General features: G+C 65.5%; 78 protein-coding genes, 1 tRNA gene and 1 pseudogene (1 of these 80 running past the window's edge). 28 read left to right on the top strand and 52 right to left on the bottom strand.

From position 1 onward, the window contains the following. Nucleotides 1–604, bottom strand: the 5' portion of a protein-coding gene (locus tag AC4ELS_RS02430; protein WP_131811627.1) for an ESX-1 system-associated protein. It extends 263 nt beyond the left edge of the window; 604 of the gene's 867 nt are visible here — the first part of the coding sequence; it begins with the start codon at nt 602–604; its stop codon lies off the left edge, out of view. A 185-nt stretch (nt 605–789) separates the two neighbouring features. Next, nucleotides 790–1,437 (bottom strand): LysM peptidoglycan-binding domain-containing protein, encoded by a 648-nt coding sequence (locus tag AC4ELS_RS02425; RefSeq protein ID WP_499045650.1) that lies wholly within the window; start codon nt 1,435–1,437, stop codon nt 790–792. 218 nt (nt 1,438–1,655) lie between these two features. Between AC4ELS_RS02425 and AC4ELS_RS02420 the strand changes: the two genes are divergently transcribed. Genes AC4ELS_RS02420 through AC4ELS_RS02410 form a run of 3 tightly spaced genes read left to right on the top strand, consistent with a single transcriptional unit; the run spans nt 1,656 to nt 4,637 of the window. After that, the gene (locus AC4ELS_RS02420; protein ID WP_499045648.1) at nt 1,656–2,678 is read left to right on the top strand and encodes a hypothetical protein; all 1,023 of its coding nucleotides are present in this window, start codon (nt 1,656–1,658) and stop codon (nt 2,676–2,678) included. A gap of 30 nt (nt 2,679–2,708) precedes the next feature. Continuing rightward, nucleotides 2,709–3,557, top strand: a complete 849-nt coding sequence (locus AC4ELS_RS02415; protein ID WP_499045645.1) for an alpha/beta fold hydrolase — start codon at nt 2,709–2,711, stop codon at nt 3,555–3,557. 15 nt (nt 3,558–3,572) lie between these two features. Continuing rightward, entirely contained in the window at nt 3,573–4,637 is a 1,065-nt protein-coding gene (locus tag AC4ELS_RS02410; protein WP_499045642.1) for an isocitrate/isopropylmalate dehydrogenase family protein, read from the top strand. A 3-nt stretch (nt 4,638–4,640) separates the two neighbouring features. Here the strand turns inward: AC4ELS_RS02410 and AC4ELS_RS02405 are convergent, their stop codons facing one another. Continuing rightward, the gene (locus AC4ELS_RS02405) at nt 4,641–6,020 is read right to left on the bottom strand and encodes a purine-cytosine permease family protein (RefSeq protein ID WP_463806839.1); all 1,380 of its coding nucleotides are present in this window, start codon (nt 6,018–6,020) and stop codon (nt 4,641–4,643) included. A 141-nt stretch (nt 6,021–6,161) separates the two neighbouring features. On the opposite strand from AC4ELS_RS02405, the gene AC4ELS_RS02400 reads away from it, so the two are divergent. The 5 genes from AC4ELS_RS02400 to AC4ELS_RS02380 all read left to right on the top strand — a co-directional run bounded on the left by AC4ELS_RS02400 (nt 6,162) and on the right by AC4ELS_RS02380 (nt 12,030). Next, nucleotides 6,162–7,583, top strand: coding sequence for an MFS transporter (locus AC4ELS_RS02400; RefSeq protein WP_499045740.1), 1,422 nt, complete (start codon nt 6,162–6,164; stop codon nt 7,581–7,583). Between the two features lie 282 nt (nt 7,584–7,865). Continuing rightward, entirely contained in the window at nt 7,866–9,044 is a 1,179-nt protein-coding gene (locus AC4ELS_RS02395; protein WP_499045738.1) for an ABC transporter ATP-binding protein, read from the top strand. A 63-nt stretch (nt 9,045–9,107) separates the two neighbouring features. Beyond that, a complete protein-coding gene (locus tag AC4ELS_RS02390; RefSeq protein WP_064881487.1) occupies nt 9,108–10,304 on the top strand; it encodes a polyamine ABC transporter substrate-binding protein in 1,197 nt (398 codons plus the stop codon). 5 nt (nt 10,305–10,309) lie between these two features. Then, nucleotides 10,310–11,185, top strand: a complete 876-nt coding sequence (locus tag AC4ELS_RS02385) for an ABC transporter permease (protein ID WP_448447339.1) — start codon at nt 10,310–10,312, stop codon at nt 11,183–11,185. Then, nucleotides 11,182–12,030, top strand: a complete 849-nt coding sequence (locus tag AC4ELS_RS02380; protein ID WP_064881491.1) for an ABC transporter permease — start codon at nt 11,182–11,184, stop codon at nt 12,028–12,030. The genes AC4ELS_RS02385 and AC4ELS_RS02380 overlap by 4 nt, the downstream gene beginning before the upstream one ends. Here AC4ELS_RS02380 and AC4ELS_RS02375 read toward each other — a convergent pair whose 3' ends face one another. From AC4ELS_RS02375 to AC4ELS_RS02360, 4 genes are read right to left on the bottom strand one after another with little or no spacing between them, the layout of a single operon-like run. Further along, nucleotides 12,031–12,390, bottom strand: coding sequence for a PNPOx family protein (locus AC4ELS_RS02375; RefSeq protein ID WP_499045638.1), 360 nt, complete (start codon nt 12,388–12,390; stop codon nt 12,031–12,033). Between the two features lie 19 nt (nt 12,391–12,409). Continuing rightward, entirely contained in the window at nt 12,410–13,243 is an 834-nt protein-coding gene (locus tag AC4ELS_RS02370) for an EamA family transporter (RefSeq protein WP_463793550.1), read from the bottom strand. A gap of 35 nt (nt 13,244–13,278) precedes the next feature. Beyond that, nucleotides 13,279–13,896 (bottom strand): TetR/AcrR family transcriptional regulator, encoded by a 618-nt coding sequence (locus AC4ELS_RS02365; RefSeq protein ID WP_448447335.1) that lies wholly within the window; start codon nt 13,894–13,896, stop codon nt 13,279–13,281. Nucleotides 13,897–13,915: 19 nt separating this feature from the next. After that, a complete protein-coding gene (locus AC4ELS_RS02360; protein ID WP_064958685.1) occupies nt 13,916–14,407 on the bottom strand; it encodes a hypothetical protein in 492 nt (163 codons plus the stop codon). Nucleotides 14,408–14,562: 155 nt separating this feature from the next. On the opposite strand from AC4ELS_RS02360, the gene AC4ELS_RS02355 reads away from it, so the two are divergent. The 3 genes from AC4ELS_RS02355 to AC4ELS_RS02345 all read left to right on the top strand — a co-directional run bounded on the left by AC4ELS_RS02355 (nt 14,563) and on the right by AC4ELS_RS02345 (nt 16,945). After that, a complete protein-coding gene (locus AC4ELS_RS02355; RefSeq protein WP_498883283.1) occupies nt 14,563–15,915 on the top strand; it encodes an aromatic ring-hydroxylating oxygenase subunit alpha in 1,353 nt (450 codons plus the stop codon). Nucleotides 15,916–15,949: 34 nt separating this feature from the next. Further along, nucleotides 15,950–16,423, top strand: a complete 474-nt coding sequence (locus tag AC4ELS_RS02350) for a hypothetical protein (protein WP_499045734.1) — start codon at nt 15,950–15,952, stop codon at nt 16,421–16,423. Nucleotides 16,424–16,528: 105 nt separating this feature from the next. Further along, nucleotides 16,529–16,945 carry a GtrA family protein gene (locus tag AC4ELS_RS02345; RefSeq protein WP_498883330.1) on the top strand — a complete coding sequence of 139 codons (417 nt, stop codon included), beginning with the start codon at nt 16,529–16,531 and terminating at the stop codon, nt 16,943–16,945. A gap of 2 nt (nt 16,946–16,947) precedes the next feature. On the opposite strand, the gene AC4ELS_RS02340 is transcribed toward AC4ELS_RS02345, so the two are convergent. From AC4ELS_RS02340 to AC4ELS_RS02330, 3 genes are read right to left on the bottom strand one after another with little or no spacing between them, the layout of a single operon-like run. After that, complete coding sequence (locus tag AC4ELS_RS02340) at nt 16,948–18,018, bottom strand: M20/M25/M40 family metallo-hydrolase (RefSeq protein ID WP_499045636.1); 1,071 nt, start codon at nt 18,016–18,018, stop codon at nt 16,948–16,950. A 54-nt stretch (nt 18,019–18,072) separates the two neighbouring features. Beyond that, nucleotides 18,073–18,891: an acyl-CoA thioesterase domain-containing protein gene (locus AC4ELS_RS02335; protein ID WP_498883281.1), complete on the bottom strand. Its 819-nt coding sequence runs from the start codon at nt 18,889–18,891 to the stop codon at nt 18,073–18,075. A gap of 44 nt (nt 18,892–18,935) precedes the next feature. After that, entirely contained in the window at nt 18,936–19,634 is a 699-nt protein-coding gene (locus AC4ELS_RS02330) for an MBL fold metallo-hydrolase (protein ID WP_499045634.1), read from the bottom strand. Between the two features lie 43 nt (nt 19,635–19,677). Between AC4ELS_RS02330 and AC4ELS_RS02325 the strand changes: the two genes are divergently transcribed. Genes AC4ELS_RS02325 through AC4ELS_RS02315 form a run of 3 tightly spaced genes read left to right on the top strand, consistent with a single transcriptional unit; the run spans nt 19,678 to nt 21,882 of the window. Then, on the top strand, nt 19,678–20,499 hold the full coding sequence (locus AC4ELS_RS02325; protein ID WP_463793400.1) for a serine hydrolase: 822 nt from the start codon (nt 19,678–19,680) through the stop codon (nt 20,497–20,499). 47 nt (nt 20,500–20,546) lie between these two features. Then, on the top strand, nt 20,547–21,341 hold the full coding sequence (locus AC4ELS_RS02320; RefSeq protein WP_064881506.1) for a DoxX family membrane protein: 795 nt from the start codon (nt 20,547–20,549) through the stop codon (nt 21,339–21,341). Between the two features lie 10 nt (nt 21,342–21,351). After that, a complete protein-coding gene (locus tag AC4ELS_RS02315; protein WP_055114004.1) occupies nt 21,352–21,882 on the top strand; it encodes an RDD family protein in 531 nt (176 codons plus the stop codon). Between the two features lie 62 nt (nt 21,883–21,944). Here the strand turns inward: AC4ELS_RS02315 and AC4ELS_RS02310 are convergent, their stop codons facing one another. Together AC4ELS_RS02310 and AC4ELS_RS02305 are read right to left on the bottom strand one after the other, a co-directional pair. Then, entirely contained in the window at nt 21,945–23,387 is a 1,443-nt protein-coding gene (locus AC4ELS_RS02310) for a GntP family permease (protein WP_499045630.1), read from the bottom strand. Next, entirely contained in the window at nt 23,384–23,899 is a 516-nt protein-coding gene (locus tag AC4ELS_RS02305) for a gluconokinase (RefSeq protein WP_499045627.1), read from the bottom strand. Before AC4ELS_RS02305 ends, AC4ELS_RS02310 begins: the two co-directional genes overlap by 4 nt. A gap of 120 nt (nt 23,900–24,019) precedes the next feature. Here AC4ELS_RS02305 and AC4ELS_RS02300 point away from each other — a divergent pair, with 120 nt between their 5' ends. Both AC4ELS_RS02300 and AC4ELS_RS02295 read left to right on the top strand, forming a co-directional pair. Next, the gene (locus AC4ELS_RS02300; RefSeq protein WP_064881512.1) at nt 24,020–24,736 is read left to right on the top strand and encodes a FadR/GntR family transcriptional regulator; all 717 of its coding nucleotides are present in this window, start codon (nt 24,020–24,022) and stop codon (nt 24,734–24,736) included. Nucleotides 24,737–24,744: 8 nt separating this feature from the next. Further along, nucleotides 24,745–25,632 carry an SCO6745 family protein gene (locus AC4ELS_RS02295; RefSeq protein ID WP_064881514.1) on the top strand — a complete coding sequence of 296 codons (888 nt, stop codon included), beginning with the start codon at nt 24,745–24,747 and terminating at the stop codon, nt 25,630–25,632. 5 nt (nt 25,633–25,637) lie between these two features. On the opposite strand, the gene AC4ELS_RS02290 is transcribed toward AC4ELS_RS02295, so the two are convergent. The 7 genes from AC4ELS_RS02290 to AC4ELS_RS02260 all read right to left on the bottom strand — a co-directional run bounded on the left by AC4ELS_RS02290 (nt 25,638) and on the right by AC4ELS_RS02260 (nt 32,019). Then, entirely contained in the window at nt 25,638–25,964 is a 327-nt protein-coding gene (locus tag AC4ELS_RS02290; protein ID WP_064934896.1) for a YnfA family protein, read from the bottom strand. A 90-nt stretch (nt 25,965–26,054) separates the two neighbouring features. Beyond that, nucleotides 26,055–26,816, bottom strand: a complete 762-nt coding sequence (locus AC4ELS_RS02285) for an ABC transporter ATP-binding protein (RefSeq protein ID WP_064958675.1) — start codon at nt 26,814–26,816, stop codon at nt 26,055–26,057. Next, on the bottom strand, nt 26,800–27,654 hold the full coding sequence (locus AC4ELS_RS02280; RefSeq protein WP_499045623.1) for an ABC transporter ATP-binding protein: 855 nt from the start codon (nt 27,652–27,654) through the stop codon (nt 26,800–26,802). Before AC4ELS_RS02280 ends, AC4ELS_RS02285 begins: the two co-directional genes overlap by 17 nt. Beyond that, nucleotides 27,651–28,853, bottom strand: a complete 1,203-nt coding sequence (locus AC4ELS_RS02275; protein ID WP_498883276.1) for a branched-chain amino acid ABC transporter permease — start codon at nt 28,851–28,853, stop codon at nt 27,651–27,653. Before AC4ELS_RS02275 ends, AC4ELS_RS02280 begins: the two co-directional genes overlap by 4 nt. Further along, nucleotides 28,850–29,899 carry a branched-chain amino acid ABC transporter permease gene (locus AC4ELS_RS02270; RefSeq protein WP_064881522.1) on the bottom strand — a complete coding sequence of 350 codons (1,050 nt, stop codon included), beginning with the start codon at nt 29,897–29,899 and terminating at the stop codon, nt 28,850–28,852. The genes AC4ELS_RS02275 and AC4ELS_RS02270 overlap by 4 nt, the downstream gene beginning before the upstream one ends. 85 nt (nt 29,900–29,984) lie before the next feature. After that, on the bottom strand, nt 29,985–31,196 hold the full coding sequence (locus AC4ELS_RS02265) for a branched-chain amino acid ABC transporter substrate-binding protein (RefSeq protein ID WP_064881524.1): 1,212 nt from the start codon (nt 31,194–31,196) through the stop codon (nt 29,985–29,987). Between the two features lie 196 nt (nt 31,197–31,392). Next, nucleotides 31,393–32,019 carry a two-component system response regulator PdtaR gene (locus tag AC4ELS_RS02260; RefSeq protein ID WP_064881559.1) on the bottom strand — a complete coding sequence of 209 codons (627 nt, stop codon included), beginning with the start codon at nt 32,017–32,019 and terminating at the stop codon, nt 31,393–31,395. A gap of 83 nt (nt 32,020–32,102) precedes the next feature. Between AC4ELS_RS02260 and AC4ELS_RS02255 the strand changes: the two genes are divergently transcribed. After that, nucleotides 32,103–32,176, top strand: a tRNA-Leu gene (locus AC4ELS_RS02255). Between the two features lie 9 nt (nt 32,177–32,185). On the opposite strand, the gene AC4ELS_RS02250 is transcribed toward AC4ELS_RS02255, so the two are convergent. Continuing rightward, nucleotides 32,186–32,482, bottom strand: a complete 297-nt coding sequence (locus AC4ELS_RS02250) for a hypothetical protein (protein ID WP_499045621.1) — start codon at nt 32,480–32,482, stop codon at nt 32,186–32,188. A gap of 210 nt (nt 32,483–32,692) precedes the next feature. Between AC4ELS_RS02250 and AC4ELS_RS02245 the strand changes: the two genes are divergently transcribed. After that, nucleotides 32,693–33,367 (top strand): methyltransferase family protein, encoded by a 675-nt coding sequence (locus AC4ELS_RS02245; protein ID WP_448447310.1) that lies wholly within the window; start codon nt 32,693–32,695, stop codon nt 33,365–33,367. A 39-nt stretch (nt 33,368–33,406) separates the two neighbouring features. On the opposite strand, the gene AC4ELS_RS02240 is transcribed toward AC4ELS_RS02245, so the two are convergent. Genes AC4ELS_RS02240 through AC4ELS_RS02230 form a run of 3 tightly spaced genes read right to left on the bottom strand, consistent with a single transcriptional unit; the run spans nt 33,407 to nt 66,280 of the window. Beyond that, nucleotides 33,407–41,596 (bottom strand): amino acid adenylation domain-containing protein, encoded by an 8,190-nt coding sequence (locus AC4ELS_RS02240; protein WP_499045620.1) that lies wholly within the window; start codon nt 41,594–41,596, stop codon nt 33,407–33,409. After that, nucleotides 41,593–66,060 (bottom strand): non-ribosomal peptide synthase/polyketide synthase, encoded by a 24,468-nt coding sequence (locus AC4ELS_RS02235; RefSeq protein WP_499045618.1) that lies wholly within the window; start codon nt 66,058–66,060, stop codon nt 41,593–41,595. Before AC4ELS_RS02235 ends, AC4ELS_RS02240 begins: the two co-directional genes overlap by 4 nt. Next, nucleotides 66,050–66,280, bottom strand: a complete 231-nt coding sequence (locus tag AC4ELS_RS02230) for an MbtH family protein (protein WP_055113977.1) — start codon at nt 66,278–66,280, stop codon at nt 66,050–66,052. The genes AC4ELS_RS02235 and AC4ELS_RS02230 overlap by 11 nt, the downstream gene beginning before the upstream one ends. Nucleotides 66,281–66,936: 656 nt before the next feature. Here AC4ELS_RS02230 and AC4ELS_RS02225 point away from each other — a divergent pair. After that, nucleotides 66,937–68,340, top strand: coding sequence for a cytochrome P450 (locus AC4ELS_RS02225; protein ID WP_082941900.1), 1,404 nt, complete (start codon nt 66,937–66,939; stop codon nt 68,338–68,340). A gap of 26 nt (nt 68,341–68,366) precedes the next feature. Here the strand turns inward: AC4ELS_RS02225 and AC4ELS_RS02220 are convergent, their stop codons facing one another. From AC4ELS_RS02220 to AC4ELS_RS02210, 3 genes are all read right to left on the bottom strand, one after another. Further along, on the bottom strand, nt 68,367–69,632 hold the full coding sequence (locus tag AC4ELS_RS02220) for a glycosyltransferase (RefSeq protein ID WP_064887253.1): 1,266 nt from the start codon (nt 69,630–69,632) through the stop codon (nt 68,367–68,369). 141 nt (nt 69,633–69,773) lie between these two features. Further along, nucleotides 69,774–70,613 (bottom strand): TylF/MycF/NovP-related O-methyltransferase, encoded by an 840-nt coding sequence (locus tag AC4ELS_RS02215; protein WP_064887252.1) that lies wholly within the window; start codon nt 70,611–70,613, stop codon nt 69,774–69,776. Between the two features lie 216 nt (nt 70,614–70,829). Further along, nucleotides 70,830–71,738, bottom strand: coding sequence for a class I SAM-dependent methyltransferase (locus AC4ELS_RS02210; protein ID WP_082963460.1), 909 nt, complete (start codon nt 71,736–71,738; stop codon nt 70,830–70,832). Between the two features lie 278 nt (nt 71,739–72,016). On the opposite strand from AC4ELS_RS02210, the gene AC4ELS_RS02205 reads away from it, so the two are divergent. After that, complete coding sequence (locus tag AC4ELS_RS02205; RefSeq protein WP_498883269.1) at nt 72,017–72,805, top strand: GAP family protein; 789 nt, start codon at nt 72,017–72,019, stop codon at nt 72,803–72,805. Between the two features lie 43 nt (nt 72,806–72,848). Here AC4ELS_RS02205 and AC4ELS_RS02200 read toward each other — a convergent pair whose 3' ends face one another. Both AC4ELS_RS02200 and AC4ELS_RS02195 read right to left on the bottom strand, forming a co-directional pair. Next, nucleotides 72,849–73,637, bottom strand: a complete 789-nt coding sequence (locus AC4ELS_RS02200) for a class I SAM-dependent methyltransferase (protein ID WP_064887249.1) — start codon at nt 73,635–73,637, stop codon at nt 72,849–72,851. A gap of 96 nt (nt 73,638–73,733) precedes the next feature. Further along, nucleotides 73,734–75,014 carry a glycosyltransferase gene (locus tag AC4ELS_RS02195; protein ID WP_498883268.1) on the bottom strand — a complete coding sequence of 427 codons (1,281 nt, stop codon included), beginning with the start codon at nt 75,012–75,014 and terminating at the stop codon, nt 73,734–73,736. Nucleotides 75,015–75,327: 313 nt separating this feature from the next. Here AC4ELS_RS02195 and AC4ELS_RS02190 point away from each other — a divergent pair, with 313 nt between their 5' ends. Beyond that, nucleotides 75,328–76,083: a GAP family protein gene (locus tag AC4ELS_RS02190; RefSeq protein WP_498883267.1), complete on the top strand. Its 756-nt coding sequence runs from the start codon at nt 75,328–75,330 to the stop codon at nt 76,081–76,083. Between the two features lie 22 nt (nt 76,084–76,105). Here the strand turns inward: AC4ELS_RS02190 and AC4ELS_RS02185 are convergent, their stop codons facing one another. The 9 genes from AC4ELS_RS02185 to AC4ELS_RS02145 form a co-directional block, all read right to left on the bottom strand. After that, nucleotides 76,106–77,383, bottom strand: coding sequence for a glycosyltransferase (locus AC4ELS_RS02185; protein WP_463806828.1), 1,278 nt, complete (start codon nt 77,381–77,383; stop codon nt 76,106–76,108). Nucleotides 77,384–77,493: 110 nt separating this feature from the next. Next, nucleotides 77,494–78,783, bottom strand: coding sequence for a hypothetical protein (locus tag AC4ELS_RS02180; RefSeq protein ID WP_498883329.1), 1,290 nt, complete (start codon nt 78,781–78,783; stop codon nt 77,494–77,496). Between the two features lie 194 nt (nt 78,784–78,977). After that, entirely contained in the window at nt 78,978–79,946 is a 969-nt protein-coding gene (locus tag AC4ELS_RS02175; protein ID WP_064887269.1) for a sulfotransferase family protein, read from the bottom strand. Nucleotides 79,947–80,206: 260 nt separating this feature from the next. Continuing rightward, the gene (locus AC4ELS_RS02170) at nt 80,207–80,545 is read right to left on the bottom strand and encodes a hemophore-related protein (protein ID WP_064887245.1); all 339 of its coding nucleotides are present in this window, start codon (nt 80,543–80,545) and stop codon (nt 80,207–80,209) included. 99 nt (nt 80,546–80,644) lie between these two features. Then, on the bottom strand, nt 80,645–83,512 hold the full coding sequence (locus AC4ELS_RS02165; protein WP_498883266.1) for an MMPL/RND family transporter: 2,868 nt from the start codon (nt 83,510–83,512) through the stop codon (nt 80,645–80,647). A 40-nt stretch (nt 83,513–83,552) separates the two neighbouring features. Continuing rightward, on the bottom strand, nt 83,553–86,462 hold the full coding sequence (locus tag AC4ELS_RS02160) for an MMPL/RND family transporter (RefSeq protein WP_499045615.1): 2,910 nt from the start codon (nt 86,460–86,462) through the stop codon (nt 83,553–83,555). Further along, entirely contained in the window at nt 86,459–86,869 is a 411-nt protein-coding gene (locus tag AC4ELS_RS02155; protein ID WP_082448958.1) for an MmpS family transport accessory protein, read from the bottom strand. The genes AC4ELS_RS02160 and AC4ELS_RS02155 overlap by 4 nt, the downstream gene beginning before the upstream one ends. Before the next feature lie 493 nt (nt 86,870–87,362). Then, on the bottom strand, nt 87,363–88,148 hold the full coding sequence (locus AC4ELS_RS02150) for a hypothetical protein (RefSeq protein WP_499045613.1): 786 nt from the start codon (nt 88,146–88,148) through the stop codon (nt 87,363–87,365). Between the two features lie 9 nt (nt 88,149–88,157). After that, entirely contained in the window at nt 88,158–89,195 is a 1,038-nt protein-coding gene (locus tag AC4ELS_RS02145; RefSeq protein WP_499045610.1) for a hypothetical protein, read from the bottom strand. Between the two features lie 181 nt (nt 89,196–89,376). Between AC4ELS_RS02145 and AC4ELS_RS02140 the strand changes: the two genes are divergently transcribed. Continuing rightward, nucleotides 89,377–90,705, top strand: a complete 1,329-nt coding sequence (locus AC4ELS_RS02140; protein ID WP_413784950.1) for an adenylate/guanylate cyclase domain-containing protein — start codon at nt 89,377–89,379, stop codon at nt 90,703–90,705. Here AC4ELS_RS02140 and AC4ELS_RS02135 read toward each other — a convergent pair. The 8 genes from AC4ELS_RS02135 to AC4ELS_RS02100 are packed head-to-tail and all read right to left on the bottom strand — an operon-like array spanning nt 90,702 to nt 98,369. Continuing rightward, entirely contained in the window at nt 90,702–91,187 is a 486-nt protein-coding gene (locus AC4ELS_RS02135) for a Dps family protein (RefSeq protein ID WP_064887242.1), read from the bottom strand. The genes AC4ELS_RS02140 and AC4ELS_RS02135 overlap by 4 nt on opposite strands. 59 nt (nt 91,188–91,246) lie before the next feature. Then, complete coding sequence (locus tag AC4ELS_RS02130) at nt 91,247–93,028, bottom strand: DUF2339 domain-containing protein (protein WP_499045607.1); 1,782 nt, start codon at nt 93,026–93,028, stop codon at nt 91,247–91,249. A gap of 43 nt (nt 93,029–93,071) precedes the next feature. After that, complete coding sequence (locus AC4ELS_RS02125) at nt 93,072–93,722, bottom strand: response regulator (RefSeq protein ID WP_499045604.1); 651 nt, start codon at nt 93,720–93,722, stop codon at nt 93,072–93,074. After that, nucleotides 93,722–94,876, bottom strand: a complete 1,155-nt coding sequence (gene macS / locus AC4ELS_RS02120) for a MacS family sensor histidine kinase (protein ID WP_064887239.1) — start codon at nt 94,874–94,876, stop codon at nt 93,722–93,724. The genes AC4ELS_RS02125 and macS overlap by 1 nt, the downstream gene beginning before the upstream one ends. A 60-nt stretch (nt 94,877–94,936) precedes the next feature. Then, nucleotides 94,937–95,788, bottom strand: a complete 852-nt coding sequence (locus tag AC4ELS_RS02115) for a sulfurtransferase (RefSeq protein WP_499045601.1) — start codon at nt 95,786–95,788, stop codon at nt 94,937–94,939. 10 nt (nt 95,789–95,798) lie between these two features. Then, nucleotides 95,799–96,551: an amino acid ABC transporter ATP-binding protein gene (locus AC4ELS_RS02110; protein ID WP_064887265.1), complete on the bottom strand. Its 753-nt coding sequence runs from the start codon at nt 96,549–96,551 to the stop codon at nt 95,799–95,801. A gap of 17 nt (nt 96,552–96,568) precedes the next feature. Further along, nucleotides 96,569–97,474, bottom strand: coding sequence for an amino acid ABC transporter permease (locus AC4ELS_RS02105; RefSeq protein WP_064887237.1), 906 nt, complete (start codon nt 97,472–97,474; stop codon nt 96,569–96,571). Nucleotides 97,475–97,481: 7 nt separating this feature from the next. Then, nucleotides 97,482–98,369, bottom strand: coding sequence for an ABC transporter substrate-binding protein (locus AC4ELS_RS02100; RefSeq protein WP_064958663.1), 888 nt, complete (start codon nt 98,367–98,369; stop codon nt 97,482–97,484). Nucleotides 98,370–98,576: 207 nt separating this feature from the next. Here AC4ELS_RS02100 and AC4ELS_RS02095 point away from each other — a divergent pair, with 207 nt between their 5' ends. The 6 genes from AC4ELS_RS02095 (at nt 98,577) to AC4ELS_RS02070 (ending at nt 105,496) form a co-directional block, all read left to right on the top strand. Next, entirely contained in the window at nt 98,577–99,167 is a 591-nt protein-coding gene (locus AC4ELS_RS02095; RefSeq protein ID WP_064887235.1) for an HdeD family acid-resistance protein, read from the top strand. An 85-nt stretch (nt 99,168–99,252) separates the two neighbouring features. Then, the gene (locus AC4ELS_RS02090; RefSeq protein ID WP_064958662.1) at nt 99,253–100,758 is read left to right on the top strand and encodes a cytochrome ubiquinol oxidase subunit I; all 1,506 of its coding nucleotides are present in this window, start codon (nt 99,253–99,255) and stop codon (nt 100,756–100,758) included. Between the two features lie 15 nt (nt 100,759–100,773). Continuing rightward, nucleotides 100,774–101,814 carry a cytochrome d ubiquinol oxidase subunit II gene (gene cydB / locus AC4ELS_RS02085; protein ID WP_064887233.1) on the top strand — a complete coding sequence of 347 codons (1,041 nt, stop codon included), beginning with the start codon at nt 100,774–100,776 and terminating at the stop codon, nt 101,812–101,814. A 20-nt stretch (nt 101,815–101,834) separates the two neighbouring features. Beyond that, nucleotides 101,835–103,418, top strand: coding sequence for a thiol reductant ABC exporter subunit CydD (gene cydD / locus AC4ELS_RS02080; RefSeq protein WP_448447450.1), 1,584 nt, complete (start codon nt 101,835–101,837; stop codon nt 103,416–103,418). Continuing rightward, nucleotides 103,405–104,937 (top strand): ATP-binding cassette domain-containing protein, encoded by a 1,533-nt coding sequence (locus tag AC4ELS_RS02075; protein WP_499045597.1) that lies wholly within the window; start codon nt 103,405–103,407, stop codon nt 104,935–104,937. The genes cydD and AC4ELS_RS02075 overlap by 14 nt, the downstream gene beginning before the upstream one ends. A gap of 10 nt (nt 104,938–104,947) precedes the next feature. Beyond that, a complete protein-coding gene (locus AC4ELS_RS02070) occupies nt 104,948–105,496 on the top strand; it encodes a DUF4190 domain-containing protein (RefSeq protein ID WP_499045595.1) in 549 nt (182 codons plus the stop codon). A gap of 6 nt (nt 105,497–105,502) precedes the next feature. Here the strand turns inward: AC4ELS_RS02070 and AC4ELS_RS02065 are convergent, their stop codons facing one another. The 7 genes and pseudogenes from AC4ELS_RS02065 to AC4ELS_RS02035 form a co-directional block, all read right to left on the bottom strand. Then, complete coding sequence (locus tag AC4ELS_RS02065; RefSeq protein ID WP_064887231.1) at nt 105,503–106,375, bottom strand: acyl-CoA thioesterase II; 873 nt, start codon at nt 106,373–106,375, stop codon at nt 105,503–105,505. A gap of 46 nt (nt 106,376–106,421) precedes the next feature. After that, entirely contained in the window at nt 106,422–107,840 is a 1,419-nt protein-coding gene (gene pyk / locus AC4ELS_RS02060) for a pyruvate kinase (RefSeq protein WP_064958660.1), read from the bottom strand. Between the two features lie 27 nt (nt 107,841–107,867). After that, nucleotides 107,868–109,370, bottom strand: coding sequence for a glutamate synthase subunit beta (gene gltD / locus AC4ELS_RS02055; RefSeq protein WP_064887229.1), 1,503 nt, complete (start codon nt 109,368–109,370; stop codon nt 107,868–107,870). Further along, nucleotides 109,363–113,931, bottom strand: a complete 4,569-nt coding sequence (gene gltB, locus AC4ELS_RS02050) for a glutamate synthase large subunit (RefSeq protein ID WP_499045592.1) — start codon at nt 113,929–113,931, stop codon at nt 109,363–109,365. The genes gltD and gltB overlap by 8 nt, the downstream gene beginning before the upstream one ends. Before the next feature lie 85 nt (nt 113,932–114,016). Beyond that, nucleotides 114,017–114,430, bottom strand: coding sequence for a DUF2752 domain-containing protein (locus AC4ELS_RS02045; RefSeq protein WP_448447272.1), 414 nt, complete (start codon nt 114,428–114,430; stop codon nt 114,017–114,019). Next, complete coding sequence (locus AC4ELS_RS02040; RefSeq protein ID WP_064887226.1) at nt 114,420–114,818, bottom strand: TM2 domain-containing protein; 399 nt, start codon at nt 114,816–114,818, stop codon at nt 114,420–114,422. Before AC4ELS_RS02040 ends, AC4ELS_RS02045 begins: the two co-directional genes overlap by 11 nt. Before the next feature lie 26 nt (nt 114,819–114,844). Then, a pseudogene (locus tag AC4ELS_RS02035) lies at nt 114,845–115,343 on the bottom strand (hypothetical protein); the annotation flags it as partial.

Here is a 115,343-nt window from a genome sequence, read left to right as displayed (position 1 = left end):
TCCGATGATCGGTCTTGACCCAGGCCTGCTGCTTGCCGTCGTACCCGGCGCTGGCCCGCTGCCACTGCGCACAGACCGGATCCGGCTTGGCCGTGGCAAACGCCTGCGCAGGCTTGCTGCCGGGGCCATCGGTCACGGTCGACGCAACCACTTCAGCGGGAACAGGTTTCGCAGTGGGCGGGGGCGGTCCCGCGGTCTGCCGCTCATCGTCACCGGAGACGGTGACCGCCACGACGCCACCGACGAGCAATGCGGCGGCGGTGGTCGCACCGATCGCTTTCCACATCCGTGCACCGGGCATCCTGGCGCTCAGCTGCCGGCGGCCGGAACCCCCGCCGGCGCCGAGCGCCACGTTGAAGGCTGCGTCCGGCCGTGCCCGTAGCTCGCTGACAGCCACTTCGACAGCTGCGGTCGGCGTTCCCAGATCCGTGAGTGCCTTGACGAACCGCGCGACCGTCACGAGATCGCGTCCGTAGAGATTCGTTTGCGGTTGCCCCGCCGGGAGGAACCGCTCGACCAGGTCTTCACGCAGCTGCGACGCCCGGGCGATTTCTGCCGCGGTCAGCCAGTGCCCCGGAACATCTTCTGTTCCAAACCCGGTCATCGTTTCGCCCTTCCCACCCACACCTGAAGATTGGTACCGGATCCTGTGCACGCGCGGCAACCGGAAAGCGCTCCTACGTCACCACGTTGCTGTCACAAGTTGGCCACCGAAAGATCACGACCCCACCCAACCTGGCCGAAACGGGATCGCCTGGCAAACAACCACTCTCAGTCAGCGTGCGGTGTTCACGACGGGAAGTGCACCACCTGGCTCGAGAACAAGGTGTCCGGACGGGTGATGTAGTTGGCCGCGGCAGCAACTGCTACCCGAGTCTTCACATCGTGGTCCCCGTACTCCTCGACGCACATTGATTCGAGGGTGTCCCCGGCGAGGTGGCGACGACGGTTCAGCCCCGGAACGATCAGGACTTGGCCCGGTGTCGGATCGATGGACGCATCGAGATCGTTGGCGTTGGCGACGACGGCCGCGAGGTGATCATCGCCATACCAGCGGCCGGCCAATCCGGCGAAGGTCTCCCCTGCGGCGACCGTGTGGTGTCCGACGTTGGTCAGATCGGGCAACAGCAACCACGTGCCGCGATGGATCTCCCGCTGCGCCACTCCGTTGACCACTTCCCAGATGAACTGGATGGCAGCGCTCTGTGTGCCATAGAAGGACTGCGTGAGCTGTTGCCGGACAGCAGTGCCGTCATCGGCGGTGAACAGGTACCGATAGGTGACGTACGGGATCAGCAGCTCCTGCCCGATGTCGATCAGGGCCGGATTGCTGAGGTGATTCTGTTCGGCGATCACGGGATAGAGACCGCCATCGCCATATTCGCGCTCGGCGATCCCGAACAGGGTGTCCCCGAGTGTCACGGTGTAGTTCTTCATCTGTCCTTGCCTTTCTGGTTGTTTGAGGCGTCGATCGGCTCAGTGTCGGAGCCAAGGACTGTGGCGGTCGCGCGTAGCCGGCTACCTCAAGTCGCCGAATCGGACTTGAGGTAGTGCGCTACGCGTGCCCACACCCGCCGGATCCGGCCATGCTGTGAATGCTCGACCTGTCAGTTCAGTTGCCGGACGGTGATGACGATGACGAATGAGACGTGGACATGACCGCGTTGACCACACAGCACTCCGCCATGGGCGACCGCCCGACGCTCACACTCGCCGCTGCCGCGTCGGCGACAGCCGACAACCAACTATCCGGTTCCACACTGCGGCGCACGGTGGGCCACCGGCCGTTGTCGGTGTGGCGTGAGGTCGCCCGGGGCCGGCTCGCCGATCTCGAAGTTGACCTCGACGAGCTGGCTGCTGAGCATGGCGACGACCCGCGTTACCTCGACGCCCGGCGGCGACTCATGGAGGCCATCCAGATCGTCAACGCGCCACGGACTGTGCGAGGCCTGCTCAACGGGGCCGCCGTGGAAGCCACCTGGCTCCGGATTCACGCCGTGGACATCGCGGTCATCCGCCTGGCGACACCCGGAGTCGTCCGGGCCAGGCTGCCCGAAATCGTCTCTACCGGAAAGGAATTGATCGGCGACAATGATCAGTCGGTCGTAGCGATCCGGGAGATTCTGGGGCACTCGAAGTGGACCGAACACGATCGGGAAGTCTTGGCGCACAGTGCCAGGGCGGTACATGCCGCCTCCGATAGCGAGAGCATGCGACTACGCAGTTTCCGCAACATCCTGCTGGGTGCGACGGCGGTGCTGGGGCTGTTGGCCATCTGCTTCGGGGTTGTCGGCGCCTTTCGGCCTGACACGTTCGGTCTCGTCACAACCGGCACGTCGACACCCCGTGCCGACGTCGCGATAGCCGAACTCCTGGGCCTGGTGAGCGCCAGCCTGGTCGGTGCGGTGGCAATCCGCCGGATGAAAGGAACATCGACGGCCTATGCGGTGCCGATGGCCTCGTTGCTGCTCAAACTTCCCACCGGCGCACTGACCGCCGTCGCCGGATTGCTGATGGTCAAGGCGGGCATCGCCGGAGACGGGGTCAGCGTCACCACCAGCGCCCACGTAGTCGGCTACTCGTTACTGTTCGGAGCGTCACAACAGGGCATCACCGGAATGGTGGACCGCCAGGCCCAGAGCCTGCTCAACAACATCTCGTCGAAGGACAATGCCTGACCGACTCGTCTACTTGGCATGATGCTGCTCATGGATCAATACCGCCGCGGGGAATTCGTATTCGACGTCGCCGAGAGCGGACCTGCCGACGGCCCGGTGGTCGTGCTGCTGCACGGCTTCCCGCAGCAGAACACCAGCTGGGGGCAGATCGCCCCGCTGCTCACCGCCAAGGGCTTCAGGTGCCTGGCACCCAACCAGCGCGGGTACTCGCCGGGTGCCCGGCCGACCCGCCGCCGCGACTACCGTTCGGCGGAATTGGTCGATGACACCCTGGCGCTGATCGACGCCAGCGGTGCCGACCGAGTGCATCTCGTCGGCCACGATTGGGGCGCCGCGGTCGCATGGGGCGTGGCCGCCAGCGCACCCGAGAGGTTGGCCTCGTTGTCCGCGCTGTCGGTACCCCACCCGATGGCGTTCGTGCGGTCCATGCTGACCAGCCGGCAGGGTCTGGCGTCCTGGTACATGTACGTCAATCAACTGCCCTGGGTGTCCGAACGATTGATGCTCGGGCGCGACGGCCGTGGTAAGGCCATTGCCAAATCCTTGATCCGCAGCGGGCTGGCACCCCAGGCCGCCGACCGTGACGCTCGGGCCATGGCGGAGCCCGGGGCCCTGACCGCGGCGCTGAACTGGTATCGCGCCATGCCGCTGAGCCGGCTCGGGCGGGCCGCAACGGACAAGATCACGGTGCCGACGCTGTATGTCTGGAGTGACCGCGACATCGCGATCACCGCCAAGCCGGCGCGCGACACCGCGAATTACGTGAGCGGTCCCTACCGTTTCGAGACGCTCCGCGGCGCGTCACACTGGCTGCCGGAGGAAAAGCCGGCGGAGATCGCGGATATGTTGTTGCAGTGGTTCGCAACCCATCCCGTGTGAGCGGAAGGTGACAGAGTGCTGACCTTGGGAGTGCTTCTGGGCGACGGTATCGGACCGGAGATCGTGGATGCGGCAACCAGGGTTGCCGAACAGGCGCTGGCCACAGCGTCGGTCGACGTGCACTGGCGCGAACTAGCCTTCGGCATCGAGGCGATCGGCGAGTTCGGAACCCCGCTGCCAGAACCGACACTGGCCGAACTCGACGGGCTGCCCGGATGGATCCTCGGACCGCACGACAACGCCGGATACCCCGACCAGTTCCGCGGCACCTTGTCGCCCGGCGGGGCAATCCGCAAGCGCTACAACCTGTTCGCCAACATCCGGCCCGCGCGAACCTTGAGCACCGCCGTCCATGCGGTATGCCCCGATCTCGACGTCGTCATCGTCAGGGAGAACACCGAAGGGTTCTACGCCGACCGCAACATGTACGACGGTGCAGGCGAATTCATGCCAACGCCTGATGTCGCGCTGGCCGTCGCCGTCTTCACCCGGACCGCGTGTGAGCGGATCGCCCATCAGGCGTTCCAACTGGCCGTCGCCCGGCGCAAGTCAGTCACCATCGCCCACAAGACGAATGTCCTGGCCAAGACCACCGGGTTGTTCCGCGACGTGTGTCTGACCGTCGCCGAGAGCTACCCCGATGTGGAAGTGCGTGGCGAGCACATCGACGCGCTGGCGGCTCGATTGGTGAGCCATCCGCGCGATTTCGACGTGATCGTCGCGGAGAACATGTTCGGTGACATCCTCTCCGACCTGGCCGGCCAATTGAGCGGCTCACTGGGGATGGCGCCCTCCATCAACGCGTCGCACACGCACGCGATGGCGCAGGCCGCACACGGATCGGCGCCCGACATCGCCGGACGGGACATCGCCAACCCCGTGGCGATGATCCTGTCCACCGCGATGTTGCTGCGCTGGCTGGCCGGCCGCGACGGCGGCACACCGGCGCTCGGCGTCGCCGCCGACCGGATCGAGGAGGCCATCCGTCGCGTCCTCGACGCCGGTGTCGGAACGCCCGACATCGGTGGCAGCGCGTCGACCTCGTCCTTCACCGAGCACGTACTCGCCGCACTGCAGTGACTGCTAGGAGCGGCGCGTGACAAGTCGATAGCCACCGTAAATCAACAGCGCTGCAAGGAAATTGACGAAGTAGGCAATGTCGGCGCCATGCCAAGCGGTCGCGACCGCGCCCTGGATCAGGGTGGTGTTCATGAACGGCATGGCCACCACGTAGGCAAGCAGGAACGCGAGCAGAGCGGCCACCGCGTCGCGGCGAACCGTGGGTTCGGCACTCGGGTCGATGCTGGTGCGTCCCCTGGTGCGGAGCATCCAATCCACCACGATCACCGCGACGAACGCCGGAATCCAGTAGCTGACCAAGAGCAGGACATCGGTGAACCTGGTCGCGGTGTCGGCGGCGTGCAGCCACAGGATCAGGCCGAACGCCAGTGCCGTCACGATGATCGCCGAGACCGGTCTGCGCACCCGCACGCCGATGGTCTGCAAGGCCAAGGAACCGCTGTAGTCGTTCATCACCCCCGACCCGATCGCCGCGAGCGCAATCACCAACAAAGCCAGGCCGCCGAGCAGACCGCCACCCATGACCGCGTGCACACCATCGGCCGTCTGCTCTCCGATGACCGATGCGGCCGCGATCCCGATGCCCTGGACGAAGACGTAGGCCGACACGATCCCGGCGAACGAATAGCCGAACACCTTCCACCGCGATGACTCCGTCGGGAGGTACCGACTGAAATCGGCGGCATAACTGGCCCACGAGATGGCCAGACTCAGAGCGATCGTGACCTCGAAAACGAAGGCACCGGCCAGATCCGCGCCGCCCGCCGTCGGCGCCACCACGATGTCGTGGCCGCTGATCAGTTTGACGGTGAACACGGCGAACGTGAGAAACAGGATGACGGTCAGCACTGCCTGCAGCCGGTGGATCAGCTCGTAGCCGAAGAAGCCGACGACGCCCTGGACGGCCAGCACGATCAGTACCGCGCTCCAGAACGGGATGCCCAGTAGCGCCGCGAGCGCCTCGCCGCCGAACAGGCCGACAAGTGCGTCCCACGCTATCGACGACCCCCACTGCAGGATGCCCGGCACCACCACCAGACCGCCGAAGGCCATGCGTGCGTTGGGAAGTTGTCCTGTCCCGGTACGGGGCCCCCACGTCGACAGGTAGGCCACTACGGCCGACCCCAGGACCGTGCCGATCACCATGGCCAGCAGTCCGAGCCAGAACCCCAACCCGAGGGTGATCGCCAATGTCCCGGTGAACACTCCGGTCATGTTCACCTGCGGCGCGAACCAGACCGTGAACAACCGGGCCGGATGTCCGTAGCGCTGGTCGGCGGCGAGCGGCGCGATCCCATGGGTCTCGACCGTCAGATCGCCCGCACCGGTCGGCCGGCGTCCGCTGAACGTTGACGCGTTGAGTGCGCTGACCCCGAAAGCCATTTGTCTATTCGACCACGTACCCGGTGTACGGGCGCGTGCCGCACCATGGCCATAATCGAGAAACACAAAGATTAGCTATGGATCGGAGCGGAAGTGGCGAGGACCGAAGCTGACCGGTCCGACTCCCCCGCGGTGATCGGCATGTCGCGCCGCCCCGGTGTCCTGATTGCCGGCCTCAGTCTGGTCGCCCTCACCGTCGCCGTCCTGCAGACCGCGGTGGTCCCGATCCTGGGCATCATCGCCCATCAGCTGAACACCTCCTCGGTTGCGGTCAGCTGGGCCGTCACCGCCAACCTGCTGGCGGCGGCGGCCTCGACTCCGCTGATCGGGCGGCTCGCCGACCTCTACAGCAAGAAGCGGGTCCTGCTGGGTGTACTGGTGGTCGTGCTGACGGGATCGGTGCTGGCTGCAGTCACCGCGTCGGTACCGCTACTGGTCGCGGCGCGCATCCTGCAGGGCGCCTCCTACGCGCTCTACCCGATCAGCATCGCGATCCTGCGGGAAGAACTCGCCGAGGATCGACTGGTCGGCGCGATGTCGGTGCTGTCCGGAACGCTGGGCTTCGGCGGCGGCGTCGGCCTCGTCGTCACCGGGCTCCTGATGTCCGGTGACGCCGGATATCACCGCGTCTTCTGGCTCACCACCGCATTCACCGCGGTCGTCATCGTGGTGGCGGTCTTGGTCGTGCCGAACCGCCGGCCCGAAGCCGGTGGCGCGATCGACTGGCTGGGCGCCGCCGGTCTGGCGATCGGTCTGTCGTCGGTGCTCTTGGCGATCACCCAGGGCAACGCGTGCGGATGGAGCCATCCGGGCACGATCGGTTTTCTGCTCGGCGGTGCCGGCGTGCTGGCCGGCTGGTGGTGGTGGGAACGACGAGCCGCCGATCCGCTGGTCTCGACCACGATGCTGGCCCGCCGACCCATCCTGCTCACCAACCTGGCCACCATCCTGGTCGGTATGGGTCTGTACTTCGCGTTCCTCGGCCTGACCCAGTTCGTGCAGATGTCGCGTGAGGCCGCAGGCTACGGATTCGGGGCCGGCGTGCTGCAGGCGAGCGTCTACTTCCTTCTCCCCGGCGCGCTCACCGGTTTCCTCGTGGCACTGGTCAGTGGCCGGTACATCGACCGGTACGGAGCGCGTCGGGTGCTGGTGGTGGCCGCTGTCGCGGGTATCGCCGGATTCGTCATGCTCGCCGTCGCACATGACCGGGCCTGGCAGGTCGTCCTGGCCGGTGTGCTGGCCAACGCTTACATCAGCCTCGGATACGGCGCGTTGCCCGCACTGGTGGTCAGCGAGGTGGACAACAGCGAGACCGGCATCGCCACGAGCATGAATGCGATTGCACGAACCATCGGTAGTTCCGTGGCGGCGGCGGTCGTGGCCGTGCTGCTCGGGCACCGGGCGGTGCCCTCGGAAGGCAGTTTCGTGACGATCTTCGTCGCCGGTGCGGTCACCGCGGCGTTGGCGATGGCCCTCATCGCGGTGTCCCGGGCACCGGACCGCCACGGCGACTCCGTGCACACCCTTTCCGAGTCCCGCGCGATGAACCACGAGTGGGGCTGATCCGTCTCAGTCGCCGGTTTTCGCGTCGCGACAAACCACTGAGCTGCGAAACTTGAGGCCGGCCAGTCGCTGCCGCTCCGGATCTTCGGCAGCCCACATCCGCCGCGGCCGTTGAGCCGCCACGCCATGGAATCACGCAGTCAAGGCGCTTCAGACGAAGGATTCCATTGAAAAATTGTTAATTCATTGCGGAAACGGTTGCGAAGGTCGGAACAATCGGCGATTGTTTACCGACAGCTTCCGCGGCTGCACTGGAGGAGGATTCCGCTGACCGGCCCAGAAATCACCGCCGTCGACAAGTCGACGGGACACGATGGCTCGCCACGCACCGGCGCGCCAGTCATAGAGATCGACCACGTCACGAAACGGTTCGGCGACTACCTAGCCGTAGCCGAGGCTGACTTCTCGATCGCCTCGGGTGAGTTCTTCTCGATGCTCGGCCCCTCGGGCTGCGGGAAGACCACCACGCTGCGCATGATCGCCGGATTCGAAAGCCCGACCGAGGGCGCAATCCGGCTGGAGGGCGTCGACGTCTCCCGTGTGCCACCGCACAAGCGCAACGTCAACACGGTCTTCCAGCACTATGCGCTGTTTCCACACATGACAGTGTGGGACAACGTCGCCTACGGGCCGCGCAGCATGAAGAAGGACAAGACCGAGATCAAACGCAGCGTCGACGAGCTGCTGGAAATCGTTCGGCTCACCGACTTCGCCAAGCGCAAGCCCGGCCAGCTCTCAGGCGGTCAGCAACAGCGCGTGGCCCTGGCCCGCGCCCTGGTCAACTACCCGAGCGCGCTCCTGCTCGATGAGCCGCTCGGCGCCCTTGATCTCAAACTGCGACACGCAATGCAGTTCGAACTCAAGCGGATCCAGCGCGAGGTCGGCATCACGTTCATCTACGTCACCCACGATCAGGAAGAGGCGCTCACGATGAGCGACCGGATCGCGGTGATGAACAACGGAAACGTGGAGCAGATCGGCAGCCCAACCGAGATATATGACCGCCCGGCAACCGTTTTCGTCGCCAGCTTCATCGGACAGGCCAACCTGTGGGCGGGCCGGCAGACCGGACGCTCCAACCGCGACTTCGTCGAGGTGGAGGTACTCGGCACCACGCTCAAGGCCAAGCCCGGCGATACCACCATCGAGCCCGGTGGGCAGGCCACCCTGATGATCCGCCCGGAACGGCTCCGCGTCTCGATGGATGTGCCCACCGGGGAGGTGGCCACCGTTCCCGCCACCGTCAAAGACCTGACCTTCCAGGGTCCGGTGCTCAGGCTTTCCCTTGCGGCGGCTGATGATTCGACGATCATCGCCCACGTCGGCCCCGAGCAGGAACTGCCCCTGCTGCGTCCCGGCGATCAGGTCCACGTGGGTTGGTCGCCTGACGCGTCGCGGGTGCTTCCGGCCGCGGATATCCCGACCACCGAAGATCTCGAAGAGATGCTCGACGATACGTAGGCACTCTCCACCCGCCGCCCCTGCCCGTGACCAAAAGCGTCCGAATTCACCGAAAGGCCGCCCATGCCTGAAAATATCGACCCCCGCCTGCTCGCCCGACTGACCGCGAACCGCACCTCGCGGCGTCGCTTCCTCGGTGGTGGCGCTGCGGCCGCCGCCGCATTCGCGCTGGGCCCCGCCGTGCTGGCCGCATGCGGGACAGGTGGCGAGGGTGGCTCCGCCGGGACATCGTCGGCCGCCCCCGACGATGGCTCGCCGGCCACCGGCAACGTGCGCATCTCGAACTGGCCGCTGTACATGGCCGACGGATTCGTCGCAGCGTTCCAGACCAAGACCGGCCTGACCGTGGATTACAAAGAGGATTTCAACGACAACGAGCAGTGGTTCGCCAAGGTCAAGGAACCGTTGTCCCGCAAGCAGGACATCGGGGCCGACCTCGTGGTGCCCACCGAGTTCATGGCAGTCCGGCTGGCAGGACTCAAGTGGCTCAACGAGATTCGGGACTCCCGCGTCCCCAACAAGAAGAATCTCCGCGAAGACCTGCTCAACTCGAAGGCCGATCCGGGCCGCAAGTACACCGCACCGTACATGACCGGCATGGTGGGCCTGGCCTACAACAAGGCCGCTACCGGACGCGACATCACCAAGATCGACGACCTGTGGGATCCGGCCTTCAAGGGCCGGGTCAGTTTGTTGTCCGACACCCAGGATGGGCTCGGCATGATCATGCAGTGGCAAGGCAACTCCGTCGAGGATCCGACCACCGAATCCATCACCAAGGCGGTCGATTTCATCCGCGAGCAGAAGGACAAGGGGCAGATCCGGCGGTTCACCGGCAACGACTACGCCGACGATCTGGCAGCCGGAAATATCGCTGTAGCCCAGGCATATTCGGGTGACGTCGTGCAGTTGCAGGCCGACAACCCGGACCTGCAGTTCATCGTGCCGGAGTCTGGCGGCGACTGGTTCATCGACACCATGGTGATTCCCTACACCTCGCAGAACGAGAAGGCGGCCGAGGCCTGGATCGACTACGTCTACGACCGGGCGAACTACGCCAAACTCATTGCGTTCACCCAGTTCGTGCCGGTGCTGTCCGACATGACCGACGAGCTCGCCAAGATCGACCCCAAGCTGGCGAGCAACCCGCTGATCAACCCGCCCGCCGACGTCCAGGCCAAGCTCAAGTCCTGGCCGGCGCTCACCGACGAACAGACTCAGGAGTTCAACAGTCTGTACGCCGCAGTGACCGGAGGCTGACGCCGATGGCAGGCGTGGCCACCAGTAGCCGGCAGCGGAGCAAGATCGCCCCGTATCTGATGATCCTGCCGGCGTTGGTGTACCTCGGAATCTTCTTCGTGGTGCCGTTCATCTCGCTGGCACGCACCTCGTTGTCGACATCCGGCGGTTCGGTGTACCTTCCGACACTGGAATTCGACTGGAACTTCGGCAATTACGCACATGCGTTCAGCGAGTATCAGGACCAGATTCTTCGGACGTTCGGCTATGCCTTGGTGGCGACTCTGCTGTGTGCGCTGCTGGCCTTTCCACTGGCCTACGTCATCGCCTTCAAAGCCGGCCGATACAAGAACCTGATCCTCGGCCTGGTGATTCTGCCCTTCTTCGTCACCTTCCTGATCCGCACGATCGCCTGGAAGACGATTCTCGCCGACGACGGTGTGGTGGTGAGCGCGCTCGGGTCCATCGGACTGCTGCCCAGCGAGGGACGGCTGTTGTCGACCAGTTGGGCCGTGATCGGCGGCCTGACCTACAACTGGATCATCTTCATGATCCTGCCGCTGTACGTGAGCCTGGAGAAGATCGATCCCCGCCTGATCGAGGCCTCCAAGGACCTGTACTCCTCGAACGCCCGCAGCTTCACGAAAGTGATTCTGCCGCTGTCGATGCCAGGGGTACTCGCCGGAAGCATGCTGGTGTTCATCCCCGCTGCGGGCGATTTCATCAATGCGGACTACCTCGGCAGCACGCAAACCACCATGATCGGCAACGTGATCCAGAAGCAGTTCCTGGTGGTCAAGGACTATCCCGCGGCAGCCGCACTCAGCATGGTGCTCATGGCGATCATCCTGGTCGGCGTACTGCTGTACACGCGGGCGCTCGGTACGGAGGATCTCGTATGACGTTGACCGCGATGGCCGACGCCACCAGTCCGGCTGAACCGAAAGTAGTCAAAGGCTCACCACGATGGGGTGACTGGGCACTGCGGATTGTCGCCGGCCTGGTGTTGCTGTACCTGTTCCTGCCGATCTTCGTGATCGTAATGTTCTCGTTCAACAGGCCGGCAGGCAAGTTCAACTACACCTGGCAGGGGTTCACGCTCGACAACTGGGCGCACCCGTTCAAGTACCCGGCGCTGACCGACGCCCTCAAGCTGAGCTTGAACGTCGCAGCGGTATCCACCGCCATCGCACTGGTGCTCGGCACCCTGGTCGCCATCGCCCTTGTGCGCCAACGCTTCCGCGGCCACAAAGCGGTCGATACGTTCCTGGTGCTCCCGCTGACCGCGCCCGAGGTCGTGATGGGCGCCTCCCTGCTGACCCTGTTCCTCGACCTCGGCTGGGCTGCGGGCTACACCACGATCCTCGTCGCCCACGTCGCATTCGAGGTCAGCTTCATCGCCATGACGGTGCGGGCCAGAGTCCGCGGGTTCGACTGGACACTTGAGGACGCGTCAATGGACCTCGGTGCCAGCCCGACCAGAACGTTCTTCAGAGTGACTCTGCCGCTGATAGTTCCGGGTATCGTCGCCGCGGCCATGCTGTCGTTCGCACTCTCGCTCGACGACTTCATCATCACCTACTTCGTCAGCGGCTCCACCGTCACGTATCCGCTGTACGTCAATGCGGCGGTCAAGGCTGCGGTGCCGCCGCAGATCAACGTGCTGGCCACAGCCATCCTGGTGATCAGCTTGCTGCTGCTCGTGGCCGGAACGCTGTACCGGCGCAAACGGATCGACGTCTCCTGATCAGGAGGCGTCGAGCTGCACCGTGACGGCCACCTTGCCCCGGCCGTCACGGTGGGCGACCGCGTGCCCCGTGCGATCCTTGCCGTCCAGATTCCGCAAGGTGAGCGGTCCCCCCTCGCCGAGGAAGTTGCGCCACCAGTTCTTGCTGTCCGGCGCCATCACGTGGATGGTCACCTGATCGCCGTCCCGCTTTACCGAAACCGGGGTTTCGAACCACTGACCCGACCGCCGCCCGGTGTAACCGATCACCACCACACCGTGACCGATCCATCGGCCGAACACCGGTACCCGGGTCAGGCCTACCGCTGCCGCATTGAACCACCGCGAGACCGGGGAATTGAAGACTCCACCGCGTGCCATTGGCGCCAGCGTAGCCGGATCAACCGATCTCGGCAGGGACCGGTGTGGAGCGCGCACCCGTGCGAGCTGCCCCGATTCCCGCCGCCACCACCAGGCAGATACCGATCACCGCCGCCGCGGCCGGAGCCTGATGGAGCAGAACGAAACCGACCAGCATCGCGAAGGCGGGCTCCAACGCCATCAGCGTCCCGAACGCCGCCGTGCTCAGATACCGCAACGCGGACATCTCTAGGGCGAAAGGAACCACCGGCAGCAGGATCGCCAGCCCCACACCGATCAGCAGTAGCTGCGGGGTCAGCTGGGGAAATACCGACGGCCCCACCACCGCGCTGCCGACCAGACCGGCCACCGGCATCGACACCCCCAGTCCCTTGATACCGGCCACCTCATCGCCGACCCGCTGCGTCAGCAGGATGTAGCACGCCCAGCACAGTGCGGCGCTCAGTGCGTAGAGCACACCGATGAGGTCGACGTCGCCCGTCCACGGCTCGGTGAGCAGGACCACCCCGGCGGCCGCCAGCCCGGGCCACAGAATCCGATTGCGGCCTTTCCCGTGCGCGACGGCCACCCCGAGCGGCCCGAGGAATTCCAGCGCGCTTGCCGTGCCGAGCGGGATCCGGGACAGGGCCGCCATGAAGAGCATCGTCACCCCGGCGGTGACCACGCCGAGTGCGACGCAGGTCCAGAATGCCGATCTCGTGAACGCCGAGGGGCGTGGTCGCACGATGACGAGCATCAGGACGCCCGCCCACGCCAGGCGCAGCCATGCGGCACCCTCGGCGCCGATGTCATCGATCAGGCCGACGGCAACCGCCAGCCCGATCTGTACGCAGAGCATGGAGGCCATGGCCATCAGCGCGCCGGTGCGCGCAGGATGTCCGGTCTTGCTCACAAGTCGTTCCCCTTGGGGACAACAATATTGGCCAGAACCATGCGAAGGAACGGGCGGTAGACCGCTTGGTCGTCGACAAGGCTGTTGAGCGTGACGCCGTCGTTGGCGGCCAGAATGACCCGGGCCAGGTCCAGCGCCGGGATGCTCAGATGGCCGCCCAGGCGGGCGGCACCCTTGGAGATGTAGTCGGCCAGCGCGCGGACCGTCTCCTCACGCTGCGCAGCCACGCGCTCGCGCGCCTCGGGGTTACGCAGCAGGAACAGCGTGTACTCGGATCCGAGGACGGCACGGTCAGACCCCTCGGCGGCCACCAGATCTCGCCAGCGGTCGCCGAGTTCGTCGGCGTCGAGATCCTCGAGCGCGTGGAACGTTTCGATGATGTCGGCGAATCCGTCGAGGAATTGTTGGCGCTGCCGTTCGATCACCGCGAGGAACAGTTCGGCCTTGCTGCCGAAGTGGGAGTAGATGGCACCCCGGGTGTATCCCCCGACTTCGGCGATGTCTTCGAGTGCGGCGCCGTCAAACCCTTTGCGCGCGAATACCTCTTCGGCAGCATCCAGCAGGACGTTGCGCGTGTGTTCCAAGCGGCGTTGCTTCGTCCAGCGTTCGGCCATGACCCCATCCTGTCAAACGTTAGCCAGCGGGTGTGGCGGTGTCTGCCTGCCGCGGCGACCACCGCTGCTCGGCCGGCCGGAAGTGCTCGGTGAATCCGGCCGAGGCCAGACTTCCGCAGGCTCTCAGTGCCTGCTCTTTGAAGGCACGGGCGGCCATGCTGAGGCGATGCTGAAGCGCATCGTCGCTGCTGACCTGCCGGCCGGAGCCGTCGTGCGGCGAGCTGTGGGAAACGGGCGGAACACAGCGATAGGTCTGGTGCCGTGGGCGCTCCGCCGCCGAGCTCAGAGAATGGCCGACCCGGACCAGCGTTGTCCCGGTGTCGGCGAACTCGGCGTCCAGGACCCCGATACGGGTCTCGGCGCCGAGAATCTTCAATGCCGGCGTCCCGACCGTTTCCGGTAGCCAGACGACGACCGCCCAACCCCCGAGTGCTCGGTCGCAGATGAGTCCGCCGGCCCAGATCACCGCTTGCTCTGCGCTTTTGGCCAGAACGTCCAACTGAGCCCGCACCAGAACACCTCCACGATCGCTGCGGCTTGTCCCATAGATATTCATACTTGTATTGCAGATACGTCAATGTATAGTAGTGATCGCAGTCACATGTGAGGACGTTCTGTTCTCCAACCACGCCTCGCAACCCCGATATCGAATGAGGAGGTCAGCCCGTGCAGACAGCACGCCCCGGCAATTGGGTCGACACCGCCACCAAGCTGGACGACATCGCGCCCGATGCCTATCGGATGCAGATTCCCACCAGTCGCTATGTCGCGCCGGAATTCGTTGCCCAGGAGCGTGATTCGATCTGGAAGAAGGTGTGGCAGGTGGTCGGCCGGGTCGACGAGTTGACCAAGGCCGGCGATTGGAAGCAGTACCAGATCTTTGATCAGTCCTACCTCGTGGTGCGGGGTAAGGACGAGAGGCTTCGCGCATTTGTCAATGCCTGCCGACACCGCGGCAACGTGCTGTGTCGCGAGGCCCGCGGGAACGCCAAACGTGGCTTTCTCTGCCAGTACCACCTGTGGTCCTACGACCTCGACGGCCGACTCAAGGGCATGCTGCGGGAGGCGCTGGCCGGGCCGATCGACAAAGAAACCCACGGCCTCATCGAGGTCTCGGTGGGAACCTTCGCCGGGTTCATCTTCCTCAACCCTGATCCGAATGCCGGACCTCTGGCGGACTTCATCGGCGAGGAGGTCGCGACGATGCTGGCGCCGTATCACCTCGACGAGATGGTGACGGTGATGGACGTGACCGAGGCCATCGACTGCAACTGGAAAGTCGTCCTCGATGCCTTCCAGGAGGGCTACCACATCGACGGCATCCACCCGCAGTTGCTGCGGGTGATCAACATCGACCCCGCCACGAGCCGGTACCGGTTCTTCGAGCAGCACAGCGTGTCGATGGCACCGTTCGATGTCGTCGGAGCCACCCCGGAGCAGCAGGTCGACGGCATCATGGATCTGCCCGAGACCTTCCCGTCGACGGTGGCGGTGCTCCCCCGGTTCCAGGAACTTGTCGCCGAGTACCGCGCCGACGATGGCTCGTTGAACTTCCCCGACGGCATCACCGCCCGCCTGCTGCTGCAGCGGGCAACGCGAGACACCCTGACCGGCATGGGACTTGACGTCAGCGAGCTGACCGACGCCCAGATGAGCGACAACCACGGCTGGGTGTGGTTCCCCAATCTCTTCATGACCATCCGGGCCGGCGAAGCCACGATCATCATGTCGCTGCCGCACCCGGACGGTGATCCCAACCGCTGCATCTGGCATGTGGCCAGCTATATGTGGCTGCCGGACGAGATGAAAGCCGCCTTCACCGCGGAACCGATCGTCGTCGACGAGGCGGGCAGCTACAAGTATTTCGAAGCGCTGCAACAGGATTACGAGCAGATGCCACGTCAGCAGATCGGGTTGCGCAACACCGCCCTGCAGCACATGGCGTTGGTCAAGGAAGAAGTCGTCATCGCCCACTTCCATTCGGTCGTCGACAAATATCTGGCAGCAGCCGGCTCCTGACGCGTCCCATCGCCCATCCGACCACAGAACAGGAATTCCACCGTTGAAAGATGTCAGCGAAGTTGTCGACGACTACACCGGTCGATGCCGCACCGTGGTGCAGTATGCGGTCACCACCAAGCAACTGGTGGGCGCCGCCAAACAACCCGGCTTCGGGACCGAAGGGTGGGCCCCGCTGGCCGACTTGGTCGCCGTCGACGAGTTTGAACGCATCGGCAATTTCAAGGAGGTCATGAACTGGGAGCAGTACATCGACTTCATGACGAACTGGGCCGCCGCTTCGGAGTGGGACGGCTTGTTCAAGCGCGTCAGCGAAGTCGACGGCGTCGTGTTCCTCGAACTCGAGGAACGCACCAAGATTGGCGACTTCGAGTCAGTGGTCAACTCGATCTCGGTGTACGAGTTCACCGCCGACGACAAGATCCGCCACATCGACCTTTACCTGCAGATGGCGTTGCCGAATACCGAGATGCTGACCAGCTATGAGGGCGTGGCGATCTCGGAGTGACGGTGAAGTTCGCCCGTTGATCACGGTCCTGACACCTTCCGATGCCACCGTGTCCATGTGCGGAGCGAACCGCGCCGGGTTACGCCGGCCGAGCGATTCCACCAGATGTGCGTCGCGGTGGTGCGGGCCCTGCCCGCACCACTGAATTCTCTTGTGGCTCCGACATTCCTCGGTTTCGCGTTGATCAACACCTTCACCTTCGGGGTCGACCTGATGATCCTGACATTCCTGCACGGTGGGTTCCGGGCGTCGCTCCCGGTCGCGGTGACGGTCGGATACGCCGCGGCTTTCGGCCTGGCCTACTACCTGAACCGGACTCTGAACTTCCGCTCGCACGCGGCGGTCGGTCCCCAGCTGACGGTGTACGTGGTCGTAGTCGTGGTCAACTACCTGGCATTCATCCTGGGCGTCTCCAGCGGGCTGGCAGCCGTGGGGGTCGAGTACCACCTGGCCCGGGTCGTCGCCGGAGGATGTGAGGCGGTGTTCATGTACACCGCCATGCGATGGGTGGTGTTTCGGTGAGTTCACCCATCGACGACGACCTCGACCAATACATCTGTCACCGCCGTGATGGCGGTACGGGAAATCACCTCGTAGCCATGCGTACTCAAGGTCGGCAGACACAGCAGTCCCGCCTGGGGCGACAGCCCTGAGGCTTTTGTGTGTGACGCATCGGACTCGAAGGCGCCGAGCACCGCCGCCTGCGGCGAATATCCGAGATCCCGTGCGATCGCACACAGGCGATCGGCGACACCCTTGTCGTATACGCACTGCGCGTCGCTGTACGCCACGATCGGCCCGCCGGTGACCGTGGTGCCGTACTCCGCTTCGGTCGGGCCGACGTCCACCGCGAGCGTGAGATCCCCGGGCACGGTCCGGCAGGCGTGGGCCGCGCCTACCCCGCCGACCTCTTCGTTCGTCGTGAACACCAGGTACAGGTCGCCGGCCGGACGCCGACCGGTGTCATTCAGCCGTCGGGCCAGCAGGATCAGGGCGAGTACCGCGGCACGGTCGTCCATGAAATAGCAGCCGAAGTAGTCACCCACCTCGATGAGCTCACGCTTGCTGCGGTCGATACACACCCGGGTGCCCGGTCCGATACCCGTCTTGGCCAGCTGGTCGGGCTCCATGCCGGTGAATACGTAGACATCCGGCCAATCCAGTGCCTTGTCGCCCTGGTCGGGCTTGGTCTGCCAGACGTGCTGGGTTTCCTGTGTCGTGTGCTCCGAGCCCAATGCGAGGACCCCGCACAGGGTTTCGTCGTCGCCCAGAATCGCGACGGGGCCCAGACCGAAATTGGCCGGGTACATCGTGCCCAGCGGGGTCAGCCGCAGTGTGCCGTCCGGCTCGATCCGCTTGACGAGCATGGACAGTTCATCGAGATGGGCCAGTATCCGGGTGGTTGCGGCGCCCGGCTTCGCCCCCTTGATCAAGGCGACGAGGTTGCCTGCGGCATCGGTCGAAAGTTCGTCGACGAGGTGTTCCAGCTCCCGGCGGCAGACCTCGCGCACCTGGTCCTCCTGACCGCACGGGCCATAGGCCAGCAAGAGCTCCTGCAACAGCGCACGTTCGAACCCGTCATCCAGCCCGGCCATGTCTGCTCTATTGCCGCTGCGGCCGGGCTGGAAACCTCGGTGCCGGTCAGGCGGTCACCTCGGTGCGGTGCGATCCGGGAACGGGTCGTTGTTGAAATCGATCTGAGCCGCCGGGTTGCTGATCGCGGTGACGAGGCCGGTGCCGAACGACCCGGCACTGTCGTACAACGTCGAGGCGCCGACCGCGATGCCGTCGGCGGCCCGATGCGAGTCCGCCTCCACGCCGATCCACTCGTCTCGCGGGAGCCGCGACAGCGCGACCGTGAGGTCACCGTTGATGTAGCCGACGCCGGCGGTTCCCAGGTTGGTGACCAGGCTGGTGCCCTCGGCCGCCATCGCCGCCCGCACAAAGGGCGAATTCGGGTGGCCCTGCACCACGGTGATGGTGCGGTTCATGAATCGCTTACGCGACGCGTTCTGATGGTCGGCGATGGCGCGACTCCAACCGCCGGCATCGCTGCCCATGTATGTCGTCCGATCTCCGTCGAGCACGGCGGGCGGTTCGAAGCCGGCCGGCGAGATCCATTCCTCACCACGCGGCGGTTCACTCAACCGGTATTGAACCAACGTCGCCCGCGCGACGGTGACGCCGTCCTGGACCAGTTCGCACTCGGAGTTGCGGACACGCCTGCCGTCGCGGAGCAGCGCCACCTTCGTCGTCGTCGGCAGCCCACGGGCGGCCTTGAACAGGTCGACCGTCAACCGAGCCGGCAGAAATTCGGGCAGGCCGAAGGCTGACTCCAATGCCCGGGCGGCCAGGCCGACGAGCGCCGGGCCGTTGAGATGATCCTGACCCCAGTGGCTCTGGGCAAAGCGGGTCGGCTGGAACCGGTCCTGCTCGGACTGCACGAAATGGGCGTCAACCTCGGTCATCGGCGAATCGTCGCATATGGGCTAACTAATTTGGACGGCGGGGATCACGAAGGCCGCCGGGCACCCAGCCAACGCTGCTGGAGCCGGATGAAATGCGCGTCGACGACGGCGCCGTGGCCGGGAACGTAAATTCCGTCCTCCCCGCCCGCGGCCAGCACCGCCTCCAGGGTGACCGGCCAGGATTCGAGGTCGGAGTCGGCGTCGATGACCGGGTCGCCGGACTGTTCGACGAGGTCACCACAGAACACGACCGTATGCCTGTCCGGCACCGTGACGATCAGATCGTGGTTGGTGTGGCCGGCACCGGGGCGGCAGATGCTCACGGTCCGGCCACCGAGATCGATCTCTCCACCGGTCACCTCATGCACGGACTCCGGCATTGCCGCGATGGCCCGGTCGACGTCGTCGGGGTCGGCGCCGTAGCGGACCGCGTCCTCGCGCAAAAGCGACCGGCCATTTGTCATGGCAGCGGCAACTTCTGGTGCACCACAGATGTCGGCATCCTTGAACCAGGAGCAACCGAGGACGTGGTCAAAATGGTTGTGCGTCAGGACGATATGCCTGACCCGATGACCTGTGAGCACCGCGACATCGGCCTCGATGCCGCGTGCCTCGGCCAAAGTCGTACCGGCATCGATCAACAAAGCATCGGTGCTGCCACTGACCAGACCGACGGTCACGTCCAGGAAGGGCAGGCGCGTGCGCCACACACCCGCCCCCAACTGTTCCCACTCGTAGTTCACAGCCCCGTGCCGGCCAGCGGATCCACCCTGCGAAGCTACTCCTATGCGCCGCCTCCTGTCCTTTGCCTGCGTATTGGCCGCGTTGGGCGCCGGCACCACTGTCCCGTCGGCGAGTGCCGCCTGTCTGACCGGATCGGACTGCGACTTTTCGGAGCGCCTGGCCGCTGCCGACGCCTACTTGGCGACCCGCCCGGGCACGGTCGGGTACGTCCTGCGTGACCGCACCACCGGCGCGGTCTACCGAAATGCACACGCCGGCGAACAGGTGTGGACGGCGTCCACGATCAAGCTGGCCATGGTGGTCGACCTGCTGACCAGGCAACGGGCCGGCACCGTCACGCTGACCGATTCGGACCGGGCGCTGATGGCGGCCATGCTGCACTCCTCTGACGACGATGCGGCCGACACCCTGTGGTCGCGGTACAGCGGCGCCGATCACCAGGCGTTCAACGCCGACTTCCCCGCGTACGGGCTGACCGGGCTGCAACCGCAGCGCGGGTTCAGCAGGACGTTCCCGTACTGGGGCTTCCAGAAGGCCACACCCGAGGATCTGGATCGGTTGATGACCTACACGCTGACCAGCCTGACCCCGGCCGAGACGGCAGACATCGTCGATGCGCTCCAGCACGTCGACGCGAACCAGCAGTGGGGCGTCTGGGGCGCCGGCGCGGCGATGAAACCCGGCAACAAAGACGGCTGGTCACTCGAACAGGGCGGCTGGGTGGTCAACAGCGTAGGTTTCGCCGGACCGCAGCAGCGCTACACGCTGGCGATCATGAATGCCCTCGGCGACCAGGGCGATTACGACGACGGGGTTCAGACCACCACGCATCTCAGCGAGGTACTGCTGGCCGGGCGACGCTGACCTGACCGGACAGGTTTGCCCTGGCGGGCTCTGGGAACTCCTAGCTCATGTTGATCAGACGAATCGCCCGCCCCATGCTGTCTGCGACCTTCATCGCCCGAGGCGTCGAGACCCTGCGCGACCCGAGCACCTCCACCGAAGCGACACGCAGAACCCTGGGTGCGCTGAGTGCACTGCCCGGCCCCGTGGGTGCCGGGGTTCCGAACAACGCCGACACGGTCGCACGGGTCAACGCGGCGGTTCAGGTGGGCGGTGGGCTACTCCTGGCGCTCGGCCGGGCCCCTCGCCTCACCGCAGCGGCGCTGGCCATCACGATGATTCCGAGAAGCATTGGCTCACAGGCATTCCTGAAAGACACCGACCCGCAACACGCCGCGGCTCAGCGTCGTGAGTTTCTCACCGACGTGAGTCTGTTGGGCGGACTGATCATCGCCGCAGCCGACACGGCCGGCAAGCCGTCGTTGGCCTGGCGCGGACGCCGTGCGGCACGGAACGTCTCGGCCAGCGTCGCCGCCGTCGTTCCCGGTGTATCCGCAAGCAGTGACGCCCTCACCGACAGTGCGTTCGCCGAGAAGGTCGGTCAGGGCCTGGCCGTCGGTGCCGAACGCGGCCGCGAACTCGCCGATGCGGCAGTGGAACGGACGACTGAATGGGCGACCGAATTGGCGCAACTCGCGCGGGAACACGGTCCCGAGGTGGCCGACGCGGCCCGCGAACGCGCCACCGAGTTCGCCCACATCGCCCGTGAGCGGGCACCCGAACTCGCCGAGGCCGCGCGTGAACGCTCCGCTGCGCTGGCCGATGTCGCGCGAGCCCAACTCGAGCAGCGACGGAGTCGGTAGCGTTGACGGCATGAGTACGGGCGACTCTCCACCGGAATTCGGTCAGTACGGACAACCGGGCGGCTACCCACCGCCCTACGGCGGGCAAGTACCGGGTGGGTATCCCCCGCCCTACGGCACCCAGACCCCTGGCGGCTTGGGCCGGCGATGGCTGGCGCGCGTGATCGACGGGATCGTCGTCATGATCGGGGCGTTCTTCCTGTCGTTCGTCACCGACTCACTGTCGAGCTACTGGGTGACCGGTCTGTTCACCGGACTCCTCATGTTCATCTATTACGTGGCGTTCGAAGTGGGGATGGGGTCGACACCGGGCAAGAAGGTACTGGGGCTCGCAGTACACGGACCCGGCGGCACACCGAAGCCGACGGCCGCGCAGTCGGCGATTCGCAATGCCTTCACCCTGCTGACGATCATCCCGTGGGTGGGCGGCCTTCTGGCGGTCGTCGCGATGATCGTCATCGCAGTCACCATCAGCGGCAGCCCCACCAAACAGGGCAAGCACGACGAACTCGCCGGCGGAACACAGGTGGTCCGGGGCTGAGAACCCTTGCGTGAGGTGCCCGTTCACCGGGCACCTCACGTTTCGGGGTTCGGTTTACCGTCTCACACGACCAGCCCCAGCAAGAGGACGAAAACCAGACCGGATACCGACAGCACGGTTTCCATCAGCGACCAGGACTTGATGGTCTGGCCCACGGACATCCCGAAATATTCCTTCACGAGCCAGAATCCGGCGTCGTTGACGTGCGAGAAGAACAACGATCCGGCACCCACCGCGAGCACCACCAGGGATACCTGGCCGGTGCTCATCCCATCTACCAGGCCGAGCATGAGCGACGACGCGGTGATGGTGGCCACGGTGGCCGACCCGGTCGCCAACCGGATCAGTACGGCCAGCACCCACGCCAGCAGCACCACGGACAGATTGGCGCCCTTGGCCCATTCGGCGAGCAGGGTGCCGATTCCGGTGTCGACCAGAACCTGTTTGAATCCGCCGCCGGCCGCCACGATCAGGATGATGCCTGCCACCGGCGGCAGAGATGACTCGATGATCTTCACGATCTCGTCTCGGCTCATCTTGGCTCCGCCACCGAGAGTGAACATGCCGACGACCACCGCGATGAGCAACGCCATCAAGGGCTGGCCGAGGATGTCGAACGTCTGACGCAGCAGATGCGACTTGTCGTCGACCAGGATGTCGACGAGCGCCTTGCCCATCATCAGCGCGACGGGCAACAGCACGCTGAACATGGTGAGGCCGAACGTCGGCCGCGTCTTCGTCGCGGTCACCGTTCCCGCCGCGCCGGCGGTGCCATCGCCGTTCGATTGCCCGTCCGTAGGGTCCGCGGCGTCGAACCGGTCCGGGACCTCGAGAACGACCCAGCGTCCGGCCAACTTGCCGAACAACGGGCCTGCCACAACGATCGTCGGGATTGCCACCAGCACACCCAGCGCCAGCGTGACCCCGAGGTCGGCGTTGAGCAAGGAGATCGCAGCGACCGGTCCCGGATGGGGTGGAACAAATCCGTGCATGGCCGACAGGCCCGCCAGCGCAGGAATGCCGACCGTGATCAGGGAAAGTTGCGAACGGCGGGCCACCAGGTAGATCACCGGCATCAGCAGCACCAGGCCGATCTCGAAGAACATCGGCAGGCCGATGATCGCGCCCACCAACGCCATTGCCCACGGCAGCATCCGCGGTGACGCGTGTCCGACGATGGTGTCGACGATCTCGTCCGCTCCCCCGGAATCGGCCAACAGCTTGGCGAACATCGCACCGAGAGCGATCAAGATCCCGACGCTGGCGGCGGTGGACCCGAATCCGCTGGAGAACGAGGCGAGCACGTCGCTGATGTTCTCGCCCGCGGCCATGCCCACGGTCAGCGCGCCGAAGATCAGGGCCAGGAACGGATGCAGCTTGACGATCGTGATCAGCACGACGATCAGCGCGATGCCGGCCAGTGCGGCCAGGACCAACTGCGCGCCACCCGCCACCGGCTCAACCAGCTCCGTCCCGGCCGCGAGATGAGTGAGCGTCGAGGTCATCGGTTCTCCTGTTCGGTTGTCGCAGCGTCGCATTGGGCCACATATTCGTCGACGATGGCATCGATGCTCTGATCTACGTCGATGGCCACACCGGCCTCATCCCGTCCGAGCGGCTCCAGCGTCGCGAATTGGGAGTCCAGCAGCGTGGCCGGCATGAAATGTCCCGGCCGACTGGCCTGACGTCGGCGGATCACTTCGCGTGTGCCGCTCAGGTACAGAAACACGACGCCGGGACAGTGCCGCCGCAATTGGTCGCGGTATTTGTGTTTGAGTGCCGAGCAACTCATCACACCACCTTCGTGGTGCTCGGCGAGCCAGTCGCCGATCGCCTCCAGCCAGGGATAGCGATCGGCGTCGTCGAGAGCGTGGCCCGCCGACATCTTGGCGATGTTGGCGGCGGGGTGAAAGTCATCGCCATCGGCGAACGGAACGCGCATTCGCTGTGCCAGCGCGGCGCCTACTGTCGATTTCCCTGACCCCGATACGCCCATGACCACGACTGGTGAACCCATACATCCCTCACAATGTGTGTTTGCCGTCACACAGCATGAAGCAAAAAGCATACGTTTGCAAGAAAATCACGATTACATCTGTTTTTTAATGCTCAACGCGCAATATGACAGGATGTAATCGTGTCCTCGCCCTCAAACGTCGGCGCGCTGCATGCCAGCCTGCTGACCTCGCTCGGCACCGGAATCGTCTCCGGCGAGCTGGCGGCCGAGCAGGTGCTGACCCTGGACCGGCTCAGCGCCGAGCATGAGGTGTCCCGCAGCGTCGCGCGCGAGGTGATCCGGGTGCTCGAGTCGATGGGCATGGTCGAATCGCGACGCCGGGTCGGGATCACCGTCCAGCCGGCGCGCAAGTGGAACGTGTTCGACCCCAGGCTGATTCGGTGGCGCCTACAGGCCGGCGACCGGGCAGCGCTGCTGGCATCACTGTCGGAGCTGCGGCGCGGTTTCGAACCCGCTGCCGCGGCACTCGCCGCCCGACGGGCGAATCCGGACCAATGCCGGGTGCTGGCCGCCGCGGTGTCCGACATGGTGGTGCACGGGCGGTCCGGCAACCTCGACGCATACCTACTGGCGGACAAGGTATTCCATCGAACCCTGCTCGAGGCCAGCGGCAACGAGATGTTCCGCGCGCTCAACGACGTCGTAGCCGAGGTCCTGGCCGGACGCACCGAGCACGGCCTGATGCCGCACTCCCCCAATCCGGCCGCCATCGAGCTGCACGACGAGGTCGCCCGGGCCATCCGGCTGCGCGACGAAGACGCCGCGGAGCGGGCGATGCGGGCCATCATCGACGAGGCCGCCACCGCGGTGATCGATCCGGTCGGCCCCGATGCTTAACTAGCGGAATGACTCGCACTCCCGCGTTGGCACGTCGATTCTTCGAGCGGCTGGAGCCGGTACACGGAGTCACCTACTTCGCCCCCGAGCCCCGGGCGGCCTTCGATGCCGCGGGCTACCGCGGCTTCTGGATGGGGTACTTCGCCAGCCGCTCGGCTCCACTCGGCATCGTGGCGCCAGAAGTCGTGACGGCCGCGTTCTACAACTTCACCGCCGAGCGGGTTGCCAAGGCACTGCCGGCGGTCTGGGACATAGCAAGTCCGGCAACGCATTTGCAGATGCGATCGGACACGGCGGTCGCGGCGCTGCGTCGCTCCGGGGTGGCCGACTCCGAATCCACTCGTCTGGCCGCCGAGCTGACCGCGAAGGCAGCTCGCACCGCACCGCTGGAGGGGCGGCCGCTCTACGCCGCCAATCGGGCCTTGCCGTGGCCCGAGGAACCGATCGCGAAGCTCTGGCACGCGGTCACCCTGCTGCGCGAGCAACGCGGCGACTCCCACATCGCCGTGCTGGTCGCCGAGGGGATCAGCGGCCGAGAAAGCAATGTCCTGCATGCCGCGGCCGGCCGGGTGCCGCGCGAGATGATCATGCGCAGCCGCGACTACGACGACGAGCAGTGGGAGCATTACGTCGAGCGGCTGCGCTCCCGGGGCTGGCTGGACAGCCGGGGCGACCTGACCGACGCCGGGCGCGCCGTCAAGCAGGCAGTCGAGGACCGTACCGACGAGTTGTCGGTGGCGGCGCTGGACGCGTTGACCGACGACGAGATCACCACCCTGTTCGCGACGCTGACGCCGATCACCCGCCAGGTGGTGGCCGCCGGTGACGTGCCGGCCGCCACGCCCATGGGCCTGCGCCGCGACGATCTCGACGACGACAGCGCCCATCTGGGCTGACAGCCTCAGCGCGGGGCGTACATGATCAGGCCGACCCCGACGAGCGCCACAAGTGCGCCGGTGACATCCCAGCGGTCGGGCCGGAAGCCGTCGGCGGCCATGCCCCACAACAACGATCCTGCGATGAACACCCCGCCGTAGGCGGCCAGCACCCGACCGAAGTGGGCGTCGGGCTGGAACGCTGCGACGAAACCGTAGGCGCCGAGCGCGATCACGCCGGCCCCCATCCACATCCAGCCGCGGTGCTCCCGTACGCCCTGCCACACCAACCAGGCCCCGCCGATCTCCAACACCGCGGCCAGCACGAACAGCGCGATCGATTTGCCTACCATCACCACCTCAGCGTGCCGTGAAGGTGCACAAATGCCGAATCCTGCGCGGCGTGTCGCCGGCAGACCCGCACGCTCGCTACGCCTGGGGGTTCAGGCCACGCCGAGATAGGCGGCGCGAATACTGTCGTCCGCCAACAATTCCCGCGCAGCACCGGTGCGGGTGACACTGCCGGTCTCGAGGATGTAGGCCCGGTCCGAGCGGCTCAGTGCCTGTTGGGCGTTCTGCTCCACCAGCAGCACCGTGGTGCCCTGGGTGTTGATCTCGGAGATGATCTTGAAGATCTGTGAGATCACCATCGGTGCCAGTCCCATCGACGGTTCGTCGAGCAGCAGCACCCTGGGCCGGGCCATCAACGCGCGGCCGATGGCCAACATCTGCTGCTCCCCGCCCGAGAGGGTGCCGCCCACCTGGGAACGCCGCTCGGCCAGCCTCGGGAACGTCGTGAACACCCAGTCCAAACGCTCGTCGTGCTCGCCGCGGGACGCGAATTTGCGCCCATAGCAACCCATCTCCAGGTTTTCCACCACGGTCATACCGGGAAAGACCCCGCGTCCCTCCGGGGCCTGGATCAGCCCGTCGATGACGCGCTGGTGGGCTTTCACGCGCGAGATGTCGCGGCCCTCGAACCACACCGAGCCCGAGGTCAGCGACCGCAGGCCCGAGATCGCGCGCATCATGGTGGTCTTGCCGGCCCCGTTGGAGCCCAGCAGCGTGACCAGCTCTCCCTCGTGCACCACCAGTGAAACCCCGTGCAATGCCTTGATGCGGCCGTAGTGCACCACCGCGTCGCGCACCTCGAGCAGTACCGGGCGGCTGGTATCCGTCTGTGACAATTCAGGAGATGTCGTCATCGGGTACCCCCAGATAGGCGGCGATCACTCGCGGATCTTCACGGATCTCCGACGGTAGGCCGTCGGCGATCTTGCGGCCGAACTCCAGCACCACGATGCGGTCGGTCACGCCCATCACCAGTCGCATGTCGTGCTCGATCAGCAGCACCGTGTAGCCGTCGTCGCGGATCTTGCGGATCAACTCGATCAGCGAGGCCTTCTCGGCCGGGTTGAACCCGGCAGCCGGTTCGTCCAGGCACAGCAGCTTGGGCTCGGTGGCCAGCGCGCGGGCGATCTCGAGGCGCCGCTGATCCCCGTAGGGGAGGTTCTTTGCCTTCTCCTCGCCACGATGCACGATCCCGACAAAGTGCAGCAACGCCACGGCACGTTCGATCGCCGAGCGCTCCTCGCGACCGTGCCGCGGGGACCGCACCAAGGCACCCGGCACCGAGGTCTTGTGCCGCGCGTCGGTTCCCACCATCACGTTCTCCAGTGCGGTCATCTCGCCGAAGAGGCGGATGTTCTGGAAGGTGCGGGCGATACCCCGGCGGGTGATCTGGTGCCGTTTGATGCGGCCCAACGGGGCGCCGTCGAACACGACCGAACCCGAGCTGGGCCGGTACACACCGGTGATCGCGTTGAAGCACGTGGTCTTGCCCGCACCGTTGGGTCCGATCAGACCTAGGATCTCGCCGCGGCGGATGTTGAAACTGACCGAGTCCAGGGCCACCAGGCCACCGAACTTCACGGTGAGCTCCCGGGTCTCGAGCAGGATCTCACCTTCGGCGGCCTGGATGTCACGGTGAACCCCGGCCAGCTCCTCGACACTCTCGGTCACACCGGGCATGGACTCGCTCATCCCACCGGCTCCTTGTCTGCGGCACCGCGCAACAACCGTCGCGCCGATCTGCCATAGGTCAACAGCTGCTGGCGCACCGGGAACAGACCCTGCGGCCGGAAGATCATCAGCACCACCAGCGCCAAACCGAAGAACAGGTACTTGAGATCACCGAGGTTGATCCCGAGGAACTCGACCCCAAGGAGGCGGTTCGGCAGATACACCACGATGAAGGCGCCGAAGATCACGCCGAGCTTGTTACCCTGCCCGCCGAGCACGACCGCGCACAGGAACAACATCGAGTTGATGATGTTGAACGTCGGCGGTGCCACGTACTGGACCTGCCCGGCGTAGAGCGCACCTGCGAGCCCACCGATCGCGGCGCCGATCACGAAGGCCCACAGCTTGAACCGGAAGGTGTTGACGCCCATCACTTCTGCGGCGTCCTCGTCCTCACGGATGGCCACCCAGGCGCGCCCGACCCGGCTGCGTTCCAGGTTGCCGACCAACAGCAGGATCCCGATCATCAGGATCAGGCCCAGCCAGAACCACCACGTGCCGTAGTTGGCCTCACCGACCGAGTTGCCGCTGGAGAACACACCGTTGGGCAGCTTCTCGCTCTCCCCCACCCGCGGGTAGGCGACCTGATTGAGCCCACGTGAACCGTTGGTGATGTCGGACAGGTTGTCTGCGAGCAGCCGGATGATCTCACCGAAGCCGAGGGTGACGATGGCCAGGTAGTCGCCGCGCAACCGAAGTGTCGGCGTTCCCAGGATCAACCCGGCCAGCGCGGTGACGGCCATGGCCAACGGCACACAGGACAGCCACGCCCAGTCCTTGCTGAAGAAGCCGTCGGGGCCCACCCTGTTCCAGGGGCTGTCGGGGCTGGTCAACAAGGCGACGGTGTACGCGCCGACGGCATAGAAGCCCACATAACCCAGATCGAGGAGGCCGGCCTGACCGACGACGACATTGAGGCCGATCGCGATGACGGCGATCATCGCGAACTGCGCCATGGTGCCGCCAAAACTGATGCCAGGGGTGTTGAGGAAACTCGGGGTGAACAACGGCAGCAGCGCCAGTAGCCCGAAACCCACGACGCCGACAACCCATTTGGCCATCCGCGGAACGGTGGACCAGTATTCGCGGATGGCGTCGCCGGGGGCCAGTAGCGTCCTGGTCACCGAACCGGCCGATTCTGAACCGTGAGGCTCGCTCATACCCGTGCCTTCCCGAGGCTCTCACCGAGTATTCCGGTCGGCCGGAACAACAGCACCAGCACCAGCAGCACGAACGCCACGACGTCACGCCACTGCGTTCCAAACACCACCTGCCCGTAGTTCTCCATGATGCCCAACAGCAGACCGCCCAGCAGTGCGCCGCGGAGATTCCCGATGCCGCCCAGCACCGCCGCTGAGAACGCCTTGATGCCGAGCAGGAATCCGCCCGAGTAGATGATGCCCTGCGGCACCTTCAGAGTGAACAGCAGCGCGGCGACCCCGGCCAGCAGACCACCGAGCAGGAACGTGGACATGATGATCCGTTCCCGGGAAACCCCCATCAGCGTCGCTGTGGTCGGATCCTGTGCGACCGCACGGATTCCGCGTCCGAATTTGGTGCGGTTGATGGCGATGTCGGTCAGGAGCGCGACGACCAGGGCGGCACCGATGATGACCAGCGTGACGTTGGTGATCACGGCCTCGAACTTCGTGCCTTCGAACAACGTGAACTGAATCGTCGGCCGGACCAGCTTGATGGGCTGCTGCGCGTTGCTGCCGCCGTAGCCTTTCAAGATTTTCGGCAACACGAAATGCACGAATTCCTGCAGAACGAACGACATTCCGATCGCGGTGATGAGAAATGTCAATGCGCGGGCGTTACGTTTTCGCAGCGGCCGGTAGGCGATGAATTCGAGACCCGCGGCCGCCGTTCCGGACACCAGCATCGCGAAGACCATGGCAACACCGAGGTAGAACACCGTCAGCATCACGCCCTTGTCGTACGGCGTGCCGGGAGTGAACCCCAAGATGACGTCGAGGCAGAAGTACGTCCCGAACATGCCCAGCATGAAGATCTCGGAGTGGGCGAAGTTGATCAGCCGCAGGACGCCGAAGACCAGCGTGTAACCGACTGCCACCAGAGCGTAGATCGCACCCCACGACAGCCCGTCGACCGTCAGTTGGAGAAATCGGTCCTGCAATCCGTCCAGGTTGAAACTGATGTTGGCTGCCAGACAGGCGGACTGCTCGACGCACTGGTGGATCATCCGGCGGCGGCTCCTGACTCAAGGGGTGTGAAGCGAAACGCGTCCGAGTCCTGGGGACGGTCTCGGACGCGTTTCGCTCAAAGGGCTACTTGACTTCGTACATCCAGATCAAGTTCGTGGTCAGCTCGCCCTTGTCGGTCCACTGGTACTTGCGCGCCACACCTTGGCCTTCGTACTTGCGGACGTAATCCAGCATCGCCGGCCGCGTGATGGCACCCGAGTCGATGCCCTTGAGCAGGATGGTGCCCAGGTCATAGCCCTCGGTGCTGTAGGTGCCGGGCGCCTGGCCGAACTTCTTGGTGTACTCGTCGGCGAACGCCCCGGTCGCCGGGCCACACGGGCAGGACAGCAACGCGCCCTTCGACGCTTCGCCCGCCTGGTTGACGAACTGCTGATCCTTGGTGCCGTCGGCGCTGACGAACGTCGCCGTCACCCCGCCGTCCTTGAGCTGCTGCACGAACGGTGCGGCCTCGGAGTAGTAGCCACTGTAGAAGACCGAATCCGGGGCCGCGCTCTTGATCTGGGTGACCGCGGCCGAGAACTCCTTGTCCCCCTTCTTCACCGAGATGTTGCACGACGAATCAGCAACCGGGCCAAGGGTTTCACGCACGGCCTCGGCCAACCCCAGCCCGTAATCGGTGCTGTCGTCGACCACGCACACCTTCTTGTGGCCCAGCGTGTTCTTGAGATAGTTGGCCACCGAGGGACCCTGCACGCCGTCATTGGCCAGGCCTCGGAAGAACGTCCGCCACCCGTTCTCGCTCAACGTGACGTTGGTCGCCGAAGCGGTGGCGGCCACCAGGCCGGCCTGGTTGAACACATCGCCGGTGGCCTTGGTCTCCCCGGAGAACGCCGGCCCTACCAAGCCGATGATCATCGCGTCGTCGACGATCTGCGGCGCCACGCCGGTCGCCTTCTGCGGATCACCTTCAGTGTCAAAGCTCTTGAGCTGCACCTGGCAGCCGGCGTTCGCGGCGTTGTGCTTGTCGACAGCCAGTTGCACGCCGTTCTTGATGTTGATACCCAGCGCGGCGTCCGGACCGTTGAGCGCGCCCATCATGCCGAGCATCACGGGCGGGCAGACGGCCTTGCCGTCACCGGCGGGCTCGGCGGGCGCGACGTCCTGGGCGGCCTTGACCTCGGCACCGTTTTCGTCGATCTGGACCTTCTCGACGATCTTCAGATTGGTCTGCGATGCCCCGCCTTCCGGTGCGGACTGGTTACAGCCGGCAATCGCCAGGGCAACCACACCCGCACTTCCGAGAGCAAATGCTTTCCGTGCCACGCGACCGCGCACGCTTCACCTCCGGGTCAGAGTTGTCAGCGGTACCGACGCCCTGACCTTGCCAGGCCGGGGCGCCGGAGCTTCGGGTAGAACATAGCCAACCACCGGCCCGAGCGCGGGATGTTGAGTGAGGCTTCTTGCGCGTGTGCTGCCTGAACGCGGAATTTCGGCCCGGCAGAAACCCACAATTAACAACCGGGCCGGTCGGTCAGTTCTCCGGAGCCGGCGCTTCCTCGGATTCTTCCAACGTTTCCAGCACCACCTCGGCCACCCGCCGCATCGTGGTACGGCGGTCCATCGCGGCCCGCTGAATCCACTTGAAGGCCTCGGGCTCGGTCATCTGGTGTTTGCTCTGCAGCAAACCCTTGGCCCGCTCGACCAGCTTGCGGGTCTCCAGCCGGTCGCCCAACGTCGCAACCTCGTTCTCCAGCGCGGCGATCTCGCTGAACCGGCTGACCGCCACCTCGATGGCAGGGACCAGGTCGGTGATGCTGAACGGCTTGACCAGATACGCCATGGCCCCGGCGTCGCGGGCACGTTCGACCAGTTCACGCTGGCTGAACGCGGTCAGGATGACGATCGGGGCGATGCGCTTGCTGGCGATCTCCGAGGCCGCGTCGATCCCGTCGCGCCTGGGCATCTTGACGTCCATGATCACCAGGTCCGGGTGCAGGGCCTCGGCGAGCTCGACGGCCTCCTGGCCGTCGCCGGCCTCACCGACGACCTCGTAGCCCTCTTCACGGAGCATCTCGGCGAGATCGAGGCGGATGAGCGCCTCGTCCTCGGCGATGAGCACACGGCGGGGGCTGTCAGCGTCTTTCGGTGACCCGGTCATGGAGAACATTGTGTCGTGGAGGCCGCCGTTCGGCGAGCGCGGGGCCATCCTCTAAGGTGTAAACCCGCAGTACCGATCGGGACGCCCTCGTATCCCAACTGGCAGAGGAAACGGATTCAAAACCCGTACAGTGTGAGTTCGAATCTCACCGAGGGCACAAAGTGAGTCACTGGAAGGCAGTGAGGCAGACGAACAGCGCGGCGGGGACATATCCGACCAGCGCAGCGCCGAACAGAGTGCTCAGGACTTTCCCCAACCTGGTCTTCCTGATCACTGCTGCCCAGATCAACCCGCCGTAGCCGAGTACCGCCAGCACCCCACTGAGCACCGCTCCCCCTCGTGCCCGCATCGCCTCCGCGGTCGACGGGTAGCGGCCGTCCATCAGGTTCGACGTCAGGGCATCGCTGCTCAACACGACGTAGATCACCGCGAAGGAAGCCAGCAGGATCACAGACGCGGCCATGGCGACCATCGTGGAAATCTTCTGCCTGCTGTCGGGACGTTCCACCACAGGCACGGACGCTACGGCACGAGGCCTGCGGAAAGCGGTTGCACCGCTGGGTCGTAGCTTGGGACCAAACGCACCCGCCTGGTGGGTGCCCGACGGTAGGTTGAGCCGTGCGCTGCGTTGCGCCCGCCGGCGGTCGATGCCGCGGCGGACGACAGGAGGATCGTGAAAGCCGTTGCGAGAGTAGTCGGATTCGGGCTTGTTGAGCTCACCGTGTTCGGCCTGGTGCTGTTCTTGCTCGCGGGGACTTTCGACTACTGGCAAGCCTGGGCTTTTCTGGTGGTGTTCGCCCTCTCGACGTGGATCCCGAGCATCTTCCTGCAACGCGCGGACCCCGCCGCGCATCAACGCCGCAAACGCGCCGGGCCTGCCGCCGAAAGCCGCACGCTGCAAAAGATCCTCATCGCCGGGTGGTACGCCTCGTTGGCAGCCATGGTGGTGGTCAGCGCGCTCGACCATCGCTTCAGTTGGTCCTCGGTGCCCGCGGCCATCTGCGTCGCCGGTGACGTTCTGGTGGCCGTCGGACTGGGCGTCACGAGCCTGGTGGTCATCCAGAACAGCTTCGCGGCCTCCACCGTTCAGGTGGAGACAGGCCAGCAGCTCGTGTCCACCGGCCTGTACGGGCTCGTACGCCACCCCATGTACACCGGCAACGTGCTGACCATCGTCGGCTTCCCGCTCGCGCTCGGGTCCTACTGGGGGCTCCTGCCCGTCGTCCCCGGACTCATGATGCTCGTCATCCGTATCCGCGATGAAGAGAAGCTGCTGGTCGAGCAACTGGACGGATACCGCGAATACGCGCAGAAGGCGCGATACCGCCTCGTGCCCTACATGTGGTGATCGCCGCGCTCATCCCATCGGGGTGGGCGCGGCGATCGCTCACTGAGCGGGGGCGTTTTCCAGGTGCTGAGCCAAGCTCCGCACCGACGGGGCGCCGAGCAACGTGAGCACCGTCAATTCGACATCGAGAGCTGCGTTGATCGCCGCGACGGCACGCATCGCGGAAATCGAATCGCCGCCGGAAGCGAAGAACGACTCCTCCACTCCGATGCGGTCCACCCCCAGCACCTCGGCGTAGATGCTCGCGACAATCTGCTCGACCAACGTGGCCGGAGGGCAATAGGCACCATTGGTCTCGTCGGCCCCGGATGCCCGCAGCGGCATGGCCTCTGGCTGAGGGGAGACCGCCTTGCCACTCCAGCCGTGCAGCCACCGTTGCCCGGAACCTTTGACGAGGTCCAACGCCGACAAGCGGCGCCCCGGATGGGCGGTCATCTCCACCAACACCTTCTTGAACCGCTCCATCAACGCGTCGATGGAGTCCGCGTCGAACACATCGGTGTCGTATTGGACGCGCAGTTCCAGCTCGCGGCCCGGCCCGGCCTGCACCGAGATCGGGTAGTGGTAGTAGTCGCGGCTGCTGAAACCGGTGATGGCCAACCCGTCGCCACCGGGTTGTGTCCCGGCGTCGGTCGGATAGTTCTCATAGACGAAGACCGTGTCGAACAGCCTGTCCTGGCCGGTGATGCGGTGGATGTCGCTGAGCGCCACATGCTGATGCTCAAGGGTGTCGTTGTGCGCACTCTGCAACTGATCCAGCAGATCGCCGGTAGTCGTGTCCGGTGTGAAGGTGGCCCGCACCGGCACCGTGTTGATCAGCAGACCCACCATCGAATCCGCACCGTCGACTTCGGCGGGCCGACCCGAGACGACGGTGCCGAATGCCACATCGGACTGGCCGGTCAGTGAGCTCAGCAGCATTGCCCAGGCACCCTGCAACACCACGTTGACCGTGGTGTGATGCGAACGTGCCAGCTTCGTGAGCGCCCGCGTGGTCTTCGCCGGTACCCGATACGAATCGACCCGACGTTCCCCGAACCGCAACTTCTGCGGCGGCCCAACGAGAATCGGGGTGTCGAACCCGGCCAGCACCTCACGCCACGCGGCGTGCGCGGCAGGACGATCGCGTTCGGCCAGCCACGTCATGAACCTGCGGTACGGCGAGGCCGCGGGCAACCGCAGCCCGTGGTAGCCGGCGAAGATCTCCTGCATCAGAATCGGCATCGACCAGCCGTCCAACACGATGTGGTGATTGGTCAGGATGAAGCGGTGGCGGTTGCCCGAGAAGCGGATGAGTGCGGCCCGGAAGGCGGGTTGGTTCCCGAGGTCGCACACCGCCGCACGCTCGGCCGCAAGGATCTCCTCGATCTCTGCATCGATGCCAATGCCGTTGGCGTCCAACTCGATATACCGCCAGGGCGTCACGGGGTCAGCGGGAATTGCCTGCACGGGCTGCTCGAATTGTGGACAGAAGCGGGCCGCCAGATGCGGATGCCGGCCGACCACGGTCTGCACGGCATCGTGGAGCTGGCTCACGTCGAGCGGGCCGCTCAGTGCGAGATCCAGCTGCACCGCATAGACGTCGTCTCCGGAGCTGCTGGCGACACCGGCGTGATACAGGAGTCCTTCCTGCAATGGCGTCAGTGGCAGCACATCGGAAATGGGAGATTCACCGTGCAGCGCGTCGATCTGCTGCTGGCTCAGCCGAACCGGGGCGATGTCGGACGGGGTCAGCCCGCCTCCACCTCGCCTGACATGGGCGCAGATACCCGCCAGGGCGTCGAACCACAGGCGGCTGATCCGTGTGACAGCGGTGTGGTCGAGTGCCGACGGCGCAAACGTCCAGGTGGCGTTCAGATGTGGGCCGGTGTCGGTGTCGATCGTGACTGCGTTGAGCTCGACGGAGTGCGCCAGCGCAATGGGTATCGCCCCGGCGGCGCCGGTCATCGACAAGCCGTCCTGGCTGAACCGCCACACATCACCCGACGCGAATGCAGCCGGAGAACCGAGCCGCCCGAGGTAGTTGAACCCGATCACGGGATCCGATCCCGCCAGGTCCAGGTCGGGGTTGAGATAGCGCAGCAGACCATAGGTCAGCCCGTCGGGCAGCTCTCGAAGCTGCTCTTTGGCTTCTTTGATCACCGCACCGAGCGCGGCGTCACCGGCCACCACCTGCGTCCAACGCAGCCCGCCTCCACGGGCTCCAAAGCTCAATGACACCGGGTACTTGGTGGTGAACCATCCGACCGTGCGCGACAGGTCGACATCTCGATCATCGGCGCCACCCAACCCGGCCAATTCCTCTTGGCGCCCATGACCTTCCACGTCGATGGCGACCGGCGCGCCGCCGGTCCCCAGGTACTGAGTCCAGGCGAGGGCAAAGGCGATCAACAGGATCTCCTGCACGCCGGCGTGAAATGCCGCGGGCACCTCGCCGAGCAGCATGCGCGTGGTCTCGACGTCCAGAAACTCCGTGAGATACCCGGCGGTGGCGAACGTATCCTCCGCCGGCCGGGGTGCCGGCAACGGGGCCGGGACGGACGTCACCTGCCGCCACGCGTCCGCGTGGCCGACGACGTCCGGGTGCTGCGCATGCTCGGCAAGCAGGTCGGCCCAACCGGTGAACGACGTTCCGGCAGGCGGCAACAGCACCGGCTGCCCGCCGCGATGCTGGGTCCAGGCGATGTTGAGATCCTCCAGCACGATTCGCCATGACACCCCGTCGATGGCCAGATGGTGAACGACCAACGCCAGTTGGCCCGTGGTCGAACTCCACAACGCGCTCAACATCGCTCCGGCAGCAGGATTCAACCGCGACCGGGCCGCCGCCAGCGCGTCTTCCGTCAGCACGTCCACGGTGTGCAGGTAGTCGCGGGCATCCACCCCGTCCGCCTGCGGCACCGTGAGAGACCAACCGCCCGATCCGTCGTCCCCCGCCCGCAATCGGAGCATGCCGTGCCGATCGAGCAAGGCCTGCAACAGGACTACGACGTCGTCCTCGGCGGCACCCGTCGGGGCCTGCAGCACCACAGTCTGATTGAACTCATCGACCGGGCCGTCAGGAGTTTCCAGGTCCTTCAACCACCGCATGATCGGGGTCGGCACGACCCGTCCGAGTCCCTCGTCGATCTCGCCGCCCGTGCCGCCGGCCATCCTGACCACCCGCGCCAACCGGGCGACGGTCTGCTGGACGAAGATGTCGCGCGGACGACCGGTCAGGCCGGCACCGTGCGCCCGCCAGATCACCTGCATGGCCGAAATACTGTCGCCACCAAGATCGAAGAACGAGTCGTCGACTCCGACCTGCTCCAGTCCGAGGACTTGCGCGAAGATGCCGGCCAAGATCTCCTCGAGTTCAGTGGCCGGGGCGCGGTAGTGGTCGACGTCTTGATATTCGGGTGCCGGCAGGGCGCGAGTGTCGAGCTTGCCGTTGACCGTCAAGGGCAACGCCTCGACAACGACGATCGCGGTGGGCACCATGTAGGGCGGCAACTTCTCGCCCAACGTGGCGCGCAGATCAGCGGGATCGCAGTCTCCGGTGATGTAACCGACCAGGCGCTTGTCGCCGGGACGGTCCTCCCGGGCGATCACCACCGCCTGCTCGACACCGTCCAAAGCCATCAGCGCCGACTGGATCTCACCCAACTCGATCCGGTAGCCACGAATCTTGACCTGCTCATCGGCGCGGCCCAGGTACTGCAGCTCTCCGTCCGATCGCCAACACACCAGATCGCCGGTGCGATACATCCGCTGTCCCGGCGCTCCGAACGGGCATGCCACGAACCTCGACGAGCTCAACCCGGCCCGGCCCACATATCCGGCGCCCAAACCGGCGCCGGCCACATACAATTCCCCCACCACGCCGACCGGGACCGGCTGCAATGCGCGATCGAGCACGAAGAACGCAAGATGGTCCAGCGGCACACCGATCGGGCTGACACTGCCCTCGACATCGGCGGCGGTGATCTCACGGAACGAGGCGTGCACCGTTGTCTCGGTGATCCCGTACATGTTGATCAACCGCGGTAACACCGGATGGTCCTGCAACCACTCACCCAGCCGCGCAGGCTCGAGCGCCTCACCACCGAACACCACCAACTCGAGATGAAGTTCAGACTCCAACGTGGCGGAAAGCTCATCCGCGGTCTGCAAGGCATAGAACGCCGACGGCGTCTGGCTCAACACATTGACGCGTTCATCGACCAGCAACGCATGGAACTCTTCAGACGACCGCGCCACCGAATCGGACACCACCACCAATCGCCCACCGTGCAGCAGGGCGCCGAAGATCTCCCAGACCGAGAAGTCGAAAGCCAGCGAATGACTTTGTGACCAGACCAGATCGGCCGACAGCTTCAGATCGGTATCCAGCGCCTCAAGCAGACGGATCACGTTGCGATGCGGGATCGCAACACCCTTCGGCACGCCGGTGGTGCCCGAGGTGTAGATCAGATAGGCGACGTCGTCAGGTGTGGGTCCACCAGGTGGTGCGCCACTGGGCCGGGAGGCGGTCGGAGCCTCGTCGACGGCGATCACCGCCAACCCGTGCGCGCTCAGTCGGCCGGCCAGATCGGTGGTGGTGACCACGGCAACCGGCGCGGAATCGGCGAGTACGAACTCCAACCGCGAGTCGGGCACCGCAGGATCGACAGGCACATAGGCCGCGCCGGTCTTGAGTACCGCGAAAATCGCGACGATCGACTCGATCGACCGGGTGAACAGTAACGCCACCCGATGCCCGGGACCCACCCCGTGCTCGACAAGCAGGTGCGCCAACCGATTTGCCGCCTGATCGAGCTCCCCGTAGGTGATCCGGCTCCCCTCGAAACTGACGGCCACCGCGCCAGGGTCGCGGGCCACCTGCGCCTCGAACAGTGCCGGAATGGACATCGGTGCAGGTACCGGGCGGGTCAGCGTCGCCCGGTTGCCCACCTCGTCAAGTCGCTTCTGCTCGTCGGCATCGAGCACATCGATCGCGGACAAACGGCGGGTCTCGTCGTCGGCCATCGCCTCGAGCACCCGTTGTAACCGATCGACCAACGCTTCGATGCTGTCGCCGTCGAACAGGTCGGTGCGGAACTCCACGGTCCCGGAAATTCCTGCCGCCTCGCCGGTTTCGGTCCAACGCTCGGCCAGCGAGAAAGACAGATCCATCCTGGCGGTGTGGGTGTCCAGCGGTAGCTGAGTGACCTGCAGGTCCCCCAGCGCCACCCTCCCGCCGGAATCACCGGTCGCTCCGGGAACGTTCTGCCAGGCCAGCATCACCTGCACCAACGGGTGATAGGCCAGAGACCGGGACGGATTGAGCCGCTCGACGAGCACCTCGAAGGGCACATCCTGGTGCTCGAATGCACCGAGACTGCGCGCCCGTACCTGCGCCAGAAGGTCGGCAACGCTGGGATCTCCTGCGAGATCCACGCGCAGCACCAACGTGTTGACGAAGAACCCGATCAGCTCATCGAGGGCAGGGTCGCGACGTCCGGCGATCGGGAATCCCACCGCCACATCGGAACTCGAGCTGAGCTTCGAAAGCAGTACCGCCAGGGCAGCCTGCATGACCATGAACTTGGTCGCGTTGTGATCGCGGGCCAGGTGGGCCACCTGCTGCTGCAGAGCGGCAGGCCACTCCACATCGACTCGGTCGCCGTTCTGATCGGCGACCAAGGGATAGGGCCGGTCGGTCGGCAATGCCAAGCGCTCGGGCATCCCGGCCAGGTTGTCCCCCCAGAATCCCAATTGCTCAGAGATACGGCTGGCGCTGTCCTCCAGATCGCCGAGCTGCGCGCGCTGCCACAAGGTGTAATCCGCGTACTGGACCGGCAAGGGCTGCCAGCCGGGAGCCTGCCCCGCACACCGTCCGGCGTAGGCGACGCCCAGATCAGCCACCAGCGGAGTGATCGACCAACCGTCGGCGGCGATGTGGTGCACCACCGCCACCAGCACGTGCTCGTCGTCTGCCGTCCGAAACACCCTTGCCTGCAGGGGGATCTCGTTGGCGAGGTCGAAGCTGTGCCGCGCCGCCTGCTCGATCCCCTCCTGCAACCGGTCGGCCGTCCAACCGACGGCATCGATGACTTCCCAGCCGAATTCCGTTTGGTCGGCGGGAACGATCAGCTGTTGAGGCGTGCCGTCTACCGTCGGGAACAACGTGCGCAGGCTCTCGTGGCGCTCTAATACGTCGGCGAACGCCGCACCGAGGGCATCGACATCGAGCGGACCGTTGAGGCGCAGCCCGGCCGCCAGGTTGTAAACCGGTGACGGCCCGTTCAATTGGTCGATGAACCACAGTCGGCTTTGCGCGAAGGACAGCGGCATCACCGCCGGCCGCTCGCCGGCCACCAAGGGCTGTTGTCGACCTTCGTCAGCACCGATACGAGGCGTCAATCGAGCGACCGTAGGAGCCTCGAATATGACCCGCTCATCCAGTCCGGCGTCCAGGGTCCGATTGAGCGCAGCGACCAATCGCATGGCCTGCAGCGAATCTCCCCCGAGATCGAAGAATGAGTCGTCCATGCCGACTCGGTCCAACCCGAGGACCTGGGCGTAGATGCCCGCCACGATCTCCTCGGTGGGCGTGGTCGGAGCGCGGTAATCGTCGATGTGCTGGAATTCGGGTGCAGGCAAAGCCTTTTTGTCGAGCTTGCCGTTGACGGTCAACGGGAACGCATCCAAGGCAACCACGGCCGTGGGCACCATGTAGGGCGGCAGCGTCTCCCCCAGCGCCACCCGCGCCACGGACGGGTCGGCGGAGCCGATCAGATAACCGACCAGCCGCTTGTCCCCGGGACGGTCCTCCCGGGCGATCACCACCGCCTGCTCGACACCCTCCAAAGCCATCAGCGCCGACTGGATCTCACCCAACTCGATCCGATAGCCACGAATCTTGACCTGCTCATCGGCACGTCCCAGATACTGCAGCTGTCCATCTGTGCCCCAGCGCACCAGATCGCCGGTGCGATACATCCGCCTAGCCTGTGCGCCCTCGCTGCCGAACGGGCAGGCCACAAATCGCGTCGAACTCAACGGAGCCCGGCCCACATAGCCATAACCCAAACCCGCACCGGCCACGTACAACTCGCCCACCACACCGGCAGCCACCGGGCGCAACCGGCCGTCCAGCACGAAAAACGCCAGATCCGCCAACGGTCCACCGATCGGCGAGATCGCATCTTCCAGATCGGCCGCGGTGATCTCACGGAACGAGGCGTGCACCGTCGTCTCGGTGATCCCGTACATGTTGATCAACCGGGGCGATTCCGGATGTACGGCCAACCACGCCCCGAGGCGGGACGGATCCAGCGCCTCTCCGCCGAACACCACCACTTCGAGGGCCGGCCGGTTCTCCGGCCGGTCCGTGTCCACGGCAGCCAACGCATAGAACGCCGACGGAGTCTGACTCAACACACTGACCCGCTCAGCGACCAACAAGGTATGGAACTCCTCGGCCGAACGGGTCACCGATTCGGGCACCACGACGAGCCGCGCACCGTGCAGCAGCGCACCGAAGATCTCCCACACCGAGAAGTCGAACGCCAACGAATGACACTGTGCCCATACCTGACCCGACGACAACGCCACATCGCGATCGATTGCATCCAACAACCGCGTCACATTCCGATGCGGAATCGCCACGCCCTTGGGCACACCCGTGGTACCCGAGGTGTAGATCAGATACGCGACATCTTCGGGGGCAGGTTCGATCAGTGGGTCGGTGTCCGGCCGGCAGCTCATCGCGGGATCGTCGACGTCGATCACCGTCAACCCACGCCCACTCAGCCGATCCAACAGATCGGCGGTGCTGACCACTGCTACCGGCGCTGAATCAGCGAGGACGAATTCTATGCGTGCATCCGGCACCGACGGATCGATCGGCACGTACGCCGCACCGGTTTTGAGCACACCCAGGATCGCCACGATGGCCTCAACCGAGCGTGGAAACAGCAGCGCAACCCGCTGCCCCGGACCGACACCGCGCTCGACAAGCAAGTGCGCCAACCGATTCGCAGCCCGATCGAGGTCCCTGTACGTGATGTGGCGCCCGGCGCAGCTGACGGCAACCGCAGCCGGATCACGAGCCACCTGTGCGGCGAACAACACCGGAATTGCCGCTGACGACATCGGCGTCGCCCCATTCAAGGCCGCGCGATTACCCCACTCGTCCAATTCCTCGAGATCATCGTCGTCGTCCAGATCCATCGACAACAATCGCCGGTTGGCGTCCGCACTCACGATTGTTGTTCCTCCCCGGTCATGGCCTCCAGCACCCGCTGGAAACGCCCGACGATCTTGTTGACGCGCTTGGCGGTGAACACGCCCGTGTCGAATTCGACACGGAGAACCAGTTCCGTCCCCGGCATCGCTTGCAGGGTCAGCGGATAATGGTTGTACTCGCGGCCGTTGACCTCCGTGATGGCCAATCCGTCGGCCATCGATGCCGCCACGCTCTCCACCGGATAGTTCTGGTACACGAACAGCGTGTCGAACAGTTGATCGTGGCCGATGGCGCGGTGGATCTCGCTGAGTGCCAGATGCTGATGGTCAAGGGTGTCGCCGTGACGTCGTTGCAGTTCTTCGAGCAGACCGGCGATGGTGGTGTCCGGCGTGATGGTGGCCCGCACCGGCACTGTGTTGATGAGCAAGCCGACCATCGAATCCGCGCCGGCCACTTCTGCCGATCGACCCGAGACCGCAACGCCGAACGCCACATCCTGCTGACCGGTGAGCCACATGAGCACCTGCGCCCAGGCGGCTTGCAGCACGGTGTTGGCGGTGGTGTGTTGCGACCGGGCGAGCTCGTTGACAGCCCGGGTGGTTTCGGCGGGCAGACGGAACGTCTCGGTGGCCCGCCGCCCCGGCCGGGTCCGGTTCGGCGCGACCAGTGTCGGTGTGGCGAAACCGGCCAGCACCTCACGCCACGCGGTATGGGCGGCGTCGACATCTCGCTCGGCCATCCACGTCACAAATCGGCGATACGATCCGGGAGTCGACAGGCGTTGTCCGTAGTAGCCCGCGAATATCTCCTGCAGCAGGATCGGCAGTGACCACCCGTCGAGCACGATGTGGTGATACGTCATGACGAACCGGTGCTCGCCGCCGGCGGTCCGGATCAGCGCCGCACGGAAGGCCGAGTGGTGGACCAGATCGCAGACCGCGGCCCGCTCGCCGGCACACAACTGCTGCACATCTGTCTCCGTGGCCATTTCGAGGTACTGCCAGGGCACATCGGGATCCGCCGGAATGATCTGCACGGGTTCGTCGAATCGCTTGTCGAACCGGGCCGCGAGGTTCGGGTGGCGCCCGACCACCGCACGTACCGCCTCGCGCAGCCGGTCGGGGTCCAGCGGGCCGGTGACCGTGACATCGAGTTGCATGGCGTAGACATCGTCGTCGTCACTGCCGCGGGTTGCGTTGGCCTGGAACAGGAGTCCCTGCTGCAGCGGCGTCAAGGGCAGCACGTCGGCAAGGTCGTGGTCCTGGCTCAGCTCATCGATCTGCGACTGGGTGAGGTCCGCCGGAACGATGTCGGACGGGGTCAGACCGCCGCCACCCCCACGGACGTGTGCACAGATTCCGGTGAGGGCGTCGAACCAGAGTTGGCTGAGCCTGCCGACCTGCGACTCGTCCAGAGCCGACGGAGCCCAGGTCCACGAAGCGTAAAGGCTTGGGCCGTCGTCCGTTTCGGCCGTGCTTGCGTTGAGCTCGACCGTATGCCCGAGTGGCATCGGAATCGCCGCGGCAGTCGTGGCGACCGCCGCTCCGTCGACGCTGACCTGCCACAGCCCGGTCATGTCGGTCTGCGGCGCGGCGCCCGATGCGCCCAACCTACCGAGGTAGTTGAATCCCACGGCAGGGTCGGAACCGGACAGATCCACATCTGGGTTGAGGTAGCGAAGCAGTCCGTATGTCAGTCCCTCGGGCAGCGCACGCAGTTGTTCCTTGGCGTCTTTGACCACGCGGCCGAGTGCCGGATCGCCGGCCTTCACGTCAGACCAGCTCAGGCCCGACTGGCGCGGTCCGACGTCCGTCGCGACGTTGAGCACCACCGGGTACTTGGTGGTGAACCAGCCCACGGTGCGGGACAGATCGACGGCCCGATCCGAAAGCCCATCCAGCTCCGCCAATTCCTCGTGACGGCCGTGGCCCTCGACATCGATGGCCACCGGCAGGGTAACTCCCAGGAACTGTGTCAAGGCAAGCCCGTAGGCGATCAACAGGATGTCTTGCACCCCGGCATGGAACGCTGCGGGGACTTCGCCGAGCAGAGCCCGCGTCGTCTCGACATCCAGTGACGCGGTGAGGTGGCCGGCGGTGGCATACGTGTCCCGCTCGGGCCGCACGGCAGGCAGCACGGACGGAGTCGCCAACGCTCGTCGCCAATTGTCGGCTTCAGCCTCCACCGAGACGGAGCGGGCGTGCTCGTCGAGCAGCGCGGCCCACTGCGCGAAGGACGTCCCAGTCACCGGCAATGCCACCGGCTGGCCCTGGCAGTGCTGCGCCCAGGCGATGTTGAGGTCTTCCAACAGGATCCGCCACGAGACCGCGTCGACAGCCAGGTGGTGAATGGTCAACACCAACTGCTGGGTGGATGCCACCCACAGCGCGCTCACCATCGTGCCTGCGGCCGGGTCGAGCCGCGACCGGGCTGCCACCAACGCCTCATCCGAGAGTACGTCGACCGACTCCAGATGTGCTTGCGCCGAACCCTTCTCGGGGACCAGCAATGACCAGTTGCCAGCTTGGTCGTGTTCGGCGCGCAACCGCAGCATGGCATGCCGGTCCAGCAGGGCACTCAAGACCAACTCGGCATCGGACTCGGTGGCTCCCGGCGGGGCCTGGACCATCACTGTCTGGTTGAACTCGCCGGTGGAACCCCCGGCACGCTCCACCTGCTCCAGCCAGCGCATGATCGGGGTCACCGCCACCGGCCCGACCCCCTCGTCGACCGGACCGTCGTCATCGCTCGTCACGCCGACCACTTGTGCCAGTCGGGCCACGGTCTGCTCGACGAAAATGTCACGCGGACGGCACATCACGCCGCACGCCCGGGCCTGGGCGACCACTTGCATGGAAAGAATGCTGTCTCCGCCCAGGTCGAAGAATGATTCGTCGACCCCGACCCGCTCGAGGCCGAGAACCTGGGCGTAGATGCCGGTGAGGATCTCCTCGATGTGGGTCGCGGGTGCACGGTACCGACCGGTGTCCTGGTACTCCGGTGCCGGCAAGGCGCGGGTGTCGAGTTTGCCGTTTACCGTCAACGGCAACGCCTCCAGCACCACGATCGCTGTCGGGACCATGTAGGGGGGCAGTCGGTCGGCCAACGCCTCTCGCAGCGCGCTCGGATCCACCGTCCCGGTCGTCTCTTCGGTGACATAGCCGACGAGGCGCTTGATACCCGGATGGTCCTCACGGGCGATCACCACCGCCTGCCCCACGCCGTCCAACCCGCCCAAAGCGGTCTGCACTTCGCCGAGCTCGATGCGGTAACCACGGATCTTGACCTGGTCATCGGCGCGACCCAGGTACTGCAGCTGTCCGTCGGCGCGCCAGCTCACGAGATCCCCGGTGCGGTACATCCGCGTCGCGGGCTCCCCCGGCTCGCCGAACGGGCAGGCCACGAACCGGGCTGCGGTCAAGGCCGACCGGCCGAGGTAACCGCACGCCACTCCGTCGCCGGCCACGTACAGCTCGCCGACCACTCCGGGCGGCACCGGGCGCAACCACTCGTCCAACACGAACAGCGCCGACGTGGCGACAGGCGCCCCGATCGGGGCGACATTCGGACCGGCAGCTCCGGTTTTCAATGGCACGCTCATCGACGCGTAGACCGTGATCTCGGTGGGTCCGTAGGCGTTGATCACCACCCGTCCGGGAGCCCAGCGATCAACCACCTCACCGGGACAGGCCTCACCACCGAGCAGCAAGGCGACCGATTCCAGGCCCTGCGGTGACAGCGCCCCGGCGGCCGACGGCGTCTGTGTGAGCACGTTGACCTGCTCGCGGACCAGCAGGGCATGGAAATCGTCCGGTGAGCTCACCACCGACTCGGGCACGACCACGAGGCGCGCACCCCCCAGCAAGGCGGCCCAGATCTCCCACACCGAGAAGTCGAAGGCGTACGAATGGCACTGCGTCCACACCTGATTCGCCGGGAGGTCCGCAGGCGTGGACCGGGCCAGGTGCGCCAGATTGTCGTGGGTGACGGCCACGCCCTTGGGCAGACCGGTGGTCCCCGACGTGTAGATCAGGTAGGCGAGATCATCGGCGGCGAACTCGGGCGCCAGGTCAGGAAGCGGTGTAGCCGGTTGGTCGGCCAAAGCCGGATCGTGAACATCGATGGTCTGCAGGCGATGTCCGGCCAACCGATCAGCCACTGCGGCGGTGGTGACCGCGACGACAGGTGCGGCATCGGCCAGCATGAAATCGATCCGGGCCGCGGGCAGCGCCGGGTCGATCGCCAGATACGCGGCTCCGGTCTTCAGCGCCGCCAGCATCGCGACGATCGCCTCGGCGGAGCGGTCCAGTAGCAGGGCCACGCAGGTTCCAGGACCGGCGCCGCATCCGATCATCCGGCGGGCCAACCGGTTTGCAGCCTCATCGAGTCCGCGGTAGGTCAGCGAATGCCCGTCCGAGGTCACTGCGACGGCCTCCGGAGCGCGGGCGACCTGCGCGGCGAACAGCGCGAGAACCGACACCGGTGTGCGGGTGGACTGGGCGAGCGCGGTCCGGTTTCCGATCACGTCGAGGTGGGCGTGTTCAACGGCGTCGAGTAGGTCGAGCTTGGACAGCCGCCGGTCGGTGTCGGTGGTCATCGCGACCAACACCTGCTCGAATCGTCTGATCAGTGTTTGAATGCTCGCCGCGTCGAACACGTCGGTGCGGAACTCCACCGTGCCGCCGATACCGGCGGGAGCCCCGTCCGCGGTGCGGCGTTCGGCCAGCGAGAAGCTCAGATCCATTCGTGCCGTGTGGGTGTCCATCGGCATCTGGCTGACCTCAAGGTCGCCGAGCGCGAGCCCGGAGCCGGATGCGTTCGTGGCCTGTCCGGGGACGTTCTGCCACGCCAGTGCCACCTGAATCAATGGGTGATGGGTCAGGGAGCGTGTCGGATTGAGCCGATCGACGAGCACCTCGAACGGCACATCCTGGTGCTCGTAGGCGGCGAGGCTGCGGGCCCGTACCTGGGCGAGCAATTCCGCCACGGTGGGGTCGCCGGCCAGGTCTGCCCGCAGAACCAGGGTGTTGACGAAGAAGCCGATCAGCTCATCCAGCGCAGGGTCCCGGCGTCCGGCGATGGGGAAACCCACTGCCACATCGGAACTTCCGCTGAGTTTGGAGAGCACGGTCAGTAGCGCCGCCTGCAGCACCATGAAGCTGGTCGCGTTGTGCTCCCGAGCCACCCGGGCCACCTGCTGCTGCAGGTCGGCGGACCAGCTCAGGGCGATCGTGGCGCCACGCTGATCGGCGGCCGGCGGGTAGGGGCGGTCGGTGGGCAGATCCACCCGTTCAGGCATCCCGGCCAGGGCATCCTGCCAGTACGCCAGCTGCGAGGCGATCCGGCTCTGACTGTCGCCCAGGTCGCCGAACTGCGCGCGTTGCCACAACGTGTAATCGACGTACTGGACTGCCAGATCAGCCCAGCCGGGCGTCTGTCCGGAGCTTCGGCCTGCGTAGGCCACTCCCAGGTCAGCCACCAGCGGAGTGACCGACCAACCGTCGGCAGCGATGTGGTGCACCACCGCCGCCAGTACGTGTTCGTCGTCGGCAAGGCGGAAGAGCCGCGCCCGCAACGGTATTTCGGTGGACAGGTCAAACGTGTGACTCGCGGCCTCGCCGACGGCCTGCTGCAGCCGCTCCGTGGTCCAACCGGTGGCATCGACGACATCCCAGCCGAACTGGGCGTCCTCGACCGCCACCACCGACTGCCGCGGAATGCCGTCGACGGCCGGGAACACGGTGCGCAGGCTCTCGTGACGGGCCACCACATCGGCCAGCGCCACACCCAACGCCTCGACATCGAGTGCCCCGCTGATACGGAGTGCGGTCGGCATGTTGTAAACCGGTGACGGGCCCTGTAATTGGTCCAGGAACCACAGCCGGGACTGCGCGAACGACAGCGGAACCACCGCGGGCCGCGGACCGGCCACCAGCGGATCAAGGCGTGCCGATTCCCCGCCGATGCGGGGTGCCAGTTGCGCCACCGTCGGCGCCTCGAACAGCACCCGCACCGCAAGGCCGGTGTCCAGGGCCGTGTTCACCGCGGCGACCAGACGCATCGCAGACAGGGAATCTCCGCCGAGGTCGAAGAACGAGTCGTCAACTCCGACGCGCTCCACGCCGAGCACGCGGGCGTAGATCTCGGTCAGGATCTCCTCGGTGGGGTTCGCGGGGGCACGGTAGTGGTCGATGTCCTGGTACTCGGGTGCCGGCAGGGCGCGGGTGTTCAGTTTTCCGTTGGGGGTCAACGGCAAAGCCGCCAGGACGACCACGGCGGCCGGAACCATATAAGCCGGGAGCTGCTCGGCGAGCTGGGCACGCAGCTTGCCCGGCTCCGCTGTCCCGGTCACGTAGCCCACCAGCCGCAGGGTGTCTGGCCGGTCCGCACGAGCGACCACCGCCGCCTGCTCGACGCCGTCCAAACCGGCCAGCACCGCCTGGATCTCGCCGAGCTCGATGCGGTATCCGCGGACCTTGATCTGCTCATCAGCACGGCCCACGTAGCGCAATTGACCATCGGTGCCCCAGGACACCAGGTCGCCGGTGCGGTACATGCGGCTGCCCGGTAGGCCGAACGGGCAGGCCACAAAGCGGGAGCCGGTCAGGTCAGCCCGGCCCAGGTAGCCGAGACCCACGCTGCGACCGGCCACGTACAACTCCCCGACGACGCCGGGCGGCACCTGCCGCATCGATCCGTCCAGCACGAACAGCGCCGCGCCCGGTACCGGCGCGCCGATCGACGGCGCCCCGGCCCCGGCGCTCAAAGGCACAGTCCTGGAGGCACATATCGTCGTTTCCGTCGGGCCGTAGGCGTTGACCATCACCCGCCCCGGCGCCCAACGGTCCACCGTGTCGGCCGAGCAGGCCTCACCGGCCACCAACAACGTCACGCCGGCCAACCGCTCAGGTGACAACATCGCCACCGCCGACGGGGTCTGGCTCAACACGTCGACCTGTTCGGCAACGAGCAGGGTCTGCAGGTCTTCTGGTGAGCGAGCCACAGATTCGGGTACGACCACCAGTCGGCCACCGTGTAGCAGCGCGCCCCAGATCTCCTCGACCGAGGCATCGAAGGCGTAGGAATGCCACTGTGTCCAGGTTTTTCCGGCCAAGAAGGTGTCCGGGGTCCCCAGCAGTTCGGTCACGTTGCGGTGGGTGATCGCCACGCCTTTGGGGACGCCGGTGGTGCCCGAGGTGTAGATCAGATACGCGATGTCGTCGGCTTCCGGCGCCGCGAGTCGGATGTCGGTGGCCCCGTAGGGATCCGGGTGTGCGACGTCGGCGGTGTCACCGACGTCGATGACCAGGACGTCGCATCCGGCCAGTCGGTCGGCGAGACCCGCGGTGACGATCGCGGCGGCCGGTGCGGCGTCGGCGAGCATGAATTCGATCCGCGCATCGGGTAGCACCGGGTCGATCGGCAGATACGCCGCACCGGTCGTGAGCACGGCCAGCATGGCCACCACCGCATCCGCGGAGCGCTCCGCCAGCAGTGCCACGCATGCCCCCGGGCCGACACCGTGGGCACCCAGCTTGTGGGCCAACCGGTGTGCGGCACTATCGAGTTCCAGATAAGTCATGCTGCGACCGTCGGCGGAGATGGCCACCGCCTCGGGGTCACGGACGACCTGTATGGCGAACAGTTCTGGAATCGACACGGCGGAGCGGTCGGGCTCGGGAGTCGTCAACACTGCCCGGTTGCCCCAGCCGTCGAGGCGGACATGCTCGGCCGTGTCGAGCAGATCCAGAGTCGACAGCCGCTGGGTGGGATCGGATGTCATCGCTGCCAATACGCGCTGCCACCGCGCGATCAGCACCACGATGCTGTCTGCGTCGAACACGTCGGTGCGGAATTCCACCGCGCCGCCGATCCCGGCGGGCTCACCGTCGGAGGTCCACCGTTCGCCGAGGGACAAGGTCAGATCCATACGGGCGGTCTGGGTGTCCACCGGCAGGGGTGTCACCTGGAGATCGCCCAGGGTCAACCCGTCCGCCGGACCGGTGTCCTGCCAGGGAAGGTTCTGCCAAGCCAACGCGACCTGCACCAGCGGATGATGGGTCAGGCTCCGGGTCGGATTGAGGCGCTCCACCAGAACTTCGAACGGCACGTCCTGGTTCTCGAAGGCGGCCAGGGTGCGAGTCCGCACCTGCGCCAGCAACTCCGCCACCGTGGGATCCCCATCCAGATCCACTCGCAACACCAAGTTGTTGACGAAGAAACCCACCAGCTCATCGAGAGCTGCGTTACCGCGCCCGGCGATCGGGAAGCCAACGGCCACATCTGAACTCGCGCCCAGGTTGGACAGCAGAACGGCGAGGGAAGCCTGCATCACCATGAAGTTGGTCGCGCTGTGCTCGGCGGCCACCTCATTCACCCGTTGCTGCAACTCGACCGGCCAATCCACCGCCACGGTGGACCCGCGCTGATCGGCAACCGGCGGGTAAGGACGGTCGGTTGGCAGAGCCAGGTGTTCGGGCAGGCCCGCCAGCACCTCTTCCCAGTAGGCCAGCTGCGCGGCGATCGGACTGTCGGTGTCGTCGAGATCACCGAGCTGGGCACGCTGCCACAGCGTGTAGTCGACGTATTGCACCGGCAGAGGCTCCCACTCGGGAGCCTCTGCCCTGCTCCGGCTGGCGTAGGCCACGCTCAGGTCACGCACCAGCGGGGTAAGGGACCACCCGTCGGCGGCGATATGGTGCACGACGGCCACCAGTACGTGCTCATCTTCCGCGACGCGGAAAAGTTTTGCCCGCAAGGGTATCTCGGCGGCCAGGTCGAAGCTGTACCGCACTGTCTCGGCGATGCCCTCCTCGAGCGCACCGGCCGGCCAAGCGGTGGCATCCACGACGCTCCAACCGAACTCGATCGCGTCGACCGATGCCACCACCTGCCGAGGTGTTCCCTCCGGCGCATCGAACAACGTCCGCAGGCTCTCATGGCGAGCCACCACATCCGCGAGCGCTGCACCCAACGCGTCCGCGTCGAGGTGCCCATGCAGTTGCAGACCGACCGGCATGTTGTAGACCGGGGACGGCCCCTGGAACTGGTCGACGAACCACAACCGGTTCTGGGCGAACGACAGTGGGATCACATCCGGGCGTTCTCCGGCCACCAGTGGCTCCAGGCGCCCTGCGCGTTCACTGACATGCAATGCCAATTGGGCGACCGTGGGCGCTTCGAACACCGTGCGTACCGACAGTTCGGTGTCCAGAGCGGCGTTGATCGCGGAGACCAGGCGCATGGTCGAGACCGAATCCCCGCCCAGATCGAAGAACGAGTCGTCGGCGCCCACCCGCTCCACGCCGAGGACGCGGGCGAAGATCCCGGCCAGGATCTCCTCATCGGGGCCGGCGGGCGCACGATAGTGACCGGCGTCCTGGAAGTCCGGCGCCGGCAGCGCCCGGGCGTCGAGTTTGCCGTTCACCGTCACCGGCAGCGCGGCCAGCGCCACCACCGAGGCGGGAACCATATAGCCCGGCAAGCGTTCGGCCAGCGCGGCGCGTGCCTGGACCGGATCGGCGGTCCCGGTGATGTAGCCAACCAGTCGCTTGTCACCCGGATTGTCCTCGCGGGCGATCACCGCTGCCTGGTCGACTCCCTCGAGCGCGGTGAGCGCGGACTGGATCTCGCCGAGCTCGATACGATACCCGCGGATCTTGACCTGCTCATCGGCGCGGCCGAAGTAGTCCAGCTGTCCGTCGGCGCGCCAACGCACCAGATCGCCGGTGCGGTACATGCGCGAGCCAGGTTCCCCGAACGGACACGCCATGAAACGCGATGCGGTCAATCCCGTACGACGCCAATACCCCACGCCCACACCGGCACCCGACAGGTACAACTCGCCGACCACGCCTGCGGGCACCGGGCGCAGCCACTCGTCCAGTACGAAGAACGCCGCCCACGCCGTGGGCGAGCCGATCGGCGGCGCACCGGAACCGGCCTCCAGAGGCGTGCTGGCGCACAACCACATCGTGGTCTCCGTCGGGCCGTAGACGTTGACCATCACCCGCCCCGGAGACCAGCGATCCACCAGGTCCGGCGGGCAGGGCTCGGCGCCGATCACCAGCGCCGTGTCGTCCAGGCCTTGCACCGCCAGCACGCCCACGGCCGACGGGGTCTGCGTCAACACCGTGACCTGTTCACGCACCAACAGGTCGTGGAAGTCCTCCGGTGAGCGCGTCACCGACTCCGGCACCACCACGAGGCGCCCGCCGTGCAGCAGCGCACCCCAGATCTCCCACACCGAGAAGTCGAAGGCATATGAGTGGAACTGCGTCCACACCTGTCCCGGCGCAAGCGGTATCCCGATCTGCAACGAGTCGAACAGCTGCGCCACGTTGTGCTGGGTGACCGCAACGCCCTTGGGCTGCCCGGTGGTGCCCGAGGTGTAGATGATGTGGGCCATGTCGTCGGGGGCCGGCGGCGTCGGTGCCGTACTGGGCTGGGTGGCCACGATGGGGTCGGCAACATCGCCGCCGTCGAAAATCCTCAGCTGGTGACCGTCGAACCGATCGAACAGCGCCCTGGTGGTGACCGCGGCGATGGGGGCGGCGTCGGTCAGCATGAAATCGACCCGGGTCTCCGGCAGGGCCGGGTCGATCGGCAGGTAGGCCGCACCGGCCTTGAGCACCGCCAAGATCGCCACGACTGCCTCTGCCGAACGGGGGAACATCAACGCGACCCGCTCGCCGGGACCTACTCCCTCACCGACGAGCAAGTGTGCCAATCGATTCGCGGCCTCGTCGAGTTCGCGGTAGGTGAAGGTCCGGTCCTCGCAGACCAGCGCCACCGCCTCCGGCGTACGTGCAACCTGGGCGGTGAACAGTTCCGGCACCGACGTCGGCTGCGGCAGGTGAGCCAGGACGTCCCGGTTGCCCCAGCGCTGAAGGCGCGCCCGTTCGGACTCGTCGAGCAGATCCAGCGCCGACAGCTGCCGATCCGGGGCGGCGGTCATCGCCGCCAGGATCGCCTCGATCCGTTTGGTGAGGGCTTCGATGTCGGTCGGGTCGAACACATCGGTGTCGTATTCGAGACGCAGCCGCAGTTCGTCACCGGGTATCGCCTGCATCGTGAGCGGGTAGTCGGTGGACTCGTGGCTGGTGAACTCGGTGATCTCCAGTCCGTCGTCCACTCCGGACAATGCGTTGGTGTCCACCGGGTAGTTCTCGAACACGAACAAGGTGTCGAACAGACGGTCCTGGTCGGTGATGCGATGAATCTCGCTGAGCGCCAGATATTGGTGCTCAAGGGTTTTGGTCTGTGCGCTCTGCAGGTGGTCGAGTAGGTCGGCGGTGCTGGTCGCCGCGGTGATGTCAGCGCGCACGGGCACCGTGTTGATCAGCAGACCCACCATCGATTCCGCGCCGGGCACCTCGGCCGGCCGACCCGAGACCACCGTGCCGAAGGCGATGTCATACTGGCCGGTAAGGGAGTTCAGCAGCAGTGCCCACGCACCCTGCAGCACGATGTTGACGGTGGTGTGGTGTGAGCGCGCCAGATCATTGAGCGCCCGAGTGGTCTGCTCGGACAGTCGATGCGCCCACACGCCACGGCGCCCCGACCCTGACTTCTGCGACGGACCGACCAAGGTGGGTGTGTCGAAGCCGGCCAGTACCTCGCGCCAGGCTGCGTGTGCGGCCGCGACGTCGCGATCGGCCAGCCAGGTGATGAAACTGCGATACGGCGTGGCCGCGGGCAGCCGAAGCCCTTGATAGCAGGCGAAGATCTCTTGCAACAGGATGGGCAGCGACCAGCCGTCGAGCACGATGTGGTGATTGGTCAGCACCACTCGATGTCGGTTGTTCGCAGTGCGGACGACCGCCACCCGGAAAGCCGGTGGATGGGCCAGGTCGCACACCGCGCTGCGTTCCTCGGCGCAGATCTGTCGGATCTGTTCCTCGGTTGCCGCGGCGCCCAATTCGACATATCGCCAACCCGCGGTGGGATCGGCCGGAATGATCTGCACCGGCTCGTCGAACTGCTCGCAGAATCGGGCCGCCAGGTGTGGATGGCGATTGGCAACGGCCTGTACAGCATCGCGCAGCCGGTGCTCGTTGAGCATTCCGGCGACCGTGATGTCCAGTTGGACGACATACAGATCGTCGTCGGGCCCCTGCGCGGTGCTGCTGTGGAAGACCAGGCCTTGCTGTAGCGCGGTCAGCGGCAAAATGTCCGCGATCCGGTACTGCTGTGACAATTCGTCGATCTCGTGCTGGGCAAGCCGGGCCGGCGCGATGTCCGACGGGGTCAATCCCCCTCCGCCACTTCGCACGTGCACGCAGAGACCGCTCAGGGCGTCCAGCCACAATTGGCTCAGCCGCATGATCTCGGCCTCGTCGATCGACGATTGCGCCCAGGTCCAGTTGGCCTGCAGATGCGGGCCTGCACCGGTGTCGACGGTGCCGGCATTGAGGGCCACGGTGTGGGACAACGGCATCGATATCGCCGCGGTCACAGCGGTGGTCGATGCGGCTTCTGCCGGCATCTGCCACAACTCGCCGGTCATTTGCGTGGACCCGCCCCCGAGGCGGCCGAGGTAGTTGAATCCGACTGTGGGGTCGGCCATGTCGAGGTCGACATCGGGGTTGAGGTAGCGCAGCAGCCCGTAGGACAAGGGGTCCGGTTGGCCCCGCAGCTGTTCCTTGGCCTCTTTGACCGCCGCGCCCAACGCCGGGTCACCGGCGATCACCTGATCCCAGGACAGCGCGCCCAGAGACAGTGCAACCGGGTATTTCGTGGTGAACCACCCGACCGTGCGGGACAGGTCGACGTCAGCGGCAATCTCCTCATGCCGCCCGTGGCCCTCGACATCGAGCGCAATCGGATCGCCGCCGCTGCCCGTGAATTCAGCCAGCGCGAGGCCGAATGCGATCAGGAGGATGTCGTGTACCCCGGCGTGGAACGCTGTCGGCACCTCGCCGAGCAACATTCGCGTGGTCTCGGTGTCCAGCGATATCGGCAACTGGCCGGCGGTCGCGTAGGTATCCGTTTCGGGGTGCACTGGCGGAAACACCGCGGGCGTCGCTGCGATCCGTCGCCACTCCTGCGCCCGGCTCGCAACGTCCGGATCGCTCGCGTAGGCCTCCAGCAGTCCGGCCCAGCGGGTGAACGACGTCCCCGCGGGAGGCAGCACGACCGGGTGGCCGCCGCGATGCTGCGCCCAGGCGATGTTGAGGTCTTCCAGGATGATTCGCCACGACACCCCGTCGACCGCCAGGTGGTGAACGACCAACACCAGCTGAGCCGTGGAGGTGACCCACAACGCCCGCAACATCGCGCCAGAGGCCGGGTCCAACCCCGACCGTGCGACTACCAGTGCCTCGTCCGTCAGTGCCGCCACCGACTGCAGACATTCGCTTGCGTCGACAGAACCCGGCTCGGGGGCGGTCAACGACCACCCGCCCGCCTGGTCGGCCTCGGCACGCAGCCGCAGCATGGCATGCCGATCCAGCAACGCCTGCAACATGATGACGACGTCGGCTTCGGTCGCCCCACCGGGAGCCTGCACCAGCAGCGTCTGGTTGAACTGGTCGATGGGGCCGCCGGAGCGTTCCACGGCATGCAGCCACCTGATGATCGGGGTGGCCGGCACCGGTCCCACGCCCTCGTCGACCGGGCCATGTGATCCGGCGGTCACACCGGCGACCCGGGCCAACCGGGCCACCGTCTGCTCGACGAACACATCGCGTGGGCGACACACCAGGCCGGCCGCGCGAGCCCGGGCAACGACCTGCATCGACAGGATGCTGTCGCCGCCGAGGTCGAAGAACGAGTCGTCGACTCCGACCCGCTCGAGCCCGAGAACCTGGGCGTAGATACCGGTCAGGACTTCTTCGACGGCGTCTGCCGGGGCACGGTAGCGCTCCCCGTCTGTGTAGTCGGGCGCGGGAAGTGCCCGCGTGTCGAGTTTTCCGTTCACCGTCAACGGAAGTGCGGCCAGCGCCACCACCGCGACGGGGACCATGAAGGCGGGTAGCCGCTCGGCCAGCTCGGCCCGGACCCCGGCCGGATCCGCGGTGCCCGTGAGATATCCGACCAGCCGCTTGTCACCGGGACGGTCTTCCCTGGCGATCACGACTGCCTGCTCGACGCCTTCGAGTTCGGCCAGGGCGGCCTGGACCTCACCGAGTTCGATGCGGTAGCCGCGGATCTTGACCTGCTCGTCTGCGCGGCCGAGGTACTCCAGCTGTCCATCGGGCCGCCAGCACACCAGGTCTCCGGTCCGATACATGCGCGTTCCGACGCCGCCGAACGGACATGCGACAAACCGTGAGGCGGTCAACCCGGCCCGGCCCACGTAGCCGTATCCCAGGCCTGCACCCGCCACGTACAGCTCGCCGATGACTCCGGCCGGAACCGGGCGCAACCACTCGTCGAGCACGAACAGCGCCGCTCCGGGAACCGGTGAGCCGATGGGGACCACGTGTGGTCCGGCGGCTTCCACCTTCAGGGGCGCACTGATCGCCACACACATCGTGGTTTCGGTCGGACCGTAGGCGTTGATCATCACCCGGCCAGGGGCCCACTGCTCCACCACCTCCGGTGGGCAGGCCTCACCGACCACGACCAGTGCCGCCGACTCCAACCCCTCACGCGGCAACACCCGCACGGCTGACGGTGTTTGGGTGAGAACGTCGACGTTCTCGCGAACGAGCAAGGCGTGGAAATCTTCCGGGGAAACGGTGATCTCCTCGGACACCACCACCACCCGCCCACCACGGAGCAGAGCGCCGAAGATCTCCCAGACCGAGACATCGAAGGCCAGCGAATGGCACTGCGGCCACACGCCGGGGTGCGGCAGTCCGGCATCGAGTGTCTCGAGGAGCTGGGTCACGTTGTGGTGGGTGACCGCGACACCCTTGGGAACGCCTGTGGTGCCCGACGTGTAGATCAGGTACGCGATGTCGTCCGCATCGGGCGTCGGCAGGGCTTTACTCGACTGGTTGCCCGGCTCGACGCTCGCGTCGACGATCGCCAAGCCGCGGCCCTGCAGCCGCTCGACCAGATCGGTGGTGGTGACCGCGGCCACCGGTACCGCATCGGCCAGCACGAAATCCAGTCGCGTATCGGGCACCGACGGATCGATCGGAAGATATGCGGCACCGGTTTTGAGAATCGCCAGGATCGCCACGATCGCCTCGGCTGACCGGTTGAACAGCAGCGCCACACACCGGCCGGGACCGGCTCCATAACCGATCAGCAAGTGCGCCAACCGGTTCGCGGCTTCATCGAGTTGGCGGTAGGTCCATGAACGGTCGCCGCAGGTGACCGCCACTGCATCCGGAGTACGCGTCACGTGTTCGGCGAACAATGCCGGCACCGACACGGCCCTCGGCGCGGGGCGGGTCAGCGTCGCCTGGTTGCCGACCGCCGCGAGACGGGCGTGGTCATCGGCATCGAGCAGATCAACCGACGACAACCGCGCGGCCGGATCGGCAGTCATCGCGGTCAGGACTCGCTGCAGCCGGGCGACCAGTGTTGCGATGGTGTCGGCGTCGAACACGTCGGTGCGGAATTCCACCGTCCCGCCGATGCCTGCCGGCTCACCGGCGTCGGTCCGGCGATCCGTCAGCGAGAAATTCAAATCCATTCGCGCGGTGTGGGTATCCACCGGCACCGGGGAGACCTGCAGATCGCCCAACGCCATTCCGGCGGCCGGATCGTTGACGTCGTGCCGGCCGAGGTTCTGCCATGCCAACGCCACCTGGATCAACGGGTGATGTGCCAGCGACCGAGTCGGGTTCAGCCGCTCGACCAGGACCTCGAACGGTACATCCTGGTGGTCGAACGCGGCCAGACTCCGCGCGCGAACCTGAGCCAGGACCTCGGCGACCGTCGGATCGCCTGAGAGGTCGACCCGCAGAACCAAGGTGTTGACGAAGAAGCCGACCAGGTCATCCAGTGCCGGATCGCGACGTCCTGCGATCGGAAAACCAACCGCCACATCCGCACTCGCACTGAGCTTGGACAGCAGCGTCAGCAGCGCTGCCTGGACCACCATGAAACTGGTCGCATTGTGCTCCCGAGCGAACCGGGCCACCTGCTGCTGCAACTCGGCAGGCCAGTCCACCGCCAACGTCGCGCCCCGCTGATCGGACATCAGCGGGTAGGGCCGATCGGTGGGTAGCGCGGTGCGCTCTGGAATCCCGGCCAGCGCGTCCTGCCAGTAGGCCACCTGCCCCGCAATTCGGCTGTGGCTGTCCTGGAGATCGCCGAACTGGGCGCGCTGCCACAACGTGTAGTCGGCGTACTGCACCGCCAGGTCCGCCCAGCCGGGTGCCTGTCCGGCGCATCGACTGGTGTAGGCCACCCCCAGATCGGCCACCAGCGGAGTGATCGACCAGCCGTCGGCGGCGATATGGTGCACCACCGCAGTGAGCACATGCTCGTCCTCTGCCAGGCGGAACAGCCGGGCCCGCAAAGGGATCTCGGTGGACAGGTCGAAGGTGTGTCGCGACGCGGCCTCGACGGCCTCCTGTAGGCGCACCGCCGTCCAATCGGTGGCGTCGACGACCTCCCAACCGAATTCCACAGGTCCACGTGCCATCACCACCTGGCGGGGAATCCCGTCGGGTGCGGCGAACAACGTCCGCAGGCTCTCGTGCCGGTCCACCACATCGGTAAGCGCCGCACGCAACGCATCGACATCCAGCGCGCCGCTGAGGCGGAAGGCGGCCGTCATGTTGTAAACCGATGAGGGGCCCTGCAATTGATCCAGGAACCACAAGCGCGACTGGGCGAACGACAACGGAACCACGTCCGGGCGCTCACCGGCGGCCAGCGGCTGCAACTGAGCCGCTTCCCCACCGATATGGCACGCCAACTGCGCGACCGTGGGCGCGTCGAACAACGAGCGCACCCCGATTCCTGCCTTCAGGGATGTGTTGACCGCCGCGACCAGACGCATCGCGGAGAGCGAATCCCCGCCCAGATCGAAGAACGAGTCGTCGATACCTACCCGATTCAGGCCCAGGACCCGGGCATAGGCGTCGGCCAGGATCTCCTCGACCGGGTTGGACGGTGCCCGATAGTGATCGGTGCCGGCGAAGTCAGGTGCGGGCAGCGCGCGTCGGTCCAGCTTGCCGTTGACCGTCAGCGGCACCGCGTCGATCGCCACCACCGCGGCCGGGACCATGTAGTTCGGCAGCCGCTCGGCCACCTCGGCGCGGACCTGGCCCGGATCGGCGGTGCCGGTGATGTAGCCGACGAGGCGCACGGGACCGGCGTCGTCGCCGCGGGCGATCACCACCGCCTGTGTCACCCCGTCGACAGCCGCGAGCGCGGCTTGTACTTCACCGAGTTCGATGCGGTAGCCCCGGATCTTGACCTGCTCGTCGGCGCGCCCGAGGTACTGCACCTGACCGTCGTCGCCCCACCGCACCAGATCGCCGGTGCGATACATCCGTTGTCCCGCGCTGCCGAACGGGCAGGCCACGAACCGCGACGCGGTCAAACCTGCCCGGCGCCAATAACCCACGCCCACACCCCGACCGGCGATGTAAAGCTCGCCGACCACTCCGGGCGGCACCGGACGCAGCCAGGCGTCCAGGATGAACAACGCTCCCCCGGCCACCGGCTTGCCGATGGGCACGACCGGCCCCGGGGCGAGCGGTGCGCTCATCGACGCGTACACCGTGGCCTCGGTGGGACCGTAGGCGTTGATCATCACGCGTCCGGGCGCCCAGCGGTCGACCAATTCAGACGGGCAGGCCTCGCCGGCCACCACCAAGGCAGCCGAGTCCAGGCCTTGCGGCGAGATCATCCCCGCTGCCGAGGGCGTCTGACTCAGCACGGTGACGCGTTCGGCGACCAGCAGCTGATGGAAAGCGTCGGGCGATTCGGCGACGTGTTCAGGTACCACCAGCAGACGTGCGCCGTGCAGCAACGCACCGAAGATCTCCCACACCGAGACGTCGAAGCTGTACGAATGCCACTGCGTCCAAACCTGACCCGGCCCTGACGACACGTGGGTGTCGAGTGAGCCGAACAGCCCGGGTACGTTCCGATGCGGGATGGCAACACCTTTCGGGACACCGGTGGTGCCCGAGGTATAGATGATGTAAGCGATGTCGTCGGGTCCCGGTCCCGAGGGCGCGCTGGCGGGGTGGTGGTCCACAGCCGCGTCGTCGACGTCGACGACGTGGAGGTCGCACCCGTCCAGACGCGACCGCCGGTCGGCGGTGGTGACCGCGACGATGGGGGCGGCGTCGGCCACCATGAACTCGATACGCGCCAACGGAAGTGCCGGGTCCACCGGGACATAGGCCGCGCCGGTCTTCAGCACCGCCAGAATCGCCACGATCGCCTCGGCAGACCGGGAGAACAGCAGCGCCACAACCTCACCCGGGCCGGCGCCGTGACCTGCCAACAGGTGCGCAAGCCGGTTGGCTGCGACATCGAGTTCCCGGTAGGTCATCGACCGGCCGTCGAAGGTCACCGCCACGGCGTCGGGCGTGCGCGCGACCTGTTCGGCGAACAACGTCGGAATTGACTGCGCTGTGGCCGGTTTGGCCAATACGGCCAGGTTGCTCCACTCGTCGAGGCGGGAGTGCGTGCGCTCGTCCAGCAGATCGACCGACGACAATGGCCGGTCCGGATCCACGGCCATCGACGCCAGGATCGTCTTCAACCGATCGATCAGGACCTCGATGGCGCCGAGGTCGAAGACATCGGTGTCGTACTCGACGCGTAGCTGCATTTCGCGGTCGACGCGTGGCCCGGTCTCGCGGCCGGGCAGCGCCTGCACCGCCAGCGGGTAGTGGTTGGACTCGCGGAAATCGAACTCGGTGACGGTCAAGCCGTCGACACCCAGCGGCGCGGTGGTCTCGATCGGATAGTTCTCGAAAACCAGGAGGGTGTCGAACAGTTGGTCCTGGCCGGTGATGCGGTGGATGTCCCGGAGCGCCAGGTGCTGATGCTCGAGCGTGTCGTTGTGGGCACTCTGCAGCTGATCGAGCAGGTCCGCGGTGCTGGTTGCCGGCGTGAAGGTGGCCCGAACCGGCACCGTGTTGATGAGCAGGCCCACCATCGAATCCGCGCCGGCGACCTCGTCCGGACGCCCCGAGACCGTCGTGCCGAATGCGACGTCAGACTGACCGGTCAGCGAGCTGAGCATCAGCGCCCACGCGCCCTGCAACACCACGTTGGCGGTGGTGTGATGCGAGCGAGCCAGGTCGCCGAGGGCCCGGGTGATCTCGAGGGGCAGCCGGAATGACTCGACGCCTCGTTGCCCCAGCCCTTTTCGGTCTCCCGGGCCGACCAGGGTGGGAGTGTCGAAGCCAGTCAACCTTTCCTGCCACGCCTCGTGGGCGCCGGCGTGATCCCGTTCGCCCAGCCAGGTGACGAATCGGCGGTACGGTGCGGCGGCAGGCAGCCGATGCCCACCGAAGCTTGCGAAGATCTCCTGCAGCAGGATCGGCATCGACCAGCCGTCGAGGACGATGTGGTGGGTGGTCAGTACGAAACGGTGCCGCTCATCCGCGACGCGGATGAGGGCAGCCCGAAACGGCGCCTGGTTGTGGAGGTCGCACACCGCGGCACGTTCGGCGGCACAGACCGCCTGGATCTGGTCATCGACGACGTCGGCGTCGGGATTCAGTTCGACAAACCGCCACGGCACCGCGGGGTCGACAAAGATGACCTGCACCGGCTGCTCGAACTGTTCGCAGAACCGGGCCGCGAGGTGGGGATGCCGTGCCGCGACCGTCTGCACCGCATCGCGGAGCCGATTCTCGTCGAGCGGTCCGCTCAATGTGATGTCGAGCTGCATCGCGTAGACGTCGTCAGAGTCCAGTGCGGCGCCGGCGTGGTAGAGCAGTCCCTGTTGCAGCGGTGTCAGCGGCAACACGTCGGCGACGCGGTACTGCCGACTCAGCTCGTCGATCTGCTGCTGGCTCAACTCGGCCGGGGCGATGTCCGACGGAGTCAAGCCGCCGCCACCGCGACGCACATGCTCGCAGATGCCGGTCAGGGCCTCGAACCACAACTGGCCCAATCGGTTCACCAGCTCGTCGTCGAGCGCAGAGAGCGCCCACGTCCAGTCGGCATTCAATTGGACGCCGACGGCGGTGTCGACAGTGGCCGCGTTGAGTTCCACGGTGTGCCCCAGTGCGGTGGGCACCGCCGCTGCGATGCTCGCCGACGAGAAGCCATCGGGGCAGATCCGCCAGACATCAGCGGACGTCTCGTCCGGCGTCGCCCCCAGGCGCCCCAGGTAGTTGAATGCGATCACCGGGTCAGGCCCGGCCAGGTCCACGTCCGGGTTCAGGTACCGCAGTAGGCCGTAAGTCAGGCCGTCGGGCTGGGCCCGCAGCTGCTCCTTGGCATCTTTGAGCGTGGCGCCGAGAGCCGCATCACCGGCGACCACCTGGGCCCACGACAGGCCACCACCGCGATCGAAGCTCAACGCCACCGGGTATTTGGTGGTGAACCATCCGACCGTGCGCGACAGGTCGACATCTCGAGCGGGAATCCCACCCAGGTCTGCCATCTCCTCGTGGCGACCGTGACCCTCGACGTCAATGGCGATCGGTGCGCCGCCGGCGCGTGAGAATTCGGCCACCGCCAACCCGAAGGCGATCAACAAGATGTCATGCACCCCGGCGTGAAACGCGGCAGGCACTGCGCCGAGCAGCATCTGGGTGGTCTCGGCGTCCAGCACCATCGACAGCTGTCCGGCGGTCGCGTAGGTGTCGACCTCGGGTTGCGGCTCGGGCAACTTCGCCGGTGTCGCGGCGATCTGCCGCCACTGCTGTGCCAGCTCCCCTACGTGCGGGTGCCGCGCAGCGTGAGCCAGCAGATCCGCCCAGCGACCGAAGGACGTGCCGGTATCCGGCAATGCCGGAGGCTGCCCGCTGCGAAGCTGGGCCCAGGCGATGTTGAGATCCTCCAACACGATTCGCCACGACACCCCGTCAACCGACAGATGGTGAACGATCAATACCAGCTGGCGTGCAGAAGACACCCACAGCGCGCTGAGCATCGTCCCGGCGGCCGGGTTCAACCGCGACCGTGCCGTCAGCAGGGCCTCATCGGACAGCACATCTACCGCGTGCAGGCAGTCGGCGGCGTCAACCGAGCCCACATCGGGAACAGTCAACGACCATCTGGCCGCGCCGTCGTCCTGGGCACGCAACCGGAGTGTGCCGTGCCGATCGATCAAGGCCTGCAACAGGATTACGAGATCGCACTCGCTGATTTCGGAGGGTGCCTGCAGCACCACCGTCTGATTGAACTGGTCGATCGGGCTGTCGGCCGTTTCCAGGTCCTTCAGCCACCACATGATCGGGGTCGCAGTCACCGAACCCAGTCCGTCGTCGGCGGGCCGGTGCGCAACCGTGGTCGTCCCGACCACCTGAGCGAGGCGGGCGACAGTCTGCTGGACGAAGATGTCCCGGGGGCGGCACACCAGCCCCGCCGCGCGGGCTCGGGAGGCCACCTGCATCGACAGGATGCTGTCCCCGCCCAACTCGAAGAACGATGCATCGACGCCGACCCGGTCCAGTCCCAGGATCTGGGCGTAGATGCCGGCGAGGATCTCCTCGGTGGGAGTGGACGGGGCCCGGTAGTCATCGACGTCGTGATATTCGGGTGCGGGCAACGCTTTCCGGTCGAGCTTGCCGTTGACGGTCAACGGGAACGCATCCAAGGCGATCACGGCCGTGGGCACCATGTAGGACGGCAGACGCTCGGCCAGCGCCGCACGTGCCACGGACGGATCGGCGGACCCGATCAGGTAACCCACCAGCCGCTTGTCCCCGGGGCGATCCTCCCGGGCGATCACCACCGCCTGCTCGACGCCAACCAAAGCCGTCAATGCGGCTTCGATCTCACCGAGCTCGATCCGGTAGCCACGAATCTTGACCTGCTCGTCGGCACGACCCAGATAATGGAGCTCCCCGTCGGCACTCCAACAGACGAGATCCCCGGTGCGATACATCCGCGCACCCGGTGTGCCGAAGGGGCAGGCCACAAATCGCGTCGAGCTCAACGGAGCCCGGCCCACATAGCCATAACCCAAACCGGCACCGGCCACGTACAACTCGCCCACCGCACCGGTAGCCACCGGACGCAACCAGTCGTCGAGCACGAAAAACGCCAGATCCGCCAGTGGCACACCGATCGGACTCACATCGCCTTCGGCGTCCGCGGAGGTGATCTCACGGAACGAGGCGTGCACCGTCGTCTCGGTGATCCCGTACATGTTGATCAACCGGGGCAGCCGAGGGTGTTCGGCCAGCCATGCTTTCAGGCGGGGCGGGTCGAGTGCTTCTCCACCGAACACCACCACCTCGAGGGCCAGCCGGTTCTCCGGCTGTGCCGTGTCCACGGCAGCCAACGCATAGAACGCCGACGGAGTCTGACTCAGCACCGTGACGTGCTCGTCGACGAGTAGTGCGTGGAACTCTTCAGGCGAGCGCGTCACCGATTCGGATACGACGACGAGCCGCGCACCATGCAGCAGCGCACCGAAGATCTCCCACACCGAGAAGTCGAACGCCAACGAATGACACTGCGTCCACACCTGACCCGACGACAACGCCACATCACGATCGATTGCATCCAACAACCGCGTCACATTCCGATGCGGAATCGCCACGCCCTTGGGCACACCCGTCGTACCCGAGGTGTAGATCAGATACGCGGTATCGTCCGGTGTCGGCAGCGCCGGCAGCGGCGTACTCGGCCGGCCGTACACCGAACGGTCGTGAACATCGATCACCGCCAGCCCGCGCCCACTGAGCCGATCGAACAGATCGGCGGTGGTCACGGCGACAACTGGGGATGCATCGGTCAGCACGAACTCCAGCCGGGTATCGGGTACCGACGGATCGATCGGCACATACGCCGCACCGGTTTTGAGCACACCCAGGATCGCCACGATGGCCTCGACCGAGCGTGGAAACAGCAGCGCAACCCGCTGCCCCGGACCGACACCGCGCTCGACAAGCAAGTGCGCCAACCGATTCGCAGCCGCATCCAGCCCGCGATAGGACATCGAACTGTCACCGAAACTGACCGCCACCGCAGCCGGATCGCGGGCCACCTGCGCGGCGAACAGCTCCGGAATTGCCGCTGATGACACAGACACCGCAGCCGGCACCTCGAGCGCCGCCCGATTACCCCACCCGTCCAACCCGGTGAGCTCATCACGGACGTCGACAGTGGAAATCGACCGTCCCGGGTCGGCCGTCATCGATGTCAGCACCCGTTGGAAACGGTCCGCCAAATCGCCTGCGTCGCAGCCGGCGAACATCTCCCCCACGCCCGTCATGCTGAGAAGGAGATCTTCACCTTCCTGGAGGAACACGAGACCGAACTGGTCTACCAGCCCGGTGTGGGTCACCGTCCCCGACCCGAAAGTGCTACCGAAATAGGCGACCGGGATGGTCGGGATGAAATTGATCGCGGCCCGAGTCGACGGCTGCCCGGCCCCCTGGAAACGCGTCTTGTTCTCGATAGCGCGGAGCGGGAAACGCTGATGGCGCATCGCTTCCTGGATGCGTGTGTCGACATGCCTGCAGAATTCGGTCACCGTGGACTGCGGTGACGTCGTCAGAACCAATGGCACGACTCCGGAAACCATCCCGGGCATCAGCAGTACTTCAGGACTCACCCGTCGACTCACCGGAAAATCGAGGACAACCTCGGATCCCCCGGTCTCGCCATGTACGAGCAGCGCGTACGCCGCGGCGACCACCGACGCTCGGCGGACCCCGAGAGCTTTCGAGAGCTCTCGCGCCCTGTCGACCGCGCAACGATCCAATCGGATTGGCGCAGAAGGCTCGTACTCATCGATCGGGTTTGCGACTCCGACGGCGGGTCCAGGACGAGACTCAGCTTCAGGCGGTACATTCTTGGACCAATAGGCCTGATCAACGAGGTAATCGTCGGTAGCCTCGTATTCGGACTCGCAATCGATGATGCTCTTCAGCGGGCCGAAGATCGTGGGCGGTATCGCCTCGCCGGCATCGATTGCTGTATAGGCAGCGGCAATCTGGTGAATGACGAGACCCATGCCGATGCCGTCGATCGCGATGTGGTGACAGCACACAAAAAAGTAGAACTCGTCAGACCGAGTCTGCATCAACGCGAACTTGAACAGCGGACCGTCCAGCGGCATCGGCGTTCGACGGATCGCTGCAACCACCCGATAGGCGTCCTGCACCGGGTCGGCCGAGCCCGTCAAGTCGTAGCGGCCGAGTTCGATGTCCGGATAGTCGACAACTGTCTGGAAAACTTGGCCGTCTACCTCCGCAAATACAGCCCTGAGGGGTTCGGCCTCAGCGACCACGTGACGAATGGCCCGTTCGAGGACGTCATGTTCGATGACGCCGTCGAGACGGGCAAGCATTCCCAGCTGCCACTTGACACCGGCGCGCCCAGACTCCTCGGCAAGCCAAATGTCCAGCTGGCCCCGCGTGAGCGGAAGTGCCCCGTGATCACTTCGGGTATTTCCAGCCGACGGCTTACTGATCAACAGTCCGACCCTGTGCCAACCTCTCGCGGAGACTCTTCGGCCGGATGTCAGGCCAATGTTGCTCGATGTACTCCAGGCAGGAGGCGCGATCCGCCTCGCCGTAGACCACCCGCCAGCCGGCCGGAACATCTGCGAAGGCCGGCCACAGGCTGTGTTGCTCCTCGTCGTTGATCAAAACGAAAAAACTGCCGTTGTCGTCGTCGAATGGATTGATGCTCACCAGTTCTCCAGACCATCTGGGCGAGTTAAATGGAACACGTTCTAAACCTAACCCAGACAGCCCGGTCGCCAGGCGGTTTTAGAAAAATCGTCAATATTTGCTACTCGCCGCCCGGTGGGCGATGCACTGTGGCGTTCCCGCCACCGCGACCCCCGTTAACATAGCGAATTAGCCACTAACGCTTGGACCGCGACGTGTTTCGCCGATACGTACGCAGCCACCACCGCTGATTACGCCCACCACCTTCGTGGAGGCAATATTTGCTGAGGAGTGAACCTTTCCCGCCCGGCCGCCCACTTCGCAGCACCAGGCCGACCTCTACGAGCCTTCAGCGAGACAAATGCAACTCATAGAAATCTGCTGAGCAGCAGCACAGCATTTCGCCCGGCGAACGGGAACTAATGGTCGTCACCGGAACCGAGTTGAAGGCAAACGTGCCATCACCCGCCCCGGGTCACCCGCAGTGGGTGATGTCTCCGACCGAAAGCACCCCGTACCCATGCCAAGACTCGTACGGTTGGGAAATACCGTAGAGCCCGGATCTGCGACCGTGGATCGTGCGAGCGCACGCCACGACCGGCCACCCGTGTCGGTCGCGATCCGAGGCCGTCGGTCTTTCCGCACCCGTACCGTCTAGTAGCTAGGGATCACGCAAAGTGACTGCCGCGAAAACCGAACTGCCGCCCGGCCCTCCACTTCCCATGGTGGTGCAGTCCACGTTGATGGCAAGCTTCGGTCTACGCTTCCTGCGCGCGTGCCAGCGCCGCTACGGGAACATGTTCCGGCTGCGTATTCCGTTGTCGGGCACGGTCGTCTACCTTGCCGACCCTGCCGACATCAAGACGGTGTACGCCGGTGACCCTCGGGTCTTTCATTCCGGCGAAGCACATTGGTTTTTCCGCGGTCTCCTCGGCGAGAGCTCGCTGTTTGTGCTCGACGAGGACGCGCACCACTCCCTGCGCCGCCTGACGATGCCGGCATTTCATCGCGACGCCGTCGCGCAGCAGGCTGCTCAGATGGTCGAGATCGCCGCAGAGAACGTCGCCGGGTGGCCGGTCGGAAAGAGCTTCCCGGTGGCACCCATGACGACGGAGATCACGCTCGAGGTGATCCTGCGAACAGTCATCGGCGCCAGCGACCCCGCGCGACTGGCCGCGCTGCGCCGGGTGGTGCCGCGGTTGCTCTACATGAAACCCTGGGAGACACCGGCGATTACGAAACCGAGCCTGCGGCGCCATCGCCCGTGGCGAGGCGTCGGCCGGCGATTCGAGGAAGCTGACGCCCTGCTCTACGCCGAGATCGCCGACCGGCGTGCCGACCCCGACCTCGAGCACCGTACCGACGTGCTGGCCATGCTGGTCCGCGCCACCGACGACGACGGTCGCACCATGTCCGACAGCGAACTGCGCGACCAGCTCCTGACCGCGATCGCGGCCGGACACGAGACCACCGCGACGGCACTGTCCTGGGCGTTGGAGCGACTGACCCGCCACCCGGAGGCACTGGCCAAGGCGGTGCGGGCCGCCGATGCCAGCGCGGCAGGCGACGCGTCCGGCGACGAGTACCTCGACGCCGTGGTCAAGGAGACGTTGCGGATCCGTCCGGTGCTGTTCAGCTCCGGACGGGTTCTCAAGGAGCCGACCGAGATCGGTGGCTATCGGTTGCCGGCCGGCATCATGGTGGACCCGGCCATCGGGCTGGTGCACGCGAGCGCCGAGGTGTACCCCGATCCGGATCGATTCGACCCGGATCGAATGCTCGACGCCTCCCTCAGCCCCACCACCTGGCTCCCTTTCGGTGGCGGAAACCGCCGCTGCCTCGGTGCCACCTTCGCCATGGTGGAGATACGGCTCGTCCTCCGTGAGATCCTGCGCCGGGTCGAATTGAGCACGACTGCTGCGGCTGACGAAAAGCAGCGGGCGAAGCACGTCACGTTCGTTCCGCATCGTGGCGGGATGATCCATGTCCGCGCGATCCGAGATGCCGAGCCGCCATCGCAGGCCGCAACACCACAACACTGCCCCGCCAGCGCTCATGGTTCACGTGACTCGCCGGAGTAACGCGGAAAGCTCCGATCAGAGCTGTGTCACAGCCGGCCGACGCCGGCAAGTTTCTCCACGAGATCTGCCGCGGTCGCGATACTTTCGGCAGGCTGGGTCATCTGGGCGGCGACCTCGCGCGCTCGGGCGGCATATTGCGGCTCGAGGATCGTGCGCAGGTCGGCAACCAGGCTCTTCTCCGTCGTGCCCGAAAAGCGCCGGGCCGTACCCACTTTCAGCACCTTGACCCGGCGCCCCCACAGCGTCTGATCGAGATCGGTCGACAGGATCAACGTGGGAACCCCCGCGCGCAGGCCCGCGGCGGTGGTGCCCAATCCGCCATGGTGCACCACCGCGCGACAACCGGGAAACGCCGTCGCGAAATTCATCGTGCCGACGATCTTGACGTGCTCGGACCGGGGAAGGTGGCTCAGGTCGGTTCCGGCCGCACACACCAGCGCCCGCTCTCCGAGCTGTGCGCAGGCCGAGTTGATCATCGCGAGTGTTTTCGCGCCCGATTCCATCGGCAAGCTGCCGAAGCCGAAGAATATCGGTGGTGGCCCCGCCGCGATCCACCTGGCGACCTCTTCGTCTGAATCACCTGGCAGATTCATCGTCAGGGCACCGACGAAGGGCCGCTGACCGGACCATTGCGCCCATTCGTCGGCCAACCCGGGAAAGCAGGCTTCGTCGTACCCCTGGATCTCCAGGCAACCGCGTTCGGTGAGCCGCCACGGCGAGGGCGAGGTGGCCTTCGGCAACGCCAGTTCGCCTCGCTGTATGCCCTCGACTTTCCTTGCGTTGCGCCAGGCAATCCATTCGGACACTCGCATCGCCGTTCGGCCCAGCCGCCCCGGCAGGAACGGCACGAACTGGCCATTGGCGCGAAGCGGGAACAGATGCAATGTGGCCAACGGAATGTCGTAGTACTCAGCGACGTTGCCGGCGGCATCCTCGAAATTCACCCCGGTGAACAGCAGGTCGGCATCTTCGGCGAGCGACGTCAAAGTGGCAATGATGTCCTTCCAGCACTGGTGGAACGGCGCCACCACTTCCCGTCGCAACCTGATCATCTCGCGGACCTTCCAGAAGTTCCGGAAGAAGTGGGTCCAGAAGTCGCGGTGCGCATCCAGCACCGCCTGCAGATCCGGCCCGTACGGGATCGCTGTCGGCCCGGCCGCCTCGGCAAAGCCGACGAGGTCGGGCGGGACAGCCATGTGCACGTCGTGTCCGCGTCGTAGCAGCTCACGGCCCACGGCGACACACGGCTCGATGTCACCGCGGGTTCCGTAGCTTGCCAGGACAATCTTCATTGCAGATTCTGGCCTCTCACGTCCCTTGCGCGCCCGCGAAAATGACAGCCGGAGCTCTTGCGGACGACGCTCAACTGCTCGGCAGCATAACGCGGCCGGCACGCCGTCGACGTGAGATCCAGAACGATCCAACGCCTTTCGCTATTTACGCCAGAGCACAGCAGTCCCGTCGATATCTACGATCTCGGCGGTGATCCCGTGCTCCGCACGGTAGTCGGTGACGGCTTGCCGACATGGCTCGAGATCGTGATAGTCGTCGATGATGCAGAAGCCCTGTGGGGACAGCCGCGGGTAGAGCGCGTCGAGTGCCTGGATCGTGGATTCGTACAGATCGCCGTCGATCCGCAGCACCGCAATGCGATCGATCGGCGCGTCTTTAAGGGTGTCCTTGAACCAACCGGGCAGGAAGCGGACCTGGTCGTCCATCAGTCCGTAGCGCTCGAAGTTCGCCCTGACCTCAGTTTCTGGCACGCCCAGTATGCCGGCCAGGCTCTGCGTCCTGAGCCCCTTGTCGGCGATGTAGTTGTCGGGGTCGGCAGGTGGCAGGCCCTGGAACGAGTCCGCCACCCAGACGCTTCGTGTCTGATCCCCATAGGCGGCCAGTACGGCACGCATCAGGATGCAGGCCCCGCCCCGCCACACACCACATTCGATCAGGTCGCCGGGGATGTCCTCCGCGAGTACAGTCTCGACACACTGCTGAAGACTGGTCAGTCGTTGCATTCCGATCATCGTCTCGGCCTCCGCCGGCCAATCGATGCCCAAGTCCCGCTTGTGCCGGACGAGGGTGCTGCGATTCTCGTTCGGAGTCGCGCGGGCAAGTCGATGCGCCCCACCGCGAACCATCATGCGATTGAGGGTCTTGAAGTAGAGCCGTCGCCTCAGCGTCCACTCGGCGGGCATTCGTTCCGGCATCCCGTACCTCGTGAGGTTGCCTCGGATCAGATCGAGGTACAGCGATCGAACATCGTGGTCGGTCACGTGAAATTGGGCCCCCAGCTCGTATTCCAGTAAGTTCGAGTGACTCTAGCCTCGAACCGGCGCTAGCCGGATCGGTTTGCTGATTGAGTATGGGGAAATTGACCCGCACGATGGCACGACGACGAAAGCGCAGCGGGCCAACCGGTGCCCGAATCGCAAGATCGACTGTGAGAGAGAAGATTTCCGGTGGCCGGCCGCTCCCACTGGTCCGATACCTCAGATTGCCTGTAGGACGAATCCCGTCTGGTCGCCCCGTCCCTGTCGGTTGAGCAATTGTGCGCGTTTTTCCCACGCCCAGAGCTGCTTGGGTCCGAACATCCGCAGTATCTTCGGATCGGTCACCGGGACATCACGCCGATAGGCTTCACTGCCGAGAAACTGGCCCAAATTCGAGTCATCGAACGTCCGAACCACTCGCATTCCAGCCCGTTCGGCCGCCACCGCCATTCCCTGCCGCGAGGGTATGACCATGTGCCGCGGTGCATCGGCCTGCACCCAATCGGCCCGGTAGGTGCTCCACGCTTCCGACGAAGTCGTGGGCACACGAGCCAGGCACATGCCTCCGGCGGCGAGCTTGCCGTACGCCACCTTGAGGGTCTCGACCGGGTCGGGAACGTGTTCGAGCGAATGATTGAACATGATGAGGTCGAATTTGCCGTCGACATCGCGCAGATCTGCCTTCATCAGCGGCACACCTTCAGCAGATCGGCCATCGGCCTCGATGAACGGGTCCGCGCCGACCAAGTTGTTGAATCCAATTCTGGTCAGACGGTCCAGCAGTCCCCCGGTGCCACAACCGACGTCCAGAATGCGCGAGTCGTGGTCCACGGCCAATTGAGCGAGCATCCTGACGACGTCGCCGCCGAGGAGCACACGGAAGAGCCCTTCGGTCAGACGCGCCTTCATGAATGCACCGACGATCGGATTGCCGCCGCGCAGCTTGTACTCGTCATGCTGTGTGACCAGCCATCGAAACGCGCCCGGTTGCGCTGACGCGCTGTGCGAGTAGTAGTTCGAGGGGTAGTGACGCATGAGGTCTTCGCCCTCAAGCTCCTTGTCGATCTGCAAGGTATCGCACGCAGCGCAGCAGAAATATTCAAATTGTTCCCGAGTACCGAACATCATCTCGCGAACGTCAATCGCCGGATGGGGGCCAGTGGATCCGCATAACCGGCAATCTCTGGTTATCGCGGACACTCGGCCATCCTCAGAGAACTCCACGCCACCGCGAGAGCATAACGTCCATAGTCTGCCGCCGGGCCGAAACCGACATGCCGGCAGGCCTGTGCATGAGCCAAGTTAGCGCTGGCAAACCGACTTTGGCGTGCCGGGAATGCATCATCAAGGACACCGTCGGTGCGAAACGAGCGGGCCGGCAGGAGCAACCGGGTAGTGTTTGGACCGTGTGGGGATCGGTGCTGGCGCTAGGAATTTTGGTTGGCCTCGATCCCATGCGCATCGGGATCACCCTTCTCGTGATCTCCCGGCCGCGACCCGTGCAGAACCTGCTGATGTTCGGTGCCGGCTGCATGGCTGCATGCATTCCTACGCTGATCGTTCCGCTGACGCTGCTGCACGCGACGCCGATGTTCAAGTCGACCGCGGAATCCTGGGCCAAGAGTTCGACCGGCGGTTACATCCAGATCGGCATGGGTGCGGTCGCGCTGACGACTGCCACAGTGCTGACGGTGCACTTCTGGGTGCGTCAGCGGGCGAAGCTACCGGCTACGGATGGTGGCGCGTCGACGATGGTCCTCGACGCCGACACCTCGACGCCGGTCTCACGACTCCTCGCCCGCGCGAAAGAAGAACCGGAAGGCGGCACATCCCTTTTCCGGCGCCTGCTGCGGCGCGGCCACGATGCCTGGGAAAGCGGAGCCCTGTGGGTCTCGTTCGTGATCGGCTTCTCATTTGCCGGGGCCCCACCCGACGTGGCTCTGTTCCTACTCGCGATCGTCGTCGTCTCCGGAGCGGCGGTCGGCACGCAGATCACCGCCGCGATCGCATTCATCGTCGGCATGCTGGCCGTTGTCGAGATCGTCCTCGTCAGCTATCTGGCCGCTCCCACGAAAACCGAAGCCGTCCTGCAACGGCTGCATGACTGGGCGTGGGCTCACCATCGAAAAATCTTGGTGGCCATGTGCATATTGGCCGGCGTCATGCTGATTGCCAAGGGTTTGAACACCATCTGAGCTGGGCACGACCCGACGGACTACGAGAGTTCGATCGACTCCGCTAGCCACCGTGCCGGGACCGGCTGGCCACCGCCACCGTCGGACCCAGGCCTCGTCGAGTCCGGAATTCGACGGTGATCGACGGGTCAGCGTGCCGGCCCAGCGCACGCAACGCCGCCGGACTGTAGGCGCGCAGGGAGCTGATGAATCCGTCGTGTTGCAGCGGCGAAACCTTTACCAGCGGCAGCACCACCGCCAACAGAAGAACGTGCAAAGGCGCCGGCGGCCTGGGGAGATCGACTATCAGCAGCTTCTTCGCCGCCCTGGTGCCCGCCGCAAACACCTGGACGGCGAGTTCGGGAGTCAGATGATGCAACGACAACGCAAACACCGCCAGGTCGTAATAGCCGTCCGGCGCGTCGATTTCGGTGGCATCCATCTCCCGGACAACGGCGCGAGGGTGACTGCCGAGATCTCCGGCGGCCATGCCCGCCACAAACGTCGGCTCGAGGTCGGTGACCGTCAGCTGCGCGGTGGGATGCATCTCCAACAGCTTGCGCGACAGCCCGCCGAGTCCCGCACCGAGTTCCAAGATCTTCGGCGCAGGCACGTCGGCCACCTCGCGAAGCACCATCCGGGCGCACTTCTCGTGGATACCGATCCGCCGCCGCCCCCCGGCACGGTCCAGAGAATCCATGACCTTGCGTTTCAGATCATCGACGTCGTCGCGATCCAGGTACTCCAGCCGGTCGGTCTGCAATCGCCGATCCAGCCAGGACGCGTCCGGCCCGCCCCGGGGCATGTTCGCGATGTCGGAGGTTCTGCTTTCCACCCAGACATCATGGGTCATCGCGGTCGTGATCCGACCAGAAGTCGTAAAGTCACCGCGATTGCGGCGTGCCAAAAGGGCTTTCACCGTGCGATGTCGTTGTGCCCGTCGGGACGATCAGCCGGCACGCTTGAGGCGACCGAGCTTTTCCAACAGGTCGGCGGTGGTCGCCACGCTTTCTGCGGGTTTGGTCATGCGAGTGGCGACCTCGCGGGCGCGAGCCGAACACTCCGGCTCGAGGACGGTACGCAGGTCCGCCACCAACGTCTTCTGGGTAGTGGCCGAAAGACGCCGAGCGGTACCCACTTTCAGTCGCTTGATCCGCGCCCCCCACAGCGTCTGATCCAGGTCCGTCGAAAGGATCAAGGTGGGAGCCCCGGCCCGCAGCCCAGCGGCAGTGGTGCCCGCGCCGCCGTGGTGCACGACGGCACGGCAAGCAGGAAAGGCAGCGGCATAGTTCATGGTGCTGACCACCTTGACGTGATCGGAATGGGGGACGTCGCTGAAGTCACTCGCGCCGGCGCACACCAACGCCCGCTCGCCCAACTCGACACATGCGGCACTGATCATGGCCAGCGTCTCGGCGCCGGAGTCCACCGGCATGCTGCCGAAACCGAAGCAGATCGGCGGGGTTCCCGCGGCGATCCAGTCGGCGACCTCGTCGTCGGTGTCGGTCGGCAACTCCATCGTCAACGCACCGACGAAGGGGCGCTGCCCATTCCATTCCGCCCATTCCTCCGCCAGCCCGGGGAAGAAGATCTCGTCGTAGGCCTGGAGCTCCAATGAGCCGCGTGCGGCAACTCTCCACGCAGAGGGACCAGTTGCCTTGGCCAAGCCAAGTTCGCGCCGCTGCGGGTCCTCCAGCCTTTTCATCATGGGCCAGCTCAGCCACTCCGACGCCTTCATCATTGTGCGAGCCAACGGAGCCGGTAGCGCCGGGACCAGCTGCCCGTTGGGCCGCATCGGGAACACATGCAACATCGCCAGCGGAATTCCGCAACCTTCCGCGACGTTGCCGGCAGCCTCCTCGCCGATCACGCCGGTAAAGAGCACATCCGCCCCGTCCACCAAAGACGTCAGCGTCTTGCTGACGTCCTGCCAGTACTGGTCGAAGAGATGCCATTCCTCGCGCAGCAAACCGGCCAGATCCCGGACCCGCCAGAAGTTCCTCCAGAACTTGCGCAAGAAGCGTGCCCAGAAATCCCGGTTCAGGTCTTGCCACACCCGCACGTCCGGTCCGCATGCAATGGCCTCCGGTCCGGCCGCCATCACGAACTCGACCAGATCGGGCGAGACGGCCATGCGCACTTCGTGACCGCGCCGCACCAGTTCACGACCGACCGCAACTCCAGGCTCTACATCACCACGCGTCCCATAGAAAGCCAGCACAAATTTCATCGCGGAGCCTCTAGCCTTTCAGTTGTCGAGCCTGTGAGCTGCCCGAAGACATCGGTCATTATCCCCATCCCCTGTCAGTTCTGTTCCAAAACGGAGCAGCTGAATCCGGAAGAGACTACGGAAGATTCGACCGATGCCCGCACGCAACCGCAGCGCGTCGGCGCCGCCGGTCCGTGCCAGAGCACGGCTTCCGTCGGAACCGCCCACGTACGGGCCGAGGTCACGTGGACCAAGATCGACCAGGTTGCCAAAGGCCCAAAAAATAATTAACTAGCAGGTAATGTTCCCCGCCGTGTGGGGCTCATTACTCGGGATGGCGATTCTGATGGCGTTCAATCCCGCGCTTCTCGCCCTCATCCTTCTCGTGATCTCGCGTCCACGGCCGGTGCATAACCTGCTCGTGTGCTGGATCGGCTGCCTCACAACGAATATTCCCGCCCTGTTGGTGCCAGTGGTGTTGCTGCACCGCGCGCCGATGTTCAGCCCTCAGACACCGGCCGCCAGCGCCGCAGCCCGGCACATCCAACTCGGGATGGGCGTCCTGGTGTTATCGGTCGCGCTGCTGATCGCAGTTCGTTACTGGGTGCGTCAGCGAGCGCAGGTGCCGACACCGGCCGGCAATGCACCAAGCGAGGTTCCGGAATCCGAGGGGACGGGCCAGATCTCGTCGCCGTTCGCCGGTGTGGGGGAAGCGACAGAAGGCGACTCCGCCATTCGCCGCCTGTTCCGCCGACTTCAACGAGCCTGGGACAGCGGCGCCCTGTGGGTCGCGTTGGTGTGCGGTCTGGGGTTCATACCAGGGTTTCCGCTGGTCCTCTTTGTGGCGACCACCGTCGTGTCCTCCGGGGCGTCGACGGGCACACAGATCATCGCCGTCATCCTGTTCGTCGTCGCGATGTTCGCCGTTTTCGAGGTCGCCGTCATCAGCCACCTGATCGCCCCGGCACGAACCCAGGCTGTCCTGCAACCGGTCCACGACTGGGCGCTGGCCAACCGACGCCAGGTGATGATAGGCATCTTCGTGATGATTGGATTGCTGCAGGTAGTGCGGGGATTGGACATCATCTGAGCGGGAAGCTCAGATGCTCAGCTCATCCAGAACGCCCTGACCGCGCGAACCGCTCCAGGTGATCGGCGGTGTCGGCGACGCTGTCGTCCGGTGTGGTCATCTGGGTAGCGATCTCGCGGGCACGGGCAACGTACTGCGGATCGAGAATCGTGCGCAGGTCTGAAGCGAGCCGCTCGCTGCTGGCCGCCGAGATGCGCCGTCCGAAACCAACTTTCAGCTGTTCGACGCGAGATGCCCACAATGCTTGGTCGAGCGCCGTCCAGTAGACGAGCATAGGTACCCCGGCGCGCAGGCCTGCGGACATCGTGCCCATACCGCCGTGGTGCACCAACGCGCGGCACGCAGGGAACACGGACGCGAAGTTCATCGTGTCCACGACCTTGACCTGGTCGGAATCGGGTACCTGGCTGAAGTCACTCGAACCGGCGCACACCAAGGCCCGCTCCCCCAGCTCCGCGCAGGCCTTCTCGATCATCATCAACGTGTCAGCGGGAGACTTGACCGGTGTGCTGCCAAAGCTGAAGAAAATCGGCGGTGTTCCCGCCGCAACCCAGGCAGCGATCTCGTCATCGCCGTCTGTGGTCAGCTCCATCGTCAGGGCACCGACAAAGGGCCTTTGGTCGGTCCATTGCGCCCACTCGGCAGCCAGCCCGGGAAAACACACCTCGTCGTAGGCCTGTATCTCCAAGGATCCGCGTTCGGTGATCCGTCGCGGCGATGACCCCGTGGCCTTCGGCAGACCCAGCTGGCGCCGCTGCGCGTCGTCGAATTTCTTGACCCCACGCCAATTCGCCCACTGGTACACCTTCAGAGCGGAACGCCCCAACGCGGGGGGCAGGAACGACAACATCCGGCCATTGGGCCGTACCGGCGAGACGTGCACCGTGGCCATCGGGATGCCGTAGTACTCAGCGACGTTGACCGCCGGCGGTTCGAAATTCAGAAATGTGATGAGTAGATCCGCCCCGTCGGCCAACGACGTCAACGTCGTCGTGATGTCCTCCCAGAACCGGACAACGGACTCCCCGATCTCGCGCATCTCGCGCATCAGTTTCATCAGTTCCGGGATCTTCCAGAAGTTGCCGAAGAACCGGACCCAGAAGTCGCGGTGCGCGTCCGCCCATACCGCCGTGTCCGGACCGTAAGGGACCGTCTCAAGCCCGGCCGCCTCGGAGAAGGCAACCAGGTCGGGCGGGACAGCCAAACGCACGTCATGTCCGCGGCGCTGCAGCTCGCAACCGACCGCGACGCAGGGCTCCACATCACCGCGGGTGCCATAGCTTGCCAGCACGAGCTTCATCGCGCGTCTCTCGACATGAACTCTCCAGTTGGGACCTGTTGGCGAACAACGGTGTGGCAGATGATCTTCGGGATTGAACGGTCTAGGCTACCTACCGCACAGCTGGTACGTCAGTGGATCTCGCCGACAAGATCAAAATCAGCCAGCGTGCGTGCTGCCAGTTCCCGCAGGGCGAATGTGGAGTTCTCCGCGCCAGGTTGGTAGGCCCCGACGCTGATGAAGATCTTGCCGCTCAGGCGTCCAGAGAGGATGACCAATCGGCCGCCGGTCCGCTCGAGGAGCTGTCGCGATTCTTGTTGCCCCGTCGTTCGCGCATTCGCGAACTCGGCCACGGTGCCGTCGGCCTCGCTGATGAACGAGCTGAGATCGCCCAGGTAAGAACAGAACACCGCTTGGTCCGGATCCGCAGGCACTCTGGAGACCATCTGTTTGAGCATCCGCTTCGGCATGAACGAGGGCAGCCACAGGAGCTGCTTGGACTCCTCTGAGGTCTCTTTCAACGTCGCCAGCGTCTGTTTGACGGCCGCACGGACTTCGCGCAGATCCGTCGCGACAGGGGCGGGGTCGATCGTGACGCGCGCGTACGACAGTGCCATCGCTCGGGTGTCGTCCTCTGTGCGGTCGCTGATCGGGATCTGGAGGGTGACGGCACCGTCCTTGTCGCGCGTGCGGCCGATGTGCTCACCGAACTTCGCGGCAAACGCCGCGGCCAGCGTGTGACTCGCTCCGCCGAGCGCTTCGGCGCGCGCGTCCCACTCACCGAGGTCGACGTAGATCGTCAGAGCCGGTACGAGCACGACCTCATCGGTGCCGACTGCATTGACCGCCGGGACAGACTGCGGTGCCGATGAAGGATTGTCCTCGGACTTGGCCCGAGCCTGCTCTCTGGCAGATTTCACCGCCGTGACGAGCGCCCGGGCGGCCTTGGGTACGTCGCGCGCGGTTTCTCGGGCATCCTGGGCCAACGCGCGCAGTCGAGTACGCGACCGTGGCGGCGGATACCCGAGATCGCGGGTTTTACCCAGTGTCCCTTCGACTATCACGAGCGCAAGGCCGAGCCCATCGATCAGATTGTGCGAGAGCACCAGACTGACCGCGGTCGAGCCGTCGTCGAGGCGTACGACACCGATGTGCCAGCCGGGGCCCGTCTCCGCATCGACCGGAAGCTGCGACCGTTCGTCGACCCAGGAACTGAAATCGGCACGCGGACGGGTCGACTCAGCGATGTCGACATCTGACGGACCCCGGTCCACAACCCATCGGTGCCGGGCGACCGGCAGCGCCGGGCGCTCGATGCGACGCCCCAACAAACCCTGGCCGAGATTATGGTGAAAACGTCGCAGCCCATCGAGATCGACGGCACGGTCGTACAGCCAGGTGACCTGGATGACCACCTTCATGCCGGCAGCGCGATGCTCCGCCAACGATGCCTCGTCGGCCAACGCGAGCCGATTATCTAGTTGCACACGTTCTTTGGGTACTTGGCGCGGTCTCAGAGATTCCCGTACACGACTTGTTCGTCCCGACACTAACTAGCCTCTTTCATCATCGGCATGCGGCTGCGTGACCGCAACGACGCCCGGTTACAGACGGGTCAGGCCCAGGTCCCACGGCGCCGGTTGGCCAGTGCAACGGCCTCGTAGCGAAACTTCAGGAGCGACGGCCGGACGAATCGATTGAGCTTGTTCAACCGGACGGAATTCTCGAACACCGACCGGAAACCCTGTTCGCTCGCCCGGTACGCCGCATACACGCGATCCAACTCGACCTGGTCCACGGGCTCGTCGCGTGCGGCCGCGCTCAGCGCGTCGTAAACCGAGGAAATCCAGTCTGTGCCGAAAGTTTCCGTCACAGGGCCGGTCTGCCGCTGGCGGTGGAGATCCGGGGTGAGGAACTCCTCGATCGCGTCCTCATCCCGGTTGTCCAGATCGATGCCGAGAGCCAACGAGATCCGTTTGACTTCACGACGCCAATCCTCGAGCAGGTTGGCGTACTCGACGAACACGCGCGGTAGCTCGCGGGTATCTCTCTCGGCCAGCAGGTTGAACTTCAGCCACAGTGCACTGCCGAGCTCCGGCGATGTCAGGAAGTCCGCGGCACCTGATGCGATGACTTCCTGCGGAGGACGCACCATGTTCACAACAGCGATGTCGAAGCCGGCCTGCCGTGCCGCTTCGAACCACAAGCTGGACAGCAGCGTTATCTGCAGATCCTTGATGAGTACGACAGGCGCGGCCGGCAAGGTGGCGAGAAACTGTCCGATCTTGTTGATACAGAAAGCCTTCTGGTCTGCATCGAGCCCCCCGTCCTCTTGCAGGCGTAGTGACGGGTCGAATACGGCGCTGCCGTAGCGACGCAAGATCGTGTTGTTGAGATGGAGCGACGCCCGCGGCTCCCAGTAGCCACGCGGGTTGCGCGGATCTGCACCCGACAGCCCCGCCGGGAGCGTGGCACCGCACAGCGAGAGGACCCGGGTGACCGCAGAGGTTCCGGAACGAGGCACACCCAAAACGAACAATGCGACCGGCCGGGCCGTCGAACCGCTGTCACTGGCGGGGGTCACGAGCACGACTCCTCGAACGACGTTGCGGGCAGCTCACGCGCGGAGCAGATGGAGGGAGATCCTGCGGCGCGTTGCGCAGCGGTGTATCGGCTCTGACTCATGACGGCAGAGTATTAGGAAATGCGTTGCTATCGGGGCGAATTGCCATAGGCCACACAATCTGTTGGCAATCGGTCACCGATCTCGCCGAAGGGTTCGACCGTGGGCCCGACGGACCCGCCGTAGACGAACGAAACGACCACGGCGGCACCGACTTCAGATCAGAAGTTGTTGCAGGTGTTGAAGGCTTGTTCGATGGTGCCGAGGTACGGCTGGAACATCGGAGCGTTCGCCACATCCTGCGCTGTCTTGGCCCGCTTGGCCGGCGCGTCGGCGATGAACTCACGCAAGCCACGCTGCAGTATCGGCGATTGATCGAATGCCATCCGGACTTGCGGATCCTGCGCATCGAGCGCCGACACCAACTGCGGGTACGTGCACGTCGTGTTGATGGCCGAATCCAGGTTCGGCCCCGCGGACGCGATCCCGGCCCCGGCGGTCAACGACAGAGCCAGGCCGCCGAGCCCGACGGCCAGTCTGGTCAACGACAGACGGAACATATTCAAACTTCCTCCCTACCATTGCTCCCGACCATTCCGACTGTAATCGGCCTGGGCGGATCTCACCCATGCTTTGCCCAGCTCGACCACAGCGTGAAATCAGGCCTCCTGCTTGACCAGTCGGTCAGCAGGCGCCGTGACCGGGCCCAGAACCGCACTGGAGGGCCGCTGACGGACCCGCAGTGGCCACCAGAACCAGCGCCCGAGCAGGGCTGCGATTGCCGGTGTCATGAATGCACGTACCACCAGGGTGTCGAACAACAAACCCAGACCGATGGTCGAACCCACCTGCCCGATGATGCGCAGATCACTGACCACCATCGACAACATCGTGAACGCGAACACCAGGCCCGCGGTCGTCACCACCTTGCCGGTGCCGCCCATGGCTCGGATGATGCCCGTGTTGATCCCGGCGCCGACCTCCTCTTTCATGCGCGACACCAACAGCAGGTTGTAGTCGGAACCCACCGCCAACAGGACGATCACCGACATCGCCAAGACGAGCCAGTGCAGTTCGATGCCGAGAATGTGCTGCCAGACCAGTACCGAAAGCCCGAACGCCGCACCGAGCGAAAGCGCCACCGTACCGACGATGACCAGTGCGGCGACGAAACTCCGCGTCACCACCAGCATGATGCCGAAGATCAGGCAGAGCGCCGCGACACCCGCGATCAAGAGGTCGAATTTCGACCCGTCTCGCAGATCTTTGTATGTCGCAGCGGTTCCGGCGAGGTGGATGGAAGCGTTCTGCAGCGGCGTCACCTTGATCGCCTCTTCCGCTGCCGTCCGCACAGCATCAACCCGCGAGATGCCCTCAGGAGTTCCGGGATCACCCCGGTGCGTGAGGATCAGCCGGACGGCCTTCCCGTCGGGCGAGAAGAACAGGCTCATCGCCCGTTGGAAGTCCTTGTTCTCGAACACTTCCGGGGGCAGATAAAACGAGTCGTCGTTCTGGGCGCCGTCGTAGATCTTGCCCATCGCGCTGGCATTCGACGTCGTCTCATCCATGATCGCGATCATTCCGGACATGGTGCTGTGCATTGTCAGCATCATGGCTCGCATTGACTTCATGATCTCGATCATCGGCGGCAATTGAGTGACAAGCTGCGCCTGTAATCCGTCGACTTTCACCAAGTTGTCGAGAAGTTTGTGCATCTGAAGGCTGAGCTGGTCGGTGCTGTCAAGCGCGTCGAACACCGATCGAATGGCGAAGCAAATGGGAATGTCGTAGCAGTGGCCTTCCCAATACAGGTAATTGCGAAGCGGCCGGAAGAAGTCGTCGAAATTTGAAACGGTGGCCATCAGATCGTCAGTAAGTTCGGCAGTCTCCCCGGTCACCTCGACCGTGTTGTGGGTGATCGAGCCGATCAACTTCATCAGATTGTGAGTGCCCTCCATCTGAGTGATCATTCTCTGCATGTCGTCCGCCTGCTTCAACATGCCATTCATGCGATCTTTCGCGAACGGCACGATCTGTCGGAGGCCGGCGCTCTGCAGGCTGATCTGAAACGGTATCGACGTGCGCTCGATCGGGCTGCCCTCTGGCCGGGTGATGCTCTGCACCGTGGCAATCCCGGGGACCGCGAAGATCTTCTTGGCCAGCTTGTGCAGAACCAAGAAATCTGTCGGGTTGCGCATATCGTGGTCGGCTTCGAGCATCAGGATGTCTGGCGTCATCCGCGATTCGGGGAAATGACGCTCGGCGGCCGCATATCCGACATTGGCCGGGATGTCCTGGGGCACATACAGCCGGTCGTCGTAGCTGGTCTGATAGCCAGGCAGGGCGAGAAGACCGACAAACGCCACCGCGCAAGCCCCGGCAAGAATCGGCACCGGCCATCGGACCACCGCCGTGCCGACTCCCCGCCACCGGCGGACCATGAGCTTCCGCTTCGGTTCGAACAGCCCGAACCGGCCGCCGACGGCGATGACGGCCGGAACCAGCGTGACGGCCACCGCGACGGCAACCGCCATTCCTATGGCGGACGGAATGCCCATCGTCTCGAAGTACGGCAGCCGGGTGAAGCTCAGACAGTAAATGGCTCCGGCAATCGTCAGACCTGAGGCCACAACCACTTTCGCAACGCTGCGATAGGTGGTGTAGAACGCGGTTTCGCGGTCTTCGCCGGCTTGACGTGCCTCGTGATATCGCCCGATGAAGAAGATTCCGTAATCGGTGCCGACCGCGATTCCGAGCGATACCAGGAGATTCACCGCGAATGTCGACAGCCCCAGAACCTGGTGGTCGCCGAGGAATGCGACGACTCCCCGCGCCGCCTGCACCTGGATCCCGACCATGGCCAGAAGGAGAACAACGGTGATGACCGAGCGGTACACGAAAAGCAGCATCGTGCAGATCACCACCAGCGTCACCAGCGTGATCTTCATGATCGACGTATCACCGGCGTGGTTCATGTCGGTGATCAACGGGGAAGGACCCGTGACGTAGGCCTTCACGCCCGGCGGCGGGGCCGTCCCCGCCACGATGTCCCGGACCGCTTCCACAGATTCGTTGGCCAGGGCCTGGCCCTGGTTACCCGCGAGATTCAGCTGGACGTAGACACTCAGATCATCGGCACTCTCGACACCTGATGCGGTGAGTGAGTCCCCCCAGTAATCCTGAACGTGCTGCACATGTTTCGTATCGGCTCGCAGCTGGCGAACCAAGTCGTCGTAGTACCGGTGCGCATCCTCACCGAGGGGTTTGTCTCCCTCCAGGACGATCATCGCGACGCTGTCGGAATCGGATTCGCCGAACACCTGCCCCATGCGCTGCATCGCCTGAAACGACGGCGCATCTTTGGGGACCAGCGATACAGAGCTTTCCCGCCCGACTTGTTCCAATGACGGAACAGCGAAGGTGACGACGGCGATGATCGCCAGCCAGCCGAGAATGATCGGCACCGACAGCCGATAGATCACTCGTGCGATCAACGGCGGCCGGTCGCTTGTGTGCCTACTGCTCATGCGGCTTTCACCGCACAGAAGGAAGACGCATTCATGGCTGTCAGCGCTCTTCTCTCTGCAGGATCGACCGCACAAGCTGGCCCCGGCCCGACGGGCGTCCTGTTGCACTGAGCGGCCGTGGATGCACCCGTTGCGGCCACCAGAACCACCGCCCCAGCAGCGCGGCGATCGCCGGCGTCATGAACGCGCGTACCACCAAGGTGTCGAACAACAGCCCGACGCCGATGGTGGCACCCAACTGCCCGATCGTGACCAGGTCACTGACGACCATCACCAACATCGTGAACGCGAACACCAGGCCGGCAGCCGTCACCACCTTGCCGCTGCCGCCCATTGCCCGGATGATGCCGGTGTTGATCCCGGCGCCGATCTCCTCTTTCATCCGGGACACCAGCAGCAGGTTGTAATCGGAACCCACCGCCAACAGAACGATCACGGACATCGCCAGCACCACCCAGTTCAAAGGCATACCGAGGATGTGCTGCCAGATGAGCACGGAAAGCCCGAAGGCCGCGCCCAGTGAAAGCGCCACCGTGCCGACGATGACAAGTGCGGCGACGAAACTCCGCGTCACCACGAGCATGATGCCGAAAATGAGGCAGAGTGCGGCAACAGCCGCGATCAGCAGATCGTATTTGGACGCTTCGACCAGATCTTTCACTGACGCTGCGGTGCCTGTGAGATAGATCGAGGCATTTTGCAGCGGCGTGCCCTTGAGCGCTTCTTCGGCCGCGGTTTCGATCGGGTCGACCAGCGACATGCCCTCAGTCGTTGCCGGGTCGCCTCGCTGGGTGATGAGCATGCGGGCCGCTTTCCCGTCCGGTGACAGGAAGATGTCCATGACGCGCTGGAAGTCCTTGTTCTCGAAGACTTCCGGAGGCAGATAGAAAGAGTCGTCGTTCTGGGCAGCGTCGAATGCCTTGCCCATCGCGGTGGCGTTGTCGTTCGACGTCGCCATTTGATCCATGATCCCGGACATGGTGCTGTGCATCGTCAGCATCATGGTTCGGGTGGATTCCATGGTCGAGATCATCACCGGAAACTGAGCGGCCAACTGCGGCAGAATCGCGTCGAGTTGATCAAGGTTGTTCACCAGGCTGACCATCTTGACGGTGATTTGGTCAATCCCGTCGAGCGTGTCGAAAACACCTCTGATCGACGAACATATGGGAATCGTGTAGCAGTGCGGTTCCCAGTAGAAGTAGTTCCGGATCGGTCGGAAGAAATCGTCGAAGTTCGCAACGTGATCGCGCAGTTGATTGGTCACAGTTTGCAGCTCGTGGGTATCCGCGACCATCTGATGCGTGGTGCTGACCATCTCCTCCGTCAGAGCTTGCATGCGCTTGACGATGGCGATCGTTTTCGTCATGTCGTCGGCCTGCACCAAAAGGTCTTCCATTCGATCCTTCTGGAACGGCATCAAATGGGTTTGAGACGCATTGCTCATGCTGAGCATGAACGGAATCGTCGAGTGTTTGAGTGGCTCGCCGGCGGGACGGGTCGGCGCCTGGACCATGGCGACTCCGGGCACGGATTGCACACCCTTGGCCAGTTTGTTCAAGACCAGAAAGTCGATCGGATTCCGCATGTCGTGGTCGGCCTCGACCAACAGAATGTCGGGCGCCATCATCAATGACTGGGGAAAATGTCGCGTCGCCGCCGCATAACCCACGTTGGCGGGGATGTCCTGCGGGATGTAATTCTGGTCGTTGTAGCTCGGTTTGTACGCGGGAAGCGCCAGCAGACCGATGAGCGAGACCGCGCACGTCGCGATGAGAATGGGCCCGGGCCACCGGACGACCGCAGTGCCCACCTTGCGCCACCGACGGGTGGTGAGCTTCCGCTTCGGTTCGAACAGCCCGAAGCGGCTACCCACGGCGATGACTGCGGGGACGAGTGTGACGGCCACCAACACGGCGGCAGCCATGCCCACAGCCGTGGGAACGCCGAGAGTCTGATAGACCGGCAGACGGGTGAAATGCAGGCAGAGAATCGCCCCGGCGATCGTCATGCCGGAACCGACGACCACCTTCGCGACGCTGCTGAACGTCGTATAGAACGCCACCTCTTTGTCCTCGCCGGCCTGGCGCGCCTCCTGGTAGCGCCCCGTGAAGAAGATGCCGTAGTCGGTTCCCGCCGCGATCGCGAGCGCCACGAGCAGATTGACGACAAATGTCGTGATACCGATGACGCCGAGACTGCCGAGAAACGCCACAACCCCTCGGGCCACCGTCAATTCGATGCCGACAACGATCAGCATGAGAATGACGGAGATGATCGACCGATAGACGAGCAGCAACATCACGAAGATGACCGTGAGGCTCAACGAGGTGACCAGCCCCACCGTCCGGTTGCCGGCCGGACCCAGATCGGCGGCGAATGCCGCCGGCCCCGTGACATAGGTCTTGACTCCCTGCGGCGCCGGTATCCGGTCCACGATCGCGCGCATCGCCTCGACGGACTTGACCGCCGAGATGTCCTGGTTGCTGGTGAGAGTCACCTGCACGTACGTGGCCTTGCCGTCGACACTCTGCGCAGCGCCCTGGGTCATCGGGTCGCCCCAGAAGTCCTGGACGTGCACCACATGCGTGGTGTCGGCCTTCAACTGACGAACCAATTCGTCGTAATAGCTGTGCGCAGCGTCGCCGAGGGGTTGATCGCCCTCCAGGACGATCATCGCGACAGCGCCCGAACCGGCTTCGCCGAACAGCTGCCCCATGCGCTGCATAGCCTCGAACGACGGTGCAGCGATGGGATCCATCGCTACCGCGTGCTCTTTCTCCACCTGCTCGAGCGAAGGCACGGCGACGCTCAGGATGACGGTGATCGCCAACCATCCCAGGATGATCGGCACTGACAGCACGCGGACCATCCGTGCGACGAACGGCGGGCGCTTACTTATCGGCAACGGCTCGGTGATGGGTTCGCTGGGGTCGTTGGCTGTACTCATGCGGCCTTCAGCTGACAGAAGGTGAAGGCACTCACGCCAGTCCGGACCTTCTCGTCCTTCACCTCGTCGCCGACGAGGATGCGGCATCCGATCGAGTCAGTATTGCCTTGAGCGGAGATGTTTCCCATCGCCGTCGCGTCGGAGATCGGGAAGTCCATCGACCATGGCAGCGGCGCATCCCTGATGAGTTTCGGCTCGGCATCGGCGTCGAAATAGCTGATGGTCGCCAACGTCCCAGGAGGGCCGAATACCTCGTAAACCAGGTGCTTGGGGTCGTGGGGCCGCTTCTCCTCGCGCTCGGCGCTGGTGTACGCGGGACGGCTCTGGCTGCCGAAGACGCCATGCAATCGCGACACGGTAAATCCGCCTGCGACCCCCACCACCACCAGCACCAGCGGAATCCACAGCCGCTTCAGGATCCTGAAAATCGCGAGTTCCTCCGACTGTCTTCCGTGCCGGCACCCTGCGGGTGCTCAAACATGCATTTGCAGATCGGATGCGAACGATCGAGCCTCGGATGCGGTGGCATCCCAGGCCTGACCCTGCACGAAGCTCCCGCAAACGTGCGGCGCCCCTCGATGAGCGCAACCGATCCCGAAGAGTAAACCATGCCGGTGCGTCAATATGGCGCAAACGGGTCAGATAGCCGGAATCGGTTCAACGCCTTGACAATCACCCGTGAAGCCACGCCGGTGGCACACCAACCGGCACCGCCGATCAATACCACTTCCGGGCACTGCCGACCCGCTCCCCCAACTAGGAACTAGCTATGAATCCGGCCAGAATGGACCACGAAATATGCCATTGCTGCAGGACAGTCGACGCAAACTGTCTGGCGGCGATGAATCCATAGAAGCACACGTCTGGAACCCACTCACGACCGACAGCCGCCGACGACCCTCAGCTCACCTGAACGGCCGGCGCAACGTCGCGGATGGCCTGACGGATGGTGCGGGGCCGGGGCACCGCACCTGCGGGGTACACCACGCTGATGTGCAATCGCGGGTTGCTGGTGCGGATTGTCCACACGTGGCTGTACACCACGCCGCGGGCATCGCGGGACGAATAGCTGACGGCCGTGACGCTGTCCCATGGCCGGAAACCCGGGTCGTCATCGGAAGTTGTGGCATAGCCGATCCCTTCGCGCGACAGCCAGAGGTGGGTGCGCCCATAGGACCCGATGATTCGCGCGGGTATCGCGACGGCCATCGAAACCATCCCCACCAACGCCGTCGCTGCGACCACAGTCACCCCGACGGCCGCCAACCCCGTCGTGTCGGACCGGTCGAGACCGCCGTGCTGTATCGCTCTCCGAACGAAACCAGCCACGCCCGAGGCCGTCAGCGCAAGGACAACGGCGGCCAAAGCGGCGAAGAGCCAGAACACCAGACCGAGCGGATGACGAACCTCCAGCATGGTGTCGGACGGCTCATCCGGCGGTTCACGCCGCGGTTCACCGCGTGACGCGCAGCGGAAGGCGACGGCCCCGAATCCCGCCGCCATCAACAGGACACCCACCAGCGCGGCCCAAGGTGAGCCCGACAGTTCTCCGCGGGCCCAACCAACCACTACGAGTAGTCCCCCGACGACGGAGGCGACGGCTGCGGCAGTGAACAGCCAGACCAGTGGACCGATCCGGTACACCACCGCAGCAGAATGTCTGCGGTCATGCGCGCCGCGTGTCACGCGATGCCGCTACGGCAGGAAACGAGCGATCTGGGGTGACGGAAGTGTCTGCGCCGCGCGTGCCTGCCGGACTCCCACCGCTCCCCCGGCGGCCGTCATCAACAGCATGCCGGCGAGTCCGGGCAGCACCGCGAACAGCAGATCACTGGTGCTGGCCGTACGCAGATAATCGGCGTATCCGAGCCGGAAGGATTCGGGCACCGCAGGCACCGAAAGCGGCTGTGCCACTGGTGGTTCGGACCGCGGAACCGGAATGGCCGGCGCACTCGGGCCTGCCGCCGGCACCCCTGCCGGCGGGGCCGCGGGCGCCGGGACCGCGATGACGGGAGCGGGAGGGGCCACCACCGGAGCCGGAGCGACCGGGGCGGCGGGTGCAGCGATCGCCGGAGCCGGCGCGGCGGGAAGCTTGGGCGGGGTCGATCGGATGACGATCGTGCGACTGCTCGGAGCCGTCGGCACCGGCGCGAGGCCCGGGGCCCGGCCGAGGTTGCCATTGGTCGGCGCCCCCGCGGCTCCGCCTCCTCCGCCACCGCCCGACACGACAGCTGAAGGGGCCTGACTCGTGCCGCCGGTGACGGCCGCGGTGGGTGCCTGGGCGGTCCCACCCGACAGGACCGCCGACGGCGCCTGTCCGGTCGTGTCGACGCGGGCCGACTGCGGCGATTCGGCGAATGTTCCCGAGCGGGCCGCCGTCGCCGGAGCCTCACCGGCGCCCACTGTCGTGGCCCCGGTCTTGGTGGTCGCGGAGCTGGTGGCCCCGGTCTTGGTGGTCCCGGTCTTGGTGGTCCCGACCTTTGACTCGGGCTTGGAGCCGCTGGAAGCCCGCGGCCCGCCGAGACTGCCACCGGAATTCTTGACTCCGCCGCCACGCTGCGGACCCAACTTGGCCGCCGCGGGACCGGACTTCTTGTTCTTCTTCTTGTGGTCGAAGAGGTCGTGGATGTCGATCCCGAACAGATGCGCCGAAGCCACACCGGTGCCGGTCATGCCAGGTCCGACCACCATGGCGCCACACGCGATCGCACAGCCGGCAGCGGTGTTACGCACCCATGACCGATCCACCTCGAGATCCCCCCCAAAAGAGATCGGCGGCACGACGGCCGCGCGCACTGGAACAAGTTCCCATTGTGACATACCGGCATTTCGTCGGATTTGCTGGACAACGATTCGAAATAGCGGCCGCGTCAATGTCGGCCAATCCGGTGGTCTGCGGCGATACCCTTTGTCCGTGGTGGTCAGCGAGTTCCGCCGATCGGTGTGCATACCTGAGATGGCGTTGAGCAACCGCGTTCCGGCCCGCACTCGGCACTACGCGGAGAGCGTGTCGAGCCGACTGCGGGTGTTGACGATTGCGACGTGGATCGCGGCCGCGGTATCCGGTGGATTCGGCGTATTTCAACTGATCCTCGGCGGGCCGATGTGGCGGTTCGGGTTCGTCAACCTCGGATCCGCCGCGTTGTTCCTGCTAGTGCCGCTGTTGTACCGGTTCGGTGAACTGATCGCACCGCTCGCGTTCTTCCTGTTCGCCTACGTGTCGGTGTCGACTATGTGCTTTGCCGTCGGGACCGGTTCAGGACTGCAGTTCTACTTCGTGGTGGCCGCCTCACTGGCGGTCCTGGTGCTGGGAATCGAGCGCATCGTCCTGGCGGGGGTGCTGACGGCACTGGCGGTCGCCGCCGCGATCGTGCTCGAGGTCCTGGCCCCCAAAGACCGCGGGCTGGGGCCCCCGTGGGCAATGACGGCGGGCTTCGTCCTTTCAGCGGTCTCAGCCGGAGTAATGGTGTTTGCCACAGTCTGGATGTCGTTACGCGAGATCGCCCGGGCCGAACAGGCGATGGAAGACGAATATCAACGATCCGAGCAACTGCTGGCCAATATCCTGCCGGCCACCATCGCCCAGCGACTCAAGGAGCCTTCACGCACGATCATCGCCGACAAGTACGACGACGCCTCGATCCTGTTCGCCGACATCGCCGGCTACACCGAGCGGGCCAGTGACCTCACCCCCACCGATCTGGTGCGCTTCCTGGACGTCCTGTACACCGACCTCGATGCACTGGTGGACCGCCATGGTCTGGAGAAGGTGAAGACCAGCGGTGATTCGTACATGGTGGTGGCAGGCGTGCCCAAGCCGCGCACCGATCACATCGAAGCACTCGCCTGTTTGGCGCTCGATCTGGCCGACGCCGTAGCCGACCTCAAGGACCCCCAGGGACGCGCGGTGCCGTTGCGGATCGGCCTGGCCGCCGGACCCGTGGTGGCCGGGGTGGTCGGGGCACGCAAGTTCTTCTACGACGTCTGGGGCGACGCGGTCAACGTCGCATCACGAATGGAAACCACCGACGTGGCCGGCCGAATTCAGGTGCCGCAGAACGTTTATGACCGGATCAGCCACGCGTTCGTGCTCGAGGAGCGCGGTGACGTCGAGATCAAGGGCAAGGGCCTCATGCACACCTGGTATCTGGTCGGACGCCGCGACGACGAAGCGGCACGCGCCCGGCTGGAGGTCGCCGGTCCGATGCGTGCCGCCTCGGTCGAGCCGCCGGGCGATGGCTAAACCTTGCGGTTCTCCGACTTGATCAGCCATGCCAGCTTTTCCAGACCATCGATCAACTGGTGCAGGATGTCGGCGGTGGTCGGGTCGTGCGCGTCGACCTCGTCGTGCACCCCGCGCATCGTCTCCACGGTTGCATAGATCCGCGTGGTCACGAGGTCGACCACCTCAGCAGTGCTGCGCTCATAGGCGGGGAACTCCGGCAACGTGGTGCCGGCCACGACAGTGTCCGACCGACCGTCGGGCACGGCGTCCAGTGCGCGCATCCGTTCTGCGACCGTATCGCTGCCTTCCCTGGCGAAATCGACGAGCTCGTCGAGCTGCAGATGTAGGTCCCGGAAGTTCGTGCCGACGACGTTCCAATGCGCCTGCTTGCCCTGGATGCCGAGCTCGATCAAGTCGACCAGCACCTGCTGCAGGTAGCCGCTGAGCTCGGGCGCGGCCTGGTATCCCTGGATATCGGATTCGATTCGACGTGTACTCATGCCAGTTACAACGGTCCATAATCTGGAATCACTCCAGATTAGTCGAGATGTGAGCACGTTCACACAGACTGCTGGTCGGCCGCCTGGTCCTGCTGATTGAGCAGGCGTGCATACCCCGCCCCCATTCCCAGCAGCGCCAACCCGACCACGATGAATACCGCCACCCGGAAGATTCCGGCCAGGGTCCCTAGGTCGAACAGGAACAGCTTGGTCATGGCCGCCGCGACGAGCGCCATGCCTCCGCCGATCGGCAGGGACCGCTGCGCCTTGGGGCGCCGCGCCGCGTAGCCGAGCAGGCCGGCCGCGACCGCGATCCAGCAGATCGTCGCCACCATGTGACCGCCGAAGAAGCCCGCCTCGATGCCGCCGACTGCGACACCGGCCGTCACGGCGAACACCGTCAGCGCATATCCGGCCACGAGACCCGCCACTGCCCACACCAGCCGGAGCAACTCCTGATCCGCGGCACCCTCGGACGACCACGCCCACGAGACCGCGGCCGCCGCCGCGATCGCCAGGACGCTGCCGATCAACACCGAAACCGTAAGCCCTGCAGACATTTTGGTGGCACTAACCAAGATGTCGGGCCCGGCGGAATCGAGATAGATCATGCCCCCGACCGCGGCCAACCCGAGGGCAATCGACCGCGCGACACCGGCGTGGCGCCCCGCGAGGGCGACCACCGTGGCCATCGCCAACAGCACCGGGCCTGCCACCGGTCCTTCGAAGGCCACCAGCACCGCAATCAGAGCAGCCGCAGCCGCGAGTACCGCCCAGATCTGGCGGACCACCACGACCACCCCCGGAATGCGGTCGCCGAAGGCCACGATCGCCACGAGGGCGGTTGCCAACGCCGCCGCCATGAGGGCCGCGATAACGCGGTCGACGCCGCCCGCCACGCACAGCACGGGAAGAACGCCGCACGCCGTCAGAACGGCCGTCGCCGACGGCTTGGTGGTCCACCGCAGCACCAGCAGCCCGCCCGCCAACGCCAGCACTGCAGCGAGCCCGCAGGCCGGCGCGAGCAGGACATCGGTCCGTCCATCGATTGCGGCGGCCGCGAGTGCCATCAACAACGGCAACGTGGCCGCGGCGACACGCGCGGCGTACAACCCGGTCCAGTCCCGGCCGAACTGCACCGGGAGTGCGGCAGCCGACAGAGCCAGCATGAATCCGATCAGCAGGTGGGTCACCCCGTCGGTGACGAAGGGCGCCAGGGCGATCAGCGGCACCAGCACCAACAAGCCCAGCTGTTCGGAGTTCCACCGCCGTGCCAGCATCAGGCCGCCACCACCGACTGCGGCGGCAACCAGAAGACCGATCGGCGCCGCAACCCACTCATAGACCGTTGTCACCGCGATCACGTCGATGTACGCGGCGGCAACACCGGTCGCGGCCAACGCGATGGCCCCCACCCGGCCACCCGGCCGACGATGAAGCCACCATCCGGCGCCGACCAGTCCAGCGGCCAGAACGGCTCCTGCGGCCACCCGGAACTCCGGTCGCAGAAGACCGGCCTGCGCGGCCAGCACCAGCAGCAGCACCACACCGGTGAGCGTCACGGCCACTCCCGCTACCGCGAGCGCCTTGCCGATCCAGCCTTCGGAGCGCTCCGGGCCGAACGTGGGCTCAGACCTCGGCGGCGGCACCGGCACCGGAGCGGATGCGACGGGCCAAGCGATCGGCGCCGCGGCAGGGACCGGGGGCGGCACGGCCACCGGGACCTGATCCAGCCTTCGACTCAGCTCCCCCAGATCCGTCGACACCCGGTTCATGTACGCCGAGATCGCGGCCAGGTCAGACGACATCCGGGCGATCACGACCCGATGAGATTCGCTCATGCGGTCATGGTGGCAACAAATGCGGCCGCCCGGATGAGTAGGACTACGTGTCGAGGCCGTGTTCGATGGCGTAGCGGGCCAATTCGACGCGGTTGGCGACCTGCAACTTACGGAACGTCGCCTGGACGTGATTCTCCACCGTGCGGTGACTCAGGGACAGGCGCGTCGCAATCTGCTTGGCCGTCAATCCCTTTGCCACAAATCGCAGCACCTCGGTCTCCCGCTCGGTCAGGCTGGGCGTCGGGCCGTCCTCCGGGCGTTGGGCGATACGCCGGTACTCACCGAGCACCAGTCCGGCCAACCCTGGGGTGAACACTGCGCGCCCCTCCGCGGTAGCCCGTACCGCGGCGGTCAGTTCGGCTTTCGACGCGCTCTTCACCAGATAACCGGTGGCCCCCGCTTTCACCGCCTCAAGAACGTCATCGCGCTCGTCCGAGGCGGAAAGTACCAGCACCCGCGACGACGGCGACACGGTGAGCACCTCCGCGGTGGCCGTGGCGCCACTGCCGTCGGAAAGGCTCATGTCCATCACCACCACGTCAGGCAGTACCACACCGGCCCGTCTCCGCGCCGAAGCCACCCCGTCGGCGGTGGCCACGACATCGAATCCCTCGTCGGCGAGGTCGCGTGCCACCGCGTCGCGCCAGATCGGGTGGTCATCGACGACCATCACCTTCAATGCGGTCTCGGTCATCACTGTCCCTTCTCGACGGAGTCACGGCCCGAAGAGCGGGGCAGCGTAAGCTCCCATTCCGTGCCACATCCGGGTGCGGTGTTCAGCTGCGCCTGACCGCCCAGCCAATCCATGCGTCCCACAATCGATTTCGAGATACCGACATGACCTTCGCGGACTGCTTCGGCCAGTCGTCCGTCGCCGATACCGATCCCGTCGTCGCGAATACTCACCGTCACCGATTCGCCGAGATCCTCAAGCAGCACGAAAACCCGGGCGTCAGGTCCGGCGTGTGCGGCGGCGTTGTCCAAGGCATTGCCTGCGGCAGCGAACAATTCGTGCGCGGCATCGTGGTCCAGCAGCACGGGTTCGGCCGGCAGACTGACCGAAATTCGATCAGAGGCCCTGGACCGTAGAAGCGCGCCGATGTCGGTGACCCCGCCGGTGTGAACCTCCGGATCGGGTGCGCTGACCAACCTGCGCAACGCACGCTCCTGTTCCCCGGCCAGTTCGGCCAATTGAGCTGTCTCTCCACCGATTTCGCGACCCCGCCGCGAAACCAGCGCCAACACCTGAATGGCGCCGTCGTGCACCCGCCGGGACAACCGTTCCCGTTCCTCCAGCGAAGCCGCCAACCGCACCGCACGCTCCAACTCGGCATGAGCCCGGCGTGCGGTCTGCGCAGCCATCCCTACCGCAAGACCCACGGCGAGTTCGATGACGATGGTGGCGTTGCGCCCGAGATTGATACTGACGTAGCCCTTCAACGCAGCGGCGGCGGCCATCACCGCCAGCCCAGCTCCCATCCCTCCGACCGGGCCGAATTGCAGGGCCGCCGAAATGGTGGCGTTCGTCGCCCACAACGTGGTGGGCCAGGACTGGTTGTCCGCGATCCAGTGCTCGGACGCCACCAGTTCGGTCGAGAGCATGAGGGCAAGAACGACCACGACCTCCGCAATCACCCACGACGGACGACGGCCGAACCCCTGCAGGTAGGCAATCGCACACACAACGCTCCACACGATCAGCACCGCACACAGCCCGCCGGCCACCACCGGACTGGTCAGGTCATCGTTGATCGCGATCTGAAAACCCAGCGCGTACAGGCAACTCAGCAACCGGAAGATCTGGGCGGCACGCCACAACGGGGTGACCGGGTCCGGGCTGCGCTGCATTGGCTCAGCATAAAGTCGCCGACCGGCGCCGCGGAGCACCGATGTCGCGCGTCGGCGCTGCTACTCACCCCGGGCCACGGGGTGCGCCGGATCCGACGCCCACTCCGACCATGACCCGGGATACAGCGCCGCATCCACCCCGGCGGCAGCCATCCCGGCCACCGCGAGCGCCGCGGTGACCCCGGAGCCACAGTAGGCACCGACGTCCGCGCCCGCGGCTGAGTGATCTGCGAGTAACGCCTGCAGTTGGGCGTCCGCAGCCAATGTGCCGTCTGAGGAAAGGAACTGGGTACTCGGCAGATTGACCGCCCCGGGGATGTGCCCGGCCACTGGGTCGATGGGCTCGACGTCCCCGCGGAACCGCTCGGGTGCCCGAGCGTCAATCAGCACACCGATCCCGGACCCCGCCTCTTCTGCGGTGAGAGTGCGCCGGGCACCGCGATACAGATCGCCATGGACGACGTCGATGTCACCGGGCGCCGGCGTGACCGGGCCGCTCTGTAGCGCCCCGCCAGCCGCTGTCCAGGCAGCCAGGCCACCGTCGAGAATGCGGACGTCGTCGATGCCGGCCGCGGTCAGCACCCACCAGGCCCGGGCAGACCCGGCGCGGTTCCAGTCGTCGTAGACCACGGTGGGCGCCCCCTTGCGCACGCCCCAACGACGCGCTGCCGCCTGCAGGTCAGATCCGGACGGCAGCGGATGGCGACCCCGACCGGCGACGCGGTGGTCCGTCAGCTCCCCATCCAGCGAGACATAGACCGCGGCGGGCAGATGGCCGCTCAGATAGGCCTGTTCACCGTCGGGCTCGGCCAGCGACCATCGCACGTCCAGCACGGTGACGGGACCCCCGGAGGCGATGCGCTCGCGAAGGTCACCGGCCGTGACGAAGACGTCTTCACGTGTGGAAGCCACACAGTCGACGCTACATCACCTTCGACAGAAACTCCTTTGTGCGTTCATGTTTGGGGTTGGCCATCACCTCGCGGGGATTTCCGCTCTCCACGATGACGCCGCCGTCCATGAACACCAACTTGTCGGCGACCTCACGGGCGAAACCCATCTCGTGCGTGACCACGACCATGGTCATGCCCTCGCCGGCAAGTTTCTTGATCACCGCCAGGACCTCCCCGACGAGCTCGGGATCCAGCGCCGAGGTTGGCTCGTCGAACAGCATCAGCTTCGGATTCATCGCCAGCGCCCGGGCAATGGCCACCCGCTGCTGCTGCCCACCAGACAGCTGTGCGGGATAAGCGTCGGCCTTGGCGGCCAAACCCACCTGGTCGAGCAGATCCTTGGCGCGGGCCAGCGCGGCGTCCTTCTTCACCCGCTTGACGCGCATGGGCGCCTCGATGATGTTCTCCAAGGCAGTGCGGTGCGGGAACAGGTTGAAGTGCTGGAACACCATGCCGATGTCCCGGCGCTGCCGGGCGGCGTCCCGCGGAGCCATCTCGTGCAGCTTGCCGCCCCGTTCGCGATACCCGATCAGCTCCCCGTCGACGTAGAGGCGGCCCGCGTTGACCTGCTCGAGATGGTTGATACACCGCAGGAACGTCGACTTGCCCGAGCCCGACGGCCCGACCATGCACAACACCTCACCCCTGCTGACGTCCAACGTGACGCCCTTCAGGACGTGCAGGGCACCGAAGTTCTTGCAGACACTCTCGGCCCGCACCATCGGTTCGGCTGCGGCGGTCATGGATGTGGCTCTCCCATCTGGGCGTTGGCCAGGGCCTGCAGCTGCTTGGAGGTCAACTTGCGCGACGCACCACGTGCGTAGTGCCGCTCGAGGTAGTACTGCCCGACCATCAGAATGCTGGTGATCGCCAGATACCAGGTGGACGCCACCAGCAGCAGCGGGACCGGCTGAAACAGATCCACGCCGATATCTTTTGAGCGGCCGTACAACTCGAAGCTGTACGGGATCGCGGTGACCAGCGAGGTCGTCTTCAGCATGCTGATGAACTCGTTGCCGGTCGGCGGGATGATGACCCGCATGGCCTGGGGAAGCACCGTACGTCGCATCGTCATGGTCCATGACATGCCAAGCGCCACCGAGGCTTCCGTCTGCCCTTCGGGCACTGAGTTGATGCCCGCCCGGATGATCTCCGCCATATACGCGGCCTCGTTGAGACCCAGGCCGAGAACCGCCAGCCAGAACACATTCGGGTCAGACAGAGTGAACTCGAAAAGCTTCGGGCCGAACGGGACGCCGATCTGAATGTTCCTGTAGATCACCGGGACCAGGCCCCACAGCACCAACTGAACATAGATCGGGGTGCCGCGGAAGATCCACAGGTAGGTCCAGGACACCGCTTTGAGTACCGGATTCGGTGACAACCGCATCACCGCGAGGAGCACACCCAGCACGAGCGCCAGGATCATCGAATAGATGGTCAGTTGCAGCGTGTTCCAGGCAGCTTGCGAGATGCGTTGATCGAAGAGGTACTTGCCGTACGTCTCCCACCCGTACGCCTCGTTGGTCGCAGCGCCCCAAAGGAACAGCCCGATCAGGACGAGGATGAGGATCGCCGCCACCCAACGCCATGGATGTCTCAGCGGGACGGCGTCGATGGCGGCCGGCGAGGATTCATCACTCATCGGCGGCTCAGCTGGTCGCACCGTTGATGACCGGCTTCTCGATCATCCCCTTCTCCGCGCCCCAGTTCGTGGCCACCTGCTTGTACGCACCGTTGTCGATCAGGTGCTGAAGCGCCTGTTGCAGCGACGCTGCCAGCGGCGAACCCTTCTGGACCGCCCAGCCGTACGGAGCCGAGTCGAAGATGTCCCCTGCGGCTTCGAGTTTCCCGTTGCTCTGCTTGATCGCATACGCCGTCACCGGCGAATCCGCCGACATGGCGTCGGCTTGGCCGAGCATCACCGCGCTGGTGGCGGCGGTCTGATCGTCGAACTTGATGACGTTGATGGCGGGCTTGCCCGCGTCGACACACTTCTTGCTACGGGCCGGCATTTCCTCGGTGTCCTGCACCGTTGCCGTCTGCACTGCGATCTTCAAACCGCAGGCATCGTCGGGGTTGATCCCGGCACCGACCTTCTGCGCCCACGATGAACCCGCATTGAAGTAGGTCACGAAGTCAACCTGCTCTTCACGCTTCTTCGAGTCGGTGAACGACGACATGCCGACGTTGTAGTTCCCGCCCTGCACCGACGGGATGATCTTGTCGAACAGGGACGCCCGGTACTCCGGGGTGAGGCCCAGAGTGGCGGCGATCGCATTCATCAAATCGACATCGAAGCCGATGATCTTGCCCGCGGGATCTTTGAATTCGTTGGGCGGGTACGTCGGATCCGTCCCGATGACCAGCTTGCCGCTCGACTTGATCGGCTCGGGCACCGAATTGGCGATCGAGTCGACTTTTTCAACCTTTGCCGCCGTCGTCGATTTGGTTTCCGACCCACCGGATTCGGTGTTGTTCGCGCAGCCCGACATCGCGAGTGCGCCGCTGGCGGCGACCACCACCGCGAAACGCCACATCTTGCTTCGTCGGGGACGACATCCAACTGTCACGGTTGCCTCATTTCTCTGTCTGCGGCTGCGGTCGGGCTGTTCCAAAACGAAGAGGTTAACGGCCGCGGGCCGGGGATGCAGCGCCGGTAACGGAACCTTAACTACCAGGCTGCGACACCACAGCCGTAACGCAAAAACCGCGATCTACATCTACGTTTGTGTCAAACTGCCTGCATGGAAACCACTGCTGCCCCAAGCTTGTTGCCACATCTGTGGAAATCGACGCTGGTTTCGGGAATTCTCGCCGTCATCCTCGGCGTCCTGGCGTTGGTCTGGCCCGGGATCACCATTCTGGTTGCCGCGATCTTCTTCGCCGCCTACCTGTTGATCACCGGTATCTCGCAGCTCGTCCTGGCGTTCAGCATCCGGTCCTCGGTCGGTGGGCGGGTATTGCTGTTCATCGGTGGCGCCGCGGCACTCGTGCTGGCCGTGCTCTGTTTCGTCAGCCTGCAGAATTCGTTCGAACTGCTGGCGATCTGGATCGGTGTCGGGTTCATCTTCCGCGGTGTCGCAACGACGATGTCGGCCATCGGCGATCCCTCGCTGCCCGGGCGGGTCTGGGAGATCATCATCGGCATCATCAGCGTGATCGCCGGCATCATCATGTTCGTCGCCCCCATGGAGGGGCTGGTCGCCCTCGCTCAGGTCACCGGCATCATCCTCATCGTCGTCGGCGTATTCGAAGTGATCTCCGCCTTCGCAATCCGTAGCGAGGCCAAGAAACTCCACGCGGCAATCTCACACCAGGCGCCTCCGGTGACGTAAGACACCGGTCACGGTCGGCGCCTGGCCCGCGACCTTCTACTACACTCCGTCGTAGATTGGTCTGAGACCTCGGAAGTAGGGCCAGATGGACGCTTTGGACGTATCGCGGTGGCAGTTCGGAATCACCACCGTCTACCACTTCATATTCGTACCGCTGACCATTGGGTTGGCGCCGTTGATCGCCGTCATGCAAACCGCATGGGTGTTCACCGGTAACGACAGCTGGTATCGCCTCACGCGATTCTTCGGCAAGCTGTTTCTGATCAACTTCGCGATCGGTGTGGCCACCGGCATCGTGCAGGAATTCCAGTTCGGCATGAACTGGAGCGAATACTCGCGTTTCGTCGGCGACATCTTCGGCGCACCGCTGGCCTTCGAGGGCCTGGTCGCGTTCTTCGTCGAGTCCACGTTCATCGGCCTGTGGATCTTCGGCTGGACGCGACTGCCGCGTGCCGTTCATTTGTTCTGCATCTGGATGGTCGCCTTTGCGGTCAACGCGTCGGCGTTCTTCATCATCGCCGCCAACTCGTTCATGCAGCACCCGGTCGGGGCGAAGTACAACCCGGAGAGCGGGCGGGCTGAGCTCATCGACTTCGGCGCCCTGCTCAGCAACAACACCGCTATCTGGGCGTTCCTGCATGTCGTCGCCGGGTCGCTGCTCACCGCGGGCACCTTCGTCGCGGCCGTGAGTGCGTGGCTGATGGTGCGTGACCGGCGCAGGACAAACGCCGACAAGGCGGCTGCCGAGTCCACGGAGGTATCCGACGCCGCAGCCGCCAACGACTCCGCTGGAATGTACCGACCCGCAACGATTCTCGGCAGCCTCGTGGCACTGGCCGCAGTCGCCGTGATCTTCTTCACCGGTGACATTCAAGGCAAGTTGATGTTCGTGCAACAGCCGATGAAGATGGCCTCGGCCGAATCCCTGTGCGACACGCAGACAGACCCGTACTTCTCGGTCCTGACCGTGGGTACGCACAACAACTGCGCCAGCGTGACCCACGTGATCGAGGTGCCCTACGTGCTGCCCTTCCTGGCCGAGGGCAAATTCAGCGGCGTCACCCTGGAGGGCGTCAACGACCTCCAAAAACAGTACGAATCACGGTTCGGGCCCGGCGATTACCGGCCGAATCTCTTCGTCACCTACTGGTCGTTCCGGGCGATGATCGGCCTCATGGTGGTGCCACTGGCGTTCGCCCTGCTGACGCTGTGGCTGACCCGCCGCCGACGGCTTCCCGACCAACGGTGGTACGGCATCTTCGCGCTGATCACCCTGCCCACACCGTTCCTGGCCAATTCGGCCGGCTGGGTCTTCACCGAGATGGGCCGGCAGCCCTGGGTGGTGGTGCCCAATCCGACCGGTGACCAGATGGTTCGGCTGACGGTGCAACAGGGCGTGTCTGACCATGCGGCCGGCACGGTGTTCTTCTCACTCGCGGTCTTCACCCTCCTCTACGGCGTGCTCGCGGTCGTCTGGTTCTGGCTGCTGCGCCGCTATGTGACCGAAGGGCCACAGGAACACGATTCCGAGCCGGCACCGCCGACGCCTCCAGACGAGGACGAATCCGCCCCGCTGTCTTTCGCGTACTGAGAGGACTGATCTCAGATGGGACTCCAAGAACTCTGGTTCATACTCATCGCCGTCCTGTTCCTCGGATTCGTGGTTCTGGAAGGCTTCGACTTCGGTGTCGGGATGCTGATGGCCCCGCTCGGCAGCGCGGGCGAAGGCGATCCGGAAAGCCGCAGACGAGCCGTGCTGAACACCATCGGACCGGTGTGGGACGCCAACGAGGTGTGGCTGATCACCGCGGGCGCAGCCATGTTCGCGGCATTCCCCAACTGGTATGCGACGCTGTTCTCCGCGCTGTACCTGCCGCTGCTGGCGATTCTGTTCGGGATGATCCTGCGCATCGTGGGCATCGAGTGGCGCGGCAAGATCGACGACACCAAGTGGCGCAAATACGCCGACCTCGGCATCGCCGTGGGATCGTGGCTGCCCGCCATACTGTGGGGTGTCGCTTTCGCAATCCTGGTGCGCGGCTTGCCGATTGACGCCAACCATCGGGTGCACGCCGGGGTCGGCGACGTGCTCAACGCCTACACGGTGCTCGGCGGGCTCGCGACCGCATCGCTGTTCGCGTTCTACGGTTCGGTGTTCATCGCATTGAAAACCGCCGGCCCCATACGCGACGACGCGTTCCGGTTCGCCCGGATACTGACCCTGCCCGTGATCCTGCTGGCCGGCGGCTTCGGTCTGTGGACACAGCTGGCCCACGGCAAGCCATGGACCTGGGCGGCCCTGGCGGTCGCGGTGGTCGCACTGCTGATCTCGGTGGCATTGATGTGGTCTCGGTCGCGGGAAGGCTGGGCCTTCGTCGCCACCGTGGTGGTCGTGGCCGCCGTCGTCGTCCTGCTGTTCGGTGCGATGTACCCGTACCTCCTGCCGTCCACGCTGAGCTCGGAGTGGGGCGTGACCATCTACAACGGCTCCTCCACCCCGTACACCCTGAAGATCATGACGTGGGCGTCGTTGACGCTGCTGCCTCTGGTGTTGGTGTACCAGGGCTGGACCTACTGGGTGTTCCGCAAGCGGATTTCGGCAGACCGTATCCCCGCCCCCATCGGACTGTCTCGGCGGTCGGTCTGAATCTCTGGCGCGCGCTCGGTATCCGCGGGGCCGCCGGCGCTACGACGGGGTTACGGCGCTACCTGCTGGCGGCGGTGATCTGCGGCGTGACCATAAGCGCCAGCACCATCGCCGCAGCGGTGGTGCTGGCACACATCGTGGCCGCCATCATCGTCGACCCCGGTTCAGCGGCCGGCCACGGCAGTGCGCTGGTGGCACTGTGTGCGCTGTGGATCCTGCGCGCGGCCGCACACTGGCTTCAGGGCCGGCTGTCGCAGCGCGGTGCCACCGCGGTGATCGGGGAATTGTCCAGCCAGGTGCTGCGCTCGGTAACCTCTGCCCCGCCAAGACAATTGGCGGCCGAGCGCGATGCCGCAGCCGCAGTGGTGACCCGCGGCCTGGATGGTCTACGACCGTACTTGAGCGGCTACCTGCCCGCGGTGATCCAGGCCGCCGTCCTGACACCGGTGGCCGTGATCGTGATGGCCTGTTACGACCTTCAGTCCGCGGCGATCGTGGTGATCGCGCTGCCTCTCATCCCGGTGTTCATGATTCTCATCGGCCTCGTCACGGCCGACCGGTCGGCCGCCGCACTGGCGGCGATGACGACCCTGCAGGCCCGACTGCTCGACCTCGTGGCAGGGATCCCCACCCTGCGCGCCGTCGGCCGGGCCGCCGGCTCGGCCCAGCGCATCACTGAACTGGCTGCCGCGCACCGACGCTCGGCCATGGCAACCCTACGGATTGCGTTCCTGTCCTCATTGGTGCTCGAACTGCTGGCCACCCTGGGCGTGGCGCTGGTGGCAGTCAGCGTCGGCCTACGGCTGGTCTACGGCGAGATGGACCTGTCCGCGGGCCTGACCGCCCTGTTGCTGGCTCCCGAGGTGTTCTGGCCACTGCGCCGTGTCGGCGCGGCCTTTCACGCGGCCCAGGACGGTAAGACCGCCGCGGAACAAGCGTTCAAGCTCTGCGAGACGCACCAACCCGCCGAAGGTGGGGTGCGCGTGGCGGACGCCGCTCCGGCGATCGAGTTGGAGGGTCTGGGGCCAACCATCGAGCCGGGCCGGGTCACCGTGCTCACCGGCCCCAACGGAGCGGGAAAATCGACTGCACTACAAGCCATTCTCGGTTTGGCCACGCTTCCGTCCGGGCCCGTGCGGATCGATGGAGTGGATGTCGGTGACCTGGACATGACGGCGTGGTGGCACAGCATCGCCTGGCTGCCACACCGGCCCGTGCTGATCCCGGGAACGGTCCGAGAAAACCTTGAGCTGCTCGGACCACTGACCGACCTGGCCCGCGCCTGCCGCGATTCCGGCTTCGACGACGTGCTGAACGACCTTCCCGACGGACTGGAGACGAGGATCGGCCGCACCGGAGTCGGATTGTCACTGGGACAACGACAGCGGTTGGGCCTTGCCCGGGCACTCGGGGCCTCGGCACGGGTGCTGCTTCTCGATGAGCCCACCGCCCACCTCGATTCCGCGCTGGAACATCGGGTGTTGCAGGCGATCGTCGCCCGGGCCCGCGCAGGTGCCACAGTCGTCGTGGTCGGCCACCGGGATCCGGTGGTGGCGATCGGCGACGAGGTGATCACGATTGGTGCGGCGCATGTTTCGACGTGATCCGCTGCTGCGACTGACACTGGACCTGCTGCGGCCCCGGCTGAGCCAGCTGATCCTGGCCGGCGGCCTCGGAGTGCTCTCGCTGGGCAGCGCGCTGGCCCTGGCGGGCATCTCGGCGTGGTTGATCACGAGGGCCTGGCAGATGCCCCCGATCCTGGACCTCTCGGTCGCCGTCGTCGCAGTGCGTGCGCTGGGTATCTCCCGCGGTGTGCTCGGCTACTGCCAGCGCCTGGCCGCCCACGACACGGCACTGAGGTCCGCGGCCAACGCCCGCACCGGCTTGTACCGCAGGCTCGCAACCGGCCCCGACGACGACGCGATGCGGCTTCCGAGCGGGGAGTTGGTGTCCCGGGTCGGCAGTTCCGTCGATGAACTGGCCGACGTCGTAGTGCGGTCTGTGCTGCCGATCGTGGTGGCCACAGTGCTCAGCGCGGTGGCGGTCGGTGTCATCGCGCTCATCTCCCCCGGCGCCGCGGTGGTGCTGACGCTGTGCCTGCTGATCGCCGGCGTGGTGGCCCCGGCACTCACCGCCCGCTCCGTGGCCGCCGCGGAATCCGTTGCTGTCCAACACCGTGGTGACCGCGACTCCGCAACGATGTTGGCCCTGGAGTACGCGCCGGAGTTGCGGGTGAGCGGGCGCCTCGACGATGTCATCGCCACCGCGGAGCGCCACCACCGCGACTGGGGCCACGCCGCTGACCGCGCGGCCGCCCCGGCAGCGCTGGCCGCCGCGATGCCCAGCATCGCCATTGGTGCCAGCGTCCTGGGTGCGGTCATCGCAGGCATCGCACTGGCCCCCACGACCGCGCCGACCACCTTGGCCATCCTGATGTTGTTGCCCTTGTCGGCTTTCGAGGCCACTACCGCCCTGCCCGACGCTGCCGTCGGGCTCACGAAGTCCCGCATCGCCGCACGCCGTCTGCTCGAGCTCACCGAGGGCGATCCCCTGGCCCGCCGACGTCCCACGGCACCTTCGGTCGACCTGCCCGACGGGGGCCGACTGGCCGTCGTCGGGCCGAGCGGCTCGGGAAAGACGACGCTGTTGATGGCGCTGGCCGAACGACTCGATGAAACACCCGGACGTGCAGCGTTTTTCGCCGAAGATGCACACATTTTCGAGACCACGGTGCGGGACAACGTTCTCGTGGTCCGCGGGGATGTCACCGACACCGAATTGCTGTCAGCGATCGACCGTGTCGGTCTCACCGAATGGTTGGACGGCCTGCCCGATGGCTTGTCGACCGTGCTCGAGGGCGGTCACACCGCGTTGTCGGCCGGTCAGCGACGCCGGTTGCTGCTGGCGCGAGTGCTGGTGTCCGATTTCTCTGTCGTCCTGCTCGATGAGCCCACCGAGAACCTCGACGCCGCCGACAGCCAACGGATCCTGACCGAAATCCTCACTCCGGGTGACTGGTTCGCCCCAGACCGGACCGTCGTCGTCGCCACCCACCATCTGCCGGACACGCTCGCCTGCCCCGTCGTCCACTGTCCGCAACCGGGCACCATCACCGACGGGTAGCCTCGCAGACATGACCGACGAGCGATCCAACCCATCCGGGTCGGAGGAGCCGCAGCCGACCGGGCCTCCCCCTCCGTCGGGATATCCCTACGGGCCGCCCCCCGGTGCGTATCCCGGGCCGTACCCGCCGCCGTACGGCGGATACCCGATGCAGCCCAGCCCGCGTGGGCCCGCCAACGGACTCGGCATCGCCGCGCTCATCCTGGCCATCTTCGCGTTGCTGCTGACATGGACGGTGATCGGTGGACTGATATTCGGCATCGTCGCACTGATCCTCGGATTTCTCGGTCGTGGGCGCAGCCAACGCGGCGAAGCCACCAATGGTGGCGTCGCCACCGCCGGAGTCGCGCTCGGCGCCATCGCCTGTGTGGTGTCTCTGGTGTTCGTCGGAATCTGGGTGTACTTCGGCCAACGATGGTTCGACGATGTCGGTGGCCGGGACTACGTGCACTGCATGCAGCAGGCCGGCGACGACACCGTCGCACAGCAGCGGTGCGAGAAGGAGTTCGAACGGCGGATCGAGGATTCCTTCGGCAACACGCCGACCTCTACCCGCTGAACCGACTCACGTCGTGGCGGCACCGGGGAAGTACTTGACGATTCCCTCCTGGACCACCGTCGCGACCAGATGGCCCGCTGCGTCGAAAAAGTGACCGGTGCCCAGGCCTCGGGATTCGGCCGCCACCGGCGACGTGGTCGAGTACAGCACCCACTCGTCGAACTTGACCGGCCGGTGAAACCACACGGAGTGGTTCATCGTCACCGCGAAGATCCGGTCAAAACCCCAGGACAACCCATGCGTGGTGATGATCGAATCGAGCACGGTGGTATCGGAGGAGTACACCAGGGCCGCACCGTGCAGTACGGGATCGGAGGGCATGGTGCCCTCCGTCTTCAGCCACACCCGGTTGTGCTCGAGCTTGCCGCCCTTTTTCCGCATCACCCAGGACGGATCGTTGGTGTACCGCCATTCGATCGGGCGTAACGCCTCGACGAACAACGGCACCGTTTTCTCATAGCCGCGCAGCAATTCATCGATCTTGGGCAGCGTGTCCGGATGCGGAACCTCCGGAGCCGGCACGCTGTGCTCGAGCCCCCGGCCGGCGTTCATGTAAGACAGCATCACCGAGGTCAGCAGGTTCCCGTCCTGCATGACATCCACCCGGCGGTTGGCGAACCGGCGCTCGTCGCGCAGCCGCACTACATGGAACTCCAGATCCTTTTCCGGATCGCCACCGGCGATGAAGTGCGCATTCAGCGCACTCGGCGCGAGCTTGTGTTCCAGCGTGCGCCCGCCGGCGACAAACGCCTGCGCGATCATCTGGCCGCCGAAGGTGCGCACCGGGTTCTTGCTCGGATGCGAGCCGATGAACAGGTTGTCATCGACGCGATTCAGATCGAGAACAGCCAGCAGCTCCTCGAAATCCGGGTGTGTCAAGGAATGCCTTTCGAGATCTTTGGCGGCGCTGGTCGGCAGGCGACCGCTAGACGTCGTCCTCCCCGATGCGGTGCACGTGGATCAGATTCGTGGAGCCTACTGTGCCCGGCGGAGCACCCGCGACGATGACCACCAGCTCACCGCGCTTGTAGCGACCCAGATCCAGCAGCGACTTGTCGACCTGGCGGATCATGTCGTCCGTGCTCTTCATCTGCGCCACGATGAACGTCTCGGTGCCCCAGGTCAGGGCCAACTGGCTGCGGACCTCGGGCAACGCCGTGAACGCCAGCACCGGAAGCGGGGTGTGCAGCCGGGCCAGGCGACGCACGGTGTCACCGGACTGGGTGAACGCGACCAACGCCTTTGCGTCGAGTCGCTCCCCGATATCGCGGGCCGCATAGGAGATGACCCCGCGCTTGGTGCGAGGGGTGTGCGTCAGCGGCGGCACGCTCACCGAATTGTCCTCGACCGCCTTGATGATGCGGGCCATCGTCTTGACGGCCTCCAGCGGGTACTTGCCGACAGAAGTCTCGCCGGACAGCATCACCGCGTCCGCGCCGTCGAGCACGGCGTTGGCGACGTCCGAGGCCTCCGCGCGGGTGGGCCGGGAGCTTTCGATCATCGACTCCAGCATCTGGGTCGCGACGATGACGGGTTTGGCGTTCTCCCTTGCCATCTGGATGGCGCGCTTCTGGACCAGAGGCACTTCTTCCAGCGGCAGTTCGACACCGAGATCGCCGCGGGCGACCATGATCGCGTCGAACGCCAGCACGATGGCCTCGAGGTTTTCGACGGCCTCCGGCTTCTCCAGCTTCGCGATCACCGGAACGCGCCGGCCAACCCGGTCCATCACCTCGTGGACGAGTTCGATGTCGGCGGGCGACCGGACGAACGACAGGGCAATGAGATCAACGCCGAGGCGCAGCGCGAATTCGAGATCCTCGATGTCCTTCTCGGACAGCGCCGGTGCCGTCACGTTCATGCCGGGCAACGACATGCCCTTGTTGTTGCTGACCGGGCCGCCCTCGGTGACCGTGCAGATCACGTCGCTGCCGTCGATCTGGTCGACCACCAGGCCGACGTTGCCGTCGTCGACGAGGACCCGATCCCCCGGCCGGGCGTCCTCGGCCAACCGCTTGTAGGTGGTCGACACCCGGTCGTGCGTGCCCTCGCAGTCGTCGACGGTGATCCGCACCGATTCACCGTTCGCCCAGTAGGTCGGGCCGTCTGTGAATCGCCCCAACCTGATCTTGGGGCCCTGAAGGTCAGCCAGCACACCCACAGCGTGGCCGGTGGCATCCGATGCCGCCCGGATCCGCTTGTAGGCGGCCTCGTGGTCGGTGTAGTCACCGTGGCTGAAGTTCAGCCGCGCGACATCCATCCCGGCCTCGACCAGCGCGCGCACCGTCTCATCAGTGCTGGTAGCCGGGCCAAGCGTACAAACGATCTTTCCGCGTCTGCTCACGTCATGTCAGCTTAGTCGTTGATCGATTCAGATGACGGCCAGAGGCAGGGTGCCGGGCCTCACCGGCGACGGCAGATCCGACTCACCCATCAGGTAGGCGTCCACCGCGTGCGCCGCGCTGCGGCCCTCGGCGATGGCCCACACCACCAGCGAGGCGCCCCGGTGGGCATCGCCGCAAACGAACACCCCGGGCGCGTCGGTCTGCCAATCCGAACCGCACGACACAGTGCCGCGCCGGGTCAGTTTCAGGTGCAGCCCGTCGAGCAGCGCCATGTGCTCCACGCCTTCGAACCCGATCGCCAACAGCGCCAGGTCGCAGGGAATCTGCAACGACTCGCCGACCGGGGTGATCTCGCGCCGTCCTTCCGCGTCGCGGGTCACCTGAACCTCGGCAATCTCGACGGCCCGCACGTGACCGTTTTCGTCGCCTAGAAAACGCTGCACGGCCACCTCGAACCGGCGCGCGCCACCTTCTGCGTGTGCCGGGGAGGTCCGCAGCACCAACGGCCACGTCGGCCAGGGAGAGAGTTCGTCGTCGCGGGTCTCGGGTGGCTCGGCGTTGTAGTCGAGCTGCGTCACTGACGCCGCACCCTGACGGTGCGCGGTACCCAGGCAGTCGGCGCCGGTGTCACCGCCACCGATGATCACCACGTGCTTGCCCGCCGCCGAGATCGGCGACGACGAGTCGCCTTCACACTCGCGGTTGGCCGGCACCAGATGCTCCATCGCCAGGTGCACGCCATCGAGCTCTCGTCCGGGCACGTCGTTGTCTCGGCCCCGGAGCGCGCCGACCGCCAGCACCACCGCCTGGTGACGCTGACGCAGCTGCTCGACGGTCAGATCGACGCCCACTTCGCACTCGGTGACGAATCGGGTGCCCTCGGCCCGCATCTGGGCCAGACGCTGATTCAGCACCGACTTCTCGAGCTTGTACTCGGGGATCCCGTAGCGCAGCAGCCCACCCACCCGGTTGTCACGCTCGTACACCGTCACCTCGTGGCCGGCCCGCGTGAGCTGTTGTGCCGCAGCCAAACCTGCCGGTCCCGAACCGACGACTGCCACGCTTTTGCCGGTGGAGATCGCGGCGGGCTGGGGTTCGACGGTGCCGTTCATCCAGGCGTGGTCGGCGATCGTCTGCTCGATGCGCTTGATCGTCACGCTGCCGCCGGTCTGCTCCTCGGAGATCGAGAGCACGCAGGCTGCCTCGCATGGCGCCGGGCACAGCCGTCCGGTGAACTCCGGAAAGTTGTTGGTGGCGTGCAGGCGGTCACTGGCCGCATCCCAACGTCCCCGCCGTACCAGGTCGTTCCATTCCGGGATCAGGTTGCCCAGCGGACAGCCCGCCTTGCCGGAATGGCAGAACGGGATCCCGCAATCCATACAGCGCCGGGCCTGCTGCGACACCTCGCCGGCGCGCGCGTTGGGATCCTCGCGCTCGTACACCTCGCGCCAGTCCCCCACCCGCTCCTCGACGGGGCGCTTGGCCGCCTCGATTTTGGGGACACGAAGAAATCCGGTCGGATCAGCCACGGCTGGCCTCCATGATCGCGCTGTCCACATCGCGTCCCTCGGCCTTGGCCATCCGGGTCGCCTGCAGCACACGCTGGTAGTCGGTGGGCATTACTTTGGTGAATTGCGCACTGCGCCGGGGCCAGTCAGCCAGAATCGAGGACGCCAGCGTGCTGCCGGTATGGCGAGCGTGGCCGGCCACCACATCGTGCAGCCAGGCCAGATCTTCGGCCTCCAACTGCTGCAGCTGCACCATTTCGGTGTTGACCCGGGCCGGGTCCAGACCGAGCACGAAGGCGATGCCACCGGACATGCCGGCAGCCAGGTTGCGCCCGGTCTTACCCAGGATGACCACCCGTCCGCCGGTCATGTACTCACACGCATGGTCTCCGACGCCTTCGACGACGGCCAAAGCGCCGGAATTGCGCGCGCAGAACCGCTCACCGACCCGGCCCCGCAAGAACACCTCACCCGAGGTGGCTCCGTACAGCAGAGTGTTCCCGGCGACAACGTTGTCCTCGGGCAGAAACAGCACATCGTCGGGTGGCCGCACGATCACCCGGCCGCCGGAAAGCCCCTTGCCCACATAATCATTGGCATCACCGATCAGATCGAGTGTGACTCCCGGCGGCAGGAACGCCCCGATCGACTGGCCGGCCGACCCGGTCAGGGTGACGTGAATGGTGTTGTCGGGCAATCCGGCCGCACCGTAGCGTCGGGTGACCTCTGATCCGAGCAAAGTACCCACTGTGCGGTTGACGTTGCGAACCGGGAGTTCCAAGCGAACCGGCAGCGCATCTTCGAGTGCGCCCTCGGCGAGTTGGATGAGGGTCTGATCGAGAGCCTGCTCGAGTCCGTGATCCTGGTCGCGCACCCGGAGCCGCTGAGTGAGCGCGCCGCCCTCGGCATCCGTCGGCAGCGCGAAGATCGGGCTGAGGTCCAGCCCACGGCTCTTCCAGTGCGCCACACCGGGATCGGTGTCGAGTACCTCGGCATGGCCGACGGCCTGGTCGATACTGCGGAATCCCAACTCGGCCAGGTAACGGCGGATGTCCTCGGCAATGAAGGTGAAGAAGTTCTCGACGAACTCGGGCTTGCCGTTGAACCGTGCCCGCAGTTCCGGGTTCTGCGTGGCCACGCCGACCGGGCAGGTGTCGAGGTGACAGACCCGCATCATGATGCAGCCCGACACCACCAGCGGCGCGGTGGCAAAACCGAACTCCTCGGCGCCCAACAGTGCAGCCACGATCACATCGCGGGCGCTGCGCATGCCACCGTCGCACTGCACGGTGATCCGGTCACGCAAACCGTTGAGCACCAACGTCTGCTGGGTGTCGGCGAGACCGATCTCCCACGGCGCCCCGGCATGCTTGAGTGAGGTCAACGGTGCCGCGCCCGTTCCACCGTCATATCCGGATATCAACACGACGTCGGCGTGCGCCTTCGACACCCCGGCCGCGACCGTGCCGACGCCGACGCTGCTGACCAGCTTCACGTGGATCCGGGCCTGGTCATTGGCGTTCTTCAGATCGTGGATGAGCTGGGCCAGGTCCTCGATCGAGTAGATGTCGTGGTGTGGCGGCGGCGAGATCAGTCCCACGCCGGGAGTGGAGTGCCGGGTCTTGGCGATGTTGGGATACACCTTGTAACCCGGAAGCTGGCCCCCCTCACCGGGTTTGGCGCCCTGAGCCATCTTGATCTGGATGTCGGTGGCGTTCACCAGATAGTCGCTGGTGACGCCGAAACGCCCCGAGGCCACCTGCTTGACGGCGCTGCGCCGGCGCGGATCGTACAGTCGGTCGACGTCCTCACCACCTTCACCGCTGTTGGATCGGCCGCCGAGGTTGTTCATGGCGATCGCCATGGTCTCGTGGGCCTCCGCTGAGATGGAGCCGTAGCTCATCGCCCCGGTGTTGAACCGGGTCACGATCGACTCGACCGGTTCGACCTCATCGAGCGGAACCGGGGGCCGCAGTCCCTGCTTGAACTCGAACAGCCCGCGCAGGGTCCCGCCTTCGCGAGACAGCCGATCGACCTCCGCCGAGTAGCGAGCGAAAATGTCGCGCCGACCGGTCCGGGTCGAATGCTGCAGCAGAAACACCACTTCCGGGGTGAACAGATGCAGCTCACCTTCCCGACGGAACGCGTACTCGCCCCCGACCTCCAGCCGGCGGTGCACCCGCTCGGTGGGGTTCTCCGGATAGGCGCGCCGGTGACGAAGCTTGACCTCCTCCGCCAGCACATCCAGCCCGACGCCGCCGAGCTGACTGGTGGTTCCCGTGAAGTAGTCGTCGACGACGTCACGGCTCAGCCCGATCGCCTCGAAGACCTGGGCGGCGGTGTACGACGCGACCGTGGAGATGCCCATCTTGCTCATCACCTTCACCACGCCCTTGCCGAGCGCCTTGACGTAATTGCGTACGGCAGTGGCTGTTTCGATGCCGGTGAGCTCTCCTTCGCGGATGAGGTCCTCGATCGACTCGAAGGCCAGATACGGGTTGACGGCGGCAGCGCCGTACCCGATGAGCATGGCGATGTGATGGACCTCGCGGGCGTCACCGCTTTCCACCACGAGCGCCACTTTGGTGCGTTCCTTGGAACGCACCAGGTGGTGGTGCACCGCGGAAACGGCGAGCAGCGACGGGATGGGAGCCCTGGTGTGGTCGGAATCGCGATCGGAGATCACCAGTGTGCGGGCACCTTTGGCAATCGCCTCGGTCGCCCTCGACCGCAGGTCATCGACCGCTTCGGCCAGACCTTCCCCACCGCGCTCGACGTCGTAGAGCGCACGCAGCACGGCGGTGCGTAAGCCAGGATGCTCACCGTCGTCATTGATGTGGACGATCTTGCTCAGCTCGTCATTGTCCAGAACCGGCCAGCGCAAGACGATTTGACGACACGACGCGGCCGAAGGCTCCAGCAGATTCTCCTCGGGCCCCATCACGCGGGCCATCGAGGTGACCACCTCCTCGCGGATGGCGTCCAACGGTGGGTTCGTCACCTGGGCGAACAGTTCGACGAAGTAGTCGTAGAGCAGCCGTGAGCGCTTGGAGAGCACCGCGACGGGAGTATCGGTTCCCATCGAACCGAGCGGCTCGCCGCCGGATGCCGCCATCGGCGTCAGCAGGATCCGCAGCTCCTCCTCGGTGTAGCCGAACGCGATCTGACGGCGCACCACCGAGTCGTGATTCGGCTGAGTCCGGGCCCGCTCGGGCAACGTACCGAGATCGAGCAGCCCGGCATGCAGCCACTCGCCGTAGGGTTCGGCGGCGGACAACTGCTCCTTGATCTCGTCGTCTCCGATGATGCGCCCCGCAGCGGTGTCGACCAGGAACATCTTGCCGGGCTGCAGGCGCCCCTTGGCGACGATCTCGCCCGACGGCACGTCGAGCACACCGCTCTCGCTGGCGAGGATGACCCGGTCATCGACCGTGCGCCACCAGCGTCCCGGCCGCAGACCGTTGCGGTCCAGTACTGCCCCCACCACGGTGCCGTCGGTGAACGTCACGCAGGCCGGCCCATCCCACGGTTCCATCAGCGAAGCATGGAACTTCCAGAACGCGCGCTCCGTGGCGTCCATGGTGGTGGCGTTCTGCCACGCCTCCGGAATCATCATCAGCACCGCGTGCGGCAGGCTACGCCCGCCCAGGTGCAGCAGCTCAAGCACCTCGTCGAAGGACGCCGAATCAGAGGCGTCGGGGCTGCAGATCGGCGACAACCGGCTCAGATCGCCAGGAATCAGGGCGCTGGCCAGCAGCGCCTCCCGGGCATGCATGCGGTTGCGGTTACCCCGCACGGTGTTGATCTCGCCGTTGTGGGCGACGAAGCGGAACGGATGCGCCAACGGCCACGACGGAAATGTGTTGGTGGAGAAGCGACTGTGCACGATGGCGATCGCGCTCATGCAGCGCTCGTCCCGCAGATCCGGAAAGTATTGCGGCAGCTGCATTGTCGTCAGCATGCCCTTGTACACGATGGTCCGGCTGGACAACGACGCGAAGTACACCGCATCGGCGCCCTGGCCCTGTTCGGCACGCTTGCGCAGTGGATAGACCTTGCGGTCCAGCTCGACACCGCTCGGCCGGTTGCCGTCGACCTCTGGTGCCGCGACGAACAACTGTGCCATGTGGGGCATGCAGCCCAACGCCGTCGAACCGATCTCGGCGCCGTCCGGATCCACCGGCACCTCGCGCCAGCCGAGAACCTCAAGGTCCTCCTCAGCGGCCAGTGCTTCGATGCGGGCGCGCGCAGCACCGCGCGCGTCCTGATCCTGCGGCAGAAAACAGATGCCCGCGGCGAAACTGTGGCTGCCGTCGGCGGCAGAGGCCGGCAGCGCGAAGTCGACCACGTCAGTCAGGAGTTCGACCGGCAGTTGCAGCAGGATGCCGGCGCCGTCGCCGCTGTTGGGCTCGGCCCCGGCGGCACCTCGGTGTTCGAGGTGCTCGAGGGCGATCAGCCCGTCAGTGACGATGCCGTGGGAGCGGCGGCCCTGAATGTCGGTGATCATAGCCACGCCGCAGGAATCGGCCTCGTTGGCGGGGTCATACAGCCCCTGCGCATCTGGCAATGCCGAGAACAGCACTTGATCGCACCTCCGCAAGTCCGGAACATCCTGGTCCCGGGACTGCACCGGCCCGAATTTTCAGTGTATCAGCGCAGGTGGGCTACTACTGAGCGCTTAACGTCGGGACCAGTGGGAAGACCGGCAGGTTACGCACCACCGTCCATAGCACCAACGCGACCACGATCGTCGCCACCGCGGGCATCGGAAACAGCGCCTTGCCCAACCGCCACCGCACCAACATCCACACCATCAGCGCAGGCAGACCGACCAAGGCGAATACGTTGTCCACGATCGCCGCGGCCACGTCGCCGTGCAGCAGATCATGGGCCATCCGCAGCCCGCCACAGGCCGGACAGTTCAATCCGGTCAGGGCCTTGAACGGGCAGCCAGGAAACAGGAACCCGGGACGGTGTGGATCCGCCACACCGGTGTAGGCCACCGCGCCGGCCCCGAGCAATCCCGCCGCCAGCAGCGAGTATCGCCCGGCCGTCGTGGAGGTGAGGCCGCTAGGTTCCATCGCGCAGTGGACGCCCGTACGGGTCGCGAACCTTGTCGGTGAAGATCAGGATCGCGTCGACGAGCCCCCAGATGATGGCGCCGATGGTGCAGGTGGCCAAGCCCACGATCAACTGGGCGATGCCCAGTCCGGTTTGGCCCAGGTAGATCCGCCCGAGGCCGACAAAGCCGAACAGCCCGACCAACTGCAGCAGCCCGGCCACAACCTTCGACTTGTCGGAGAGCGGTTCGCCGGTCACCGGATGACGGCCGAAGGGCGCGCTCGGATCCACGAACGCCGGTGGATAGGGCGGATAGCCCGGTGGCGGCGGCGGATACCCCGCGGGCGGCGGAAAGCCGGCCGACGACGGGATATCCGAGGAGCCTCCGGACTGCGACGGATCAGTCATACAGCCAGGATGCCAGAGCCCGACCCTTACCGGTTACGGCGGAACCAGCGACGCACCCGACCGCCCTGCTTGGTTGCCTCGGAAGGCTCCGAAGGCTCGACAGCAGCGGGTGATTCCGGTTCGGCTTCGTCGGAGACGTCCTCGTCGGCAGTCACGTCTTCGTCGGTCTCGTCTTCGTCGACGGCCTCATCCGCAGCTTCGGCCGCGGGCTCCTCGGAAGCCTCTTCGTCGGTATCTGGCTCCTCGGCTGTGTCCGCGGCGCCTTCGTCGGCCTCGACCTCGACGTCATCCGCCTGGTCGACCTCATCGGCATCCACCGACGTCTCAGACTCACCAGTCTCGACCGGAAGGGCGTCTTCGGTGTCGGTATCGGTGTCGACTACCGCTTCCTCGCCTTCGGTGTCATCCGCGGTCTCGTCAGCAGTCTGCTCCTCGGTGGCTTCCTCAGATTCGAGTTCCGGCTCGTCGGCTACATCGGTGGACTCAACGTCAGCGGCGACTTCGCCAGCTTCCTCCACGTCAGAC

The sequence above is a fragment of the Mycobacterium shunyiense genome (assembly GCF_058270035.1).
The sequence above is the reverse complement of the archived record's forward strand: the minus strand, read 5'-3'. Positions and strand labels throughout refer to the sequence as shown.

Coding starts and splice junctions, on each gene's coding strand:
- AC4ELS_RS02105 (WP_064887237.1), bottom strand. CDS start 97,474: ATGAGTGATGAATCCTCGCCGGCCGCCATCGACGCCGTCCCGCTGAGA.
- AC4ELS_RS02190 (WP_498883267.1), top strand. CDS start 75,328: ATGGCGATTCTGATGGCGTTCAATCCCGCGCTTCTCGCCCTCATCCTT.
- AC4ELS_RS02345 (WP_498883330.1), top strand. CDS start 16,529: ATGTGCGTCGCGGTGGTGCGGGCCCTGCCCGCACCACTGAATTCTCTT.
- AC4ELS_RS02275 (WP_498883276.1), bottom strand. CDS start 28,853: ATGAGCGAGCCTCACGGTTCAGAATCGGCCGGTTCGGTGACCAGGACG.
- cydB (WP_064887233.1), top strand. CDS start 100,774: ATGGGACTCCAAGAACTCTGGTTCATACTCATCGCCGTCCTGTTCCTC.
- AC4ELS_RS02200 (WP_064887249.1), bottom strand. CDS start 73,637: ATGACCCATGATGTCTGGGTGGAAAGCAGAACCTCCGACATCGCGAAC.
- AC4ELS_RS02160 (WP_499045615.1), bottom strand. CDS start 86,462: ATGAGTACAGCCAACGACCCCAGCGAACCCATCACCGAGCCGTTGCCG.
- AC4ELS_RS02095 (WP_064887235.1), top strand. CDS start 98,577: ATGGAAACCACTGCTGCCCCAAGCTTGTTGCCACATCTGTGGAAATCG.
- AC4ELS_RS02295 (WP_064881514.1), top strand. CDS start 24,745: ATGACTCGCACTCCCGCGTTGGCACGTCGATTCTTCGAGCGGCTGGAG.
- AC4ELS_RS02165 (WP_498883266.1), bottom strand. CDS start 83,512: ATGAGCAGTAGGCACACAAGCGACCGGCCGCCGTTGATCGCACGAGTG.
- AC4ELS_RS02420 (WP_499045648.1), top strand. CDS start 1,656: ATGACCGCGTTGACCACACAGCACTCCGCCATGGGCGACCGCCCGACG.
- AC4ELS_RS02290 (WP_064934896.1), bottom strand. CDS start 25,964: ATGGTAGGCAAATCGATCGCGCTGTTCGTGCTGGCCGCGGTGTTGGAG.
- AC4ELS_RS02365 (WP_448447335.1), bottom strand. CDS start 13,896: ATGGCCGAACGCTGGACGAAGCAACGCCGCTTGGAACACACGCGCAAC.
- AC4ELS_RS02390 (WP_064881487.1), top strand. CDS start 9,108: ATGCCTGAAAATATCGACCCCCGCCTGCTCGCCCGACTGACCGCGAAC.
- AC4ELS_RS02340 (WP_499045636.1), bottom strand. CDS start 18,018: ATGGCCGGGCTGGATGACGGGTTCGAACGTGCGCTGTTGCAGGAGCTC.
- AC4ELS_RS02260 (WP_064881559.1), bottom strand. CDS start 32,019: ATGACCGGGTCACCGAAAGACGCTGACAGCCCCCGCCGTGTGCTCATC.
- AC4ELS_RS02070 (WP_499045595.1), top strand. CDS start 104,948: ATGACCGACGAGCGATCCAACCCATCCGGGTCGGAGGAGCCGCAGCCG.
- AC4ELS_RS02075 (WP_499045597.1), top strand. CDS start 103,405: ATGTTTCGACGTGATCCGCTGCTGCGACTGACACTGGACCTGCTGCGG.
- AC4ELS_RS02110 (WP_064887265.1), bottom strand. CDS start 96,551: ATGGTGCGGGCCGAGAGTGTCTGCAAGAACTTCGGTGCCCTGCACGTC.
- macS (WP_064887239.1), bottom strand. CDS start 94,876: ATGCAGCGCAGCCCGGACCCGGTCACCCCGTTGTGGCGTGCCGCCCAG.
- AC4ELS_RS02170 (WP_064887245.1), bottom strand. CDS start 80,545: ATGTTCCGTCTGTCGTTGACCAGACTGGCCGTCGGGCTCGGCGGCCTG.
- AC4ELS_RS02315 (WP_055114004.1), top strand. CDS start 21,352: ATGAGTACGGGCGACTCTCCACCGGAATTCGGTCAGTACGGACAACCG.
- AC4ELS_RS02135 (WP_064887242.1), bottom strand. CDS start 91,187: ATGAGTACACGTCGAATCGAATCCGATATCCAGGGATACCAGGCCGCG.
- AC4ELS_RS02370 (WP_463793550.1), bottom strand. CDS start 13,243: ATGGCCATGGCCTCCATGCTCTGCGTACAGATCGGGCTGGCGGTTGCC.
- AC4ELS_RS02405 (WP_463806839.1), bottom strand. CDS start 6,020: ATGGCTTTCGGGGTCAGCGCACTCAACGCGTCAACGTTCAGCGGACGC.
- AC4ELS_RS02310 (WP_499045630.1), bottom strand. CDS start 23,387: ATGACCTCGACGCTCACTCATCTCGCGGCCGGGACGGAGCTGGTTGAG.
- AC4ELS_RS02270 (WP_064881522.1), bottom strand. CDS start 29,899: ATGATCCACCAGTGCGTCGAGCAGTCCGCCTGTCTGGCAGCCAACATC.
- AC4ELS_RS02210 (WP_082963460.1), bottom strand. CDS start 71,738: ATGATGTTCGGTACTCGGGAACAATTTGAATATTTCTGCTGCGCTGCG.
- AC4ELS_RS02415 (WP_499045645.1), top strand. CDS start 2,709: ATGGATCAATACCGCCGCGGGGAATTCGTATTCGACGTCGCCGAGAGC.
- AC4ELS_RS02280 (WP_499045623.1), bottom strand. CDS start 27,654: ATGAGCGAGTCCATGCCCGGTGTGACCGAGAGTGTCGAGGAGCTGGCC.
- AC4ELS_RS02090 (WP_064958662.1), top strand. CDS start 99,253: ATGGACGCTTTGGACGTATCGCGGTGGCAGTTCGGAATCACCACCGTC.
- AC4ELS_RS02195 (WP_498883268.1), bottom strand. CDS start 75,014: ATGAAATTTGTGCTGGCTTTCTATGGGACGCGTGGTGATGTAGAGCCT.
- AC4ELS_RS02380 (WP_064881491.1), top strand. CDS start 11,182: ATGACGTTGACCGCGATGGCCGACGCCACCAGTCCGGCTGAACCGAAA.
- AC4ELS_RS02185 (WP_463806828.1), bottom strand. CDS start 77,383: ATGAAGCTCGTGCTGGCAAGCTATGGCACCCGCGGTGATGTGGAGCCC.
- AC4ELS_RS02130 (WP_499045607.1), bottom strand. CDS start 93,028: ATGAGCGAATCTCATCGGGTCGTGATCGCCCGGATGTCGTCTGACCTG.
- AC4ELS_RS02040 (WP_064887226.1), bottom strand. CDS start 114,818: ATGACTGATCCGTCGCAGTCCGGAGGCTCCTCGGATATCCCGTCGTCG.
- AC4ELS_RS02220 (WP_064887253.1), bottom strand. CDS start 69,632: ATGAAGATTGTCCTGGCAAGCTACGGAACCCGCGGTGACATCGAGCCG.
- AC4ELS_RS02045 (WP_448447272.1), bottom strand. CDS start 114,430: ATGGAACCTAGCGGCCTCACCTCCACGACGGCCGGGCGATACTCGCTG.
- AC4ELS_RS02335 (WP_498883281.1), bottom strand. CDS start 18,891: ATGACCGAGGTTGACGCCCATTTCGTGCAGTCCGAGCAGGACCGGTTC.
- AC4ELS_RS02320 (WP_064881506.1), top strand. CDS start 20,547: ATGTTGATCAGACGAATCGCCCGCCCCATGCTGTCTGCGACCTTCATC.
- AC4ELS_RS02250 (WP_499045621.1), bottom strand. CDS start 32,482: ATGGCCGCGTCTGTGATCCTGCTGGCTTCCTTCGCGGTGATCTACGTC.
- AC4ELS_RS02100 (WP_064958663.1), bottom strand. CDS start 98,369: ATGTGGCGTTTCGCGGTGGTGGTCGCCGCCAGCGGCGCACTCGCGATG.
- AC4ELS_RS02425 (WP_499045650.1), bottom strand. CDS start 1,437: ATGAAGAACTACACCGTGACACTCGGGGACACCCTGTTCGGGATCGCC.
- AC4ELS_RS02285 (WP_064958675.1), bottom strand. CDS start 26,816: ATGACGACATCTCCTGAATTGTCACAGACGGATACCAGCCGCCCGGTA.
- AC4ELS_RS02125 (WP_499045604.1), bottom strand. CDS start 93,722: ATGACCGAGACCGCATTGAAGGTGATGGTCGTCGATGACCACCCGATC.
- AC4ELS_RS02305 (WP_499045627.1), bottom strand. CDS start 23,899: ATGGGTTCACCAGTCGTGGTCATGGGCGTATCGGGGTCAGGGAAATCG.
- AC4ELS_RS02180 (WP_498883329.1), bottom strand. CDS start 78,783: ATGAAGGTGGTCATCCAGGTCACCTGGCTGTACGACCGTGCCGTCGAT.
- AC4ELS_RS02325 (WP_463793400.1), top strand. CDS start 19,678: ATGCGCCGCCTCCTGTCCTTTGCCTGCGTATTGGCCGCGTTGGGCGCC.
- AC4ELS_RS02385 (WP_448447339.1), top strand. CDS start 10,310: ATGGCAGGCGTGGCCACCAGTAGCCGGCAGCGGAGCAAGATCGCCCCG.
- AC4ELS_RS02375 (WP_499045638.1), bottom strand. CDS start 12,390: ATGGCACGCGGTGGAGTCTTCAATTCCCCGGTCTCGCGGTGGTTCAAT.
- AC4ELS_RS02400 (WP_499045740.1), top strand. CDS start 6,162: ATGTCGCGCCGCCCCGGTGTCCTGATTGCCGGCCTCAGTCTGGTCGCC.